Source organism: Planctopirus sp. SH287, assembly GCF_056500625.1.
The window spans coordinates 4,630,109-4,745,451 of record NZ_CM151403.1 but is presented as its reverse complement, the minus strand read 5'-3'; the positions used below and the strand labels follow the sequence as shown (position 1 = coordinate 4,745,451).

Here is a 115,343-nt window from a genome sequence, read left to right as displayed (position 1 = left end):
GCACCGGAAAACCTCGACTTGCTACGCATGTACGAGTCTGTAGTCGATGAGTTCCAACTCAAGATCATCGCCAAGCGCAAAGACTACCAGACCTTTGACGAGGTTATGGAGTATGTGGTGGATCTGTTGTTCAACCGCGATCCTGTCTTGCGGCAGCACGCACACAAGCGATTGACTCGCGCCGTGCTGTTCTACATGTACTGGAATTGCGATATAGGGGAGGTGGGTGATGCTGCGGCCGACCAAGCACTCTCATCCTGATCGCACGGTCATCAATGTCTCGTTGCTGCTGCTGGCTCGACTGAAAGCCCGGCGAGTGGATGAGTATGACGTGCTGCGCAAGTTTGCGAAAAAAAGTGTCGTCGGCGGGGACGTACTGTTTTTGCCAGCACTGAATTTTCTGTATCTCATGGGCCTGATCGAATATCGCCCCAAAACCGACGCAGTGGAGTACATGGGGCCAAATGAAGCTGTCTAGACTTTATTCCAGCAAGCCTGACTTGTTCGAACCTGTGGAGTTCGTCCAGGGCCTTAACGTCGTCATGGCCGAAATTCGCCTACCGGAGAACCGAAACAAAGACACTCACAACCTCGGCAAGACCACGCTTGGGCGCTTGCTAGACTTCAGTTTACTTGCTAAGCGAGATCTCAAGTTCTTTCTCTTCAGGCACATCGAACTGTTCAAGGACTTCGTCTTCTTCCTGGAAATCGAGCTGGAAGATGCTTCGTTCGTGACGATCCGGCGGGGCGTGGAAGAAGCCACCAAGATTAGCTTTAAGCGCCACGAGGCCGGGCACCAGGACTTGTCGGGGCTACCGCTGCCGGAGTGGGATCACAAGGAAATGCCCTTTGAGCGGGCGCGTGAGCTGTTGGATGGATTGTTTGACTGGCGCGCACTCAAACCTTGGACGTTCCGTAAAGGCTTGGGCTATCTGCTGCGCTCTCAGGACGATTTCCGTGACGTGTTTCATCTACGCAAGTTCGCAGCTGCGCATTCGGATTGGAAGCCTTTTTTGGCTCACGTTCTCGGCTTTGACGCTCAACTCGTGGTGCAGCACTACGAGAAGCAAAAGCAACTTGCGGAGAAGCAGTCTACCGAGCAGACCATCAAGAAAGAACTGGGCGGATCCATTGAGGATATCAGCAAGATCGAGGGTATCCTGTTGCTCAAGCAGAAAGAGTCTGAGAAGAAGCAGAAACTACTCGACGCCTTCGACTTTCGCGCCCAGGACAAGGACAGCACCAAGCAGTTGGTCGATGAAATCGACGAGCGCATCGCGTCCCTCAATGCCGAACGCTACTCGCTTAACCAGAACAAGAAGAAGATCATAACCTCCTTGGAGGAAGATCAGATTCTCTTCAATCCTGACGAAGCTCAGCGTCTGTTCGAGGAAGCCGGCGTCCTGTTCAAAGGGCAAATCAAGAAGGATTTCCAACAGTTGATTGCTTTCAATCGGGCTATTACCGATGAGCGCCGCGGCTATCTTCAGGAAGAACTCGCAGAGGCAGATACGGAGCTTAAGCGTATCAATGCAGAACTGAATACCTTGGGTAAGAGACGCTCGGAGATGCTTTCATTCCTGAGCGAAACCGATATCTTTGGCAAGTACAAGCATGTCTCGGATGAGATGGTGACGGTGCGCGCTGACATCAGTTCGCTGGAGCGTCAACGCGGCTTCCTGCATCGTCTGCAGGAACTGCGAACCGAGATCAGGGCGTTGACCGAAGAGTGTGGGCACCTGCAGACTCACATCGAGGCGGATGTGGAGAAGCAAAATTCTGATCAGAACAGCCTATTCTCGGCAATTCGCGTGTTCTTCAGTGAGATTGTCGAAGAGGTGATCAACCGCAAAGCGCTGCTGAGCGTATCTCCGAACAAGGAGGGGCATCTGGAATTCAGGGCGGAAATTCTTGACGAGTCAGGCAATGCAACCAGCGCCGACCTCGGTCATACTTATCGCAAGCTTCTGTGCATTGCCTTCGACCTTGCCATCCTGCGAGCGCACCTGAGTGACAAGTTCCCGCGCTTCGTCTACCACGACGGTGTGTTCGAGTCCTTGGATGATCGCAAGAAGGAAAATCTTCTGATGGTCATTCGCCGGTACTCTTACCTAGGCCTTCAGCCGATCATCACGCTAATTGACTCGGACCTGCCTGCTCGATCTGATGGTGACGAAGCTGTGTTCAATTCCGATGAGATCGTCTTAACTCTGCATGATGAAAGCGAGTTCGGCCGACTATTCAAGATGAACGCATGGTGAAAGAATAGCACCTCACAACCGATTGCGGCGGACATGCAGCTATTTCCCATCCGCCAACTTGTCGAGAAATCGCCGCAATTCGGAATCCAAACCCCGCACCCCGGCGATAAAAAGTTCAATTGGCGGCCTGTCCACTCACAGTTTTTTTGCAAAGTTCGCCACGGGCCAATACTGTGGCTTGTTAACGAAAAGGTGTTTTCATCAATAAATAAAGATTTCTCGATTCGACTCGCAGGCCCGATTTGAAAATTCGTGCTAACAAGGCCATTGCTTCAAAGATCCCCACGACCCGCCTGAACTCTCCGAATTTCTTGATGAGTCCCACATGCCCGTGTCCCCCCTACTGAGATTGCTGCGCAGGCCATCGATTGTCGCTGGTTCTTTTCTGGTGGTCGCCGGACTGTATGGGCGAGTGTGTCTCGTTGAGACTCGTGAACTTCTCGCCGACGAACCGCAGAAAATAGCGGCGAAGGAAACAGTCTCAGCTGTTCCCAAAATTCAGTTCAATGCCGATATCCGGCCAATCCTTTCCGATCGTTGCTTTCATTGTCATGGCCCGGACAGTGCCACGCGAGCCGCAGGCTTGCGGCTTGATCAAAGGGAAGCGGCCGTCTCCGCCAACGCCATCAACCTGGATGATTTACCAAATAGCGAAATCCTCGCGCGGGTGATGTCTGACGATCCCGATCTCGTCATGCCTCCCCCCTCGATAAAGAAGCCTCTCTCCAACGATCAGAAACTAAGACTGAAAACCTGGATCGAACAGGGAGCTGAGTATCAGCCTCACTGGTCATTCATACCTGTGGCCAGGCAGGTGGAAGTGCCAGGAACGGCCTCTGGGCTTTCGACGGAAAAACATCCGATTGATGCGTTTATTGAACAGGAGTTGATAGCCGCCGGGCGTCGGGCTGCGCCACTTGCATCACGCGAGACCTGGCTGCGTCGAGTGACATTTGACCTGACCGGATTGCCGCCAACCATTCAGGAACGAACTGAGTTTCTCAAGCAACCCGACAACCGCGAATCTCGTCGGGCGGTGGTGGATCGTCTTTTTGAAACTCCGGCATATGCCGAACGCATGACGAACGACTGGCTCGACCTTGCCCGCTATGCCGACACGTTTGGCTATCAAGCCGATCGCGACATGCACATGTGGCCCTGGCGGGATTGGGTGATTGAAGCCTTTCAATCCAATCTTTCTTACAAAGATTTTCTGGTTTGGCAGGTGGCGGGAGATTTATTACCAGACGCGACGCAGGATCAGAAACTGGCCACAGCCTTTAATCGTCTCCATCGCCAGACCAATGAAGGGGGCAGCGTTGAAGAAGAGTTCCGTTCTGAATATGTCTCGGATCGTGTGCGGACATTCGGAACGGCCGCGTTGGGCCTGACAATGGAATGCTGCCGCTGTCACGATCACAAGTATGACCCGATTTCTCAGAAAGAGTTTTATGCGCTGAGTGCCTTCTTCGCCAATGTCGATGAGCATGGACTCTATTCGCACTTTACGGAAACGGCACCGACACCCACGCTGCTGCTTTATGCTGAAGGTCAGCAGGCTCAGCATGAAACTCTGCGAGCCAACATCCGTGAAGCCGAAGCTCTTCTTAAGCAGACAACTTCCGATTTGATGGCCCAGCTGGCAGCTTCATCATCCGATCAGGGCCAACTCGAAAAATTGCAGCCCGTAGCGCTCCCAGTGCCTGAAAGTTTGATCGACTTTGAAGCGGTCTCTCCGGGTGGCACCAATCGTCTTGTCGAGGGACATGCAGGTCAAGCCATCGAGTTCAGTGGCGACGACGAATATAAGCTGAAAGAAGTGGGCAACTTTTCTCGAACGGATTCCTTCTCGCTCGCCATGTGGTTAAAGCCCGGCGAGCAGAAAGCCCGCATGATTGTGGCCCATTGCTCGCAAGCGGCGGAAGACTCGGCATTTCGTGGGTATTCGTTGACACTCGATGAAGGACGCCCGACATTCTCGCTGGTGCATTTCTGGCCGGGGAATGCGATTCGAGTTCAAGCGACCGAGATTCTTCCTTTGAACGAGTGGTCGCATCTGGCGGTGACTTATGATGGATCGAGCCAGGCCTCAGGGGTGAAGATTTATCTCAATGGAAACAGGCTGTCACTCGATGTTCATCGCGACCGACTGACACGCGATATCCGCCATCGCAAAGAGTGGGGAGACTCAGCGGCGGGGGGGCTTGCTTTATCATTGGGTGCCCGTTTCCGGGACATTGGTTTTTCCAAAGGCTGCCTGGATGACCTGGCGGTTTACAATGTAACGCTATCGGCGGCAGAGATTGCGCTGATGGCGGGTGAACCTTCTGAAAAAGTGACCGAACTTTCACGGAAGGAAACGCCAAATCACTGGTTACGACAGCAGCCCGCATGGCAAGTTGCTGCTGAAAAACTTCTGGCAGCTCGAGTCGCTGAAGACGATTTCATCACGAAAATCCGTCAGATCATGGTGATGGATGAATTGTCGGTTCGTCGACCGACTTACCTGCTCAAGAGGGGGGAATACACACTGCGGGGCGAGGAAGTCGAGCCGGATGTTCCTCGGGCCATTTCTGCTTTTCAAAAGGATTGGCCTCGCAATCGACTGGGGTTGGCTCAATGGCTGGTGGATGATGCCAATCCCCTGACAGCGCGTGTGGCGGTGAATCGATTGTGGCAGATGGCCTTTGGTCGAGGACTGGTCGCCACTCCAGAAGATTATGGCAGCCAGGGGGCGCTTCCCACCCATCCGGAACTTCTGGACTGGCTGGCGCGTGATTTCATGGATCATGGCTGGGATCTCCAGCACACGTTACGGCAGATCCTCCTTTCAGAAGCCTATCACCGTTCGGCAACTCCTTTAGAGGTGAATGACTATCACTCTGATCCAGAGAATCGTTTGTTAGCTCGTGGCCCCAAGTTTCGATTGTCGGCGGAAATGCTGCGCGATCAGGCTTTGGCGACCAGTGGTCTGCTTGTGAGAACCATCGGCGGCCCCAGCGTGTATCCTTACCAGCCAGCCGGCTTGTGGGAGGAAGCGGGGACGGGGAAAAGCTATCCCCAAATGCACGGCGATCACCTTTACCGCCGAAGCATATATACCTTCTGGCGACGCATCATGCCGCCCCCGACCATGAGCACCTTCGATGCTCCCAGTCGGGAAAGCTGTACGGCTAAGCGAGAAAGAACCAGCACCCCTTTGCAGGCACTGGTGTTGCTGAATGATCCTCAATTTGTCGAGGCAGCACGTGTCCTGGCCGAACATCTGATGATCTCGCACGCCACGCCAGAGCAGCGGTTACAGGCCGCTTTCCTGACACTCCTGACGCGGGAACCTTCAGCGAAAGAGTTGAGTATTCTCAAGGCGTTTCTTGAGCAGCAAACCAGGGATTATCAACAGCATACCGAAGCCGCCAGAGAGTTGCTCAAAGTAGGTGAAAAGCCATTAAGTGGGCACGCTCCGCTTGAGGAGCATGCCGCTCTGACGCAGGCGGTCTTGCTGCTTTTCAGTCATGACGACTGTGTGTCCCGATAATGCGTGTTCCGAAAAAGTGTGTCCCGAAAAAAGTTCTGGCTGGCACAATTTGAGAGCTATCTGGCATCGTTTCGCAGTCGGGTGAATCGCTGGCGAAGATCCTGCAAGGTCTTGCGGGATGTTTCATCACTCATGAGATCGTGCTCTTCTTGCGGGTCACTTTTGAGATGGAAAAGCTCTTCCCGCTGATAGTCAGGCCAGAGGATGTATTTCCATTCGGGCGTGACCAATGCCTGCGAAGACGGGATAAATGAGACATCCCGAATGGTGGAATGCTCATAGAAGAAATCGGTACGCCAATCATGAAATGCCGTTTGACGGGACTGAGTCGACCCAAGGTACAAAGGTGAAACGTCACTCCCTTGCATGGTCGCGGGAACTTTTACGCCCGCAGCTTTGAGAATGGTTGGTGCCAGGTCAACATTCAACGTCTGGGCATGGTTCGTTGTTCCTGAGAGTGAACTGTCCATACGGGGGTCAACGACAATGAGCGGCACACGAATGCTCTCCTCGTAAGGATACCACTTGTCGGCCAGCCCTTTTTCACCATGAAAATAGCCGTTGTCGGTCGTGAAGATGATGAGCGTTGACTGATCGAGACCTTCGGCTTTTAACTGCTCCACAACGTTCCCGCAGACAGCATCGACTTCTGTGATCAGTCGGAAATAATTCTTCATGGTGGTTTGATAAGCGTCAGGGGTCGCAAATCGCAATGACCAGCGACGGCGGCCTTCCTGCTGATCGTTCGCCAGAAACGCCGGCAGTTTCCGATAAGACGCGTCATTGGCCGTGCCCGGCACTGGAATCGTGTCATTGAGATAGAGCGACTGGCTGGCTTGTTGCGGCAGGTATTGCTGAGGCGACGGGTCATCCGCGTGAGGGGCAAAGAACGACAAAGTCAGGCAGAAGGGTTGGTCTTTCGGGCGTTGTTTGAAGAAGTCGAGAGCGTCCTGTTCCTGTTGGGCCGTGACATGGATCTTCTCGCCCTGCTTGCCCGATTCGCCACGACGGGGAAGCCAATGGCGAGTGCCCGTGAGACGGCTGAAGTCATAGTTTGCCGCCGGAAATTTGCCGTTATGCCATTTTCCCACATGGGCCACGTAATAGCCTTGCTGACGCAGTAAAGCGGGATATGTCTCTGCCCAGGGCGTTTTGAACATCTCGAAGGCGGGGTTACCGTGCCGAGACATCCATTGTCCGGTCAGCAGCGTCGCGCGGGACACACCACAGATCGAGGTGGTAACGGCATTGCGAGGAAAACGAACACCCCGCCTGGCAAGCGAATCAATATGGGGCGTCTTAACAACCGGATACCCCGCGCATCCCAACGTCTCTGCCCGCCAGTCATCGGCATAAAGCAGCACGATATTCAGAGGCTTCACGGGATCGTCGTCGGCACAGGAAGAATCGCTGAGCCAGACGTTTGTCATGGCGATCACCAGTATGAAACATGGGTTGATCGCCCGAAGACCAGCAAACACAAACGCCTGGGATTTCATCAGCGAGACTCTTTAATAGATCAAATATTATGTAGGGTGCATGAAGCGACAGCGTAATGCACCACAACAAGCGAACCCACAATAAAAAATCGTCATGATACGCAAGAATTAATAAGCACCCAAACCCATTGCTTAATAGAAAACGCTCATCGAAAATCTCTCACAAGTCCGAAGAAAAATAGATGTGTATGATACTTATGAAATAGCCGAGCTTATTTCTTGTCTCTTTGGCTATTGAGATTCTTCAGGTTGAGGAGTAGCCGGGGGATATAGGGGTTGAAGCGGGCGTGGGGTGGTTTGGTTTGTTGTGGGTCAATCTTGAGGAGGGCTTCCCAAAGACTTTCCCCTTCCTGGCCGAGAGATTCCACCGCCGTCAGGGCACTGATCGACGTCAAAACGCCGGCATTTTCCGGTTGAGACAGTTCCAATAATCGCGCGAGTCCCGCCTGTTGATCTTTCGGGTCACCTGTCAGAACCATGGCTTGAGAAGCCACAATCTGCACCGCAGGAGACGGGCTTTGAATCAGTGACTCGAAATCGATCTTCTCAATCCGTTCACCGCGCTGATGCCGCATTAACAGACCCATTAGACCCCAGTAATTGACGCCAGGTTCGGGATCTTTCAATAAGGCGAGAAACTGATCATCCCATGGTGAAATGCTGGCGGCAAGGTTGGCCGCATCGATGACCCGATCAAGGGGAAGCCGGGAGTCGTCGTGGCCCAACTCATAAGGTGTTGAGTCAACGGATCGGCGATGAAACTCTTCTTCGGGAAGATAGCAAACATCACGGACGGCTTTCGCATGAGTGATCTGGACTTGGCGAAGACGTTCAAGGATCTCCCGGTGTCTGGTAGAAGTGGCCAGGTTCACAACTTCATCAGGATCATGTTTCAGATCGTAAAGTTCTTCGGGAGGACGAGGGATCGCCCACATGGCCGATTGGCTGGCATTAAGCTTTCCCGCGTCGAACAGATCTTTCCAGACACGCGTGGTGGGGGTTTGAAACTGGTATTCCAGATACTGCCCATGCGGCAGGTGCAGCAGATAATTTCGCACATAAACGTACCGTCCGTCCGTCACGCTGCGAACATGATCGGGCCGTTCGTCCATGCGTCCGCGGTCACCAAAGAGATACTGAGGAGCCTGACCAACGAACTGTCCGGCAAACGCCTGCCCCTGCATCCATTCCGGCTTGGGCAACCCCACAAGACTGAGCATCGTGGGAGCCAGATCGATGAAACTGATCAGCCGATCGGAAGTTCCTCCCGTTTGATACTCCGGTGGTGCCAGATGGAGATACCTGGGCGGGAAATAAACAACGAAGGGGACTTGCTCACCTGAATTGCCGACCCATCGCTTATTTCGCGGCATCCCGCTGCCATGGTCGGCATAGTAAAAGACAATGGTGTCGTCGTTTAAGCCGGCAGCTTCCAGTTCCGCCAGATGACGCCCCGCGTCAGCATCAGCTTCACTCACCTGATCATAGTATTGCGCCCAGTCCTGTCGCACTTCGGGAGTGTCCGGGTGGTAGGCGGGAATGCGGACTTTGGCGGGATCAGTGACTGCCACATGCGGGCGCGTCCGGATCTGGCTTTCATGACTTTTGACAGAGTTGAAAACAGCAAAGAAGGGTTGACCTGGTTTGCGATTCTTCCAATGAGCTTTGCCGTTGGATTGGTTCCAGGGGTCACCATTTCGTGGAACGTTGTAGTCCTCTTTAGAATTGTTGGTGGTGTAGTATCCCAGGTCGCGTAGGTAGGCGGGGAACAGGCGAAACTCTTTCGGCCAGTTGACCATCGATCGCATCTGTAGCGCACCGCTGGAAGACGGATAGACGCCTGTAATGATTGTGGTACGGGCCGGAGCACAGACCGGAACGACCGACCAGGCCATCCGGTATTTCATCCCTTTCGCAGCCAGTGCATCGACATGAGGCGTGCGGGCCAGAGCATCGCCATAGCAGCCCATGTGCGGCCCATGGTCTTCACTGGTCAGCCAGAGAATATTCGGGCGGGAAGACCTGGCTGTGGAGTGATCAACCGCTTGATCGGCTGCCGATACGCTGGGGAAACTCAACAGTTGGAGACTCGCCAGCAGAATTGCAGCCACAATTCGCAGCGAAGATGACCAGGGCAGCGTGCCGGATGATGAAATTCTCTGCATGATGGTGATCTTCGTTGAAGTGGTTACGCTGAAGTGAGTGCATCGGATGATCTTCAACCTATCGTGCCAGCACGTTGAGGTGATGTTCAAGCGAAATTCAGGCCAGCAAGACTGAGAGTCTGTCCGGAAGCTTTCAAATCCTTCTCCCTGAGGGAGAAGGTGGCCGAAGGCCGGATGAGGGGGGATTGGTATTAGCTTTGGAAACACGGCTGGTTCATCAGCCCTCACCCCGGCTCTTTCCCGCTGGCGAAAGAGGGAGAATTCTCCGACAGGCTCTCATGTGGCTCGTCAAACTTAAAAATCAGAGTTAAACCAGTTATTAAGTCCGAAAGCGGTGGACGTTACCACACATGAAAAATCCCCATATTAAGCCGTGACACGGCAACAGTGTATAAGTGATGCCTAAAGGCCGATTAGCCCCTTCACCCACGGGGGCACAGCATCCCGGAAATGCGCGAACGTTCCTTGTGGCCTGGCTGGCGGCCAGATCTCAGGGGTCACCGCTGGTCTGCCGCATCGAAGACATTGATTCGCCACGGGTAAAGCCCTGGGCACTCTCACAGGCTCTGGTCGATTTGCAATGGCTGGGACTCGATTGGGACGAGGGGCCGCCTTGTTTGAATGTACAAGTTTTGAATGTGCAACAAACGACCTCGCACCATCTCTCACGACCGGCGATCCCTTATATTCAGTCGCAGCGACGTGAACGCTACCAGCAAGTGTTGAGCGAACTTCAGTCGCGGGAACTGGTCTATCCCTGTACGTGCAGTCGATCAGAAGCTCAACAGGCCGCCAGTGCGCCGCATCTGGACAATGAGCCGGCTGTTTATCCGCGCACCTGTGCCCACCGACTGGCAAGTGACGCAAGCCGCCTGAGCGAAGGATCCTATAGTTGGCGATTCCGCACAGAAAGTTTTCACGCAGCTCTTTCGTGGAACGATGCCATCAAAGGAACGCAGACGGGCCATTTACCAGAACTGCTGGGAGATTTTGTCATTGCCAAAGGAGATGGGACGCCGTCCTATCAACTGGCTGTCGTGGTGGATGATCATGACATGGCCATTGAGCAGGTTGTTCGCGGGGACGACCTGATTCCCAGCACTTATCGGCAGTTAGCGATTTACCAGGTGCAGGGATGGGAGCCGCCGGCTTTTGCTCACGTTCCTTTGGTGAAAGGGCCGGATGGGTTGCGACTGGCCAAGCGGCATGGAGATTCCCGCTTGTCGATTCTCAGAGAAGCCGGCGTGGATTCTCGCCGGGTGATGGGGTGGCTCGCGCACTCGTTGGGATTTACCGAAAGCGAAGCTCCTGTAACACCTGCGGAACTGGTGGGGTTATTCGACTGGAATCGGATTCCCCAGCAGCCAGTCATTTTTCCTCGAGAGGTCTGGGATTCCTGGCTTCAGGTGACTCGTAAAGGGAAATAGCGTGCTTTCATGGCATCTGCCTCCCGGTTCTGGTCACATGGCTTCTCTCTTTTCCACTGAGCCAGATTCAGTGAGAGAAAAGTTTTCGCAGAGAACTTTCAATGGGAAATGCCGGGAAGAGAGTCAAAGGGTCGGGAAAAAGTCCCTACCCAACGGATTCTGGGGAGTTAAAATCAAACGGTATCTCGTGAATCGCGGGATTTAGTGGTGCCTGGGTGACACAATATCGATTCCCCCAGAGGGAATCTCAGTCTGGCGAATGGCATGTCAAAAGAGCGGGTCGTGCTGGCGATGAGTGGGGGAGTGGATAGCTCCGTCGCCGCCGTTTTGCTCCAGGAACAGGGATATGAGGTCATTGGCCTCTTTATGCGTTCTGGTGAACAGGCCGAGTCGGCTTGCTCGCTCCCCGCGGGAGGATTGCTGCCCATTGTCGAACGGAAGGCCCATAAGCAGGGATGTTGCAGTTCTGCCGATGCCGCCGATGCGCAGCGTGTGGCCGACATGCTGGATATCCCGTTTCATGCGTTGAACTTTCGCGACTCCTTCGATCAGATCAAGTCTTATTTTGCTGATGAGTATTTGAAAGGGCGGACTCCTAACCCTTGCGTGATGTGCAACGTCTGGTTGAAGTTTGGCCGACTCTGGGAGTTCGCACAACAGGTCGGCGCGACACGAATTGCCACCGGGCATTATGCCCAAGTCATTCCTGATGACACCGGACGGCCACGATTAACGCGGGGCGTAGATCGCGGCAAGGACCAGACTTATGTCCTGTTTGGGATCCGGGAAGAGATTCTCGCCCGAATCTTGTTCCCCGTCGGTGGGAAGTCCAAACCCGAAATTCGCGAGATTGCCCATCAAGCCAACTTGCGCGTCGCAGGCAAGCCGGACAGTCAGGAAATCTGCTTTATCCCCGATAACGATTACCGCGGCTTTCTCAAGCGGTATCGCGATGTCGGCGACACCTCGGGACGTTTCATTGATTCACAGGGGAACGTTCTTGGCCAGCATGGTGGCTATGAACAGTTCACCATTGGCCAAAGGCGAGGATTGGGAATCGCGCTGGGTGACCCGCGCTTCGTCATCAGGATCGATGCCGAAACCCATGATGTCACCTTGGGAACCGCGGCCGAACTGGGAGCGATTTCATTAATCGCCCGGGGCACCAACTGGCTTTCCTTACCACTGGCTGAGCCTTTTTCGTGTACAGCCCAGATTCGCTCCATGCACAAACCGGCTCCCGCAGTGGCGTTGGTCGATGATGCGGGAACGTTGCATGTCCGCTTTCACAAACCACAGCCCGGGGTTGCGCCAGGACAGGGGGTGGTTCTTTACGATGCCGGGGAGCGTGTGATCTGCGGCAGCTGGATTGAAGCTCCCGAATCCCCACTGGCTGATTCACTTCTCGCTGAGGCTCTTGTGAGCTTGACGACTGAACAATTGACGCAGGAGAGTCCTTCGTGACGCCCGACTGGCTGGCCGTTCTCCCGCTGCTGAAATGTCCTCGTTGCCGATCTGGTCTGGTGCCGGGAAAAGAGGCCCATAGCGATTCGTCGCTGGTCTGTACCAACGACACTTGCCGCCTGAAATACCCTGTTCGGGATGGCATTCCCGTGATGATTATGGAATTTGCTCAGGAGCTTTCGCAGACGGATTGGGAAGTCGCACAAACGAATTGACCACGCCTGGGCCGCAGTGTTGAGTTGGTTTTTCCATCAAAACAGGTCGTATTTTGAATCGAAGTCGGCGATTTTTCCGTCATGAGGTGTTTTTGCACACCAAACATGGAGACTGACTTTCGTTTCTTGACGGGTGCAATTGGTTCTTCCTGCTATACTTGCCGGAATGGACAATCGCCCCTCCCCCCAATCGTCGCGAAATTTTGACTCAGACCGTCCTGCCGGCTCCGGCCCGCGTGGCTCGCGCCCCTCGGGTGGCCGACCTGCCGGAGGGCGTCCGGGTGGTGCACGTCGGCCATATGGCCCTCCACGTCCGTCGGGCGGCGCAGCTCAAGACGGACGATCGGGCGAAAGGCGACCCGCCGGGCCGCGAACGGGCGATGGCCATCATTCGGAAGGACGCCCTTTGGATCGCGGGCCTTCCGCTGAGCGTCGTCGTGCGCGACTGGCTCCTGCCAACGAAATTCAACGGCAACTCGCGCTCTACTCTCCCGAGATTCTCAGCCCAAGGCCATTAACCGCCGAGAAAATCCCCACGATCATTGCCCGCAGCCCCAGCCGTCACCCTTACTTTTTCCGCAAGATGCTGGCTAGTGGCCTGAAAGCGGCCCAGCCCGGTGATCTGGTCAAAGTGGTTCTTGAAGAGAGCGGGCAGATACTCGGTTATGGCCTTTATAACCCTCGCGCCGAAATGGCCGTCCGGATGCTGACACGCGGTGACGTCGTTCCTGATGAAAACTGGTGGAAGGCTCAACTGGGAGCCGCCGTCCGTTTTAGAAAAGAAACGCTCGGACTGGATCAGCAAGGCGATACTTATCGGTTGATTCACGCCGAAGGGGATGGTTTTCCCGGCTTGATGGTTGACCTCTACGGCGATGTTCTCTCTGTCGAAGCCTTCAGTCTGGGGATGTACCAGCGGGCGGAATCGATTCTGGACATCCTTGTCAATCTGACCGGAGCCAAGCACGGCATCCTGCGTCCCGGCCCCTATGCAGCACTGCTGGAAGGGTTTGATACTGAACCCTTTGGCTCAGAAAACGCCCCGGAAAAAGCCAATGTCATTGAAAATGGCGTGAAGTATGAGGTCATGTTTGAAGAAGGCCATAAGACGGGCTTCTTCTGTGACCAACGGAACAATCGCGCCCGGATTGCCGAAATGGCGGCTGGCCAACGAGTGCTGGATTTGTGCTGCTACACCGGCGGCTTTGCTCTCGCGGCGGCTGTCGCCGGTGCCTCGCAGGTTCAGGGCGTTGACCTCGATGAAGATGCGATTGCCGTCGCTCGTCGCAACAGTAAGCTCAATAACGTCGAGATCCAGTGGGCGCACGCTGATTCTTTTGCCTGGATGCGTGAAGCACAAAAGACGGGCCAGTTGTGGGATCTTGTCATTCTCGATCCGCCCAAGTTTATCCGGACAAGGGAAGACTACGAAGATGGCCGTAAAAAGTATTTCGACTTAAACCGTCTGGCAGCCAGCCTTGTGGCTCCTGGTGGCATGCTGGTGACCTGTAGCTGTTCCGGATTGCTGACTCCCGCCGATTTTACCCGGGTGTCAGGCTATGCCATCGACAACGCGGGTCGATCCGCCCGCTTGTGTGAACAGACCGGTGCGGGGCCGGATCATCCCGTCAATGTCCGCTGCCCTGAGTCATTGTATCTTAAAGTGAACTGGTACTGGTTTGACGAGGCTCCCGCCAAGCCCGCTAAAGACACGGGTGAGGACTATGCCGATGAACTCGCCAACATGGAGAGCGATGAATAATCCCGACTTACGAGTCAGGAATTACTATCAACTTGGTTCTGCCCCGGCTTCCTGTTTTGATGGTGATCGTCGATTTGGCGCAGCCGAATTGCCGGGCGATCAGTTGGATCAGTTCCTGATTTGCCATGCCATCGACAGGTGGTGATTTGAGCCATGCAAGCCAGGTTCCATCAAGGTTTTGCTCCAATACGCTATCGCGGGCATTAGGCTTTACAGTGACTTTCAGAATCATGGAAAACCATCACCGTTAATACTGAGGCCATGCGATACTATGAGGCTGAGCATGACTTTAACGTGCGCATGCCAGAGTTGCTCAGTCAGAACTCGTATCTCTGATTTTCTGAGAAGAAGCGTCTTCTCAATGGGGAGGGTTCAGGCTATCTGCCTCTTGTGAATTACTTGAGGGCAACGTTTCCTGTTGATATCGCGGCAGAATCAAACAGAACGTGCTGCCGCGTCCAAGTTCAGTAGAGACATCAATCCGGCCGTTGTGAAGTTCCATAATTTCGTGACAGATGGCCAGACCTAACCCGTGGCCGGTGGTGCCAGAGGCCGTTCGAGCAGAATCGGCTCGGAAAAATCGCTCAAAGAGATGAGAGCGTTCTTCCGTAGACATGCCACGACCGGTGTCGGCTACAGAAAGACGCGCATGTTCGGCGTCTGCCGCCAGAGTGACAAAAATCATGCCGCCGGGTTGATTATATTCGATCGCATTAACAAGCAGATTGATGATCACCTGACCGAGAAAGACAGCATCTCCCAGGATCAACACGGAACTCAATTGCGTCGCGATATTGATTTGACCCGCCACCGCACGCGGCATCACAGAAGCAATGGCGTGTTCCACCACAGGAACCAGATCCACAGGCTCGTTGGCCAGTTGCAAGCGTCCTGAATCGGCCCGTGCAAGTGCCAACAGACTTTCTACCAGCGTCCGCATGCGTGATGCCGAACGATGGCAGGCTTCCAGCGCCAGGCGATAATCTTCTGCTGTTCGTTCCCTGGACAGTGCATGTTCCGTCTGGGCCAGAATGACGGCAATTGGTGTTCGCAATTCGTGAGAAGCATCTGAGGTGAACTGCACCTGACGCGCAAAACCCTCTTGCAGGCGATCAAACGTGGCATTCAACTCACGAGCCACCGATTGAAGTTCGGCTTTGAGCGGAGCCACATCGATGCGACGATCCAGCCGACTGGCGGTCAGTGTGGTCACGGTGTTTGAGATTTCTTCGAGTGGCTTCAGAACATGGTGCGCCAGAAGCCAGGTTCCCACAATTCCAATCGCCAGCGAAATGATCGCAATGATGGCTGTCCAGACAAGCAATCGTTGCAGATCGTCCCACTCTCGCTGAATAAAGCGGCCAACAACAACAGATTTTGTCCGACCGGGATCCATCAATTTCATTTCCCGGCGAGCACCAGTCTGACGCACCTGGAACGAATCTCGGGGATGAATTGGCCCTTTGACAACAATCTCAGGGAAAGGTTGAAGGGTCTCTGCTGGCAGATCGAACGATTGGTCAATGACATCCCCGTCCTCTCCCCGACGCAGGATAAAGAACATTCGGTCGGGCGGCCCACGGCGATCATGGAGGCGCCCCCCTGAACCAGGCCCTGGCCCTTGATCACCCGGAATCCGGTGATCGAAATCGCGGCGGTCACGGTTGTTAAAGTCGGGTGGTTCGCGATCAGCAGGCTGCTGGCGATCGCGATGAGGGGGCGGATTCTCACCTGGCGGGACAGGGTGGTCGAGTGGTTCGACTTCAGGTCGACCACGGCCTTCCCTGTCATTGAATGGCGGGCGAAAGGGAAATCGTCCAGCGGCAAGAATCGAAATGCCAAACGAACGCATTTCCGCATCGATCCGTTCGATGGTCAACCGGCGATTCGTTTCATAAAGCAAGCCACCAAAGAACGTCAACACCCCCATCAAGAGGACGGCCACCCACACCACCAACCCGCCTCGAATAGAACGGGAAGCGAATCGGGTTAATTGATGCAGCCAAGTGGGCGTGGCCATGTGCGGTTATCAAAAGTTGAAGTGAAAGAGGTTAAATCAGAGGTTCAAACTAAAAGAGAAAACAGACTCATACAGACAATCACCATACAAAATTCTCCCATCGCATGAATTTGTGATGGAGAGAATCTCCAGATTCCGTGTCGAGTGATTTGAGGGGGTGGAGATCACTGGTTGTGGGAGTGTCTGTGGACTGAGAGCTGATTAACTACCAGTGTCGCTGCTGGCAACGTGCTCCCCCTCATCCGGCCTGCGGCCACCTTCTCCCTCAGGGAGAAGGATTGGAGAGTTCCCGGACAGACTCTGAATGAGATAGCCAAGTCCTCGACGGGTCTCAATGAGATCTCGCCCGACTTTCCTCCTGAGGTTTGAAATGTGCACATCCAGTAAGTTGGAAAGAGACTCGTCGTTCTCGTCAAAAATGTGATCGTAAAGATCCGTGCGGGGAACGACACGACCGCGGTGCAGCGACAGATACTCGAAAATCGAATATTCACGAGCGGTCAGCACGACCTCAACAGCATCGCGATAAACTTTCCGATCAACCAGATTCATGGTGACTCCCTGACCAAGATCGAGAGTGGAAGCCGATTCCCCAGCAGCCCGTCTCACCAGTGCCCGTAGACGAGCCAGGAGTTCTTGACGGTCGAAAGGTTTCACCAGGTAGTCATCGGCTCCGTGATCCAACCCCTTCACGCGATCCTGAATGCCATCCCGGGCCGTGAGCATCAGAACGGGAGTCGATTTCTGTTTCCGCAACTCCTTCAGAACATCAAACCCCGACAGTCTGGGGAGCATCCAGTCAAGGACAATCACGTCATAAGACCAGACAAGAGCGCGATGCAGGCCAGCTTCCCCATCGGCAGCGGTATCGACCGCATAGCCTTCATCTTCCAGCATCCCCCGCAATGCGAACAGCAGGTCGGGCTGGTCTTCAACAATCAATGCACGCATTCGGAATTTAACTCGATTTCGGGGGCCGCAGGAGAACAGCAATTGAGGCCTGCGCTCGATTGCCATCCCCTGCCGGGACATCCCTGAGGAATAATACCGGCCATCAACGAATCACCTGTGTGGGATGCCCGGTCTGTCATGACAGACGGAAGATCCAGGAAAACAGGTGACTCGTTGATGCCATGAAAATTACCGCTTCTTCAGTTCTTCGATTTCTTGCCGCAAGAGTTCGAGCTGCTTCATGATTTCTGCATTGCTGGGGCCTTGAGGCTCATCACGTCGCGGCGGCATGGGACGTCCCTCACGGCGGGCGTCTCCCTCACGAGGGCCTGCATCACGCGGGCCACCTCCACGGGGAGCACCTTCACGAGGCCCCTCTTCACGGTGTCCAACTTCACGGTGCCCACCTTCTCTTGGGCCACCCTCGCGCGGGCCACGAGGGGGACCAAAGTCGAACTCACGAGGCCCCCGTTCAGGGCGTCCCTCTGGCCGTCCTTCCGGGCGGTCTCCTTCAGGCCGTCGTCCCTCGCGGTCACCACCCCAGGGGCCACGTTCTGGCCTGCCTTCTGGCCTGCCCTCTGGCCTGCGATCGTCATCGCCGCGATGCTCTGCATCTCGGCCGCGTTCTCCTGGCCCACGCCCTTCAAAGCGACCTTCTGGAGGAGGGCGATGCCCTTCAGGACGTCCTTCAGGGAATCGCGGCCCGTGTTGTTCACGCTCGCGAAGGTGGGGCGGAACAGGGGGAGTGATTTCAATCGCCTTGCCTTCACCCGCAGAAATGGTTCTCGCCATAACCAGTTCAACTCCCTGAGGAGTCGTGGTTTTGTGGCCATCCACTGAGACCACAGCGCCTGTGGCAATCTGCTCTTTCACCTGGGCTCCCACATGTGGTGGGAAGGCAATCCGTGCGCCATCCACAAGGACGAGGCCGTCGATGTCGCCACGAATATTCTCAGAGAGTCGGGCCACTTCGCCCTTCACGGTGACCGATTCATGACGGGGCGGGTGCGGTGGGCGTTCGCCTCGCGGGCCACGCCGTTCGGGCGGGCCATGTCCCTCTTCAGCCTCTGGGCGTGATTCCCGTGGGCCGCCGGGCTGTGCCCAGACAAACGCCCCGGTCATCGAGGGAATGGCAACGGCCAATCCGGTCAGCAACAACAATGATGCAGCAATTCGTTTCATGGGATGAAGTTCCTTGGTTTTCAGGCTGCCAGTTCCACTCAACACCCTGGTTCAGTAAAAGTGTTGGAGTTTTTTCTCAGTGCCAAAAGGCGGTGAGCGTTAATCTGTTCTCAGAGCCGATGATCAAGCAACCTCAATCATCAGCAGGGATGATAGATGAGCCTCCTGAAGCCAGCGTGAAGCTCTGGGTGCCAAATCTCGGTTTCTCGAAGCACGATGAATTTTTGGTTTTCTCCACGGCTGGCCAATCACGTGTTGACTTCATCCGTGGTGGTCAGCAACATGATTTCTGCTTCAGCCTGCCGCACCTTCCCACCAGCATGCCCTCTGTCTCACAACCGGAGTCGGAAACGATGGCTTCTTTATCTTCCCAACAGTCACGTCGTCAGTTCTTAAAAGTGTCGGCGACATTGGCAGCCGGTTGCTTTGTCAGCGGCCAGCGGGCGAATGCCTTCTCCAGAATGGCTAACGACAAACTCAATATTGCGATCATTGGGCCGGGTGGCCAGGGTCATGCCAACCTGACGGGTGTCTCCAGCGAAAACATCGTCGCGATTGTGGACGCCGATTTTCGACGTGCCGACCGGGCCTTCAAACTCCATCCCCAGGCCACCAAATATTCCGACTTTCGTAAACTCTTCGACAATGCCAAAGACTTCGACGCAGTCGTGATCAGCACGCCCGATCATACGCATGCTGCCCCGACAGCAACGGCCATGAAATTGGGGAAACATGTCTATACAGAAAAGCCGTTAACGCATTCCCTTTTTGAAGCGCGGACGTTACAGGAAATTGCAGCGACGGCAAAAGTCGCCACGCAAATGGGGACGCAAATCCACGCGGGAGAAAACTATCGCAAGGTGGTAGAGATCATCCAGAGTGGAGCCATCGGCCCGGTCAGCGAAGTTCACGTCTGGGTTGGCAAAGGCTGGGGCGGCGGCGACCTCCCCCCTAAACCCCAACCTGTCCCCGAAGGTGTGGCATGGGATACCTGGTTAGGCCCTGCTCCGTTCCGCGAATTCCATTCGACTTATCTGCCCGCAAACTGGCGTCGCTGGTGGGACTTTGGCAACGGCACACTCGGTGACATGGGCTGCCACTATATGGATCTCGCGTTCTGGGCCTTGGGCCTCAAGCATCCCACACGCATTATTGCCAGTGGGCCGCCGTTGAATCTCCAGACAGCACCGTTAGGAATGATCGCGACATATAACTTTCCCGCGACAGACCAACATTCAGCCTGCACGCTCCAGTGGTACGATGGCACGATGACCCCCAAACAGGTGGGCAGGCACCGTGTGGAAGGGTCGGGAGTTTATTTCGTCGGCCGGGATGGCGATCTTTTCGCCGACTACAATGGCTATAAACTTTATCCCGAAGAGAAATATATCGACTTCAAAGCCCCTGAACCCACCATTCCCCGCTCTATCGGACATCATAAGGAATGGATTCAGGCATGTAAGACCGGCAGCCCCACAACTTGCTCGTTCGATTACTCTGGCCCATTAACCGAGACCGTCCTGCTGGGCTGCCTGGCCTATCGCATGCAGACACCAATCGAGTGGGATGCGGTGAACCTCAAATGCCCTGGCCAGCCCGAGGCAGATCTCATCATCAACCGACCATATCGTGAAGGCTGGGCACTCTAAAACCCTACCCCTTGCGGGGTTTGTGGCGGCGTATGAAGGTCAGTTGTTTATTCACAAATGGGTCTTACGCCGCCAGAGGGCACGCAAGCGGGAGAGGGTTGGGGTGAGGGGTATTTCATTGCCCGTGTTTCTGATAGCTATCGACCTGTCTCAGAGAGCTATCGATCAGACTTCGTTGATAGCGATGTGCTCCCTTCCACCGAGAGCCACACGTATTCCCTCTCATCCAGCCTGCGGCCACCTTCTCCCTCAGGGAGAAGGATTGTAACTCCCTCTCCCGCTTGCGGGAGAGGGTTGGGGTGAGGGGTATTTATCTCTCCGTGTTTCAGATAGCTATCGATCAGACTTCGTCGATAGCGATGTGCTCCCTTTTATCGAGAGCCACTCGCCCCCTCATCCTGCCCCTTGCGGGGTTTGTGGTCGGTTTTTTATTTGCGAATGGATCTTACGCCGCCAGAGGGCACGCTTCCGGACGGGTAATCACGCCTGTTGGTGATATTATTTCAGTAGTGAATCGCTTTAATTTCCGATACCGTATCGCTTCATTTTATTATAGAGCGTGACGCGGCTGATTCCGAGATCTTTAGCCGTTCGAGTCCGGCTAAAACTGTTCTTGAACAGAGCTTGCTCGATGATCTCTTTTTCAGTCAATGCAATCTGCCCCTCCAGACTGCGGCGAGGTGTCACACTGGGTGACAATGATTGCCCCAGATCCACAGAAGGATCGTTCGTCGGGCCGGCGTACCCCCCCACAATGTGAGACGGCAAATGTTCGGCTCGCAGCACGCCATCGCGACAATAGATCACAGCCCGCTGAATCATATGTTCCAACTCTCGCACGTTCCCGGGCCAGGGATAGCCCAGCAGAGCTTCAAACAGGCCTGGATCGATTTCACGAATTGTCACGCCATGCTTCTGCACAAACTGACGGACAAACCGCCGGGCGAGCGGAACAATATCCATTTTGCGATGACGCAATGGCGGGATATTGAATTTCAGCATGTTCAGGCGATAGTAAAGATCGGGACGGAACCTTCCCTGCTCCACCAGCGGCTGTAACTCCAGATTGCTGGCGACGATCAGACGGGCCTGAGAATGCAGAGTCTGGTTCGATCCCACGGGTTCAAACTCGCCCGTTTCAATGACACGCAGCAGTTTCACTTGCTGTTCCAGACCAAGAACATCAATTTCGTCCAGCAGCAGTGAACCTCGCCTGGCAGCAATAAACTTCCCTTCCTTGTCAGCATGAGCACTGGTGAAAGATCCCTTCATGTGACCAAAAAGTTCACTTTCAATCAGATCGTTTGGCAAGGCTCCACAAGCCACAGGAAGAAACGGGTCGGCATGGCGGGGTGACGATTCGTGAATCAGACGGGAAAGATATGTCTTCCCTGCACCCGTTTCGCCAATCAGCATGATCGTGACATTATGTCGAGCGGCGATTTCGAGATCGGCCAGCATTTGCTGGAGTTGCGGTGAACTGGTTTCAAATCGCCGGCAGATCCCTTGAGGATTACTGACAATGTCTCCGTGAGACATGGGAGTGGCATAGTTTGACGTCGAAAGAGCAGGAACATGGGACATGGAAGGAGCGTTCGCCGGCCGGTAGTCCATGGGACTCCCCGCAGTTGATGAGTTCACAGAGGGTGGGGAGGTTTTCTGTCGTCCTTTGGGGGCTTCTGGCGGAATCGAACGATCTGCCAGTTCGCGGAACGTCTGAGCCAGGATCTGGGAATCGACCCGGCCTTTGAAATGAGTCAGTTCGGTTTCGTTCGCCCGTTGTTGCAAGAGATCGGGGCAATGATCCGGAGTCAGCATCGCAATTCGCAATGCAGGGAAGCGCACTTTGAGCAGGCCCAGCAGCCGGGCTTCTGCGACACCGTTATTGGAGAGCCGGCGAAAGTCGGCGACAAACCCCTGAGGCGTGATCGATCGAACCAGGTCGTGAACTTCTTCGGTGGAATCACAGGAGCGAACGTCCACACGTCCTTGCAACGCAGAAGGAAGTTCTACTGCCAGTTGTTGATCGCATGAGAGAACAACGATGACGGGTTTGTTCATGACGTATCGCCTGAGTCTTGTGAGACAAGAGCCAACTGATCGGTTCAGTTGACGATGCGTTACAACAGAGAAACAAACGCTGCGCCAATGATGACTCCTTTCGTGAACAATACGCTCAGTGTGATTTGTAAGTTGTTTTTTATCATAATGTTACGGCGTGTTTCCCGGTGAGGTTCCGGTGTCGTTGACAGCGAAGCCATGATGCTCAAACACCACGTTTTCAGAAGAATGACGCCAGACGAAGACAATTGTTGCCAAAAGACAACATCCAGAACTGATGGCAATCGGGCCAGATGTTGAACTGGTTCATCAATCTGTCGCACCGAGTGAAAAGCTGACAAAACAGAGATTTGTCATGATGGAATTCCCCTGCCTACGAACCTGAACCGCGTCGGACTTGTCTCTGGGTGTGCTGTTGAGCAATTCGCGCCTGCCGGGGTCGTAAAGTTTGTTAGACTCATGCCTGGTGATGGTAAGTGCCATTGGAAGTCTGTCTGTGTACCGTCAAATCCTTTTCCCGTTGAGAGTAGGGGGTTTGAATCTCCCCTGCCCTGAAACGAAGTCTTGTCTCACCCGCCTCCATTGGCCAAGCCGGCCAACATTGACTCGGAACTGATCCCACATGTCTGCTGCACTTCTCTCTGGTGAACGCACGGAAGCTGCCACTGCGTTGGAAGTCCCCCAACCGGAAATCCGCCCCATGGATCGGGAATCCGTGGGACTTTTAACCCTCGGTCACTGCACGGTGGATCTTTGTCAGGGCCTGGTGCCTGCCATGGTCTCTTATGTGGTCCTTCGCGAGCAATACACCTATTTCATGGGCGCATCGCTCGTTTTTGCGACAGCGGCCATGTCGTCGATTGTGCAGCCGGTTTTTGGACAGATGGCCGATCAGTTGAAGCTGCACTGGCTTTTGCCGGTCAGTGTTCTGACAGCCGGTGTTGCGTTGGCATTGGGGGTTCAAAGCCCGTTCTATCCCCTCCTGTTGCTGGCTTTGGCCATCAGTGGCTTTGGGATTGCCGCTTTTCATCCAGAAGCGGCTCGCCAGACTCATCTTGCGGCAGGCGATTATCGGACGACCGCCATGAGTTTTTTCTCATTGGGTGGCAGCATTGGGTTTGCTCTGGCTCCGATGATCGGCTCAGTGATTCTGGAACGATTTGGCCGACCGGGAATGCTGTTGATTTTTGTTCCCACATTTCTGGTGGCTTTGCTGCTGGCGCGACAATTTTCCATGTCCTCGTCACCTTCCAGACATCGGGCCAAGCCGCGAGAGATCAATGCGCGTGATGACTGGTTTGGTTTCAGTATCCTGACTATCAGCGTGGTTTCGCGGTCGATCGTGTTCTTTGCGGTGAATACGTTTCTGGTTCTTCTCTGGCGTCAGCGCTGGGAAGATGCTTCTGAACCATTGATAGCTGCTGAAGCGGTTTCCGCTTCAAGGATCCTGTTTGCAGGGACGTTCGCGCTGTCGGTTTTCCTCGGGTCGGGAATCTTTGGCACGATTCTCGGTGGCTGGCTGGCCGACCGGATCGGGCGGCGGGCTGTCTTGCAGATTGGCTTTGGCCTCTCCATGCTGACCTTCCCCTGGATGATCTGGTCGCCATCGCCCTGGCTGGCTCTGGCGATGGTCGCGATCACTGCCACCGTCTTCTTTTTGCCTGCCAGCCCAGTGGTGGTCATGGGACAGGAGTATCTGCCCAATCGCGTTGGTATGGCCTCTGGCGTGACGATCGGACTGGCTGTCAGCGTGGGCGGCATGGTCGTTCCCTTGCTGGGATGGCTGGGTGATCAGCAAGGTCTGGATGTCGTCTTCGTGGTCATGGAGGTCATGCTCGCCATCTGTTTCGCATCAACCCTCCTCCTACCCAACCCCAGCGAAAGCACACGCCACCGTAATCCAGCCCCTTGCGGGGTTCGGGGCGGCGTATGAACGCCAACTGTTCATCCGCGAATGGGTCTTACCCCGCCAGCCCCTTGCGGGGTTTTGGGGCGGCGTATGAGGGTCAGTTGTTCATCCGCGAATGGGTCTTACCCCGCCAGCCCCTTGCGGGGTTTTGGGGCGGCGTATGAGGGTCAGTTGTTGATCCGCGAATGGGTCTTACGCCGCCAGAGCGATGGTTCTCGTTGGGGTTGATTGACTCCTCTCCCATTCCGATGGGAGAGGCTGGGTGAGGGCGAGCCGAAGGTCAGTAAGCGATCTTCCTGCATGCTCGTCGAGAGTGATCCAGTCACACTTCTCTATTGAGAAAGCCCACTGGAAAATCCCTCACCCGGCCCCCTTGCGGGGTTTGTGGCGGCGTATGAGGGCCAGTTGTTGATTCGCGAATGGGGCTTACGCCGCCAGAGCGGTGGTTCTCGTTGGGGTTGATTGACTCCTCTCCCATTCCGATGGGAGAGGCTGGGTGAGGGCGAGCCGAAGCTGAAATAACGATTCCTGTATATTCCGAATCAATAGGCATCCCTGGCACGTGTGTTGAACCGGATACGCCCACTGGAAAATCCCTCACCCGGCACTGCGTGCCACCCTCTCCCGCCTGCGCGGGCGAGGGTTCCCACTTGCGTCCCCTTGCGGGGTTTGTGGCGCCGTATGAGAGCCGGTCGTTCATCCACGAATGGGGCTTACGCCGCCAGGATAATGTTTCTTGTAAAAATTGATCTCAATACAGTGGCTCTGCTACCTGCGCGGGCGAGGGTTAATTTTTTTCTGGCGGGAGCGGCAGGGTGATTTCAAAGACTGTCCAGGGAGTCTCCATGATGGTTTCCCGGTGCCAGGAGATCTTTCCGTCGTGGGCGTGGGCAATTTCCAACGCGACCGTCAGTCCCAGTCCGCAGCCCTCCGGGCGTGTTGTGACAAAGGGATGAAACAGCGACTCTGCCACAATGATTGAGGGGCCAGCTCCAGTATCTCTCACCTGAAGTATTAACCGATCATGACTTTGTATGGCACGCACACAAATCCGGGCTTCAATCTGTTCGTTAGTTCTATTAGCAACTTCCAAAGCCTGCTGAGATGCGGCTTCAATAGCATTGACTATTAAATTTGATAGCAATTGTTCGAGTGCCAGAACATCTCCAGAAATTTCCTCTTCCAATGCCGGCGTTGTGTCAGACTTCAGCGTCACCCGCGCATGGCGTGCCATTGGCTCAAGGAGTTGCAGAACACTCTCAATCAGTGAACCGACACGAATGGTCGATGACTGCTCAATGGAAATATGACCGTCCGGAGTGACTCGGACAGGATTGTCGCGAGGCTGGCTGAGTTTCAGGAAGCGATCCAGATAGAGTTCCATTCGTTGAAGCTGCGCCAGCGCAATCCGTAACGACTCATCCTGATCATCGGTCAGTTGATCGCGCTGATGAAATTCCAGCGCCATGCGTGCACCGAGTGCCGCATTTCGTAACTGATGAGCGAATCCGGCTCCGAGTTGCCCCAGTGTTCTCAGTTGTTCGCCATGCCGAATGGACTGATGGAGAGAGCCAAGTTCCTCAGACATGGCGTTGATGGCCACGATCAGATCGCGAAATTCATCGTTTCTGAAAGGGATTTCTAACGTGCCGCGATTTCCTCTCGCAATGAGCGTGGTCTGAGCCGCTGCCTGCTGGAGTGGTTTTGTAAACTTGTGGGCCAGCCACATGAGGATTCCCAGGCTGATAGCGGCCACCACAAGACCAGCCGCCAGTGGAGGGAGAGCGGCTCGGAACCAGAGCGTTTTCCAGTTCTCTGATGGCAAGAGAATCACGAGCCGTGAACGCGGTTTCCCCTCTGACAGCTGATCCAGATCAATCGCTGTGGCTAATGCTGTGAGATCGCCATCTTCCAGTAACTGAAACCCCTGAGCCAGGAGTGAGGGGAGCACTCGATCTGTGGTCTTGCTTAACCAGAGGCTTCTGGCTTGATCGGTCAGGTCAGAAGAGAGTGACGAACTTTGATAGGTTCTCGCTGTCTGTCGATTGCCGATGGGCTGATCGACATAAATAAAGCGGGCTGCTGTGAGTTCTTCTAATTGCCGTAACACATTGGCTGTCAGTGGGAAAGAAGCCCCCTTCAAGCTGGTGGTGAGTTGTTTTAATCGGGTTTGTTCGGCGAAGCGAGCAGTACGAACGGCCACGATGGCATTGACAATCGAGGCGACAAAAAAGCCAATTCCCAGTACGAGCAGTAGCGGGAGTACCAGTTGTTGTCGAATGGACTGGCGTGGCCCTTGCGGAAGGTCTCCTTGATTGGCCAGCGGCTGGGTCATGCCGTTGCACTTTCCATGGGGGTCGCGGCGCTGACATGTGCCGCCTGAACGTGAAGGATTACTGATTCTCCTGTCATGATATCGGCCCGCGAGATGATTCCGAGTCTGGTCAGATGGGGATTATCGCTGTTGATAGGCTTGTTGAATCCATTCTCGCCGGGTGGTGGCGGTTTTCAGTGCGTTCAGGTCGCGCAGGCGCAATTCTTTTGCCAGATTTTCCCACTGGTCTCGGAGTTGCGAATTCAACGGGAGATCGAGGCGTGCTTCATGGCCGGGGTTTGCCTGATTGTATTGGCTGGAAATTTTGGCTCCGCGCTGGCCGGGCCTGGCAGGCATCGGTTCCAGATGATGAAAGCCGCCAGCGGTGCCCCACCATTGAGCCGCCTGAAAATCCGCGTCGCCGGGAAGAACATCGGAAAAATAGATCGTGGCTGAACCCTCGGCATGCAGGCGTTGTTGCAGCAATGAAACGTCAACCTGTTGCACACTGACGTTGGAATGCCCGGGTGTTGGCTGCTGTTGAGAGAGAGCTTGTGTCTCATTTTTGATTGCGGCAGCAATCCCTGCGGCTTGTCCTAAAGACATCCAGATAGGTTCTAATCTCAACGCACAAAAACCGACGTGCGAACTGGAGACCGCTCCACAGACCAGCAGGTTCGTCATCTTTTCGGGAAGAATCGTGCCATAGGGAATCTGATAAGGCGGAACGGGATGATAGAACTCGCCGGTGTGTTTGCCGGCAAAGCGAGGCCCTTCATGGAATGTGCCATGGCAGTTATTTCCATAATCGCCCATCGCAATGGCGTCTTTGAAGTGAATGGCTCGTGCATCTCCTGGCGCGTGCGCGGAATCTCGCTGGGTAAAAATTCGCTGGCCCTGCATTCTTCGGGCTTCGCGAACATACAGTTGAGGAGGGAAATGATTTGTCTCGGTGAATTCATCGAGGCAGTAGCCCCACGTCAGCGCCTCTTTTTGAAAGATTTCGGGAACATCGGGATCGGTTTGCAGGAAGTAGACTAATCCCGCCTGATCGCGCAGATGGTCGGCATAAATTTTGGCGCGGGTGGCTTCGTCCCCATCGGGCCACGCAACATTTGCTCCCGGTAGCGAGAGACGAATCAGTCCGCTGGAAACATCATTGATGTCATACTTGCCATTCGGAAGGGGTGGCGTCTGGGCTTTGAACAGGCAGTTTTTCGGATAGTCAAACAGCTTTTTGATCTGCCCGGATTCCAGGACTTTCAAGAGAGGAAGAAAGTGTTCCCGTTGATAGCCGGGTGGTGCAATGGGGGGAGTGCGATTGTGATCTTCCTGTGTCATGCAGAAGCGGAAATTGTAAGCCTGCAATTGCTGGTCGGGCTGGGCGGGGGCGAGTGATTCACCAAATTCGTCGCGTCCTTCTCTTCCGACCCGGTAAGGAACGCCAGCCGCTGCCATCAGATCTCCTTCATAGGTCGCATCGATGACGACATCGGGAACGACGTGTTTCACCTCGCCCTTGCGATCAATCAGAGTGACTTGTGTGATTTTTTGAGTGGTGTTCTTATCAGGGTGGCCTGGCTGGTTTGATGGGTTGGAGTTCTCTGTGGGATTACGGGTGACCTGTTGGAGTTTCCAGTCGGTTTGTAACGAAACGCCAGATTTTTGTGTCGGCGAAGGGGCCACTTCCGCCAGCATTTCCTGAAAGATCAGCAGATTGACATGTGGCTCGCCGAACGTCCCTTTGAAGGACTCTTTGACTTGGGGAGAGTGTTCGCCGTATTTTTTTGCGTAGTGCTTTTCCACTCGTTTTGAGAAGTCCAGAAAGGCACCGCTCAGGCTTTCAAACGAATGAAAATCGGTATGGGAAAGGCCGCTGGTGACCAGCCCTCCGATCCGTGATGTTGGCTCGACGAGGAGCACGGATTGCTGATTTCGAGCGGCACTGATGGCGGCAGCGATTCCCGCTGGCGTGGCTCCATAGACCAGCACTTGAACTGGAATGTGTTCTTCAGAATTCCCGATTGAAGGTGACGCCAGGGGAGCAGACGTCCCTGTATGTCCAGTACGAAAATTTTCCTGAGCGTTGGCTGGCAAGTGTGTGGGCCAGCAGAGTGCGGCCAGCACTGTTCCCGCACAGGCGAGCACGCTCAGAATGTGTGTTCGCACGAAGCCTGGCCAACACTTTGTCTCATGGCCCATGATCCCGTCACGCCCCATGATCTCAACAAAGGACAACGATTTATCAAGCTGATCCGCCATGGTGGATGGCATCCTCGTTTTATTGACAGGCACAGGTTCTCAACATCGGCAGTGGCTATCCGCTGGCTTGGGTGAGAGCTTCATTGGCCAGGGTGCCCTCTATCGACTGACGCGCCAATATATCAAAAATGTCTGATCTGTTGACAGGCCCCAGAGCAGGCAATTTGAAAGACGTTTTGGGTCAACCACTTCAGGGAAAGTACAGAATGCTTTGAAAACGTGCTGGCTGATGCAGGCTCTCCTGAGTAGCATGAATTTGGCTGATCGTGGAAAGAGTGACCACAGGTTGCCGGAAGGTGCGTGCTCCGCTGGGAACGCGCCGGGCATCTGATTGAGGTGACCGTTTTCCCGATCATTGATAGACGTTCAGGCTCGCGAACGATTGTCAGTTGGCCATCATAGTTGATGAGAAAATTTCCGAGTGAAAAGGCTCTCTCAGCCTTTCTCCGGGAATGATCTCATTGGCCGATGCTGCTGCTGTGTGCGGAAATTTTCCCGGTCGTTGTTTGAATTGTCATATATCAGGTTCATGGCCTGACCATCCGGTGGTCGGCATGACTGTGCGAGCCTTTTTCCCTGCTGATTGTCCTATGATCAGCTGAATTCATTTTCTGGCAACAAGCCCGGCGTCTGTTCTCTGAGGATCGAAGATGGTACGTGCATTCTCGTCATTGGATTCATCCGGCCTGTGGCATGTTGTTTCTGCCATGTCTCGGGGGATGGCTCTGGTACTGATCACGACGGTCGTGGCACAGGCCTGCACAACGGCAGTGATCAGCGGATCAGCGACCCGTGATGGCCGCCCTTTGCTCTGGAAGAATCGGGATGCCTCCAGCCTGCGAAATGAAGTCATGCTGCTGCTGCAGGAAGGGAAATATAAAGTTCTGGCGATCGTCAATGCCGGCGCCCGTAAATCCGTCTGGATGGGGATGAACAGCGCGGGCCTGTGCATTGAGAATTCTGTCACCAACGATCTGGACTTTCCCAAATCGGCGAAAGGACTTGGTAATGGCGGTTTCATGTTCAAGGTGCTGAGTGAATGCGCCACGGTGAGTGATGTCGAAGCTCTCCTGAAGGAGACCGATGCCGCTGGTCGTTCGACCAAGGCCAACTTCGGCGTGATCGATGCGTCTGGCGGAGCAGTTCTGTTTGAAACCTCTCGCAACAGCTATCGGAAGTTTGACGCGAATGATCCTTTAGTCGCCCCGCAGGGATTTATCGTTCGCTCCAATTTCTCGGTGACAGGACGCAAGCTGGAAGATCATCCCGGGACATCGGATCTTGCTGGGATCTATTCCTCTGAGCGTTATCTGCGAGCCGATGCACTGCTTCATGATCGCGCGGAACAAGGATTGGATGTCAACTATCTTTTGCGTCACGTGGCGCGCGACCTGGCGACAGCCGATGGAGTTCCCTGCCCCGGTTCGATCAATTGCCCTGCGGGGGAGTTGCCGTCGTTTATTCAGACTCAGAACACGATCAGTCGCACGACAACCGTTTCCTTTGCTGTCTTTCAGGGAGTCAAGCAGGGCGAAGACCCTCGACTGACAACAATGTGGGCCGGACTGGGCGATCCCAAATTCACATTGGCTGTCCCTTGCTGGACAAGCCTCGAAAGCATCAGCCCCGACTTGTGTGGCGAGAAAGAGGGAGGTGCGATCGGTCGGGTGGCCTATCAATTGAGGAATACGTTCTATCGGGAAACTCCCGCCGAGGATCAGGATGGTGATCAGCCCGATCAGGGAAGCACCACCGTCCCTTCAGAGAGCGAGCCAACAGAAGGTGGTGACTCCAGCGATCGCGGGAGTGGCCAGGTTCAGTTAAAGCTGAGTGGGATCGAAACGGCTGGCCTCAAAGACATCTGGAAAAGTCTTTGGACTCAAGAAGACGAACTTGTGACCCGCGTTGAGAAGCAGTTGGGAAACTGGCGGAAATCAGGTCTCAATCCCCGCTCGATGGAAGCCATCCATCTGGCCGCAGCGGAGCAGGCCCGAACGGCTCTGGCCCGGCAACATCAAAAAGCCGCGGCACAATCACGGTTGGCCTCTCCTGACTCGTCCAGTGAAACGTCAACCGCACGTGGCGGGAAGCCGGTTGTCAAACAGCCAGCAGCCAGTTCCCGATAAGTGCCCCGCTCAAGATGGATGACTCTTCGTGCCATGCTCACGGCTCTGAGAGTGAGCATGCCGAATGGGCGTTTGCGGTCGATCTTCCCCTCGTTACAGTGAGCATGCTTGCTCAAAGCCGCTGTCTTTTATACATAAATTTCTCATTCCCTTGAGCAAGCGCCGGGGCATTTACACCATCAAGGGGTGATGACCAGATCAACCCACGGGAGTTCCGGCCTGGGATAAACCTGCTCATCGGAATGACTCCTTTGCGTTCTTCGCGCCTTTGCGGTGAGTCAAAGAATTTTTACCGCGAAGAAAAGAAGAGCGCGAAGGAATTCGGAAGAGATCGAGTGCCGTGTCACGGCTTTGTCTTAGGGTTGATGTCGCCGCAACGTCCTCCGTTGTCGGACTTAACAACAGAAGAGACCCGAATTTTATACTTTGACAATGCACGAGGGGAGTCGAACGGTATGGGGCGGGAGCCTGCCCTATGACTTTTGAACAGTATCAATCCCATGAATTCCCTCGGCTGTATGCCAGATATTGAGGTAAAGGCCGCAAGGTGGTATGAGCGACCCATGCCAATTTCGTGGTGCAGTTCAGATGGCGAAAAAGTTGCGTATAAACGACAGCTCAAAGCCGCAAGCATGGCACGAGTGTCGTGAGCATCGCACATAAAGCGCCGTGAAATCCTGGGAGCGTCAGAGGAAGCTTGCTTTGGCCATCCAAACTTCTCAGGATAACGGCCTGTGTGTTGGGTCAAGAGTATTGGCTCTTCCCACGCACCCTCCCTCTTCGACCTGAAGTGCTTCTCTCCATCCCTCCTGAGCGGACAATCTCCATGCTGCCACCTTCCCGGCGAATCTCTCGAATCATTGCCACTACAACGATGTTTGGTTTATTGGCGATTGCTGGTGGTCAACACTCATTGCAAGCAGAAGAAGAATCACTGCCCAAAGCCACGATTGATGGCACCGGTATTGGTTGGCGACCTCTGGGGAAAGAAGACTTCACCAACGTCAACTGCTATGACGACACCTGGACGTGGGAGGAAGGAAGCGTCAAATGTACTGGCAAGCCCGTGGGTGTGATTCGTACGGCCAAGCCTTACACCAACTTTGAACTGGTCGCCGAATGGAAGCATCTGCGTGCCGGGGGGAATTCGGGCATTTTTGTCTGGGCCAGTGAAGAGGCTTTGAACAGTATTAAGCCAGGACAACTTCCACCGGGAGGGATTGAAGTTCAGGTGCTCGATCATGGCTACACCGAGCAATATGAAAAATCGAGTGGCAAGAAGGCCAACTGGTTTACAACCAACGGTGACGTGTTTCCTGTGGGTTCATCAAAAATGAAACCGTTTCCGCCACTTTCTCCGAATGGTGCCCGTTCATTTCCCCGCAAGAATCTGAGCAAGGGAGTTGGCGAATGGAACCATTATTATGTGCGAGGAATTAACGGCGAGGTTCGGCTGTGGGTCAATGGTGAAGAAGTCTCCGGGGGGGAGAACTGCCAGCCAGCCACGGGGTTCCTCTGCCTGGAATCTGAAGGAGCGCCGGTCGAGTTTCGTAATGTGCGAATTCGTGAACTTCCTTAATCCCTGGCAGCCACAACCCTCGCGGCAAACTCTCGTTAACCGGCAGGTTTGCCGTCTCTTGTGAAAAGTAGTGAGAGCCGGGAGTCATTCGTTACTGGCCGCCGGGTTTTCTGGCCGAAACGCGCGAGGTGAGCACTTTACCGCCCCCTTCAACCGTTGCTGATTCTGCTTCCGCCAAGCCGCAATCCCCACTGGTCGATGATCAAGACTGGTGGGGCGGCGTGGTGCTGTCTCTCTTGTTCTGGGTGCTGCTGACTCTGGTCGCAGCGGCTTTCGCAGCGTTAGTCCTTTCGCCAAAGCTGTTACGATTAGAAGAACTCCATCGATCCTACCTGGAAGGCCAGTGGCAACTCGTGACGCTTCAAGAGCAGACCAGTGTTCTTAAGCGGGTGGCGGGATCCCTTCAATCAGATAGCCGACTTCAGGCGGAACTGGCGCGAGCTCAGTTCGGAGCCATTGATCACCGTGAGGAGCGGTTTTCCGTGGAGGATCATCTGACGCTCGAACGCCCGCTGGAACCCGTCCTCCCGCTGCAACCGACCCTGCCCGCTCAATCCTGGACGTTTTTCTGGATTGAGCGGCTGGCCACTGATGATGCCCTGCGCATGACATTACTTTTGTTTTGTGCCGGAGGAATCTTGCTGGGGTTTGGCTGGCTGCATGAAGGGGCCTGGCATGGTTCCCGTCCCCGGGTGATTCGCAGAATCAGCTCCTGGTTGACCAGCCGCTATGCGAGATAATCACGTCGAGAGTGTGCCACCCCGGCCATGATACGAAACGGGAGATTATCAGGCAGGCTTGTGGGCTGGGATCGGCCTGCCACCCTGCCCTGCATTTCGCTCAGGTGCCGTGGAGCAACCACAGAGGTTTGGGAGACTCGTCAACCTGTCATTGCGAGGGAAACTCTCGTACGATGATCCAGACGCCGGGATGAAGGAATCCAAGGGATCGGTAACGGGATTGGTGATTCCGGCAGTTTTCAGGGAAGGTTCTCGATGCCTCATTTTACCACGACCCGACGTGTCGAATTCTGCGAAACGGATATGGCGGGGATTGTTCATTTTGCGAACTTTTTTCGCTATATGGAACAGGCTGAGCATGAATTGTTTCGGTCGTTGGGTCTGAAGATTGCCGGTACGACTGCCGAAGGGATTCTGATTGGCTGGCCGCGAGTGGCGACCCATTGCGAGTACCGCGCACCGGCCCGCTATGAGGATGTGATGACGGTCGAACTGACGATCCTCAAACGTTCCACGCGTTCGCTCACGATTGAATATCATTTCTCTCGCGATGGGCAGCGATTGGCTCGCGGAGAGATGACCACCGTCAGCTGTGCGATGCAGGAAGGAACCATGAAAGCCATCGAGATTCCCCCGTCCTATGTGGCAGCCTTTGAAAAAATGATCCAGACATCCGCAGGAACAACGCCGGCTGTTTGATTGATGGATATCTGCAAACGACACGGCTTCCCTGTGACGTGTTGTTCTCTGGCGGTGATGAATTCAAGGACGACGGCATTGAAGGAGGGAACGATGGAACCCGTTCACTTGTCATTAAGCGATCCTCACTGGAGTGGGGAAACCTCCAGTGGAAGAGCTTCTCGCGAAACGATCCCGCTTCAAGCAGTTGCTTCACCGGTCAAGGCGACCAGCGCAGAAAAAGTGACCCTTGCAGAAAAGGCGACCAGTGCAGAATCTGAACTGGCGAGAATTCAGCAGTCATTGAATCCGGAGCAACTGGCCGCTGCTCGCGCGGGGCGGGATCCCCTGCTGATTATCGCAGGAGCCGGGACGGGGAAGACCACCACGCTGGTGCACCGTGTGGTGCATCTCATCATGTCGGGAATCGACCCGGCGGAAATCCTGCTGTTAACGTTCACACGGCGCGCTTCTGCCGAGATGATTCATCGTGTGGAACATCTCCTTGCGGAAGTGACCAGGGCCTCTGCGGGGAAAAAGCTCCATGGCCGAAAAGTCGTGGGGGGGACATTCCATGCGATTGCCACCCGGCATCTGCGCGAGTTTGGTCAATATGTCGGTCTGGATGCCGATTTCACGATCCTTGACCGCTCTGACTCAGAAGACCTGATGAATGAGTTGCGGGCAGACATTGATGTGATCCGTAAGGAAAAACGATTTCCCCTCAAAGGGACTTGCGTCGATATTTATTCCCGCTGCGTGAATACCAGACAGCCACTTGGCACCGTTTTGAAAGAGACGTTTCCGTGGTGTGTCGAGCACGAAGCCGGACTGAAGACGCTGTTTCAACAGTATACTCAGCGCAAGGAAGAACAACGGATTCTGGATTACGACGATCTGCTGCTGTTCTGGCTGGCTCTGGTGGCAGATAGTCCTGCCGCTGATCTGATTCGGCAACGCTATCAAGCCGTTCTGGTGGACGAATACCAGGATACGAATGCTCTGCAAGGCGAGATTGTTCATGCGCTTCGTCCAGAGGGGCTGGGCTTGACCGTGGTGGGAGACGATGCCCAATCGATCTACTCGTTCCGGGCTGCCACAATCGAAAATATTCTGCGATTCGATCGGGAGTTCCCCAATACAAACGTGTTGACACTCTCGCAGAATTATCGCAGCACACCGGAGATTCTCGAGGCCAGCAATCGGGTGATGTCTCTGGCAACGGAAGGTCGCAAAAAGGAGTTGTGGACTGACCGGTCGCCTCAGGGAAAGCCACAATTGGTGAACTGTCGGGATGATGCTGAACAATGCACGCTCCTGGCAGATCGTGTGCTGGAACTGCGAGAAATGGGGCTGCCACTCAAAAAACAGGCGGTGCTTTTTCGGGCTTCGCATCATAGTGCGACATTGGAAATCGAACTGTCACGGCGCAATATTCCTTTTGTCAAGTTCGGTGGTCTGAAGTTTGTCGAATCGGCTCATGTCAAAGATGCCATGGCCTTTTTGCGGTTGGCGGAAAATCCACGCGATTCGATTTCGGCTCTCCGCGTGCTTCTGTTATTACCGGGGATTGGCCCGAAGACAGCCCGCCAGTTGACAGAGCAGTTAGGAGCGGGTGCCCAGACGTTTGATCGCTGGCGAGAGCACCGCCCCGCAGCCACAACGCAGCTTCATTGGCCGGTGTTTGTTGCGCTGCTTCGTACGTTGGTCAAAGATGGCCAGACAACGGTTCCTCTGCCTTTGCAACTAGCCCAGGTACGGCAGTTTCTGGCCCCGTTGATCGAACAGAAATACGATCATGCGATCCCTCGGCTGCGTGATCTGGAACAGTTGGAAGTGATGGCCTCCCGGTTCGAGTCCCGCGGGCAGTTTCTGGCGGAACTGGCTCTTGACCCTCCCAATTCCACACAAGATTTTGCCCAGAATCCTTTGCTGGATGAAGACTGGATGACGCTGAGCACCATTCATTCCGCCAAGGGGCTGGAGTGGGACGCTGTCTATGTGTTGCATGCCACTGATGGGAATATCCCTTCGGATATTGCGACGAGGAACCCGCGCGAGATCGAAGAAGAACGCCGGCTGTTCTATGTTGCTCTCACCCGCGCGAAATCCCACCTGCACGTCTATCATCCGCAGCGATATTACTTTCACGGACGCTATCAATCGGATCGGCACAGCTATTCGCAGCGAACCCGATTCCTGCCAGATGAAATTCTCTCTGCCTGGCAGGTTGTCGTTCCTTCCTCAGTGGGATCGACATCGCCACAACCGGTTGAAAAGGGCCTGTCGACGGCTGACGTTCGCAAAAAAATCGGGCGGATGTGGGAATAGTGCTTCGTCGCAGTGGGAATGGGGATGAAACTTCGCTGTTCCGAAACGAAGGCATCTTGCGACCTCTGGACAAACGAGTAGACTCCAGTGCGTTGCTTTTCCATTTGATCGTAACAAGAGCATTGCCATCAGAGACCTGTTTCATGCGGCTGTCGTCTTCCCACTTATCTCTGTTGATCACGCTGGGGATATGGCCTCACGTTTGTGTCGGACAAGTCGTTCCCTCGAACGAGACCGTCATCATTCGGAATGCTCAGGTGACTGTGGCCGAGCAGTTGGAGATTCCCGCCTTGGAGCAGGGGACTCTCAACGAACGCTTGTTTCGCGAGGGGGAGGTCATTGAAGAAGGGCAGAAAATTGGCCAGATCGACGATCAGGTAGCGCGATTAGCGGCTGCGAAAGCTCATGCCGAGTTAGCACTCGCTACAGCCCAGGCCGAAAGTGATCTGAAGATTCGTTACGCCCGGAAAAGTGCGGAAGTGGCCAAGGCCGAATTGACGCGATCTCTCGATTCTGTGGCCAGATATCCTAAGAGCGTGTCCCAGACAGAGATTGATCGTCTGTCTCTCGCGGCTCGCAGAGCGGAACTGGAGATCGAACAGGCGGAATTTGAACAGCGGCAGTTCTTGTTGCAGCGCGAGATCAAAGGTCGTGAACTGGCAGCAGCAGAACTGGCGGTCGGACGTCGGCAGATGATTTCGCCTTTATCGGGAACGATAGTTCAATGGAAAAAACAACGAGGCGAATGGGTGGAAGCGGGGACACCCGTGGTTCGGGTCTTGAGACTGAACCCCTTGCGAATTGATACGTTCTTGCCCGCGACCCAGGCCCGGCAGTTGCAACCTGGACAATCCGCCCTCTTTCAACTGCAATCGACAGCGAAAACCACTCTTCCGAAATCGTCCTCCAGCCCAGTCCCTGCGGCAACCAATCTGCCTGCTACAATCGAAGGACGCGTCACTTTTATTAGTCCGGAAGTCGACCCTGTCGGCCAGCAGGTTCGCATCTGGATCGAACTACCCAACCCTGATCTTCAACTGAGACCGGGAGATCGTGGTGAGGTGACGATGGTCGTCCCCCGCAATGAGAAACCGGCCACTGTGGGTTCCAAGTGAACCTGACAGAGTCGATCTCTGATCGTGCGAATCTGAGAGAAAAAGCCTTCGCAGCCGTCTGTCTCTTTGAACCTGTCTAAGCCGTGAGCCTCATTTGAGCCGCCATCCGGTCGTCGTGATTGGTGATACGCCGGCGGATGTGAAATGTGGCCGGGCGATTGGCGCGCGTGTCGTGGCCGTGGCGACAGGTGTTTATTCGTCCGAGGCATTAAAAGCGGCTGAGCCAGACTGGCTGGTCGAAAATCTGCATGACACACGGTGGCTGACTGATTTATAACAACGGAAAATCTTTTCCAATGTTATGACGGGCCAGGTTATGTCATCTGCTAAAACTCGTCGGAATGCCGCTGGTGGGCGACTCGCACAGCCATTGCCCCAACCACAGCCATGGCTATCGCGCCGGGATTGGCTACAGACCACCTCGGGATATTTGGCTTCGAGTCTTGCAGTGGCTGCTGGTGGGTCACTTTTCCTGTCGACAGCGCAGGCTCAGCAGGTTTCTAAGCCGCAGTTATCGACGGCGAAATGGGAAGTGCTCTATCTCCCACCCCGTCAGCGTCGGGCCAGCATTCAGCCGCTTCCTGAAGGAAGCCCTTTGAAGCTGGTCAAAAGTCTGGATCTGGTGGGGCCAGCGGTCGGTCATCCGCATCAGTTGGGTAAGTTTGCGATCAATGGCGAATTTGGAGTTGCCGGGGCATTACTGACGCGTGTGACGGGGGCCAATGCGGCCATTGAGGTGGCAACTGCTGAAAACTTTGAGATGGAAGGAATGATCCAGGCCGAAGGGACAGGCGGCTGGTTCATCCTGCTTGGCTGGAAGGATGGCACCGGCAATGTCCTCTATCAGATGGGCACACGTGTGAGCGGTTCCCCCTGGTATCACTGCTACTTCAAAGATGGTGTGGCTGATAAAGACTCTCAGACGGAGTTTGGCCGGATTGAATGGAAAGGAGGGCAACCGGTAGTACTGACGGTTAGCAATCAGACTGTCAGTCTGAAAGTGGGAACGTTCAGGCTGGCCCATGAAATGGCGCTCAGGGACTATGCCGGCGGACAAGTTCTGATTGGTACTTATGACACGCAATATGGGCCACGGGATGTGAGAATTCAGTCACTGCGAATAAAACACAACAAAACGCCCTAATACGTTCTCAGTACCTGCCCGAAAACTCTCCAATCCTTCTCCCGCAGGGAGAAGGTGGCCGCAGGCCGGATGAGGGGGGTATGTTGATTTGGGGGTGTTGAAATTTGCCAGGTTTTTCTCTATCCCGATTCAAAACCTGGCAATTTCTGACACCATGAAGCCGCGTTCCCGCACTAACGCCTCCCAACGCTTCACGTCGGAAGAATTGGTGAGTGGCATGGCAACCGAGAAATAACAATCGCCCCGCCGATCAGCAGAGCCACCGTTCCCAAATGTTTTATTTAAGACAACTGTGTAGTGCCGTGTCACGGCTTTGTCTTAGGTTGATGTCGCCGCAACGTCCTCCGTTGTCGGACTTAACGACAGAAGAGACCCGAATTTGATACTTTGGCAATGCCGTAGTACATAACTCCCGCCACTTGTCAGCAACAGGTAGAGCGGAAAATACGATTCGCCATTGGCCTCTCTCAATACCAAACGGTACCTCTCAAACCCACGATCTCTGCCGTTCAATCGTGATTATGCGAACCGGGATGTGCTGGTCTCCTGAGCTTGTCGGCGGGCGATCCTGCCAAGGCAAATACGTTGAAATGAGAGTGTTTCAGGCGTTACTCAGCGCTCTTGATAGAATTTTGATACTTCTCCCCGCCGTCTTGATGGAACTTTGATAGGAGACGCTCTGCTTTTGAGCCACTCTTAATACGACATCTGTTTTAATTCCTCTATCACACTCTTTGAGGAGGAATTCGTGATGGATTTGATATGGCTCCTGGCGGGAACGGCCTTCTTCGTCGCCTCTTGCGGTCTACTGCGACTCTTCGGCCTTTTGCGAGAGGAGGGCTGACCGTGGACTGGACAACCGCACTGGCTCTTTGTGTGACGGTCGTGCTGGCCGTCTTCCTGTTCGCAGCATTGCTCAAGCCGGAGAAGTTTTCATGACTCCGAATGCATTTCTTCAAATTGGCCTCTATATCGGATTGCTTCTGGTTTGTATCAAGCCGCTGGGCCTTTATATGGCTCAGGTGTACTCCGGTCAGGCATCGTTTCTAAAACGAATCTTCGGCCCAGTGGAGCGACTGCTCTACCGAATTAGCGGAGTTGAACCGGAAGCCGAAATGTCGTGGCATCAATATGCTACAGCGGTATTGATGCTGAGCCTTTTCAGTTTTGTCAGCATCTATGGAATTCAACGTTTTCAGAGTGTCCTTCCACTGAACCCGGAGTCGTTGTCAGCCGTCTCGCCCGACTTGTCATTCAATACGGCGGTGAGTTTCACAACCAATACGAACTGGCAGGGTTACGGCGGCGAGACGACGATGAGTTATCTCACGCAGATGCTCGCACTCAATGTGCAGAACTTCCTTTCCGCAGCGGCGGGCATGGCGGTACTGGTGGCACTGATTCGGGGCTTTAGTCGAAACAATACCGCAGGCATCGGCAACTTCTGGGTCGATCTCGTACGGGGAACGCTCTATATCCTGTTGCCGCTCTCTCTGGTACTCGCCATCGCTCTCGTTTCGCAAGGAGTCGTGCAGACCTTCTCATCCTACGAGGAAGTCACACTGATCGAGGCGACCGTTAATACTGACGGAAAGTCTGTTCGGACACAGCAAATTGCTGTCGGTCCAGCCGCTTCGCAGATTGCGATTAAGCAGCTTGGAACCAATGGCGGCGGGTTCTTTAACGTCAACTCGTCGCATCCTTTCGAGAACCCGACGCCGCTCTCCAACTTTCTGCAACTGTTGGCGATTCTGCTGATCCCCGCTTCCCTCTGTTACATGTTCGGCGAGATGGTGGGAGATCGGCGACAGGGGTGGGCGATCCTTGCAGCCATGTCTTTCATCTTCCTTGGCATCTTGGGAATGACTTGGGCGAGCGAGCAACAGGGAAACCCTGTTCTGGCCAATCTTGGCGTGGATCAGTCAGCCAGTGATCTTCAGCCTGGCGGCAACATGGAAGGCAAGGAAACACGCTTCGGGATCGTGAACTCGGCACTGTGGGCGGTGGCCACGACCGCCGCCTCGAACGGTTCCGTGAACTCAATGCACGACTCATACACGCCGCTGGGCGGTTTGGGGCCGATGTGGCTCATGCAGTTGGGTGAGGTCATTTTTGGCGGCGTGGGGTCGGGGCTGTATGGGATGCTGGTGTTCGCCATCGTTGCCGTGTTCATCTCCGGCCTGATGGTGGGACGGACGCCGGAATATCTCGGCAAGAAGATCGGTGCCTTCGAGATGAAGATGGCCGTACTTGTGATCCTGCTGCCGTGTGCCATGGTTCTGCTGGGGACGGCCTGTGCTGTGGTGACCGACGCGGGGCGGGCGTCCATATTCAATCCGGGGCCGCATGGCTTCAGCGAAGTGCTGTATGCGTTCTCCTCGGCAGGTAACAACAACGGCAGTGCCTTTGCCGGGCTGGGGGCCAACACGCCGTTCTATAACGGAATGCTGGGACTGGCGATGCTGGTGGGGCGTTTCTGGGTGATGATTCCGGTTCTTGCTATCGCCGGTTCACTCGCCGCCAAGAAAAGCGTTCCATCCGGGGCGGGCACACTGCCGACCCACACTCCACTGTTCGTTGTCCTGCTCGTTGCCATCGTCGTTGTGGTCGGAGCATTGAGTTTTTTCCCAGCGTTAGCCTTGGGACCGATTGTGGAACATCTTTTGTCAACAGCGAACTAAGGGAGGATCAGGGTATGTCTCAGGCAAAAACAACAGCCCGGCTCTTCGATCCGGCGATTTTCAAGCAGGCGGTTTTAGCGTCGTTCGCCAAGCTCGACCCACGGATTCAGGTTCGTAACCCGGTGATGTTTGCCGTGTATCTGGGAAGCATCCTGACGACCGTGCTGTGGGTGAACTCACTCATAGAAACGGGAGAGGAATCTTCCGGCTTCGTGCTGGGAGTGGCGGCGTGGCTCTGGTTCACGGTGTTGTTCGCCAACTTTGCTGAAGCCATTGCCGAGGGGCATGGGAAAGCTCAGGCGGCGTCTCTCAGAAAAGCTCGAACAACGGTCACGGCACACAAACTGACCGGCTCTCAACCAGGACGACACGGACTCGCCGCAGAAGTCCCGGCCACTGACCTCAAGGTGGATGACATTGTGATCGTCAAAGCAGGCGAAACCATTCCTGGGGACGGTGAAGTCATTGAAGGAGTCGCTTCAGTCGATGAAAGTGCCATCACGGGTGAAAGTGCTCCGGTCGTGCGGGAAAGCGGTGGCGACCGAAGTGCAGTGACGGGCGGGACACGAGTCATTTCGGACTGGTTGATCATCCGAGTGGCAACCCTGCCGGGGAATAGCTTTCTGGATCGCATGATTTCAATGGTGGAAGGTGCGAAACGTCAGAAGACGCCTAACGAGATCGCTCTTGCGATTCTGTTGGCGGCTCTGACGCTGATCTTTCTGCTTGTGGTTGGCACGCTGCTGCCTTACTCGATCTTCAGTGTGGAGGCGTCCGGCCAAGGGCGACCGATTAGCCTGACTGTGCTGGTCGCTCTGTTCGTCTGTCTGGCCCCCACAACGATTGGAGCACTGCTTTCCGCCATTGGGATCGCCGGAATGAATCGGCTCAGCCAAGCCAATGTCATTGCCATGTCGGGACGGGCGGTTGAAGCGGCGGGAGATGTGGACGTATTGCTCCTTGATAAGACCGGCACCATCACTCTGGGAAACCGTCAGGCGACTCGGTTCATTCCCACGCAAGGTGTGGATGAAAAGGAACTGGCGGAAGTTGCTCATCTGGCGTCAATGGCCGACGAAACCGCCGAAGGACGCAGCATCGCCGTTCTCGCCAAGAAACAATACGGCCTGCGAGGGCGAGAACTCGAACACATCAAACCTCATTTTGTACCCTTCTCGGCTCGCACACGCATGAGCGGTGTTTCACTTGATGGTCAAGAAATCCGCAAGGGAGCAACCGAGGCCGTCAAAGAACACGTCCGTTCGTTGGGAGGATCGCTTCCCGGCGATGTGCGAACCATCGTTGAGGAGATCGCCAAAGCCGGTGGGACACCCCTCGTCGTGTGCCGAGATGCTCAGGTGCTTGGCGTCATTGAACTCAAGGATATTGTGAAAGGAGGCATCAAGGAGCGATTCGCCGAACTGCGACAGATGGGCATCAAGACGGTCATGATTACAGGTGATAATCCGCTCACCGCTGGTGCCATCGCTGCGGAGGCGGGAGTCGATGATTTTCTGGCCGAAGCCACACCCGAAGCGAAGCTCTCGTTGATTCGTGATTACCAGAAAGGAGGCCGTTTGGTGGCGATGACTGGTGATGGCACCAACGACGCCCCGGCACTCGCTCAGGCGGATGTCGCCGTGGCGATGAACTCCGGCACTCAAGCGGCCAAGGAAGCCGGTAATATGGTCGATCTCGACTCAAACCCCACCAAACTCATCGAGATCGTGAACATCGGCAAACAACTGCTGATGACCCGTGGTTCACTGACGACCTTCAGCATCGCCAACGATGTTGCCAAGTATTTCGCTATTCTTCCGGCAGCATTCGCAGCGACTTATCCGGCATTGAAGACGTTGGACTTGATGAGGTTGTCATCGCCATCGAGTGCGATTCTCTCGGCGGTGATCTTCAATGCGTTGGTCATCATCGCTCTGGTTCCATTGGCTTTGAAAGGCGTGACGTATCGACCAGTCGGAGCCGCTCAACTGCTCCGCAACAATCTGCTGATTTATGGGCTGGGAGGATTGATCGTCCCGTTCATCGGAATCAAGGCGATTGACCTGATGTTGTCCATTTTGAACCTCGTGTAAGGTGACGTGATCACCAGGGAGACAAACCATGCTTCAGCAACTTCGTCCCGCAGTTATGTTATTGATTGTCCTGACGGTCGTAACCGGCATTATTTATCCGGGGATCGTGACAGTTATTGCCCAAGTGGCCTTTCCCCATCAGGCCAACGGAAGTTTGATCGGGAATGGAGACCAACTCCTCGGTTCCGAACTCCTCGGACAGAGTTTCACGAAGCCGGAATACTTTTGGGGGCGATTATCCGCCACGCAGCCTGTTGCCTACAATGCTGCGGCATCCAGCGGTTCCAACCTCGGGCCATTGAACCCCGTACTCAAGGACACTGCTGAGGCGAGAATCAAGTCTCTGCGGACGCAAGGAAGCGAGGGAAAAGATGTACCGGTCGATCTCGTCACGTCGTCCGCCAGTGGTCTTGATCCGCACATCACTCCTGCGGCGGCGGAGTTTCAGGTGCCTCGAATCGCCAAAGTGAGGAGAATGTCCGAAGAGACCGTGCGACAACTTGTTCACCAACACACGCAAGGCCGACAGTTCGGCGTTCTGGGGGAACCTGGTGTCAATGTGCTTCAGTTGAACCTGGCTCTTGATCAACAGACTGCAAAGTGACCCATCGGCATGAGCAATCAACGTCCCGATCCCGATCAACTCTTGGCTCAAGTCCAAGCGGAAGAAGCTCAAGAGAAGCATGGCTCCCTGAAAATCTTCTTTGGGTACGCCGCTGGTGTGGGGAAAACCTACTCGATGCTGGCCAACGCTCGGCTGGCGAAGTCGAACGGTCGAGAGGTCGTTGCCGGATATGTCGAACCACATGGTCGTCCCGATACGGAGGCACTCCTTGAGGGGCTGGAAGCTTTGCCCATGAAGGAAGTGCAGTATCGGGCGGTGACGCTTCGGGAGTTCGATGTTGATGCTGCCCTCGCACGTCATCCCGACTTGCTGCTCGTTGACGAACTCGCTCACACCAACGCCGAAGGATGTCGTCACGCCAAGCGATGGCAGGATGTGGAGGAACTTTTAGAGGCGGGGATCAACGTCTGGACGACGCTTAATGTTCAGCACATCGATAGTCTCAATGATGTGATCGGTCGGATCACGGGGATCATCGTGCGGGAAACGGTGCCCGACCAAGTGTTCGACATGGCGAGCGATCTCGAACTCGTGGACATCACTCCCGAAGAACTTCTGGTGCGACTGCAGGCAGGCAAGGTCTACATCCCCGAACAAGCTCAACGGGCAATGCAGCGGTTCTTTCAGAAACCGAATCTGACCGCTCTTAGAGAACTTTCGTTGCGACAGGCGGCACGCCGCATCCATAGCGATGTCGAATCAGCCCGTCGAGAAAAAGCGGTCTTGCAGCCGTGGGCGACGAATGAGCGATTACTGGTCTGCGTGGGGCCCAGCCCGACGACCGCACGGGTGATTCGGACGGCCAAACGCATGGCCGCTGCTTTGGATGCTCCGTGGTTGGCTGTCTCTGTTGATCAGATTGGCGAGACTGGAAATGAATTAGTCAACCAACAGGTAGCACAGCATTTCCGGCTTGCCGAACGGCTCGGAGCCGAGACGGTCACGCTGGCAGGCCAGAATACGGCCACGACGATTCTCGATTTTGCCCGATCCCGCAATGTCACCAAGATACTCATCGGCAAAACTGCCGTGACTCGTTGGAAACGCTTGTTCTTCGGCACGGTTGTGGACGACGTGCTGGAAAACAGCGGCGACATTGATGTGTACGTCATTCACGGGGAAAAGGAGGAAGCACATTCGATCTCTTCGATAACGCCACGCCCTCATTTACAGCGAGGGCCGTATATCGTCTCGTCACTCATTGTTGCCGTGACCGGCCTGTTGGCAGCAACATCTCGAACGCTTCAATTGGCCGATACCGAAGCCAATACGGTCATGCTGTTCCTGGCAGCCGTGGCTTTCGTTGCTTATCGACTTGGACGAGGGCCGGCCACATGGGCCAGTGTGCTGGCTGTGATGGTTTTCGACTTCTTCTTCGTCCCGCCGCTTTACACATTCACCGTTGCCGATGTGCGGTATGTTGTGACATTCGGCGTGATGCTGGCCATCGGACTTGCGATCAGCACACTGACTTCAAGGCTGAAGTCGATGGTCGAACGAACTCGACTGCGAGAACAGCGGATTGCCGCTCAATATGAGTTGGGTAAGCAATTGACCTCTTTGTATGGCAATGTGTTCCTGGTCTCTGCCGCAGGAGAGAAAATCGCCGAGATGATCGGTGGAGAAGTCGCCATCTACCTCGACGGATCATCCGGCCCACCGGATGTGGCATTTGGTTACGACGGGGCTGTTGTGCAACATCCCGTCAGTCTTTCCGCCGCTCAATGGGTTATCGGACATGATGAAATTGCGGGTGCGGGGACCAACACGCTTCCCAACGCCACGGCATTGTTTCTGCCTTTGACCGGCTCGCAGAAAACCCTTGGGGCTATCGCTGTAAAAGTCGCAGATGTCGAGCGTTTGTTGGAACCCGATCAGCGGCGTCTTCTGGAATCATGTGCCAATCAGCTTGGATTGGCATTGGAACGAGACCAATTGGCCATCGAAGCGTCAGAGGCTCGAATTGAGGCGGAAACGGAACAATTACGCAGTAGCCTTTTGAGCGGTGTTTCGCATGATCTCAAAACACCGCTGGCGGCGATTGCCGGGGCGAGTAGCAGCTTGCTCGAATCGACATCGCTCGACGATGAGACTCGACGCCAACTGCTTGAAACGGTTGCTGAAGAAGCGGCACGATTGAATCGCTTACTCGAAAACATTCTTCAAATGTCGAAGCTCGATGCAGGAGTCGCCACTCCGCATCAACAATGGCATGTCCTGGAAGAGATCGTCGGTTCGGCACTCCATCGCACTCGCAGGGAACTTGAGAAATACACGGTTCAAGTCAATCTGCCCAACGACTTGCCGCTCGTCTTTGTCGATGGTCTGCTCTTGGAACAAGTGCTGGTGAACCTTTTGGGGAATGCAGCCCGCTATACTCCCCAGGGAACACACATTACGGTCACGGCCATTGTAGAAGGTCAGTCATTGAAACTGACTGTGGCTGACAACGGCCCTGGAATTCCGCCCGGTGCAGAGGAACGAATCTTCGAGAAGTTCTACCGAGCTTCCCCTACAGCAGATGCCGGACGAGGGAGCGGATTAGGATTGGCGATCTGTCGTGCCATTGCGAAAGCTCACGGAGGGAATGTGACGGCTTCAAACCGAGCGGCAGGAGGAGCAGAGTTTGTCGTCAGGTTGCCTTTGGTTAAGGGCGCACCACAGGTTGTGATAGAATGATGCAAAACGACTCCGAGAGACAAAAAGAGAACATTTCTCACATGCAGCAAGGCGATCATTCCCTATTGATCATTGAAGACGAGCAGCCGATTCGCCGGTTTTTGCGAGCATCCTTGACGAACGAAGGGTATCGGATCACTGAAGCGGAATCGGGCGAGGAAGGTTTGCGGATTGCTGCCAGCCAGCCGCCTGATCTGGTCATTCTCGACTTGGGATTGCCTGACATGGATGGGCAAGAGGTTCTGCGTCGGCTACGGGAATGGCTGACGGCACCCATTATTATCCTGTCGGTGCGAGATCAGGAGCAACAGAAGATCGCCGCCTTCGATAACGGAGCTGACGATTACGTTACGAAACCATTTGGCATGGGGGAATTACTGGCCCGAATGCGAACGGCCTTGCGTCATGCTCACGCTGTCACCCCCACGTCATCAACCATTTCCATTGGAGAATTGCAGGTCGATCTATCCGCCCGACTCGTGTTCCGCCGAGGCAAGGAAATCCATCTGACGCCGCTGGAATACAAGTTGGTCGTCACCATGCTCAAGCATTCCGGCAAGGTTCTCACACACCGCTTCCTGTTGAAAGAAGTCTGGGGACCTCACGACACGCATGAAACGCACTATCTGCGTGTGTTCGTGGCCAGCCTGCGGCGAAAGCTGGAAGACGACCCCGCCCGTCCCCGATATCTCCTCACGGAACAGGGTGTCGGCTACCGCTTCGCTGCCGAATAATCAGATGATTCGGCCGGTCTTCACCTTTTTGAAGATCATGACCCCTGTCTTGTAGACCTGCTCGAGGCAATGCACGATGGGCCTGATGCCACGCCACCTCATGGTTCTCGCCCAGGCAATGGCGGTTCCCACGGTTCTCAGCAGCGTGCTGTTCCAGTGGTTTTCCAGAATCCCCCCGCAACGCTCTTGTCCGTCGCAGTACTTGATTGCCATCTTCGCCTGAAATTGTCGCCGCAAAATACCGGTCAATTGGCGAGCCGCCGACTGAATGGTGGCCTTCACCGACTCGGTAAGAAGTTCCAGGCTCTTCGCCTCCTCCTTGAGACTCACCATCCTCCAACACGATGGAGTGATTAACACATCACGCCCATCAGAGGTTGATCATTTCCCGCGGCATGCCTCTGTCCCAGAGCAATGACGTTGAGGAGGTGATCTTTGAATTGGCAATCGGCCTCCGATCATCTCTCGTATCCCCATCCAATACCCGCCGAAAGGGATACGTTTTTGGCGAGGCCCCCAAAGGGATATAAGTCGCCCCGATAATAAACACCATAAACCACAACGGTTTATGGTGTTTATTATCGGGGCGACAGGACACTGAGAACTTTTTCTGGCCGGTGCCGGGGCTGGGAAACCGGAGTCGGCAGGGGCTTCACGACTGGACACATTCACTACATTCGGGGCGAATTGTTATATATCGATTCCCATCGACCTAAGCACCTCGTTCGGATCGACACCGCGTGCTTTCAGGTCAGCTTCAAGTGCTCTCCGCCACTTCGAGTTGAGCTTGGGAGCACCTTCTGCGGATTCGCCGGGTCGCAGCATCCGGGAGAAGGGCGCGCCGAACGACACGAGCATCTGACCTCTGTCGGCGGGCCGAATGACGGCATTCATATGCTTCAGCGGCTTGTCCGTCTCGCTGCGCCACGTGTTTATCAACGTGGACTTGATCTGCACGAACTGGCCCACGTCCGTCGGGCCTGAGCCTGACTTGGGCATATTCGCCTTGCCCATCGTTGTCAGCGTCTCCGATAAGGCTCCGGCGGCGAGATCGGGAATGGCGACGAGGTCTTCTGCTCGGAGGTTGTCATCGAACTTGCTCGCGATGCTCAGCCTAACCTCCAAATGCTCGTCAGGGTACTTGTGGAGAATCCCACCCATCAGGTTTATGGCGTCGATCTTGGCATCCTCTGTCGAGACCGTCGAATCGTCGTCGGTGATCCAATGAATGTGTTGACTTTCCCCGCGTAGGCCATCGACCATCACGCCACCGAAGATGCAGATTTCGACTAGCTTGTTGAGCGTGTCGGCCGTCCAGTCATGCTTCTGTGGCGGGAAGTGGTCCTTGGGCAGGAAAAATCCCTTCTCCACACCGACACAGATCAGCACGCCATTTAACTGGCTTGCCGCGCGAAGGAAGTTCGGTAACGCGTTGATTCGGAGCGCGTCGTTCAGGGCCTTGAAAGACATCCGCCTCCCGTCGGCCAAGTGCTTATTTCGTATCTCAGACCGCAGTGGCTCCCAAGTGGCCACTGAGTTGTACGTAGTTATGAGAAAGGAAATGACACGAAATTCGGGCGAGGCATGCTCGCCCGAATGGTCGCATGCGAGGACGAGTGGCGAGCCATCACGAAGGTCGGGATACGAGATGTAGTCGGGATGCTCGATCTCGGCAAATTTTGCGTTGAGCGAGGAGTTGGGCCAACATTTCCAGTTCGACATTGGAAGACTCCTTTCTGTCGCTCGGACACACTCGGTACTAAAACGGTTCGGGACGAATCATCTCGCCATGCCGAAAATGGTTACTGGATTTGAACTCCACAACATACCTCCTGCCAATGATTTACAGCCAAGAGGAATTGGCAGAGTATCGAACTTGTGAGATGTTTGAACCTAAGAACCAAGCATCAATTCGCTGATTGGTAAAGAAAAACAGGCTCGTTGCAAATGAATGCAACGAGCCTGTTTTGTTCAAAATCGGGCTGGCGGGATTTGAACCCACGACCTCTTGCACCCCAAGCAAGCGCGCTAGCCAAGCTGCGCTACAGCCCGATTGTTTACTGTGAACTTCAAAATGGTCTCTGAACTTCATCAAGTCAACGGCTGGTTTATCGCAGCCGAGCCGTGTTTTTGCAAGTCCGCTGATGGTTGTGGCTCTTTCCTTCGCTCTCGCCACTGTTTTTAGAGATTCTCACACCCAAGCTTTGCGTGCAGATTTTGTCGGGTATTCAGGGCGTTTTTTACGCTTTACAGAAATCAACCTCGCCTTGAGGGGTGCGAAATCCCTGCTTGCCCAAAGCTGCAGCCAGCATGACACCAAGAGCGATATTTCAAATGGGATTCAAATCGGATTCAAATGAGAATGCGTACGATATTTTTGTGTCAGCACCTCGTCAGCACCTCGTCAGCACTTAAGTGTCAGCAGCTTGCCAGCACCTCTGTATCAGCATTTCCAGTCGGCTCTCTCACTTTCTGCTGGGAATGAAGCGAATTTGGTCAGTGGATGGCTCTGCCGGAAGTTTAGAATTCTTTTGGAACAATTTTTTGTGAGAACGTGCAAATCGGCTCGCAGGGACATTTTCTTAACGGCATGCTGCGATGTATGTTACGACGAGCTGGCTGTCGCTGCTGCCGTTTGATATCCGTGGCCAGCGAACCTCTCTATAATTCTGGCTCGCGAACTTTTCCGGCGGTGGGTCATTCTGTGTCTTAAGTCTTCTGACTCAAGGGATGGAAGAGGCTGTCGACCGAGAACGTCTCCTGATGAACCCGACTCTTGTCTTTATCGAAAGATGGCCCCGTGTACCGGACCAAGACCTGCGGCGAACTGCGTATCGAGCATGTTGGACAAGTTGCCACCCTCTGTGGTTGGGTCGACAGCTACCGAGATCATAAGGGCGTGGTGTTCATTGACCTGCGTGACCGTTATGGCATCACTCAGGTGGTCTTCCAGGCCGATACTCCCACTGATATGCAGACAATCGCTCGCGGCCTTCGCAGTGAGGATGTCATCCAGGTGACAGGCGAAGTGCTGGCTCGCGGTGCGGGGTTAGAAAACCCCAAGCTTGTGACCGGTCAGGTTGAAATCCGTGGCAGAGAACTGGTGTTGCTCAACAAGAGCAAGACGCCTCCTTTCGAGCCGCGCACGCAGGATCTTCCCAACGAAGAATTGCGGATGCAGTACCGTTATCTCGACCTGCGTCGGCCCCAGGTGCAGCAGGCTATTATTCTGCGGCACAAGCTTTCCAAAGCAACGCGCGACTATTTCGATAGGCATCAATTCCTGGAAATCGAAACGCCGATCATGGGCCGCTCCACGCCTGAAGGGGCACGTGATTACCTTGTCCCCAGTCGGGTTCATGAAGGGAGTTTCTATGCTTTGCCGCAATCGCCGCAGCTTTACAAGCAGATTCTGATGGTGGCGGGCTATGACCGTTATTTCCAGTTGGCCCGGTGTTTCCGCGATGAAGATCTGCGAGCTGATCGCCAACCCGAGTTCACGCAGATTGATGTGGAAATGGCGTTCGTCAAGCAGGATGACATCCTCTCGATGATCGATGGCCTGATGGCGCATCTTCTCAAAGAGTTGCGTGGTGAAGAGCTTTCGTTGCCCTTGCCGCGACTCACTCACCGAGAAGTGATGGAGAAGTATGGCTCTGACAAGCCAGACCTCCGCTTTGGAATGGAACTGGTCTGCCTTAAAGACATCGCAGAAAATTGCGGTTTCAGTGTGTTCAAAAACACTATTGCTAACGGGAACCGTGTGCGGGGGATTGTGGCACCTGGTGCTGCCGAGAAATACAGTCGCAAGCAGATCGATGAGCTGACCGAGTTTGTGAAGCAATACGGTGCGCAGGGTCTGGCTTTCTTCCGTGTGAAGGACGAAAGTCTCGATTCGCCGATCGCCAAGTTCTTCTCAGCGGATGATCAGCAGAAGCTCATTGCGAAGTTGGGAGCCAAGACCGGCGATTTGATCTTTTGCGTGGCCGACACCGCGAAGGTTTCCTCGGCTGCTCTGGGGGCACTGCGCAACCGGTTGGCGAAGGAGTTGTCGCTCTATGACCCGAAAGAAATGAAGATTGCCTGGGTTGTCGACTTCCCGATGTTCCAGTGGGATGATGAAGCCCAGCGGTGGGTGGCGGAGCATCATCCCTTCTGCCAGCCTCACGAAGAAGATATCGACATTCTTGAAACAGATCCGGGGAAAGTGCGAGCACAGTCATACGACCTGGTCTGCAATGGTTATGAAGCCGCCAGCGGCAGCGTTCGTATTCATGATCCTGCGGTTCAGCAGCGAATTTTCAGTATGATGGGGATTCAGCCGGAAGAAGCGGAATTGCGTTTTGGATTTCTGCTGGAGGCCTTGCGATATGGTGCACCGCCTCACGCGGGCGTGGCACTGGGTCTGGATCGCTGGTCGATGATGTTCTCTGGGACAGACAACATTCGTGATGTGATTGCCTTCCCCAAGAATCAGAAAGCGAGCGACTTGCTCACGGGTGCTCCAGCCCCTGTTGATGCCCGTCAGCTCCGTGACCTGCACATTAAGGTTGATGTGCAGGTGAAGTAGAGGTGGCCCCGTGAAGCCTTCGATCTTTGGCTTTACTGGTATGGCTGTAGTGGTTTGGCTTTACAGGGCAGCCGGAGAAGAGTTTTCTTCTCCGGCTCAATACTGACGCCCGCCGTTTCCAGTGAAAAACTGTGATATGAAACGGTGATCGGCTTTCGCGGTCTCTTCCATCTGACAGCTCATCGGGAATGCGGTTTCAGGCCGCTTTCGTGGGAATGGGTCTGTGAGTATCCATTTCATGTTGCTGAAGCTCGCTTATCCCGGCGTTTAGCATGTTGCCAAAGTGCATCAATGCGGCACAATCGCGCTAACCGGGCGGGCACCCGCTGGCAGGGGCTGAGAGATCCCTCAGGGGATGCCGCCAGACGTTGGACGATGACGTAAGCTTCGTTCGAGACTTGGATCAATCTCCGTGAGTGAACTGAGCTGCTCACATTCATGCGTCGGCCATGTTCTGCCTGATGCGCAATGATCCAGGGCCAGGGTAAGGCGTCGCGAAAATGAGTGTTTCTGTTCTGGACGAAATTGAACTTCAAATCGGGTCTCGTGACGTTGCCGTCAGCGAGCTTTCTGATCTGTTTGACCAGTACGCCGCTGATGATTCAACGATTCCTCCTCATTGGTTGACGCCGCTCAGGCTGGAGAAGTCCCGCCGGAGCACTCGCTGTCTCAGTGAAGGAACGCGTCTGGCCAAACGAATGATGGATATTTGTGGTGCTCTGTTTCTCATTGTGGCCACGGCTCCATTGATGTTACTTGCCGTGGTGCTGGTCAAATTTTCTTCACCGGGGCCGATCATTTTTCAACAGACCCGAGTGGGGTTGAACCAGCGAAAATCAGGTCGCAGGGATCGTCGTAACTTGCGGCAAGCCACTCTTCCCGATGGGATTGAACGCCGCGATCCTTGTCGGAACCGTCGTTGTGAGGGAGGCTATGGCAAGCCATTCACGCTGTATAAATTCCGCACGATGAGAACGGATGCCGAGAAAAACGGGGCGCAATTTGCCGTGAAAGGTGATTCACGTGTGACGCCTGTTGGTCGATTCATGAGGAAGACCCGGCTCGATGAACTGCCGCAATTATGGAATGTTCTTAAGGGAGAAATGTCACTTGTTGGCCCACGGCCGGAGCGTCCCGAGTTCATTGAAAAACTGACGGATGAAATTCCCAACTATATTAATCGGTTGGGGTTGAAGCCGGGATTGACGGGTCTCGCACAGATTATCAATGGCTATGACAATGACATTGAAAGCTTCCGCAGGAAGGTGAATCTTGACCTGCTTTATCTGCAAAATTGCTCGGTCTGGAATGACTTCAAAATTCTGCTGCGCACCGTGCGCGTCGTGTTGACTGGCAGCGGGGCGTTATAAGTCTGTCCTCCTTGTCTGATGCTGCTGTGTTCGTTCAGCCTGCTTTCAAATTTTCTGCTGGCCCTGGCGAATGGCCTGGGAGATTTTTGCCGCGACAACCTCGTCGCGATATGGCACCATAGCGCTATGAAGATGATCTGGCCGAATTGGGATCATTTCTTTGGGCCGTTCATCAATTTTGGGCAGGCCGGCGCAGAATGGATCACGCCCGAGAGATCGTCCGCAGGGTCGAGCACTTTTGGCAGCAGGAATGGTTGTCATGGACAAGTCTTCCGATGATGGTCAGTGGTCAAAGCCAGCAGCGAACATCAGGACTCAAAATCCAAAGCCGATACTGCGCTTATGGCTTTCCGCCTTGCTGCCAGGTTCAATTCTTGGCTTATTTGCAACGGCAGGCTTAGCAACGACGGCTTATGCTGCCCTGCCGCTTGCGCACCACAGGGCTATATTAACCGGTGCGATCACCAGTTCCTTACCTGAGGACAGCCGTTCGATTTCCCCAGTGGTGAGCCGGGAAATTCCGTTTCAGCCGCCGGTTTTCTCGGAAGATCTCCCCGCTTCACTCCGGGAGATTAATCGCCAGTTGGCCAAGGGAATCGATCCACAACAGAACGCGGTGGTGCTACTGGTTCAATCCTTTGGTGCAGATGTCTTTGAACCCGCTCTGCAAAGCCACTCGCTGGAAATGCTGGGGGTTAAGTCGGTTCCTGTCGATGCACCGCACCTGTTGTTTCTGGAGTCATACGTCGTTGCTCTTGGGACAGTTTCCCCTGTGAATACGCTGCTTGAAGCGTTTCTTCTGGAGCAGAAGATTATCACAGGATCTGGAACTCTCTGGAAGGAAGACGATCTGCCGGGATTGTCGGAATACCTGAAGAAAAACGAATCGGCACTCAATGTCATCGTTCAAGCCGCTAATCTCCCCAGCTACTATTGCCCCATGCTTCCCGATGATGAATCAGGGACGCTTCTATCGGCCTCATTGACCGTTGAACGCAGGCTTCCCTTTGTCAGCAAAGTTCTCATGGCCCGGGCGTTGGGCCGGTTGCGTGACCAGAATTTCACAGGAGCACTGAGCGATTTACAGGCTGTTCGCAAACTCTCCACCCTGCTTTCCAATGGCTCACCGTTTGATATCTCGATCGTCCGGGCCAGCGAGATCGACGGTATTGCCACTCGGGGCCTGATCGCCATGATCGCATCCCGGCAACTCACACGCTCCCAGATTTCCGAACTGAAGGCTTTGCATCAACAACTGGCTCCCCATGGGACATGTGCCATGGCGGCCAATCTTGGCGAACGCGGCATTCTGATGTGTGAAATCGAAATGACTGAAACCAGTGACCTGCTCCTCAAAGAGTTTTTTCAAACCTCAGACAAAAAAACCGGAAAAAAGATCACAAATTCGATCCCCGTTATCGACTGGGCGATAGTTCGCAAAGAAGCCCAACGTTGGCAGGATCAGTTTGCTAATGCTCTGGGAACACGGGATCGTGCCGCACAAAACAAGTTGATTGATGAACTGCTCCACCAGCACGACGAATGGAACCAAAGTGTTGATTCCACCCTTCAGAAAATTGCAAAGGAAAAAGAACCCAACATTCAGGCGGTCAGTGAATGGGTCGGAAAAACCATGGCCATGTCGCTCATGCCCAGCTTCCGCATGCGCCGCGCGACCGATGACCGGATGCGCAACCGACGCAGTTTCTCAGAACTCTGTCTGGCATTAGCGGCCTATCAAAAAGACCACGGTCGCTACCCCAAAACACTCCATGAGCTTGTGCCTGCTTGCCTCACCACAATTCCCCAAGATTCATTCAACGACACCTCCTTCATTTATGCTGTCTTGCCAGACAAATCGGCCCGGCTTACCTCGTATGGAATGAACATGACCGACGATTCCCGGCAGATATTTACCGACGACGAAACCATCTTACTCCCCTAACCCCCCTTACGGGGTTTGGGCCTATCGGCCGGGACTTGTGCGAAGACCCGCAGGCTCGTTGGCCTGCTGGTCGGTTGTTGATCCATGTTTGGGTTTTACGCCACCAGGATGGTGGTTATTGATGGATTTGCTCCTCTCCCATTCCGATGGGAGAGGCTGGGTGAGGGCGAGCCGAAGGTTAAATAGCGATTCGTAGAAGCTCCAGATCATTAGGCATTCCAGGCACGCTTCTCAATTGGGAACGACCACAGGAAAATCCCTCACCCGGCCCCCTTGCGGGGTTTGTGGCGGCGTATATGGCCAGTTGTTTGTTGATGAATGGGTCTTACGCCGCCAGGACGCCGGAAGGGGAATGGGGAAGAAGAATACTGTTTCGCGCAACAAAGGGTGATGGGGTAGAGAGGCTTCGTTTTGGGTGCACCTCGCAGGTTGAGGTCTTTTTCGCCTGTGATTCCGGACAGAAGGCTCTCCATCGGCTCGGTCAGGGCCAACCCTTTGCCAATGGGGAGTCATTCCTATTGGCGGAAGCGCCGATTGTGGACGCTTCCCTCGAATTCGAGACTGACAAACAGTTCATCAAAGGTGAGTTGCTCACGCAAAACACTTCTGATCAAAACTGAATGTTTTTTATTGGCACTTATTCATTCGCCACTTCTTGTGACGAGGGAATGCCAACACAATCACGTCTGATTCAGCAAAACTCTGAATCAGACAGGCCGACGGAATGTTTTTCAACGAGGGTGACTTCGTGGAATGATGTTTTGTGGTGGCCCTGATCATTGCTGGAATTTTCACGGCCCCCGATTGCTCGCAAGAGTGGTCGGGGGCCACTTTCGTCCCCTTGCGGGGTTTGGGGCGGCGTATGAGGGCCGGTTGTTGATATACGAATGGGTCTTACGCCGCCAGGGTGGTAGTGTTTTTTGCGGGGGCGGATCGTGGTTGGTGGGGCGGTGTTAGGGAGCTGGTGGGTTGCGTAGAGCCTTAACCCACCCTGCTGTTTAATAACGGTCTCTGGATACTTGAACATTGGGAGTTGGTGCATTGCGCTGCGCTTCATGCACCCTACGTAAATAAATAGTAGAGAATGCCGGCGGTGTAGCTGGTGGGTTGTGTGGAGACTTATCCCACTTTGATATCTATCAATCTAATTGTTTGTTGGGTGAGTGTGGATGAGTTGATAAGTCCAGTGCTCGTTTTTTCTCTGCGTTGTTTACTCTGCCGACCCCTTTCTGATCGCCGCGACTCGCAGGTGAGTGCATGCCAGGTCGAGTAAACTGATGGTTTCTTGAGGAGGCTGGGTTCGATAGTTTTGCAGGTCGTAGAGAATTTGATCGGCTTCGTTTGGGCCGCAGGCCTCTAAGTCTGTCATTAACGATGCGGTCAATGCCGACTTCGGATTCAAGACACGTCGGCTTAAGTCATCATAGACATGCTGGCGTGGTGGATAGCCCGCTAACTCGGCAATCGAACGGCACTCTTCCAATAAGCGTGCTGTCAATGCGCCGCCACCGGCGTTGACGATGTCGCCGACCGAGCCTCTCATCAGGCAGTTGATCCCCGCGAGCGTGGCCAGAAAGAACCATTTCTCCCACATCTCCAAGACGATCTGCCGGCTGTGACTTGGCCCGAACTTAACTCCAGTAAACAGTCCGTCAATCGCATCGACTTGCGTGGCCTGTTCAGGGAATCGTTCGCCATAGACAAAATCATGGACATTACTGAGATGCACGATCCGGCTTGAGGCTTCGAGACGAGTCGAGATGTGGCATTTTCCTCCCAAAACATGCTTTGAACCAAAGACTTCATCCAGGCGCTGGAGATGTTTCATGCCGTTAAGCATTGGAATGATCAGGGTGGTCGGGCCGATAGCGGGAGTGATATCACGGAGGGATTGCTCAAGGTCATATGACTTACAAGTGAGAATCACCACATCGAAAGCCGTCTGTTGATCTGTTTCCAATGACTGTGTGCTTGATGCCTGTGTCATGAGCGACTCGGCTGTGATCGTTGGCGGATTCGGGAAGTGAAAGTCGCCGAAAGGACTGACTATCGACAATCCCTGAGCCGCCAGCAGTTCGGCCCGGCGATGTCGCACAAGAAACGTGACATCCTGCCCTGCTTCCAGCAGACGTCCCCCGTAATACCCACCAATGGCACCAGCCCCAAGAACCAGGATTCGCATGCGTCTGGACTCAACTATGGGAAGAGTTTCACGATTGGCCACACCTCATGACCTTGGCATATCAGAATGCCGTACAGCGGTGGCTATCGCCAGTTGCCGACCACTGCTGTCAGGCAACCGTTTCAGAAGAAAAAGTTGATCAGACAACCATCTCCCCTTTGAATGTCTTAACAAAACGGATCCTGCGAACAATTCCTCATCGCGATTGCGATATGATTCTTTGAAAATTTTCTGGAGAAACAAAATCCCATAACAACTTTTCTCAATTGAAGATACAGAATCTTCAAACCTCCGTGATTAGTGGAAACCCCAGAGCGAATCTTGACAGAAAGATTTCCTCTGGATAAATATCACCACATCAGACGATGATTGTTATGGGTTTGTGAAATTTCATCCCTTGGCGACCCATACTACGGGAGCCTATCTCTGACTTGACTGTTGACCGGGAGAGATCCGACACACGGAATTCCCACAATTCCATTGCGGCGTCTCTTTGTCAGACAGGCCCTCCAAACGGCCACAACATCACGGTTTCTGACGCCTTGCTCCATCATGTTTTGACGCAACGCGCGACCGTGCAAACACCCGGATTTCTTCAAACAGGATGAAAGCTGAATCATGCTCCTGAACGCTGATCATCGCCACCGCGTGTCGCTTCCTCACGCCCTTTCACCTATTAGCCGTCAGCCAGCACGAGATGCCTTCACGCTGATCGAGTTACTGGTTGTGATTGCCATCATCGCGATCTTGATCGCTTTACTCCTGCCTGCTGTTCAGCAGGCCCGCGAAACGGCCAGAAGAACTCAGTGCCGTAATAACCTGAAGCAACTGGGGCTGGCACTCCATAACTATCATGATCTCTTCAATCGATTTCCGATTGGCTATCTCGATACCATTTCTGTCAATAACGCAAACACGCAGGATGGCGGTTGGAGCTGGCAGGCTTCGATTCTCTCACAGCTGGATCAAACGCCGCTCTATAACAAAATTGATTTCCGCTATCACCCGCATGGACGAGTCGGTAGTGGCACTGTTCAAGGGAACGTCGATGCGGTTTCGACTCCCCTCGCTGCTTTCTCTTGCCCTTCAGACTTGAAGCCTGCCACAAGAACCATGCATGGCCCGACATTTAATGGCTATATAGAGAACATTGCGACCAGCTCATATGCGGGAGTGTTGGGATCATTCGACGGGGAACCCTGTGAATCGAATGGCGCCAGTTCCGCTTCGGTCACCTCGCGCAACAATGGACTTTTCGTTCCAAATACCTCCCGTTCAGTGCGCGATATCACTGACGGAACATCAAACGTCATTGCTATCGGAGAAATCACTTGGGGTGTCACGACAGATGGCGGACAATCGCGTAACAACACTCTCTATGGATCTGTCACGCAGGCTGGTGGCGCCAATTGCGCTAACATAGGTGGTGACGATACGGCTGGCCCGTTTCAACACATGCGGGCCACTCGGAAAAAGCTGAACGGCCCGAATGGCCCTGAGCGTGGCTTCCACAGTCGGCATGCGGGTGGTGCCCACTTTCTTTTCGCCGATGGCTCAGTTCGCTATCTCAGTGAAAACATCCAGCACGACAATACCAATTTCACGCCATCAAACCCGAACCTGAATGGCCCTTTCGGCATCTATCAACAACTCGCTGGTATTAATGACGGTCAAGTCACAGGGGAGTATTAATCAATGCAACCTCTCTCTCGTCTCTTGCTAAATAGGCCACTACTGCTTGTTCCTTTGACCAGTTTTTTAATAACGCTCTTTTCTGGCTGCGGATACGATGATGGGCCTCAATTGGGACAGGTCAGCGGCACAATTACTCTCAATGAACAACCCGTTGTCGGAGCAGATGTTACCTTTGTTTCCACCCGACCAGGTGGCTCAACATCACATGGCCAAACTGATACTTCAGGACGCTATCACCTAAAGTTTACCCGCGACAAATGGGGAGCCATAGTTGGCGATCATATTGTCAAAGTAGAGACAGGAGACCGGCGTCAATCTTCTGATGAAAATTCAGACAAAGAGCTTTCAATCACGCCGATTCCTCGTGCATATGCTCAGAAATCAACACTCACCGCTCATGTCAAAGCGGGGTCAAACGTGATCAACTTTCCGCTCACAGGTCAGGTCACAGAATCCAGAAAGGGTCATCAAACGACCCATCGAGGACAGCGATGATTGCTCCGGAGGAATCTCAAGTGAACATAATCGATTCAACGGCTGTTGATGCCGGACATGGTCATTCAGGAGGGGAAGTTACTTCGGGGGGCTCCCGTGGTCTTCCTGGCATGTCCGCTCGCTCCAGTTCGGGGGAAGCAGTTCCCACAAATAGTGAATCAACCGTGGGAGAACCCACTGTGTTCGAGCATATCCGGACGGCAGTTCGCTCGTTGAAATTCGGTCAGGTGACCATCACGATTCACGATGGTCAGGTGGTGCAGGTTGATTGCACCGAACGTCGCCGCTTTACCAAACCGCGAAATTAGATAACCAGACGTCTGGTCATTTCAAAACCTTGTCAGCGAAGTGACCATGACACGGCCAATTTCACAGCCAGCACCGAGTCGGCTTCAGGCTGATGTCACCACTTCTTCGACCCACAAAGGAGGCGGGGCGGTAAACTCCATCCGTTCATTTTTGACGGGATGACGGAAAGCGATCTTCCAGGCATGCAAGCACAGTGGCTTGGAAGGGTCGCCCGGCTCTGTCGCTAACTCACCCTCAGAAAGGTAAAGCGGGTCACCAACAATCGGCATTCCCAAGTGCCACAGATGCACGCGAATCTGGTTGGTTCGACCTGTCAGCGGCCGGACTTCCAGCAGCGTGGTGTTGTCGTCAAACCGTTGGAGCACGCGGAACAACGTGCTCGCTGTCACGCCGCCTGCTTCATCAATCTCGCGAGATCCCATGACCCCTGCAATGTCGGTCATGGGAGCATGGCATTCAAACGAATCCTCTACCGGTACGCCCTGCACCCTCGCCAGATAAGTCTTGTCCACTTCCTGCCGCGAGAACTGGGGTTGTAATCTTCCAGCCATATGCCGCGTTCGCGAAAGAACCAGCACACCTGTGGTCATCGCATCTAAACGATGGGCTGCTCTGGGGCTTTGCGGGTCATATACCTGGGCAAGTAAATGTTGCAGTGTATTCCGGTGAAACCGCCCGCTGGCATGAATCGGAAGCGGGGCGGGTTTATTGACCACCACCACCGCTTCGTCTTCATAGAGCAAGCGAATCTCTGCGTTGACGGGCGGTTCAATTGTTCCAGGAAGCTTATGTAGATATCTCTCGCCTGCCTGCACGATTCGATCAAGTGAAACAGGTTGCTCTTGTGAATCCAGGAAGCGGGATTCTGCCGCCGCCTGCTCCCAGAGCGTTGGTTCTAAATGCGGCAGCACTTGTTCCAGAAACTGCCGCACGCTCAGGCCCTGATGCTTCTGTGAAACCTGGAGCGGGCGTAAGTTGTCGTAAGGCACACTTCCCGGAAGAGGCGTGGCGGCATCTCGCAAGGCCGCTTCCCGCTCGGCGATTTGTTCCGCCATCTTTTCGGCTGATGTCTTATAACAATAGGGGCACGAACGCGCGATTACATATCGGGGGTCAGCTTGTTCTTCTAATGTGAGTGGTGACTGACATTTCAGACATTGCGTAGTCGATGACTCGGCAAGATTGCCATCGACCCCCACGCGCTGATCAAAGACAAAGCACTCGCCGTGATAATGCGCGCTGCCGCATTCTTCAAAGTATTTAAGGATTCCACCATCAAGTTGATAGACCTGCTCGTAACCTTCTTTCACAAAGAAAGGCCCGGCCTTTTCACAACGAATGCCGCCTGTACAGAACATGACCACAGGTTGCTTCTTGAGTTCCTCAGGGAGTTTCTTGCGTGAAACATCGGGGAAATCGCGGAAGGTTTGCAGATCAAGGTCGATGGCTCCATCGAACGTCCCCAACTTGACTTCATAATCATTGCGTGTATCCAGCAATGTGACCGGGCGACCTTCATCCAGCCACGCTTTCAGTTCCCGAGGCGAAAGCTTCGGCGATGGCCGTTGACTGGGATCAATTCCAGGCACACCAAACGCAATGATTTCCTGCTTGATTCTCACCAGCATCCGCGTGAACGGCTGATGATCACTATCGCTATATTTCGCAGGCAATCCTTCAAGGCCGGGGATCTCCCGCACCGTTGCCAGCAGTTCGTCCACCTTCTCGCGCGGGCCGGCAACGAACATGTTGATCCCCTCGGTGCTGAGCAGGATTGTTCCTTTCAGTTGCCGCTCCCGACAAAACGCCAGCAATCTCTCACGCAATGGCTTTAAGTCGGTGAGCGGGGCAAAACGATACGTCGAAATATTCGTGAAAGCAGTCATTTGTCGTTACGAATTCAATTTTTTAGGCACAGAGACCATGAGCCTCGTGGTTTGGGCACCTTCTCCCCCAAGGAGAGCAGGACATGATGGTTTTCAGACAGACTCCATAGCGATGCGATTTCAGCCAGATACCGCCATTTTTGCACCAATCCCCGTCAGTCGCCATCCACTCCTCTTATTTTGAAGCCGAGTCAGCTTCACTTGTGGAGTATTCGGAGAGCATGAATAGCAGCGATTTGTTGTCTAAAAATGGCTTGAAGCCGTGAGTCGTGAAGATGACTTTCCCGTTGGGATTGATCAGAAACGTGCCATGCCGCAAATCGGCGGGGAGTTCGTCAGTTTCCGGCGTGAAAACACCATAGAGCTGAGCCACTTTATTTTCGGGATCAGAAAGAACCGTAAAATCAAACGCGCCGAATTCAGCATACTTGGCAGCCGTCTCTTCAGGGGGATCCGCACTGATCGCGACGATCTTGGCTCCAAGTTCCCGGAAGTAGGCAAGATCTTCCTGCAGACCAAACAACTGGGCCACGCAATGGCTACAGTCATAACCCATATAGAAGACCAGCACGACCGGCCCCCGGCTGTTCAACTCACTCAGAGAAACAGCCTCACCTTTGTGATTGAGCAACTGAAAATCCGGCGCCTTCTTCTTAAGTAGCGAATGAGGTTTCGACTCGGCAATCACAAATTGACCATCCGAGAGTATCTCTTTTAATGGCGCGGAAAGCGTCTGCTGTTTTGCATACTTTAAATAGGCTTTCGCATCATTAGCGACGTGGCCAGTAGGGATCAGTCCATATTGCAGGCAAAGTTCTCGGCATTGTTCAAGCACACTCGTTGAAGCGGCATTTGATGATTCTGGTGTCAGGAAATGATACGTCAGAATCACTCCATAGAAACTGGCAATCAATGCCACAATGATCGCAAAAGCACGCCGACGATATTGGGCATGTGTCAATTGCGGGATCTCTGTCATGCCGGATTTTGACGGCAATGGATTCACACTCATCAGACCTCCTGAAATTCGTTAACAAAAAGGATGGCTGGCTGAAGCTTCAATACTCCGTCAGCCATCCTCATGAACTATTCTATCACGACCCAGCCATCCCGTGGGAATACCTGGCTCAGTTTCTGTCCGAGTCAACGTTCTCGCCATCATCAAGAGCAACTCGCTCCTCACATCTGGCATTCGGACACCTTGCTCCTCAGGGAGAAGGATTCGAGAGTTTTCGAGCAGATTTTCACTTTCATAAACTCATGTTAAAAATCGCCGATCACTTCACCACCGGAGCGGGTCGCAAGATTTCGCCAGATCGTGATGTCGATGTTTTCACTTGAAAAACGGACAGACCCGTCGGCTAGCAAGGCGTGTACGCCGCCTGTGTGCAGACTTCTGGCGGCGATATGCGCATGTGAATGGTAGCTGTTATTGCAGTCTGGTGTTCTTGAGTTCGGCCCGTAGTAGTGGTTATAGAGAGTATCAGCATAGTGCCCGTTGATCCATTTCGCTCCTCGCGCACCTGACCAGATGGTTGACCCACCGACAACACAATTGGCGTCGGAGGTGACAGTCCCCATGGTCAGTTCAATGGTTTGCCGGACGGCATCCGTGGGCGTGCCCCCTGTGGAATTGGCTCCGGTTCCAAGAACGGATTCGCTGAAGGCAACGGTGTTTGAAGTTCCGTCTGACACATCACGGAAACCAATCTTTGAAATCGCGAAAATAAGACCGTTTGCGAGTGACATCGAGCCATCATTGGGGACTCCGTTGCCTACACATGCGGCATAGTTCGTTGTGCCATAATCGTTGCCAGAAATCGTCTCCCGATCAGAAGGGCAGCGGAACATGGGCAGCTTTGTCTTGGCGGCAACCGCATTGTTCGCCCCATCGGGCGCAGGTTGGCCGAATGGAAGGGGATTGTCGTTGAAATCGATCAGGTTTCTAACCGACGCTTGATCCATGTAAGGCAGTAGCTGGGCGTGAGCCGAGAACACCTTTGGAAATCCCAATTGCCCAGGAGGAAATACAGAGTGAGACGATTCGTAGTTGTGTAGCGCCAGACCGATCTGCTTGAGATTGTTCTTGCACTGGGTTCTTCTCGCCGCTTCGCGCGCTTGTTGAACGGCAGGCAATAGCAAAGCGATCAGAATGGCGATGATCGCGATCACCACCAGGAGTTCAATGAGCGTGAATGCCCGACGTAAAGCGTGTGGAATATTTATCATTATCTATTTATCTTTCTTGTGATAAGCATTTTAAGAGGTGGAACTAAAACTCACCGATCACTTCGGCTCCGGCGCGTGTTGAAAGGTTTCGCCAAACGGTGAGATCGATGTTTTCACTTACGAACCTGACTGAACCATCCGCCAGCAACGCATGCACGCCGCCGGTATGCAGGCTTCTGGCGGCGAACCAGCCGAAGCCGTTGCGGAAGACATCCGGCGTGGTGATATTCGGCCCGGCATAGGTGTTGAAGGTCGTCATGTGCTCGCGCCCCCAGATCCATGCCATCCGTCCGCGGCCGCTCCCGGTCGCTGCCCCGGTGACCGCAGTCGCCAGATTCGGGTTGTCACCCGGAGCACCTGTGAAGCCTTGGCCCGCCGTTCCCATGCCACCACCGCCGTACTGGGCCAACTGCCTTCGATAATCGAGACCGACGGCGGTCGTCGTGTCTGTTCCGTTCCCCAGTAGCGATTCAGACATCATCAATGTATTCGATGTTCCATCGACAATATCTCGAAACCTGATTCCCGAACCCCACCAGAACAGCCCGTTCGTGGCGGCGCGGGTGTCATAGTTCTTGTCAGTTCCCGTTCCGGTGCTGATGACATAGTTCGTCCCCACGAACCGGTTCGTCCCTGAGTTCGAATTCACGAAGACCGGCGATTGACCATCGCTCGGGCATAGGAACATCGGCAGAACGGTTCCTGCCACGTTTGCATGTACCGGATTCAAAACCTGACTTCCCCCCGATCCGGTCATCAGAGGTGTCTGGAAATCGATCAGGTTTCTCAGGCTGGCCTGATCAATAAAGGGAAGCAATTGGGCCTGTACCGAGAAGCCGTAGGCGCTATCCGCAGGCAGCCCCGGAAATAGCGAAGCACTACTCTCGTAGTTGTGCATCGCCAACCCCAACTGCTTGAGATTATTACGGCACTGGGTTCTTCTCGCCGCTTCGCGTGCTTGCTGAACAGCGGGAAGTAGCAACGCAATCAATATGGCAATGATTGCGATGACTACCAGAAGTTCAATCAGTGTGAAGCCTCGGTAACGATGCACTATTTCATGTTTCATAAACAACTCTTTTGAGGATATTATTAATTGATAGTCACTTAACGATGGGCGCACCTTGAGCGACAGGCTTTATCGCTAGATGCCTGGAGTATCTAGTGCGCCGTCAAAGCTTAAAAGTGGGGTTGAACAGGCAGTAAAGTCCGATAATCGAGGACGTAACTACGCATGAAACCTCAAGATAAAGACGTGACACGACACTAGAAAATGAGATCGGTCGCGAATTTCTCAGCGAGCAATATTGAGCGTCAGCGTCGCGGAGTAATGCGAGCGCTCATACTTCTCACCCGTCTCATTGTCGGCAGCATGGTGCACGACAATCAGGTAGTAATTCGCTTCCGCGGGCGTGAATGTGGCCTTCCCGGCAGCGTCCGTCTTCCGTTCAAAGTTCGGATCGAAGTCAGCGGCTAACTCGGCCCCACGAGGAATAAAAGAGACCGTCGCATCCGCGAGTGGCTTGCCTCTTAAAACCACTTGAACCGTGATCGGCTCGCCGGCTTTAGCTGTCGCCGGATTGCTTTGGGGAATGAGTTCGATGGGTTGGCCCAGTGGCTTGAGCGGATCAACACCTGCGGTTTTCCCACCGGCCTGGAAGTAGCATTTAGCATTGCGGTACGCGCGCGTTGTCCCGTGAAGCGTGTCCAGCGTTTGAGCGGCGACATAGAGGCCGGGCTGATCAGCGACCTGCCTGACCGACCAGAAGCCTTCTTTTTCAGCATAACCCATATCGGAAACATGAGACTTCAGATCCTGTTTCTTCCCGTCGGGAGAGATAAGCCCGAACTCCACCTTGTTAATACTGATCTTGCTGGCCAGCTTAAAATCCCGATGGTCGTTTCCGTGATTTCCTAGCATGAGGTCAATATGAACGGCCTCACCCGGAGCCACTTGAGCAACGTTCGTCTGTACCCAGGTATCATGGGCAAATGTATTTGCACTACTGACGGCCATCACGCCCGTGATCAACAGGCGGGCAACGGCATTGTTAATGAAATGAGAGATAGCAATAGACATAAAAACCCCTCCTCGGGATGATAATTAATCAGGTTGAAATAGAAGAATGCGAAGGTCGCGAGAGCGCCATGGTTAAATAGCACTCCGCAGGGCATCAATGACGATCCCGTGATCGCTCGTCGATACGACAAAAACGCAACACTCTTAAAAGAAGGACTTCCGGTCGGTACATCAAGAGAGCATGTGACACGAAGCCAGCACGCGGCGGGGAGGCATCCCCGTTGATGAATGAGCCGTGTCTGAGCACGTAACAGCATCACAGAGAAAAAGGCACATAGTGAAAAGCGCAGCTTGCACTCTCCGCCGTCCATGGATGGCTGCCATACGTATCAGAAGGCACTGACCAGAAGTCTTTGAGCAAGCTTCTTCAACCCGGAGGGGTCAGGCGGGCATAAGAGATTTCACAAGGAATGGCGTTTCTCCCGGTGATTTTACTGGCCAGTGACGACCATGGCTGCCAGTGAGCAGCTAAAGGGGGAGAGGCCAGCGGTTCCGAAAGCATCGTCCAGGTCGAACCTGCGCCGCGACATTTGAGCGATTTCAGCAGCGGCGACGTGCGGCTTTCAAGTTGGCTGCCGGGTTCTGAAATGGCCACCTCGCAAGAAAGAGGTGTTGGGGGCACTGTTGTCGTGGGTTTTTTTTCACAGCAGCTTGTGGGGGGGGCGCCAGCCGTGACTTTGCAGGAAAGTGTGTTGCAGGCAGAGGACTTTGCCGGGCCGCAAAGAGTCTCGGCACTCCCTCGTGCACATTCTTGACGCAAGGCCAGCAGCGAAGCGGGGATGGATGGCTTGACCTTTTCGCAGCAGCTTCCGCGAGAACTTTCACAAGCCGAAATCGCTGTTGACGGCGTTGACTGCAAGGAGTCTTCCAGCGGCTGTTGAATCAGGGTTTCAGGTAAGTGCATCCCATGATTGGCCGCCCAGGCTTGTCGCTCAGCGGGAGAATAACAGCAGCATTGTTGCCAGCATTGGGCAGCTGAAACACAGCCGCAATTGTGACCCGCACAAGGGAACGCACCAACCGCCAGCCCCAATGATGTCGTCGAAAACCCCCAGGCTCCCAGGCAATAGGCGACAATCAGAAAGAGCCGAAAACAGGCTCTGGCATCCAACCAGCTGGCATCAAATCGTGTCCACGACGAAATGCATTTCCACGAAAAAGCAGCGGGAAAATCCCCCTCCACTCCACTGTAACTCCATGTTACAGCAGGCCTTGTCAACCAGACCAGAAATGTCGACCGGCCCGAATCCATACGCGGTGCTTAACTCATCTGATGAATTGGCGGATACTGGGAAAAAACATCAACTCGGACACGAGATCAGCCTCTGAAAACATAACCGCCGCGCGAGAAGAAATCGACGCCCGAATCCCTCATAACTCATAAATTCCTGCCAATGGGAACCTGTCGTACCGCTCTGAAGTTAATCACGCTATAATCCTGCGGTTATTGAGAGATCGCCCGATATCGCCTTTGGAATGGCACTTGTCGGATGATCACGGTCGCCCCTTGAAGGGGACTTTCCGTTCCTAAAATTTCTCCTCGAGGAACAGTATCTATGGCACCTGCCACTCTGAATCAGCCCGCGAAGACAGACAAGCTCCCTTACAAGGTCAAGGACATTTCGCTGGCTGAGCTGGGTCGCCGTGAAATCGAACTCGCCGAAGTCGAAATGCCCGGCCTGATGGCACTTCGCGAAAAGTACGGCAAGACCAAGCCACTCGCTGGCGCCCGCATCGCCGGCTGCCTCCATATGACCGTGCAGACAGCCGTCCTGATCGAAACGCTGACCGCACTGGGAGCCGAAGTCACCTGGTCAAGCTGTAACATTTTCAGCACCCAGGACACCGCCGCTGCTGCCATCGCCGCCACCGGCGTTCCTGTTTATGCCTGGAAGGGGATGAACAACGAGGAATTCGACTGGTGTATCGAGCAAACCCTTTTCTTCCCGGACGGCCAGCCGCTCAACCTCATCCTCGATGACGGCGGCGACTTGACCAACATGGTTCACGACAAGTTCCCCGAACTTCTCAAGGGAATCAAAGGTCTTTCCGAAGAAACCACCACCGGCGTACATCGTCTCTATCAGATGATGGAACAGGGCAAGCTCGGCGTGCCTGCGATTAACGTCAACGACTCTTGCACGAAGAGCAAGTTCGACAACCTTTACGGCTGCCGCGAATCTCTGGCTGACGGCATCAAGCGTGCCACTGACATCATGGTTGCCGGCAAGGTGGTTGTCATCTGCGGTTATGGCGATGTGGGCAAGGGGTCTGCCGCTTCGATGAAGGGCCTGGGCGCTCGCGTCATTGTGACAGAAATCGACCCCATCTGCGCCTTGCAGGCCACGATGGAAGGCTATCAGGTCACGACTCTTGAAGAAGTCGCTCCCTATGCTGACATCTTCGTCACGACCACCGGCTGCCGCGACATCATCCGCGCCGAACACCTCGACGTGATGAAGAACAACGCCATCGTCTGCAACATTGGCCACTTCGATCTGGAGATCGAAATCGCCTACCTTAACAATCGCACGGATATCAAGAAGGTCCGCGTGAAGAGCGATCAGGACGAAGGCGGCCCGGTCGACCGCTACTCATATCCTGATGGCAAGGGGATCCTCGTGCTGGCCGAAGGTCGGCTGGTTAATCTCGGTTGCGCCAACGGTCACCCCAGCTTCGTGATGTCCAACAGCTTCACCAATCAGGTCATGGCTCAGCTGGCATTGTGGCAAGACACCGACCGCTTTGAACTGGGCGTCCACCGCTTGCCAAAGGAACTGGACGAAGAAGTCGCCCGCCTCCACTTGGGCAAACTCGGCGTCAAACTCACCAAGCTGACAAAAACCCAAGCCGAATACCTCGGCATCCCCGTAGAAGGCCCCTTCAAACCGGAGCATTATCGGTATTAAGGCAGCTTGATCGACAATTGCAATGCTGATACCGCAAAAAAAATGCCGCTCATGAACTTTTGATTCGTGGGCGGCATTTGCATTTCGGGCTTGTACATCTTTCCCATGCAAGGCCAGTAGTCGATATAAAAAACTGTTTGTTATTAATTTATGCAGTTTACTGCGGCATGCTCTTTTCAATTTCTTCAATAAGGAGGTATAAGTCGCTGCATGGGTTTTGATTTTCAGGCAGATCATCTGATCTTCGCAATTGTTTTGCTATATTCTTTGCGGTTAATACATCGCCTACGAGTACATTAAAGTCGTGTTTTCCTTTTTGATAGCCGGGGACTTTCTTTTTTAATCGGCTTACCATTTGATTGCAATTAAGTGCTGTGTCAAATTCATAAAAGTGAAGTATCAACCAGTACTCAAAGCACGGAGTGGTGACCGCCAATTTGATGTCGTTCGTTTTTGCCACCTCTCTAGCAGGGGCTATCTTCAGTTCTCCAAAGTCACCATCAATAACGCACCAAACAACATTAAACGGTATTTGGTTTTCAACGGCAGCATTCCTGATTTGAATTGCTTCTTGCACCACTTGTGATGGTTGTGTCCTGCCACCACTTCCCACGGCTTCTATTGACGAAGCTGAGAGTTGATAATGTCTCTTCAAAGCTTTGAAATAGTTTGGAGACGATTTTTGATCCTCGCATACAATCAAGAATCGTTTGGCAAGTTCTCGGGTTTCCCTTTTTCGACGTAACTGCTCGTTTAAGTGCTGCGTTTTTTTCGATATTCCTGATGTCGAAGATGATCTACCGCTCATAACAAAAACTCGTCGATGATTGGAGTGGCTCCATACAATCCGGACATGTAGCGTTTCCTTATGTTGTGCACAGGTCTAGCTTCATCTTTGAACTCTGTTAATGAGTAAATCTCTGACGCACCATCGTTCCCTTTAGACACAAAATAAACTTGATCTCTTCTGAGGGCCGGCGTTTCAGTATTCGAACCTTCAAGCAAACCTGTGTCGTGAGTCGTGAAGATAAATTGAGACTTCGGTCCTTCAGGCGAGATGTCATTGATTGCTCTGATCAATCTGTCCAAGAGTCGTGGGTGAAGGCTTGCACTGAGTTCATCAGCAAGTATTGTGATGTCTTGATTGGAGATTCTCCATAAGTCATCTGAAATATTAAATATTTTTTTTGTTCCTGAAGATTCGTCAGAGAATTCCAGAAGCCTAGAGGTTTCTCCTTGATGCATGAAAGAGACAACTAATCGATTTTCAGGAAAATTTCCATCGGGAATTGTCTTGGCTAACATTTCTCGAAAAGGCTCCGCAATTTCGAGAGGTTCTTGACTTGTGTGGACATCTTTGATTCCTACATCCGCAGCGAGAATAAGGCGTTGCATAATCCATTCTCGGTACTCTTGGTCGTCAGCAAAGCGATATTCATCATCTATACTGAACCTGTCCATGACTGTAGAAGCGGAATAGTCTTCGAGGTGGGTAGATTTGCGAATTGCTTGATAGTATGGACGTGCGGATTCTGGGCCTTTAGAAGGGCCATGTTGGGCCAATTTCGACAACACAGATACATTAGGTTGAATTTCTTTAACATACAGATTGTTTGGGCTGTCTTTTGAAAATAGGCGCCCTTTTACTTTGCTCTCATTCCGATCAATTAGCGTTTTTGAACTGTTATTTGTAAGAAGATGAAGTGATTCTGCAATAATTGTTTTTGAAGTAAATTGAATTGAGTATCTCAATATCGAATTCTTGTAGGTTACATCACAACCAAGCATAACGGGCATTGATTCTGAAGTTGAGTCGAGCAAGAACGGTTTGTATGGAGGGATTGATGAATCCGGTTTAGCCGCAAAACTGGATCGCGTGGCTATCCCTTGAAGAGCACCTGCCGCGGCAAGGATTGTCGATTTACCTGATGCGTTTGCGCCATAGATAGCTGCCACCCGCAGAAGATGAAGTGGCTCCTCTGCACCCTTTAATGGGAAAGGGATCGTTCCTCTTCCGGAGTCTCCAGGGCTGGTAAGGTCTGCGGCAACCATTGAAAGCTCAAATTTTTCACGAAGAGAGCGGAAGTTCTCTCCGAAAAGCCTGATAAGCATGATCTGTCCTGACCTTGTTGAGACCAATTGGAGCGCAGTTTTCCTGCGCTCCAATTGTATTCCGGTTCTGGTGGCCTGTCCACCGGGTGTCCACACCTCGGAAAACGCAAAGACCTCCGTGGGGGATTCCCAGTCGGAGGTCTTTGTCTGTTTTTTGAATTAGCAGCTGATTTCCTGTAGAAACCACCAGGACACCCTCATCGTTTGACTCAGGTGCGTTCGGGCTTCTTTTCCAGAATATCTGGCCTCTTCAAATCTCAGGATGCCGTGAGGGATGCAGAGGAAAGGAACAAGCGAAGCACGCTTGAACCATCTCGTACAGCCTCGCGGGTATGATGGGGAACAGGATTACTTCAGTTCGCCTGAATCGGTGACTTCAACCTTCTGAGCGGTCTTGCCGCTCTGGCTGCCGACTTTTTCAATCGCCTTTACGACGTCCATGCCTTCGACCACGGAGCCGAAGACCACATGCTTGCCGTCGAGCCATTCGGTCTTTTCGGTGCAAAGGAAAAACTGTGAGCCGTTGGTGTTCGGGCCAGCGTTGGCCATGCTCAGGATGCCTGCACCGGTGTGCTTGAGCTGGAAGTTTTCGTCGGCAAACTTGTTGCCGTAAATCGACTTACCGCCAGTACCGTTATGGTTGGTGAAGTCACCACCCTGGCACATGAAGCCGGGGATGACACGGTGGAAGCTGGAGCCTTTGAAGCCAAAGCCTTTTTCGCCGGTGCAAAGAGCACGGAAGTTTTCCGCTGTCTTGGGAACGACATCGTCACGGAGTTCCATAACGATCCGACCGGCTGGCTTTCCGCCAATACTGATATCAAAGTAGACCTTGCTCAATTTCTTGCCTTCCGCTGCAAACAGGTTGGAACCCAGAGCCACCGCAGCCACAGAGGTCGCCAGGGCTTCGCGTCGGTTCATCATGAGGAGCATCCTTTCAAAATATGGAGATCGTCCAGTTGACCAAATGAATCAAGTGTCATGCCGGCTGGGTCAAGAGAAGCCCAGCACCAGCATGTTCGTAATTACGTCTCGCCATCGTACGAAATCAGACTCTTGATCGGATAGTTGCCCAGCTTTTTTCGACCATTCAAGAATGCAAGTTCGACGACAAACCCGCAACCCACCACTTCCGCACCGGCTTCCTCAGCAAGTTTCGCGCAGGCTTCGATAGTGCCGCCGGTCGCCAGCAGATCATCAATCAAGAGAACCCTGCTGCCGGCACCGATGGCATCGACATGAATTTCGAGCGAATCGCTGCCGTATTCCAGATCATAGCTGAACTTGCGTGTCTTAAACGGAAGTTTGCCCGGTTTGCGGACGGGGATGAAGGCCGCATTCAGCGCCAGAGCCAATGGTGCTCCGAACAGAAATCCGCGAGACTCAGCCGCCAGAATGGCTGTCGGTTTTGTGCCGGCAAACGCCTCCTGGAACTGTTCAATCGCGTAGCCAAAAGCGAGCGGATTCGAGAGCAGCGGCGTAATATCGCGGAAAAGTATTCCGGGTTTGGGAAAATCCGGAATACTGCGAATGTGTTCCCGCAAATCCATGAGCCGTCACCTATTGATGGAAGATGAGAATGTGTAAATCAGCCAGCGGACACATCTTCCGGACTCTTGCCGCCCGCTGCAACCATGCTGGCCACAACAGCCGGTGGTCCTGGATGAAACTTCCATGAATCGTTCTTTTAATTCGGATGAGTGATCACATCCAGGCACGGAGTCGAATTGATTGATATTCATCTCGAAACGGCCATCTTCGGGCAGATGCCGTGATTTGGAAAAACAGACGCTCCCTGTGTGTCCATTCACAGGGAGCGTCTGAGCTAATTTTATAAGAGATCGTCGCAATACCGATGTGGCATTCAGTGGCCATACCCCGCGTCAAAAAACGTGATGGAGCAAAACACTTTTCACGAATTGACGAAGCCGTGCTCAGCGTTAGCGAGTGGTTGAAGTCTTGCGTCCGCGAGATGACTTGGCCTTTTGAGACATGAACTTTGGCTCTTTGGCCATGGCCCGGCTTTTGGGTTCTTTTGCAGGCTTGCGAGCACTGGATGGCTTGGCCATTTCGGTGCTGGTTCCCGCTTTCATATCACGCGTCTCTTCCTGATCAGCGGTGCATGACGTTTCGTGAGCGTCATCGACACGCAGAATCATGCACAGCCGCAGGATGTCCAGACGTGAGACGACGCCCACGAACTGACCTTTTTGAATGACGGCGGCTCGAGAGCAATGACCAGCCCGAAACAGATTGGTCGCCACAGCCAGATCAGTGGAGGGAGTCAGAGTTTGCACATTCGTGACCATCCAGCGTTCCACCGTCGCATGACGATCGGTTTCCGCCAGTTGAGCCTTGAGCAGTTCATAATCGGGAAGAATCCCCAGCAATTTCTTGCGAGGGCCGACCACATACAGTTCCTGCACCCCGGATTTCACGAGGAGCGCCAGAGCCGATTGCAGCGTGGCTTTGGGAGAGACGGTTATCGCGGTGGTCATCAAGTCGCCAACAGTCAGACGCATGGCCAGCAATCCTTTGAAAGCACCAGAGAAGTCATTAGCGACATCCCGCCTGGAAAGGGGAGTGGAGGTCTGCCGCTGGAGGAACAACCCTCCGCTTTCAAACCTAGTTCAGGAAAAGTCACCGTGATGCCGAAAGTCACCTCATGTTTCCAAAACAGAACACCCATGGGCGTTACAACCAGCAAACTCCGCAATCCCCCCCCCCCCTGCGGGGCTTGGGCCTATCGGCCGGGACGTGGGCGAAGACCCGCAGGCTCGTTGGCCTGCTGGTCAGTCGTTCATCCACGAATGGGCTTACGCCGCCAGAGGGCAGGCAGGTGGGAGAAGGGTTTGATGACTCCCTCTCCCGCTGGCGGGAGAGGGCTGGGGTGAGGGGGATTTAACTATCGGTGTTTCAGAGAGCTATCGATCATATTTCGTCGATAGCTATGTGTTCCCACTCATCGAGAGCCACGCGTTCCCCCCTCAACCGGCCCCCTTGCGGGGTTTGTGGTGGCGTATGAAGGCCAGTCGTTTATCCACGTATGGAGCTTACGCCGCCAGAGGGCAGGCAAGCGGAGGAAGGGTTTGATGACTCCCTCTCCCGCTGGCGGGAGAGGGCTGGGGTGAGGGGATTTAACTTCCCGCGTTTCAGAGAGCTATCGATCATATTTTGTCGATAGCTATGTGTTCCCACTCATCGAGAGCCACGCGTCCCCCCTCAACCGGCCCCCTTGCGGGGTTTGTGGCGGCGTATGAAGGCCAGTCGTTCATCCACATATGGGGCTTACGCCGCCAGGGGCCACACAAGCGGGAGAAGGGTTTGGGAGTTTCCGTAGCACTATGCTGCTGCGCGTTGCAGCGAGCCGACGATCCGTTCAAAGTCATCGTTCGAGCCGAACTCGATGACAATGCTCCCTTTGTCTTTGGCTTTGCCTTTGAGCTTGATCGAAACCTTAGCTCCCAGCATCCCCTGCAACTGCTCTTGAAGTGAGAGGATATGGTTGGAAGGGCCGGTTTGTGAGCCTTCTCCCTGACCATCATGAGACTGCGGGAAGGGGACGGTCGCGCCGTCGGCCGACTGATCAGCCGCCAGCAGGTTGCGTACTGCCTCTTCCGTTTTGCGAACCGACAAGCCCTCTTTTGCCACCTGCTGACCCAGCGTGCCCTGCTGTTCATGAGACAGGCTGAGCATGGCCCGGGCATGGCCACCCGATAACTGCCCAGAACGAACAAGATCCTGAACGTCGCTGGAGAGATCCAGCAGTCGGATAAAGTTGCTGACAGTCGAGCGATCCATGCTCAATCGACGGGACAACTCTTCGATCGAACACTGGAACTGTTGCAGGTACTGCTGGAAGGACTGAGCCTTTTCCAGCACGTTGAGATCCTGACGCTTGAGGTTTTCTTCGAGCGAGACTTCAAAGACCTGCTGATCGCTGAGTTCCATGACACGGCAAGGAACCGTCTCGCAGCCCGCTTTTCGAGCCGCAATCAATCGCCGTTCCCCGGCGATGACCTGATACATCTCACCGACCTGGCGAACAATGATCGGCTGGAGCACGCCGTGCTGGCGAATGCTGTCAGCCAGTTCGGTGATCGCGGTAATTTCAAAGTCTTTACGAGCCTGGAACGGGTTGGGTTCCAGCAGATCAATATGCACTTCGGAATGATCGCCCACAGAGGCGGCGGGTTCAAAGTCGTGATTGTTTCCGCTGCCCAGAAGTGCGTTGAGCCCGCGGCCAAGCCGACGTCGTGTTGGTTCGGGGTTCAGCTGATCATCCATGATCTTTGTTCCATCCGATGAAATTGCGAGTATCGATAAATTCGGAATCTTCGTTCCGCTAGACCGTTATTCGGCAACGCTCAGGGAGAAGATTGATATCAGTTCGGGTTCCGTGAAAACAACTTGCCAACCGTTTCACGGGGCGCTTCATAATCGTTGCAGTTTAAACTTGAGTCGAATAATCGGCAGATTCCACCATCCATGGGTTTGATTGATGAACAAGTCAACATTCGTTCGTCTGCTTTTATTAAATCGACTGAAGCCTCAGGATTGTCTGACAGCCGCTCAAAGCCGTCAGATTGATGTCTATGCCATCAAGCAATGGGGCGTCTCAAGTCTGGTCTTGATGGAGAACGCCGCTCGTTCAGCAGCCGAATGGCTGATCGAGTGGTCGACATCCTCCTCACCGCTTGACCGGGCGTCCGGATTGACCGTGATTTGCGGCCGTGGGAACAACGGTGGCGATGGCTTGGCGATCGCCCGTTTGCTGTTCTCCGCCAGTTTTCCCGTGCGAGTTTTCATTACGCATGAACTGGAAGCCATGTCACCAGATGCCCGGGCCAATGCGGTGATCTTGCAGAAACTGGGAGTCCCCCTGGAATCGACCAGTCAGCTGATTTCGCATGTTTCGTCTCTCTCACCGACCGACGGGATTGTCGACGCACTATTGGGAACCGGGCAATCGCGGCCACTGGAAGGAGAGTTGGCAGATCTCGTTCGCGCGATGAATCAAAGTTCTGCACCGATCTATGCGATTGATTTGCCGACTGGCTTTTCAGCGGATCATGGGCCGATGACAGAGAACAATGGCTGTGTCATCGCGCGGGCCACCCTCACTTTTGTAGCACCCAAAATCGGCTTCCTGCATCCTCAGGCCGAAAAATTTCTGGGACAAATCGGTGTGGCCCCGATTGGCCTCCCCAGTGATCTATTAATCAAGGCGGTTTCATGATGAAAACCATTTTGATTTGAATAAGGGTTACAGCCCGGCATTCTCTTGAATAAGCATTCACTTCAACCAGTATTCTCTGCGAGTTGGCTGAGTGGCCAGGATTTGGTTTGTCCTGATCCATGAACATCGATAGCGTCAATGGATCGCCTGACGAAGACACTCCATGGACAGCGAAAGGGATGACCGATGTCGGAATCGAAACGCTCCTCACGACGTGATTTTGTTTATTCACTCGGCGCCGTGGCGGGAATGAGCGGGTTAGCCGCGAGTTATTCCGCTCCAGCCTTTGCGGCTCTGGAGGAAGCGGTTCCTCAAGCAGACCGCTCGATGAAAGAACGCGACCCGGATCAAATTCTGGCGCGACTCATGGAAGGGAACGAACGATTCGTCAGTGGCAAAACCAAGCTCTCGCCACGCACCCCTGCCGACTTTGCCCGTGATGTTCAAGGACAGGCTCCACCAGCAATTATTCTCGGATGTGCAGACTCCCGCGTTCCTCCGGAATTTGTGTTCGATCAGCCGGTAGGCGGGCTGTTCGTGCTGCGAGTCGCAGGGAATATTGTCGGTTCGGGGCCGATTTTGAAGGGGAGCATTGAGTTTGCCGTGGCGGAACTGGGTGCTCGTCTGATCATTGTCATGGGACATAGTGAATGCGGAGCCTGCCAGGCAGCCATTACTCATATTGAAGCCAGCGATGCGTTGCCCGGTTCGATTGGTGGAATGGTCGATTACATCCGCCCGGTCGTTCGTCAGGTCGCTGCCATTCCGGGGGAAAAATCTGCTGCCGAAAAGTTGAAACTTGTCACAAAAGCCAATGCCAAAGAGAACGCCCTGCGCTTGGCCAAGCTTGATCCCATCGTTTCTGGTTTTGTCAAATCGGGTCAGGTGAAGTCTGTGGGTGCGTTTTATGATTTGGGAACGGGACGCGTCGAAATTCTGGGTTAAGCCCGTTTCCGGGTTAATTGTGGCGGCGTATGTGCGTCATTTGTCCTGAAAAGTTTGGATTTTTACGCCGCCAGAACGCCACAGAAAAAAATTGCATGACCTGGGAAGCTGATCGAGGTGTTTTTGTGCAGAGAAGGTCAAAAAACGGCCAACAAAAAGTCAGGTGACCGACTCTTTTGCATCGCACCGGGGTTTAAGTCAGGATAGATGTCTGCGGAACGTTTTTTCAGTTTCCGCCGCCGATCCCCGCTACATGCTCGCCATCACGAGTGCAACCTGCTTACTTCCGCTGATTGTCACTGAAAGGTCTCGCCTGATGATCTCCACCTCCTCTGCCCGACGAACTCTCGCATCGCATTCGTCTCCGTCCGCTTCCCGTTCTGCTTTCACCCTGATTGAAGTGTTGCTCGTGCTGGCCATTCTGGGTGTGATTGCCGCCATGGTGGTTCCCCAGTTGCTCGGTCGCCAGAAGGAAGCCATGGTCAAAGCGACCAAAGCCAGCATCAAGGGGTTGGAAGATGCCATGCAACAGTACGCTCTGGCTCACGATGGGGAATATCCGCAAGGTTCCCGGGAAGAAGTTTTCAGCCTGCTGATCAATCCGGGGGCCGACGCCGATGGACGAAAAATCAGTCCTTATCTGGATAAAGTGCCGAAGGATGCTTGGGATGTGGGCTTCTATTACGAGTACCCGAACAGCAAGGCTGCTAACGCAACCAAACCGGCCATCTGGTCGTCTGGCCCTAACAAGCAGAATGAAGACGGCGGCGGCGACGACGTCAACAACTGGGCGGCCCTGGCTCTCTAATCATCTCTCCTCGCGGGAGAGGGTTGGGGTGAGGTGGCCGATGAACCTCAATCTTTCCCAAGCCAATACCAATCCCCTCATCCGGCCTGCGGCCAACTTCTCCCTCAGGGAGAAGGATTTGAGCGTTTTTGGATAGACTTCCGGGCATGAACCGAATCTTCATACGACACTGCTGGTTTGATCCAGCAGTGTCGTTTTTCATGGGTGTCTGTTCCTTTTGTCAGTTTCCTGTGACATCAGATGTGACGGTCTCTCTCACAGTATAAACACGATTGTCAAGGAATCGTTGGCGATCGTTTCGCCGGGTGATAGGATCACAGGGGACAAAGGAAGCTCAGTGGATGGGCTTCCGGTAACCAGCGCGAGCATCTGAGGAACTGGCTGTGGCCAGCCGATCTCGTCGCGATGGTAATTCTTTACTAATGGAGTGGAACGGGATGATTCTCAGGATGGTTGACGCAACGGCAGGTCTGCGAACCGGGTTTGCAGATGACAGGCTTCGGTTGACAGCGCCGCCTTCTCCCTGCCACAAACAGACTCTCTCGCAAAGACTTCGCTGGAGTCTTGCGGCACTGGTGGCCGTCAGCCTGACTCTCTTCTGCTCCTCTAGCTTAAAAGCCGAAATGCCCATGAAAGTCACCGAGATCGAAGGGATCAGCGAGTACAAGCTGGAGAACGGACTGCGCGTCCTGCTCTTTCCGGATCCCTCCAAGCCCACCATTACCGTGAACCTGACCGTATTCGTCGGTTCGCGGCACGAAGGTTATGGCGAAGCCGGGATGGCTCATCTTCTGGAGCACATGCTTTTCAAAGGAACTCCAGATATCCCCAGCGTTCCCAAAGCCCTCCAGGCCCGCGGCGCGGATTTCAATGGAACCACCTGGCTGGATCGAACGAACTACTTCGAGACCCTTCCCGCTCAAGGTGACAATCTCGAGTTTGCCATTCGACTCGAAGCCGACCGCATGATGAACAGTCATGTGAAGGGTGAAGATCTGACTTCGGAAATGACCGTTGTCCGCAATGAATTTGAACGTGGTGAAAACAGTCCTGCTTCAATTCTCGGTCAGCGAATGATGGCCGCCGCCTTTGAATGGCATAACTATGGCAAGTCAACCATTGGCAACCGGGCCGATATTGAACGCGTGCCTGTCGAGCGTCTCAAGGCGTTCTATCAGAAGTATTATCAGCCGGATAACGCCATGCTGGTCGTGGCGGGCGATTTTGATCCTAAAGACGCGTTGCGCATCATCGGCGAAACGTTTGGAAAGATTCCCCGTCCGACGCGCGTCCTCGATGCGACTTACACCGAAGAACCTGCCCAGGATGGCGAGCGCCAAGTCGTGCTTCGCCGCGTGGGTGATGTGGCAGTGGTGGGAGCCGTGTTCCATATCCCTTCCGGTGCTCATCCCGACTTCGTCGCAGTGGATGTGCTGGAATCAATTTTGACCATGCAGCCTTCCGGCCGGCTCTATAAAGCTCTGGTTCAAGGGAAGAAGGCCGCCAGTGTCTCGGGGGCGGCTTATGCCCTGCACGATCCCGGTGTTCTGCGATTCATGGCTGAAGTCGCGACTGGCAACGACCCGCAAACCGTCCTCGACAGCCTGCTGGATGTGCTTCAGGAGACAGCCGATAAGGGCGTCACTCAGGAAGAAGTCGATCGCGCCAGATTGCGTTTGCTCAAGCAACGAGAAATGGGTGCCTCAGACTCTGCGGAAATCGCCGTGGAGTTAAGCGAATGGGCAGCTCAAGGCGATTGGCGGCTTTACTTCCTCTACCGTGATCGACTCGAAGCGGTGACGGCAGATGATGTCAACCGCGTTGCCAAAGCCTACTTGCAGCCAACCAACCGCACGGTTGGACTCTATCTTCCTTCGGACAAATCCGAAAGAACACTCGTTCCGGAAACTCCTGGTCTGGCCGCAATGATCGGCGACTATAAGGGACGTGACGAAGCTTCGATTGGTGAAGCATTTGATGTCAGCCCCATGGCCATTGAAGAACGGACGATCCGGTCAAAAATCGCCGGTATCGAACTGGCCATGCTCCCCAAGAAAACACGGTCATCGACCGTAGTGCTGCGATTGACTCTCCGTTACGGCAACGAAAAATCGCTGTTCGGACTCAATAAAGACTGTGAGTTCCTGCCGCCGCTCATGCTGCGAGGCACCAAGTCGTTGACCCGTCAGCAACTGCAGGATCAGCTCGATAAGAACTTTGCTTCGATCAATGCTGCCGGAAACGCAGGGGAAGCCACCTTCGTCATTCAAACCAAGCGCCAGCATTTGCTGACCGTGCTGGGACTGCTCAAGCAGGTGCTGCGCGAACCCGCTTTCCCTGAAAGCGAACTCGCGGTGATCAAACAGCAGGTCAGGTCTGACCTCGATCAAGGGTTGACCGATCCCCAGACGCTGGCCGTTCGGGAAGTCTCACGCACATTATCCCCTTACCCCGCTGGCGACGTGCGCGCGATCCCTACGGTGGAAGAAGAATTGAAGCTGGTCGACGCCATCAATGTCGAGGCGCTACAGCGGGTCTATACCCAGTTCCTCAGTGCTCAAGCGGGCCAGATCGCGATCGTTGGCGACTTCAGTCCTGAAGAAGTGGAGCCTGCTCTGAAAGACATTCTGGCGGACTGGAAAAGCGATAATTCTTATGAACGAATCTCGCGAACAGGATCTGTCCAGGTCAAAGGCGAAGTCAAACGCATCCAGATTCCCGACAAAGCCAATGCGTTCTACTTCGGTGGTTCGGTCATGCCCATGAGCGACAATCACCCGGATTATCCCGGCATGGTCATCGGGAACTATGTGCTGGGGGCAGGAGCACTCTCGTCCCGGCTGGGAGACCGCGTGCGTCAAAAGGAAGGTTTGTCCTACGGCGTCGGGTCGGTCTTCAGAGCTTCGATGCTGGATCAGCGGGCCACGCTCTCGATCTATGCCATCGCCAACCCTGCCAACATGGACAAGGTGAATGTTGCCGTTAATGAGGAGCTGGCGAGAATCCTCAAAGAAGGCGTCACTGAACAGGAATTAGATACCGCGAAACAAGGGTATCTTCAGGCCCAACAAGTGGGACGGACAGAAGACCCGAAGGTCGCCCGACTGCTGGAAGAAAATCTCTATGCAGGGCGGACGATGAAGTATACCGCGAAGCTGGAAACAGCCATCGCAGATCTGACGCCTGAAAGCGTGGTTGAGGCGCTCCGCCGTCACATCCATCCCAACCAGATCTTCACCGTGATTGCCGGCGATCTGGAAAAGTAAGCCTGCAAGTCACCGTTGAACGCTTTACGAAACGAGCGAGGTGGGATGTCTTCATCCCGCCTCGCTCGTTTGATTTAACAGCGTGTTCGACCTGGCAATGTCGATCACTTTGCCGGCTTGTCGGCCTTCAATTCAGTGGTTAGAGAATCGGTCAATGACACAAATGAAGGATCAGGCTCCGCAGGCGATGTCACGACGCATTTCACTCCCAAAGCGTCCAGTTTTTCTTTGAGCAGCTTCCCCAGAAGAATGGAATGCGTGGGATCTTTCTGAGACTCACCCTTGCTGGCTTTTTCTTTCTGGCCGTAAAAGAGGATCATTGTGGGATCATCTTTCGAGGCATGTGAGGCGGGAGAGTATTCCTGAATCCATGGTCGGACTTTTTCATGACCAGCCAGGAACTTTTTGAATTCTTCTGGCCGACCTTGTTTGGGTTCCTGAAAACCGAACGCGTGGCCGCCATAGACCATGTTGCTTACCCAGGCGCTGGTTTCTACGGGATCGAGCGATGTCTGGGCACCACTGACGACGGCACACCACAATCGTGTTGATTCACGGGCAACTGGATCATCGCTTGCAGGTTGAGCCATATCGTCGTGCATGGCCAGCCACAATGAGGAACATGCCCCGGCGGAACCGCCGCAGGCGCCAATGCGGTCTTTATCAAGGTTCCATTCACCCGCTTTGGAACGCACAAACTGTAAAGCGCGGGCCGCGTCACTCAATGGCCATTTCACAGGAGGCTGAATACCCGCGCTGTGTGCTTGAGGAACCAATCGGTAATTGATGGTGACAACTGAAACCCCATTCTTCAGTAGTGCCGGAAGATCCAAAGTTCGGGCAGCGCTCGATTTATCACCACTGTTCCAGCCACCACCATGAATGAAGAAGACCACGGGAGTCGGCTTGTCAGACTTGGCCTGCCAGAAATCCAGCACCTGCCGTTCATGAGTTCCATAAGGGACATTGGCCGCAGTCGGAGCGACCTTGTAAGGTGCAATTGGATTAGCCGCAGGCTTGGCGGCGGGCGTTGCCGACTGGACAGCATCGACCTTCTTTGAAGCAGCCTTCGGAGTGGCAGTTCCCGCTTCCTGTGCCGCACTTGTAGCCGTAAAACAAACAGCGGCTGACAAACTGAAGGAAACTCCCCGAAACAAACGCTGGGCCTGTTGCCGTGTTGTCATGAATTCTCTCCCGCTAAGGTGTCACATTCAAAAAAGTGGGGATCGCGCTGGTCAGTCCTGAGCATGCGTCAATGCCCAGGACCATCAGGCAATTCTCTGCGCAGGCTAACCAGCGGGGACACGCGGGATCAAGGATCTTTTCAATTTGATATCATCATGCTGGCGACCATGTGACCTATAGATCGTTGGGCAAATGTTTTAACTCGACAGAATGCACTCCTTCCGAGCGGCTCAGTCGATCAAGCACTTCTCTCGCCGTCAGGTGCGAGGCCAGTTGCACACGATAGACAATCTCTAAAGCGGAGCCTTGCCGGGCCGTGCTGAGACTTTCCACTTCATAACTGCGACTTAACGAAGCCACAATCTGTCCGACTTCTTCGTCCAGTTCTTTTGACCATCCCAGCTTGAGCGTCAGCAGATAGATCCAGTTCTTCTGTTCTTTGGTCGGCGAGCGGTCTCGATAAATAACGGCCACGGCCCCCACCAGCATCGTTCCCAGCATCGCTAATAACGGTTGGCCCGCCCCAGCACACATGCCAATGACAACCGCGAAAATCACGAACGCGGTATCTTTGGTATCACGCACGACTGTCCGAAACCGGACAATCGAAAGAGCACCCACCAGACTGAAAGCGCGGGCGACATTGTCGCCAATCACCTGCGTGACCAGCGTGATCAGCAGCGTCAGCAGCACCAGTGTCGCATGAAACGAGGCGCTGGCCGCGTGAGGCTGTCGCGTCCGTTCATGGATCTGCCCAATCAGCATGCCCATTAACAAGGAGAGCGTCAACGAAGTTGCCAGCATGGGCCAGTCAATCGGTGTCCCGCGAAGCAAACCGGTATTCAACCACTCAGGCATGGTTATGGTTGATCCTTGATCACGGGACCTCGTGCATTGTCAAAGGATAAAATTCGGGTCTCTTCAGTTGTTACGTCCGACAACGGAGGACGTTGCGGCGACATCAACCCGAAGACAAAGCCGTGACACGGCACTAGCAAGGTCTTGATGGTGTGCCGATACTTGGAAAACGACCTGGGACTGGCCTTCAACTGTTCGACCAGATCCCGGAAAAAGACCGGAAAGTGGCCACGGTACTTCAACTCGAGAATCGACGCTTCCGAAGGCAAAATCTCTCTACTGCAAGCGGACTGAGGAACAACCCAGCCTGTTTCTGGCTCGCCGTGCACATCCTGATCCAGCGTCAGCCGGAGTGTCCCCTGCGGTGTCGACCACAAATAGGCCTGACGACGATAACTCACCTGGCAGGACGGACGGAGAACATATCGCTGAACACGTCGGCTGAACCACGCCCATTCGGCCATTTCACTCACCAGCACTGATTCCAATTGCTGTTCATGGATCATGACGCGGCGTTTGCGAATCTGGTCTTGATGTTTCCATTTCATTTCCAGCCACACGTTTTTCGCATCGCCGTACCGACGAATCCGAAACTTACGATGCCGGCCAATCCCATCCCTGCGGAAGATCGCACCGGTGGGAGTATCCAGATAAAGCGTACGCACGAGATAGCCATCGCCTAGCGAAGGGTCGGCATGTTCATCAGGCCGCATGTTAGCCCTTGCCCACGCCGTCACAGTTTTCACTAACTCGGCGGAAAGGACGAATTTCGTTTCCGAAACGCCGGGCGTAACCAGTCGTCGTAAAGAGTCCGGGCTTGTCGTGCTTCCCGCAACCGCCAGTATTGGCTGGTCGCGAATCATCGTATGAAACCCGCTCCGACCATTCTCTGGAACATGAAAAACGGGTTGCTGGTGGTCAATGTCAAATCGAGAATTCCGCACGCCTGAAAACTCCCTCTGAGAATCCGCTCGAACTTCCAGGTGACCAGATCAGGCCACTCTCTTGTACTGCCTCTTTAGTCCATCAACTCATTGCGATTTGGATGTTATTACCGGCCGGGAAATATCAAACCCTCTCCCTTGAGGGATCTCTATCAGTCCTTCTCCCTGAGGGAGAAGGTGGCCGCAGGCCGGATGAGGGGGGAACGCGTGACTCTCGATGAAAGGGAGCACATCTCTATCGACGAAATATGATCGATAGCTATCTGAAACACCGATAGTTAAATCCCCTCACCCCAACCCTCTCCCGCTTGCGGGAGAGGGAGTCATCAAATTCTTCTCCCGCAAGGGGGCCTTTGGCGGGGTAAGCCCCATACGTGGATAAACGACTGGCTATCATACGCCGCCCCAAACCCCGCAAGGGGCTGGTGGCGTAAGCCCCATACGTGGATGAACGACTGACCTTCATACGCCGCCCCAAACCCCGCAAGGGGGCTTGAGCGAGGACACAGGAGTCCCTTGAGAAGACCCGATGGCCTTTCGCACCTCTTCGTTACTGAGCAGAAAGTCTCGTCGCTTCTGGATCTGATCCCATAACGTCGAGCGGCTTTCGTTACTTCCTTTGGTCTCAATCCATTGGGTTTCACGCAGGAAATCGGCATTCGACCCCAGTTTTTTTCGATCAACTTCCACCAGAGTCCGAATCTGATCAAACTGACTCTGCATGCGGGGCTTCAAAAAGTCGGCTGCTAAATACTTCTCTGCAATCTCACCCACATATTTTAAGTAGCGAGCTTTCAATTCCGGGACAGCCAGCAGTTTGCTACGAAGAGGCTTGGTGGCATCGTTCAGACCAACCAGCGGATCGAGCGTTGGGCCGCCGTGTCCTGGCCCCCTCATTCCAGGGCCACCTCGCCCCGCTTGAGCATTTCCACCGCGTTGAGGCGGCCTTCCATCAGCACCATCAGGTGGTGCAAATCCGGGCGGACCAAATCCGGGCGGGCCAAAGCCACCGCGACGATCTCCTCCCGACCCACCCCCCGGGGTGCCACCGGGGCCACCACTCATAAAGATCTCATTGAAATCATGAGGAACGACCGTGAATTTTCCTTCGGGAGTCGCATAGAGACTATAGTCACTCGCGCGCGTCCAATAGCCATCGCTATTACAAAGTGCGACATCCAACGCGAGAAACTTTAAGGTGCTATCAATATCCAGCACGGGTTCCAGTTTTTCAGCCAATTGCTCGGCGGGAGTTTCATTTAAAATGCGACACAGTTGAATGAGTTTCTCCCAGGCAACCGCTTCATCAGGACTCTTGATTTCATAACGGCGTCGATACTGCTCGACATCGTTTCCAAGGTACTCTAAACCCCCTCGGCCATTCGGACTGCCAGGAACTTTCCAGCGGTATCCCTTACTGTCTTTGAAGTGAGATTTGACAAAGTCTTTATTGAATTGCTCAACGTTGGCGTAAACACCCCAGTCTTCACCATTGATCACCACACGGACAAAATTCACCTGAGGGACTGCAATCATCTCAGAAGCGATCTGCGAGTAAACAAAGGCTCGCAGGAATGAGGAATCTCCATTGGAATTCAACAGATTGAGTGTTTTATAACCTTTTAATCGCTGTTTATTATCAACGGCATCGACTGAGACATTCAATGAACGCTTAAAGCCGGCCGGCACCATCATATAGGACGACATTCCTCGAAAACTGACGCCGACATTCGGGTAGTTTTCTCCATCCACTATTAAAGTCGCAGGAACTTCAATATCGGTGTTATGAAAATCTGCTAGCTCTGATTCCCAGTCGCTATTGTCGAAGGTGAAGAAATAGGTGCGGACAACACCCGGATCATAAAGCCCTGCTTCTGAAGCGGACGCTACCTCGGAAGATCGTACGGCTTCGCCAGCTTGAGGCGTACGGTTTCCACCCATTCTCCGGCCTCCACCAGGCGGCCCACCAGCACCAGGCCCGCCAGGTGGCCCACCAAATCCAGGGCCACGAAAACCGGGGCCACCGGGTCGCGCGCCGCCGCTCCTGGCTTCTTTGCGAGCAGCAACGCGTTCTTCACCACTGAGAATGCCATTCTGATCAAGATCAAACTGCTTCAAGAGTTTGCGATCGGCTCCCATACCCGGAGGCCCGCCCATCCCGCCGGGAGGGCCAAAGCCACCAAATGGCCCACCTCGCTCAAAAGGAGGCGGATTCCTTCCCTCCTCACGTGGCGACGATTGATTTTCCGTCTGAGACCAGACCGACTCCAGCGCGACCATGGTGATTAACAACAGCAGCGTTCCCAACACAATCGACCGCATCCCGCTCCCTTTATTCTGATCCGCCCCAAGATGGAGCGCTGGTAGACGATGACAATGAACACGACCCGCAGAACGCTGCCCGGTCTTTATCTATGGCCAACAACACACCATTCGCACATGGCCGTGCGCACAAGACAGTGCGCGCAAAACTGCCCGCGCCATGACAGCGGACGGTCTTTGCGCTGGAGCGATTGATGTAAGAATGAGTCCCTGAGTCCGTCGCAACAGGCTGAAGGCTGATCGAATCAAAACCTGAACAGCGACTCAAAGTTTCGATCCGTTGGCAAGAATGTGAAATATTTGCCAACGAACCATGTTTTATCAGGGAAAACTGAATCCAGCATGAAGCTCTGGCAACAACACCGTTTTGTGTGATTGCGGAGGTGCTGGGCGCTGATCGCCTCATGAAAATAAGGCAACTCGTGAGCTTTTCAGAAAGGCGGCTCAATCCAGCCTGAGTGGTTGAGGCCAGCCCGATTGATGCCAGCGATCACGAAGCACCGCTCGAAATCACTCGGTGAAATCGCTCTGCGATCTGTGAAAGGGAGCACGTTGTCATTGATGAGAGGTTGTGTGTTGCCAGTGAGAACACTGGTGGTTCATCAGCCCTCACCCCAACCCTCTCCCGCAAGCGGGAGAGGGAGTCAATAACATGCTCAATGAGTCAGTAGAAGCTCGCTCGAATTGCTCGGCGGTTCTTTTATCAAGCAAATCACACGCTACAGAAGATCCGTTGCGAGTTCTGCCAGTTGAGATCGTTCCCCTTTTTCCAGCGTCACATGGGCATAGAGTTTCTGCCCCACCATCCGATTGATCAGATAGGACAACCCATTCGAGAGTGAATCGAGGTAAGGATGATCGATCTGATGAATGTCGCCAGTCAGCACGATCTTCGTTCCTTCACCTGCTCGCGTGATAATGGTCTTCACTTCGTGCGGCGTGAGGTTCTGCGCTTCATCCACAATAAAGAAGACCCGCTGCAAACTGCGACCACGGATATAGGCCAGTGGTGTGATTTCCAGCCGATGTTCTTCCTGCATCTGCTGAACCAGCTTGGCCGTATCGCCCTCATGGTTCTGATGTTTGATCACAGATAAGTTATCGAACAGAGGCTGCATATAAGGATCGAGCTTGGCGCTGATATCTCCGGGCAGATATCCCAGGTCTTTATTGGAAAGTGGCACCACGGGCCGGGCGAGGAGAATCTGACGATAGTTATTACGGCACTCCAGGGCAGCGGCCAGCGCGAGCAATGTCTTACCCGACCCGGCTTTCCCTGCAATAGTCACCAGCTTGATGTCATCATCCAGCAAAGCCCGCAACGCAAAATGCTGTTCGGCATTGCGGGGAATGACACCCAGGGCGCTGGTACGTTCCACGCGATGAAACGCATTTTCCTCGGCGTTATACATCGCCAGAACAGAGCGGGAACCGTTCCGAAGAATGAAGTTCTCGTTCGCTCGCGGTGTGGTCACTTCCGGCAGATGATCTGCGGAAACACGACCGCCGTCGGCATAAAACGCCGAGACACTTTCGCAAGGCATGTTGGTGACGAGTCGCTTACCCGTATAGAGCTTGTCGAAGCTCTCGACTTTGTCGGTCGAATAATCTTCTGCGGGCAGACCAAGCGACTTCGCCTTCATGCGAAGATTGGTATCTTTCGAGACCAGAATCACCGGTTGGGGAGCACAGGTTTCCTGAAGAGTCAGTGCTGCATCCAGGATGCGGTGATCCGGGCCATCGGAGAGAAACGTCTCACGCATCCGCGCGGTAAAATTCCCGCGTAACATGACGCGAATGTGGCCCAACCCCTCGCCTAGCGGTGCGCCTTCTCCAGAAAGCACATCGCCCGCGAGTTCATCCAATCGCCGGAGGAACGCACGGGCCTGAAAGTTGATATCGTCATTCCCTTTTTTGAATCGGTCGAGTTCCTCCAGCACAGTAATCGGTATCGCGATGTCGTTTTCTTCGAAGTTGAGGAGACACCCGGCATCATGAAGAATGACATTGGTGTCGAGGACGAAGAGTTTGCTTTGCGTCGAACTGTGCTCCAGTCGCATGCACTTCCCCTGTAGGTGACGAGCCGCATCATCTCGGCCGGGCCATCCGGCCAGCGTCCATCAATATGCCCAAGTGAGCGTCAATTAATCAACAGGGGATTTTCAGAAGTCGTGAATTTCGTGCGAGACCGTCGAAAACTCTCGGGGTTTTCATATTGGGATAACCGTGTCCTGTTGACTCACGAAACTGGGGGTTTGTCCGCCTTAAACCACTGCCTTAAACCACAGGGCTGAAAGTGGCAGGAAGTGAGCCGCCCGTCTTCAGCAGATGTTCAGACAAGCCCACCAACTCGTCCGACAGACCCGCCTCACGCATCTGCTGAACGGTAAGATCAATGTCATAACTCGCTGTGCGGAATTCCACCCGGCCATTTTCAATGACAGCATAATGAGCACCCGCTTCACCATGCCTGGGCTGGCCCACACTGCCGGGATTAATGACCTGAGTACGGCCAAGATCCAGGTGCAAAGGACGATGGGTATGACCAACACAAACGAAATGAGCATCGATCATGGCCAGTCGCTGTTGCCACGAGGCCGGATCGTCAGTGAGGTATTCATCCATGGGGTCGCGCGGTGTGGCATGCACGAGGAAAAACTTTTGGCCATCCAGTTCAAAGCTGCGGGTCAGCGGCATTTGTGAGAGAAACTTGCGGTGAGAGGCTGTCAACAGGCGCTCGTTGATTTCCCGCGTGGCAGCAGCCAGTCGGCGCAAAGGCGAGGCTCCTTGCGTCTGCACACGCTGGGCGGTGGAGTGATCGTGATTTCCGCGAACGACAGCGGTCGCATGCGTCCGGATCCAGTCGACACATGGCGCAGGATCAGTGCCATACTCGACGGCATCTCCCAGAAACAGACAAGCGTCGAACGACTCCCTGATCGCCGAAAGAGCGACAAAATTCGCGTGAATGTCAGCCAGTAAAAGGATCTTCATGAATCAAGAACGCCAGGAATTGCCATAAAACAGACGGCCTCATCGCCTCTGGCAGCCAAAGCTTCCTTCAGGCAACGCACCGTCTGGTAATCTCAATATATGCCGGTTGAAAAGAAGGCTTCCATAAGCCCTGTCATGAGTCGTGCGATACTCTCTCTGGATAACTTTCTGAAGTGGTTCGCAGGCTCGCCCATAGCTGATGGCTTAATCTGTCAAATTCCGAACGGAAGTTCCATCAGATTAACTTCTGATGAGGAATAACCGCAACGGGTGAGATGGACTCATTTCAGGAATCTCTGTGATCCTGTTCATGGACTTGCGAAATCTCTTATGCAGACGCTGTTCATTTGAGAAGACGTACGGTCATCAGAAAAAAAGGGAAACCGCCCGTTTGAAAAATCCCCTGTAGCATCCCGATCTCTTTCATTGGTAATTTTAAGGGTTCAGAATTTCGCTTGGGGAACTTCCCTTGCTCCTGATTCTTTTCGCCATGATTGCCACCTTGGACTGCCATCATGTTTTAATAAGAGCGTGTCCAGAGCTTGGTCTTGAAATACAAACGCAAGACGACAAGCTTCGCCACATCACTTGCTGAGTGAGACGAGCCGATGAACGAACGGCAGAAACCTGCGAAATCATGGGATCAGTTGACCTTGCGCGATAAATGTCGCGAGGTCGACCGCTTGATCCATGAATTTGAAGATCATTTGCAGCAGGGATTTCTTCCGAAGGCGAATGAGCTAAAAAAACTCTCCAAGCCTCAGGAAGCTGATTTTGGAGGTGTGTTGGACGTCTCCATTCGCAATCAGATTCAGCAGGTGATCGCCAGCGAACGGTATAGCGCCGAGATTTATGAATCGCTGGAAAATGGGTTGGTACAGATTGCCGAGGATGTGCACGATCTGTTGGAGAATCAGCACAATAGGTGACCATGACAACGCCCGGCTTGATCGCCATTTGAGATGCAGTTCATTCCCCACGTTGAATGTTGCCGTCGGTTCAGCCCGTAGCAATCGCGGTGATAATCTTCTGCCTTAACGAAGTGTACGTGCGTGCCAATTGTAAGATCTGCACTTTTTTGCGTGCAAATAAGACAGGTGCGTACAGGTCAGGCAGGCTTCAGAGTCGGGAAGCCTCTTGCATTGTCAAAGTATAAAATTCGGGTTTCTTCTGTTGTTAAGTCCGACAACGGAGGACGTTGCGGCGACATCAACCCGAAGACAAAGCCGTGACACGGCACTCTGACGGTTTCGCCGAATTGCATGGCTTTTGCCGTTTTGCTGTATGTGCCGGATTCTCCGAAGATTTGGCATTGGGATTGCATTGCTGGCATGGCTTGATTGCGCCTTAAAGGCAAATTGTGATTCGCGGGCACAGTAACAAATAGGTGCTTGTGCATGCCTCGTTGGTGTTGCCGCGATTTTTCACCACTCTTGAGAAATGCTCAGGAAGGCGTGAACTTTATCGATGATTTTCTCGTCTTTTTGACGTAGTTGAAGCACAATAGATCTGTCGTAACCGCACGCATTGGTTCATGCGTGCTTCACTGTTTTTGACTTTTCCAATAAACCAGCCATTCTGGCGAATTTCATTGGCAGGACGTTTTCTGACGGACTGCCAATTCTGATTGACCTGTCGTCACACTCGAAATTTGTGCCACGTAAGGCTTTGAACTGACAGCAAGGAGGTCTGATGTCAGATCGCGTTCCATCACCAGATTCTGCACCATCGCGTGCAGCGGGTGAAGGTGCGCGCATCTCTCGTTCCTCGACAACTGGTCGCTCAACCGGCCAGCTGCCTGATGAGTCGGCGCTCGGCTCCGGTTCAGGTAATGCGAGTTCAGGTCATGCCGGTACTGGTGATGCCGGTACTGGTGATGCCGGTATTGGTGATGCCGGTATTGGTGATGCCGGTATTGGTGATGCCGGTACAGTTGATGAAGGAACAGCGGTCATTCGTCCTGATTCCGATGCCGCCCGTTTTTCTCGCAGCGTCATGATGCCATGGTCACATGACGACCAGCCCAATGAGCCGGAAACAGTGGTTCGTTTGCCACAACCTTCAGGATCATCCCATCGTGTTCCCATGGCGGGAATCCCCGTGGCCGGAATCCCCATAACCGGATCTCGAAGTTCCAATACGCCCTCCTCGTTTGACAAGCCAGGAGAGAAAAGTGAGTCCGCGTCTTCGTACCATACGGCAGCAGGCAGTGAGCAAAACGATGTCACGACCATTTCGGATTCGTCGCAATTCCCACTGAAGTCAGAGTCACAGGAAGGTGGGGCGTCTCAAGGCAGCAGCCGGGATGTTGAGTCGGCAGAACCCCGATCAGCCCTGCAGCGTGAGCAAACGCTTCGCCGTGAAGAAGCTTCCCATGCCCGGTCGTCATCGCGAAGTGCTGCCGCTTCAGTCAATAAAGATCTGACAGGCAGTGATTCCCGTTATCGCGGCAATATGAGTGGCCCGGGATCAAGTCTTTCGCAAAGGCCGCCGGTGAAAGGCGACCCGCCACCGGTGACAAGTCGTTATGACGCAGCGGCAGATCTCTCCGGGACACAGACCATCAATGCCGACTCATTCCTGCTGCGACGATTGTTTCCCAGTTCTGGTGAGACATTATCAGCCGATGAACTGAACAATTTTGAAGGACTGACCATCGATCATTTCCGCCTGATCTCTCGATTGGGTGTGGGGGGGATGGGTTCCGTTTTTCTGGCAGAAGATGAAATTCTGCGGCGGCAGGTGGCTCTGAAGATCTTGTCCCCCGGGCAATCGCGAGATGCGTCCAGCGTGGCTCGTTTTCGGAATGAAGCCCGTGCCGCAGCCACGCTGGATCATGAGCATGTCGCCCGTGTTTTCTCGAGCGGGGAAGATAAAGGTCTGTACTACATTGCCTACGAATATGTCGAAGGGCGGAATCTGCGCGACATGATCCGTCAGTACGGTCGGCTCGACCCGGCACAAGCCGTCCATCTGACGTTGCAGATTGCCAGTGCTTTAACGCACCTCTCGGCCATGAATGTGGTGCATCGTGACATCAAGCCTTCCAATATCCTGATGACGCGACATGGACGGGCCAAACTGGTCGATCTGGGGCTGGCCCGCTGTCAGTTGGGTGAGGAATCTGTCGAACTCACCGTCGCGGGAACCACGCTGGGAACCTTCGACTATATCTCGCCCGAGCAGGCAAAAGATCCGCGAACTGTGGATATCCGCAGTGATATCTATTCGTTGGGTTGCACCGTTTATCATATGCTCACGGGCGAACCGCCCTATCCTGAGGGAACCGTACTTCAAAAGCTACTTGATCATCAGGGGCGCGAGTCTCCCGATCCCGCTGTCAAAAATCCCCGTGTCCCTGCATCGCTGTCACTGATCGTTCGTCGCATGATGGCCAGTGACCGCCGCAGGCGCTACGCCAGCGGACAGGAATTGTTGCGGGAGCTGACTCTGGTCGCCCGGCAGTTGGGCGTCCCCACGATGGGCGCCGTCGGAGCGGTGCCGCCCCGTTCCCAATGGTATGACGGTTTAAGACAAAACGCCGGTTGGATCGCAACGGCAGGACTCCTCCTGCTGGTTGTCGTGCTGCTGGATCGCTATCCCAGCCTTTTACCCGGCGGAAAAGCCCTGAATCGTCCTTCAGCAGATCAGGTCTCAGGTGTCAACGGGTCAGCAGAAAGTCCAAGCCCCCCACCAGCCCCGTCATCGATTGATCGATCACGAAGAAGCCTCTCTTCGGGACAGGCTCCCACGCGTGCTGCGGTTTCAACAGATGGTGTCCCCGCGCCTCTCGAATTGCCGCCCGTGCTGCGTGACCCACAAATCATGACTCCTCCTCCGGTGGCCAGCACATCTGTCGGGAACCCTCAGACCAGTTCTGAACTGGAAACGCTCGCCGCGACCGGTGGTTCAACTTCTGTTGGCAATATCCCCAAACCGGGAGAACTGATCTCCGTGTTGCCACCTGTGAACGCTCCACTCGATGAGCGTCCTATCGGCGTCACAACTCCCGCAGGAAATTCTCCCGTCAAAGGGGAAAGCTCGACAGAGACGGCCCCCCTGGCCAGCGGGATGGACAATGTCCCCATCACCGAAAGTAACTCGATTTCCCCCTTGTTAATCCCGACTTTGGGTGACGCTGCCATTCCCAGTTGGTTTGAAAACATCTTCTCGAATCGCTCGCTGCGTCCCTACCCTAAAATCGATGCTCGTGCGAATCAGGAACTGGCAGAAACTTCTCGCAATGGGGATCTTCTTCCGCCTCCTCTGGAGACCGGCATGACGGACAGAACGCAGCCCGTTCCGCCCAGTCTTGCGAAAGGTTCCCAGGAAAATCTGATGCCCACTGCCCAGATGCCCACTGCCCAGATGCCCACAGCCCAGATGCCTACAGCCCTGATGCCCACATCGCGGGAGGCCACTCGTCCCGCGCCGGGCAAGATTGATCTCCCTCCCTTTTCTGAAAACAGGGGAGGAGAGGATCTGGCTGGTAGCCGCAATGGAAACCAGGACTCGTTGACGACTCGCCCAGAGGCTCATGGACTGCCTTCTGCCGCGATATCCATTGTGGGGGGAAAGACGTTTGAAAGCCTGGAGGCGGCCTGTGTTTCGGCCCGATCCGGGGATGTCATTGAACTGCGATATCAGGGACGACAACTTGCGCCTGAAAAGCCATTGCGTGTGGCTGGCAAGTCGTTAACGATTCGGGCAGCCAGAGGATATCGCCCGACGATTCTCTTTGCTCCTCAGGACAGTTTGCAGCCCGCCATGGTGACTGTGGCAGGAGGAAGCTTGTCACTGGTGAACCTCGACGTTGATTTTGAGATTCCTCAGACGGTTAACGCCGACTTATGGACTTTGTTCAACACCGAGCGTACTGAAAAGCTGACATTGCAGCAGATGCGTGTGACCGTAAAAAATCCGCGCCATGTGGCGGCGACAGTCATCCAGCAAACCATGCCCGTCGGTCAGCCTGCCGCGATCATGATTCCCATGAAAATGGGTGTCGGCGCGTCAGTTCCCGAAGTCGCATTCATGGGGTGCCTTGTCAGAGGCACCACCCGGTTCTGCACACTGGATGACCCCAGCCCGGCACGCTATGTCCTGGATGAGTCGTTGATTGCGGTTGAAGATGAAGTCTTCAAAACACAAGGCCCCATGGATGTCATGGCCGAGTCAGAACGGATTGAGATTCTGATGAATCATGTCACCGTGCTGACGCGGCAACAATTCCTTTCCATTGGCGGTGGCGAAGACTTTGCCTCCTCGCTGCGGCCACTCACCTGTGCCATTCGCAATTCAATCTTTGCAGTGGGCCACGGGAAACCACTGATTCTTCAGCAGGGAATGGCCGGAGAATCGGATCTCAAACGAATGCTGAACTGGTCAGGAGAAAGAAACTTTTACGACGCGATTGAACCCATCTGGCAAAACGGCACTTCGACCTACAAGTTGCGATTTGATCGTTGGAAACAGTTCTGGAATGTCGGTGGAGAGTTGTCCAGCTCGCAAAATATTCCCATTGAATGGCGCGGCCGCTGGATGACAAAAACGTTCGAGACGATCACTCCTGAAGAGATTGAACTCGACACGACGACCGATTCCAACCCCTTGTTGAATGCTGCCACCGATGGAACCGACGCGGGAGTTTCACCCGCACGACTTCCCGGAGCCTCTGACTTAATCAAGTAATACGCATTTCAATTTGCAGTAGCACTCTGTGTACTGTGTGCCATGCTTGCCTTCGTGCCATGAATTCCCCACACGGCTCCCCGACCACGGTCAGATTAATACGCATTTCAAGTTGCGATTCGTATTACATATTCGTCTTGGCATCGCTGGCGTCACCCAGAATGCTTTGAAGGGCAGCGGTAATAGCGGCGTCGTTCGTATGTTCTCGGGAATAGACCCGGAAGACGCACAGGCTTAAGGGAAGCTGTCGGAAGAGTTCATCATCCGAGAGTTCTGCGATCCCGCCCGCCGCCGGATCAAAGAGGTGATTCTGGCCACCCACGGGAAGCCGGCCACTCGGTCGGTGATAATGCCGGGCCACATCAATCCGCATTTCAATCGACTTTTTCTCGGCAGGCAGACGGTCGCGAATGCGTTGTTCAATCAGATCAGGTTCCGAAAAGATCGACATCCTCTCAGCCGAACTGTTGTAGTAACCCATTGTCCGCTCAGTCGCCATCTTCCAATGGACTTCTCGCGAAAGAATCTTCTGCCACCGCTGACCCAGGTCGCGCGTCGCAGCATCGCTCGATTGTGAAAAGCGGTCGACATCCACCAGAAACGAGGACTCTGTCAATCGCCGATAGTTCTCTAATTGGCCAATCGGGTTTCCTTGAAACAGATGTGGCATTGTCTCAGGAAATAATTCTTCCAGCGCCAGATCAATCGCCCGTACTGTGCGATGAAAATAAACCGTACGGAACAGGTTGGCACGCGTTTCAATAAAATTGATCAACGTCGGCAATCCACGCACATGGATCGTTAATCCTTGCGGTGTAAAGAACGAGTAATGCAGCAGCCGTGAAATATCGAAGGCCCGGACGTTATAGCCTGTCATGTAGGCATCCCGCAGCACAAAATCCATGTTGTCGACGGTATAGATCCCGCTGAACATCCCGCGAAGTTTTCGCAGCCAGTCGGGATGTCCTTCATCGTCGGCGGTTCCCGGTCTGGGACGACGAATCAGCCATGCAATCTGTCGGGGATCAAGTTCTTCCAGCGGCTTAAGTTCGCCTTTGGGATTGCGACGGATGCCGCGAAGCAAATCACCTAACTCCTGCTCAATGATGGCGCCGCCGACGTCTTCATGAGTGACATGAAATTGCGAAAGATAGTGGTCATCAAAAAAGTGGCCAAACGGGCCGTGCCCCACATCATGCAAAAGAGCCGCCATCCGCAGCAGCGATTCGACATAAGGCCGCGAGGGAACATTCCGGCTGGCTTCACAGAGTGAGTCATACCAGAAATCAATCGCCACAGAAGCCAGATGCATCGCTCCCATGACATGCTGGAATCGCATGTGTTCAGCGGCTGGAAAGACCCACCAGGCGGTCTGCAATTGATGGATGTGACGCAGCCTCTGCACCCACGGATGATCAATGATGTCCTGTTCGGCCGTCTCTCCCGCAGGCAAGCCCGCGCGGGAAATGAAGGGGATGTATCCGTGAATCGGATCGTGGGACAGACTCTCACTGATGAAGTCGCGGGGCATGACAAAACCGGCCTGATGAAGGAAACAAAACGGGTGAGCGCCCCTATGATCGTTCACCAGCATCATTCTGGGAATGGTAAACGGCCTCAAAGACCGAAAACATGACAGAGTTCGTCATTTCCCATTATCAATGGGCGGGAGGGGGACTGTTCTGGAAGGCACGGTTGCGGAACAGAAATTCCACAATGTTCCCTTCGTGCGGCTGCAACCAGTTGAGTTGCACCGTTTTCACCGCACCAAGATTCAAGCGGTCGATGTGATACGCATCCAGCAACTGCTGTGAGAACTTGGCGTCATCGGTCAGGGCTGTGCAGACCAGTGTCGGGCCAATAGCCTTGAGCATCTGGTTCTGCGGACATTCCACCACCGAAACGAAGGGGAACATATACTCGGCATTGGCCAGCTTAGTTTCGGGTGACGTGCAGTGGATCACCGTCGGAAGCAGGTATTCGGACTTGCCAAGTTGACCAATCCGGCCACCCTCACGGTACTTCGCTGTGACATCGGTGCTGCCACCTGCCGCGAGGCCTTCATCGATCTGGTTTGAAACGCTTTCGGCAACACCAGCAGTCGCCGAAGCGGCCAAAATCGCTTGAGGGTCATCCGCAGGGAGCGGCACAATCCTGCTCAGCTTTTGTGCGAGCGCGTCGGCAATCGCTGCGGTATGCCGCGAAGCATAGATGCTGGAGCAGTTGATGCACCCGCGACCGCCGTTGGTTGCCACGCTGTCCGCCATCAGGTCGAGATATTCTTCCCAGCGGTCGACAACATCGTCACCCAGGATAATCTTGCTGAAGCCAGGGCCATGCACAGAAACTTTCGGATTGCCAGCATGCTGCTGAATGGTTTGCTGGCTGCCGAAAATCATGCAACGCTGGGCATCACTGAGCAGGCCGCCACCGACATCATGGCCCCCGGGATAGAGAGAAATGGCTTCGCGCGGCAGGCCGGCAGCAAAGAACGCTTCCGTCACGCGGTAAGGTGTCCAGAATTCCTGCGAGCCTGGCTTAAGCATCAAGCCGATCTGGAGCGGGATGGCCGGTAGCCACAGTGTGTGCACACCCGGTGAGTTGGAAGGCAGGACGGCAGCCAGCACGGGCGTATTGGCCTGATAACTGACCATCACGCCGCGAGATTCCATGCCATAGCCTTTCGAGAGAATCTCGTGAGGCAGGCCGCGGGTGAGAGCGTCGATGACTTCGCCCATATGCGAAAGAACATACGAGTTCTTCCGCATATTAAATGCACAGAGTGAAATGGGAATACCAGTCGTTGCCGACTGCATGCGACAGAACTGATCGGGAGTCAGCGTCCCTGTCCCGCAGGGAAGTTCGGCATTGAGATACAGGTCAGCCGCCTTCTTGCAGATCTCGATGAGCTGATCAATGGAAAACTGCCGCAACGCTTCGCGCGATTGCTGGGCCTTGCGCAAATCCATCTTGACCATCGCCCCTGTCGCCTGATGCAACAGAGCTAATGTCTCGCCGGTTTCAAAGTGGTTAATCTCCACTTTTTCCATGCTGTCGTAAGGCTTGCCAAAGCGAAGGATGGGAACATCAAACATGGGAGGACTCAGTATTTGAAAGTTTGTGAGCAAATTGCTTTTAACAGAGATCTTCCTGGTATCAGGTCAGGTGAGAATTTTCATTTTCTACCAGAGCCTCCAGGACAACCTCTCCACCTGCAATAATATTCATCCGAAGTGAAAAACCAGCGAGCAAAGCCATGCCGATCAGCGTTGAGGTGCCACCGCCGTAAGCCTCAACAGTTGCACGCCCAAACTCGGTGATAATATCGATCTGATAGATCTCACCTGTGGCCAGACTTCCGTCTGCTGTGAGATACTGACCTGTGCCAACCGGAGATAGCCCTAATTCCTGTATGACGCCATGATCCAGAACCAGATACGTCGTACAGCCTGTATCGATGATGGCTTCAACCTGAAGAGAGCGTTCGTCACTCGCCAGCAGGTAAACTGGTAAAATTGGCTCCAGCCGCTCGTTGATGTATCCCTTCAAGCCGGCTCCCTCCCACGATTACGAAACACGTCGCCACGACCCCATGGCAAATGCCAGAGGGCTGCTGACTTTTCTCAGGAATGGTCTGCTCTCCGGGTGTCTCTCACGAACTTTTTGAATAGCGACAATTCCCTTGGTATGGACTTCGTAGTCACCTGACTCCACGTCAATTGCGACGAAAGATTCAGGGCTTGCTCCGACCAGTTGATCAGCAATTTCATGCTCAAAAAGCCAGTTGGCCTTGTCAGCCGTGGCATCAGTCGCTGAGGACATCTGAAACCTCCAGGCAGAAAGTGGAAGAACGTGCCAAACTCGTGGAACTTCCATACTGATTTGACGGGTTAAGCAAAGAGTGCTGAGCAGGCCAACGAGCCTGCGGACAAGCTCAGCAACCTGTCAGGACAGAGTGGTCGTACCACTAATAAACCCCAACCGTTGTGCTTTTGGCAATCTCATGGAAGGGGCGGGTGCCGCTGATGCCGTCCCAGGGGAATTTTTCACAAGGAAGTTCACGTTCACCTTCATCACGTTCCATGAAGCCGGGGACGAAGAGTTCTTTGGTCATGGTGTAAAGCTTCACGCGGCCTGTCTGGCCGTAGTCAACCAATGTGTTGTAGTCCTTGAAGTCCACCACTTCGATCGCCGCACGCGGTTGAGGAGCGTGATAGGTAATCTTGTAATTGTCGGCAGGATCGAATGGCTTACTACAGGCCAGGCCCATCAGCGTGTTGCCATAGGTCGGCGTCATGAAAACATCGGGGCCGAGGAGTTCTTCGGAACAGTAGCGATACCACTGAGGTGAAAACTCGGTACCGCCACCAAAGATCCCCGTGATCCCTTCTTCGGCAATGCTGCTGCCGTTATCGATCAGCTTGAGAGCCAGCGCTTCGAGCAGCTTGGGCGTCATGAAGGCGCACTTGATGTTGTGGCCTCCTTTGAGGATGGTCAGCACTTGCTCGATGCAGTGGTTCTTGTAGTCTTCCGCTTCCTTGATGCGGCCCTGCTTGAGCAGTTTTACCACCCAGCGCGGATCAAGATCGATGCAGAAACAGATCCCACCACGATGCTGCGCCAGATGCTCAATGGCCAATCGCAGACGCCGCGGGCCGGAAGGGCCAAGCATCAACCAGTTGGAACCCTTGGGGAACCATTTGTCATCGAGCGTCTTGGAAAACTCTTCATAGTCGATCCAGTGATCTTCAATGACCATGCGGCTTTTGGGCAAGCCTGTGGTTCCGCCGGTTTCAAAGACATAGACCGGCTTGCCAGCCAACCCCTTGGGCACCCAGCGGCTGATCGGGCCACCACGCAACCATTCGTCTTCAAAGTGTGGAAATTTCTTCAGGTCGTCGAAGCACTTCACCTCTTTGAGGGGATCGAAGTTAAACGTCGTGGCTTTCTCCAGCCAGAACGGCGAACCCGTCTCAGGGCTGAAATGCCATTGCACCGTTTCAACCGTGTGCTGATCAAGTTGTTCTTTAGCGGCGGCAATCCTGGCAGGATCAACAGTAGACATGATGGTTCCTGGTATTGGGAGTTGGGTATTGAGAGTTGATGTGGTAATCAAACACCAACTAATCCAGATCGGTTGAAGAGGGTTCAGGTAAGAAGAAGCTCAAGGCGAAGCCAGCCAACGTCACAAAACCGGCGACACTGGCAGCGGCAATCGAGAAGGCCATCGGAGGTGAGAATCCCCCTTCAACACCTGCTTTGGCCGTGAGAAAACCGGCAATCGTAGTGGTGACCAGCGCAAAACTGGTGCCGATCATGCGACCACCAATGTTGGCCGCAAAACTTTCGCCAGTACCACGCAAGTGCAGCGGATAAACGCGAGGAAGATAATTTCCCCAGAAACTGAACTGCCCCACCACAAAGAGACCCGCCAGGAAAACGCCCAGTGAGACCGTGGTGATCGGCAACACACCCAGCAGGATCCCTTCCAGGTTCACTTCAAAGTAGGTCTGGTTTTCAACCTGAAGGAACAGGGCAAAGACAGCCGGGAGAACGATCAAACCGGGAATCTGCAGGCACCACAGCAGTTTTCGGCGACTGACAATCCGCACAGCCAACAGCGCCAGCAGAAAACGACCAACCAGACCGCCGATCTCCTGCACCTTGGTGTATTCGCTGGCAATCTTCTGCTCGTATTGCCGCATGGCGCCGATCTTGGCTTTCTTGGCCACTTCGGGATCAGGTGGCAACTTGGCTTTTTCAGCGGCTGCTGCCGCTTTGATTTTCACATCAGCCAGGCCAGGCACAATCTGAGGGATCTGCTGGATGGCACCAAAGGCGGCTCCATAGCTCATGGCGAACATCAGCGTTGTCACGATCGTCGTCTTACGCAACTGGGGCGAAAACAGCTGAGCAATGCTCGGCCGCTTGAGTGTTCCTGCGGTCGACTTTTCTTTCCAGGCCGGTGATTCTGGCAAGAAGGGCCTAATGATGATCAATGGTATCGCCGGGATCAGCCCTGACATCAGCGTGTAGCGCCAGGCCTCGTGGTGATGAGCAGGTTCAATCGCTCCCCAGAAGCCAACAGCAAACTCGGGAATGAACGTGGGCGGCAGATCAACAGCGAAACGAATGGCCAGACCATTCATCACCGCGACCAGCAACCCGCCGATCGAAGAGAAGGCCTGGGTGTATCCCAACACTTTTTCACGCTGATGAGGATTGGGAAAGAGTTCGGCCAGCCACGCGACAGCCGCCACGAACTCCACACACACGCCAATGAACATCGTGCAGCGGAAGAAAAGAAGCATCCAGATGCTTGTCGAAAAGCCGGCAAGAAAAGCAGATCCCGCATAGAGCAGAATACTCCATGTCAGCACACTGCGCCGTCCCAGCCGATCTGTGAGATACCCACCCAGCAGTCCAAACAGGCCGCCAGCAAACGCGGGAATGTAAAACAGCCGCCCCACCCACATCAAAAACTCAGGGCTACCAGGTTGAGCTCCGACAAGCTCGAGCAGCGCTGGTCGGACAATCAGCGGCAGCATGAGCAGTTCATAAATGTCGAACGCAAAGCCAATCGCTGCGATAATACAAATCAACCAGCGGGTCATATCCATGGGAACGGGAGGGGGAGGCAGCAGACCCGCAGATGAGGCAGTAGACATCCAGAAACTCCCAATGGAAAAATCAGCGTGGAAAAATCACCCGGTTGAGATCTCAGTCTTTTTGGTCAGACCATCGCGGCGCCACGAAAGCACAAACAATTGTCCAAACAAGCTTCACGTCGAGCATAGAATCTACGACGAACAAAGGCAATTGCGCCTTCAACTCCAGGTTGTTGAAAGGATCCTCAGGACGCAATAAAACGAGACACCTGCTGAACGGAGATTCAAGCCGGATTTGACGAGTCAAGCAAGAGGCCGTGAGCAGATCAGGTGAGCAGGCCAGCAGAGACGGGGAAGTTCCGGGGTCATAAAACAGCAAGCGGCGACCATCTCAAAGGTGGTCGCCGCTTGCTCGCTGTAACGAGAACTGCACATCGGAAAAAGAGAGGTCTTGCTAAAAGCGACAGAACCCCATCGTCTCAAAGTGAAACGTTTTCTCCGGTGCAGAGGTGTGTGCATCAAAACATCAAGTCAATCAGGGTTGGTCGCAGGCCGTCAGACCCGGTTGAGCGAACTCAAAGGCCAGACGAAAAAAGCTGACTAAGACAATCCTGATCCTCTTCGACACGAAGAACTCGACGCAAAGAACTTAGGAAGCGGCTGGTGTTGGTGCTGAGGTAGCCTTCTTGACAGCCTTCTTTGCGACGGCCTTCTTGGCAACTGCCTTCTTGACGACGGCCTTCTTGGCAACAGCCTTCTTTGCGACGGCCTTCTTGGCAACTGCCTTCTTGGCGACAGCCTTCTTAGCGACGGCCTTCTTAGCAACAGCCTTCTTAACGACGGCTTTCTTCACTGCGGCTTTCTTCTTGGCCACTTGCTCTTCCTCCAAATCAGAGAAAACTCGTGACCATCCTTCCCGCTGGCTTACCGGGCATCTTGCGGGAGAAAGACAGGTCACTCAAAACGTTCACAACCGACCGCCAACCTTGGCAAGCCGAGCGACTTCATCATGAACATGCCCCGCTATCGCGATCGTTGTCAGGCTTCTGTGAACAACCTTGGCAGAGGTCATTGACTCACTTGACAACAGACACATTCATCACAACGCCACCGAACTGGCGATATCCTATGAATTCCTTGAAATACTTCAAGCCATATATCTGCATGAGCAACTCAAAAGGGGATGAAATCTCAAAGGTTTCTTGATCGCGCTCATGCAGACACGATGGACAGAGCCATCAAGCCTCTTCAATTGGCATCATCATGAGGGCCTCAACATGGATGAGATCGACTCATGAAAGAACACCTTGAAGACAACCATCGATGCTCTCTCTCATCGATTGAGCCATGATGTTTAATGAAGCCTTTCACGTTCTCTTGTTGACGCAAGAGATGATGAAATCAGCCTGATTTCACGGGGTTTTCTGATGATTGATCCCGCAGCGATCTTCACAGAATCAAACCTGCGTGATCATGATCACACAGCAGACGCTGGTTGTGATCGCAGGAGAATTGATCATCGCGAAGTGAGTTGTTCGTCGCAGAGAATCAGTCATGCGCTGGTCTCTTGGCTGATCGATGAGATGATTCTTCACCATGTGACCCACAACCCGCAGAGATTGCGGACTCTGCAAAAGAAAGGTCGTCACTTTCTGGTGTCACACCATGCCACATGTCTCTTCATGCCGCTGAGAGTCTCTCCGGGAAGGCTCCCTCTCCCTCGAGGGAGAGGGTTGGGGTGAGGGCCAATGAACCAGCCGTATTCCAAAGCTAATACCAATCCCCTCATCCGGCCTGCGGCCACCTTCTCCCTCAGGGAGAAGGACTTGTAGAGATCTCTCAACCAAAGAAGGATTTGAGCGCTTTCGGATAGCCACTGAGGCTACCGCCACTTCAGCACCGCGGTGACGGGAAAGTGATCTGAAGGAACCCGCCCCTGAACTTCTGTATGATCGATGTGAGACGATTGGACATCAAAGTCTGGCGTCACAGCGATCCAGTCAATGCGGGCACCGGTACGTTGCGTGCTGACAAATCCATTAGCCGTCCCTTCTTCTTTAAGGGAGTGAGGATGCGCGACCCGAAAAACATCACGAAGAGAAAACTGTCCTTTGTCAGCCAACGCCGATGAACCGAAGAGCGATTGATAAGGCTCGGAATTCTCGCTCGCATTGAAGTCACCAGTGAGAATGACTGGCGACTTGCCGGCAATCGCGGCCATTTTCTGGCGAATGAGTTTCGCAGACTCCACACGAGCCATCTTCCCCACATGATCGAAGTGAGTGTTGAAGAAATAGAAAGGAGCAGCATCTGGCGACTGCGGACTCGCCTTCAGGTCTTTGAGCTTGACCCAACTGACCATTCGCGGAAGTGACGTGTCCCAACCCTTGCTGGCGATGACCTCTGGAGTGTCGCTCAACCAGAAGTGACCACCGTCTAATTTCTCAAAGCGGGACGTGCGGAAAAAGATGGCGGTCATTTCTCCCTGATTCCCCCCATCCTCACGCCCCACGCCAAATGAGGTGAAACCAGGGATCTTTTCCGAGATGTAATCCTTTTGAAAACCCAGAGTCTCCTGTGTTCCCAGAAGATCCGGATCGAAGGCCTTGATGGTTTCAATCAGCAAATTACGGCGGTAATCCCAATGATTCGCTCCATCTTTCGCTGTGCCATAGCGAATGTTGAATGACATCACACGCAGTTGACTATGCGCGGGATTCACTTCGTCCCCCCGTGCCGGTTGGTTCACAGCCATCAGGATGGCAGAAGCAGGCAACCAAAAGGAGAGAATTTGTGAAGCAAATGTTTGCAGTGTCATAAAATGGAGGGCTTATTCAGGAGGAGAGGGCATGAAGCGAGCAGGGAAGGTCAATCAAAATAACTTCGGCGCTGGTTTGATGTCGAGTTCCCTCAAAATTATCGCTCGCACCAGTGCGGCACAAAGCAGCGACATGCGTGAACAACCACTTCGGCCACCTTCTCCCGCTAGCAGGAGAAGGATTTGGAGACTCCCTCTCCCGCTTGCGGGAGAGGGCCGGGGTGAGGGGTATTTAATTATCCGTGTTTCAGTTAGTTATCGATCATATGTCATCGATGACAACGTGCTGCCTTTCATCAAAAGCCACGCATTCCCCCTCATCCGGCCTTCGGCCACCTTCTCCCTCAGGGAGAAGGATTGGAATGCTTCCTGAGAGTCTGGAGAATCTGAATTAATGATGAACTCTCGTGTGTCTGTTGAGAGTTTGGCTCAGGCCAACTAGCGTCACTGTTAACGAATCGTTTGGTTCATTTCCTTCGCAAGCATGATTTTATCCCTCATTCCGTCTGGTTTTGGCTGGCCCATGGAACATGAGAAATCGCAGGACCTCCTGCCAAAGAACGCTCCTGTGAAAATGGAGCCGGCAAAAAGCGGCTTGCCTCAATCATGGCTGGGGGCTTTTTTTGTCAGCCTGCTCATCGTTGCAGGATTTGTGGCTTACTGGAACATCTATCACGTGGCCTTTGTTTTCGACGGCCACACTTTCATTCTGTATTACAAACCTGTGCATCAGTTGTGGCCCCCCGCTTACTTGTGGACAACCTCCCGGCCACTCCCCTTTGCAAGCTTTGCCCTGAATTATGCACTGACCAAAGACGCCATCTGGAGCTATCAACTGGTCAATGTTCTCATCCATGTGGGCAATGCCATTCTCATTTTATTGATTGTGAAATCGGTCATTCGCTGCAGTCCCCGCTCCAGCGAAACCTCTCGCCGTGATGGTTGGCTGATTGCGTTTTTCAGCAGTCTCCTCTGGCTGGTGCATCCGCTTCAAACTCAAGCCGTGACGTATACCTATCAGCGACAGGAATCCATGGCGACGTTTTTTTACCTGCTGAGCTTGTTTCTGCTGGTCTGGAGTATTTCCTCTTCCAGCTGGCGGCCCCGGCTGGCGTTATTTTTCGCGCTGTGCGGGGGAATGCTCTGTAAAGAGATCCTGGCGACAGCCCCCTTGATGCTTGTCTGGCTGGATCGTGCTTATTTTGCCACAAGCTTCAAGGAGTTGATTCAACGTCGCTGGCGACTCCATCTGATGTGCTGGTCGACGCTACTGGTGCTGGCGGCTGTTATGGTGGGCCATGGCGAAGGATATACCAAAGCCGGTATTGGCAAAGCCAGCCAGGGCGCATGGTGGCAATATCTGCTGACTCAACCCAGTGTGATTGGCCAGTACCTCAGGCTTTTGATCTGGCCATCCCATCAGGCGATTGATACCGACTGGCCCTGGCGGATGACATGGCAGGCGGCACTCCCCGAAGGAGTCCCTTTTGCTGCCATGCTAATAGGGATTGTCTTTTTCATGTTCCGCTATCCTCGCGTGGGGTTTCTCGCGGGGGGATGGTTGTTGGTGCTGGCTCCCACCTCCAGCATTGTGCCCATCGTCGATGTTTACTTTGAACACCGCATGTATCTGCCCAGTGCGTTTCTGAGCATCCTCTTTGTGGCGGGATTCTGGGGGATCATCCGTAATCTTCCGGTTAGCTGGACGACCAGTCCCGCCTCCAATCGAATTCTCCAGAAGGCTGGTGTTGTCACACTGAGCCTTATCGCACTGGCCCTGATGCTCACGACCATTTCCCGTAATACGGCTTATGCCACCAGCGAGTCGATCTGGAAGGACACCGTCGAGAAGTATCCGCTGGCGTTTCGTCCGCGGAAAAACCTGGTACTTTTCCTGTTGGCACAGGACAAAAAAGAAGAAGCCGCTAAACAGTCAGCGATTTTGCTCAAGCAATATCCCGAACGGGCTGGCTCTTACGAGAGCTTTGGCATGGCACTCCTGGCTTTGGGTGAGAACCGGGATGCGGCGGCCATGTTTCATCAGGCGCTGCAGATTGAACCTCGAAATGTGGAATACCTGACGTCACTGGGTGAAGCCCTCATTCCGATCAATCCCGAAGAAGCCATTGCCTATCTCAAAGATTGTGAAAGTGCTGCGCCTGATCGGTTTGATATCCCCTTCAAGATTGGCAAAGCCTATTGGCACGGCATGAAAGATCCCGTGCAGGCGGAACACTATCTCCAGCGGGCACTGGCTGTGCCCGGCCCCAAGAACAGCACTCGGGAACTGCTGGCCGATGTCTATGTGCAGACAGGCCGCGTACCGGAAGCCATCGCTTTGTATGACCTGATTTTGAGAGAAGATCCTTCACGCAGGCACGTGATTAACAAGCGAAGCCATGCCATGAGCCTTCAGTGAAAGAGAGACTTAACAGACAGCACGCTGTGAAAGCTCATTGTGACAGCACGCTGAGACGTTATCCGGGAAGAACGGTCAGCCCAAACCGTTTTCTGGCACGGCCGGGTTCTGTTCCAGAAACTCGGGAAGGGGATATTGGTTGATTGGCATGGGCGGAAGTGTGCGAAGTTCCTGAAGCCGGTTGTACCCTCGCGTGACCAGTTGTTCCATACGCTGGCGCTCCACGGGATCGAAGTTCTCTTTCGAGAACGGCCCTTCCATTGAGATGGGGGGAAACTGGTCGTGCAGGATGAACTGTGCGAGAAACGGATGACAGCGAAGATGTCGCTCGGGTGCTGTCAATAGCTCGCGCACGGGGACTTCACCGATGACGAATCGGAGATACAGATCGCTTTCGCTCAGATCTTCGACCTCGTCACCGCAGACTTCGCAGAGATATCCCTGATCACATTTGGCCATTGATGTTATCCATGCTCAATTGGGGTAACTGCAAACGTATCGTTCACCCGATGCCGTTCAGCCCGCTTTTTCTTACTGACTTCAGAAAGATCATAATCATTCTCTCGACAGAGGGAGACCTGCTGAAAAAAAAGGACTGCCAGCAGGCGTTGTCGACAAAGACAAGAGGCATGGAGATCTCTCTCGACGGTTCAACAGGCTGTTGATGACGCTGAACAGGGACTGTAACCTGACACGTCGAACGAATGAAATGCTCTGCTTCTCACTGAACCGGATGTATTGAAGCCGACTGTTTCGGAGAACTTGCCCTCCTTCCATCAGCGAACTTCACTTTGGCAATCGCCTTGCTGAACGAATTCAGGCAGACTCTGGCCTGAGTTCTGGCTCTTTTCTTGTCTCTCCGTTTCTTGTCTCACTTTTTATAGAAAGGTTCTAACGATGAACTTGCGGCTTTCGCTCAACCGCTGGTCTCTCATGGTTTCATCACTTGTTTTCGTGCTGATGGCTGGCATTGCGCCAGTGGCCCATGCGCAGAACACAACCAACTTCCCCACCCTTGGGGAGGTGATTCGTGTCTCCCCTGAACTTGATGATGTGCTGGCGACCGACGCGAAAATTGAAGTCGTCTCGGGTGGTTTTGAATGGACAGAAGGCCCCGTCTGGAACCGCAAGGGGAACTTTCTGCTCTTTTCCGACATTCCTCGCAACAGCGTGATGAAGTGGGAATTGGGGAAAGGATCTTCTCTGTTCCTCAAGCCCTCGGGCTTCACGGGCATTGCCGGCTATGGCAACGAACCCGGCTGCAATGGATTGATCTTTGATGGCAAAGGCCAACTGGTTTCTGCCGAACATGGCGACCGCCGGCTTTCTGTTCTGACCCATCAGGGTGGCAAGCGAACTCTTGTCGATAATTACGAAGGAAAGCGGCTCAACAGCCCCAATGATGTTGTCATGAAGTCAACTGGTGAATACTACTTCACCGATCCTCCTTATGGCCTTCCGAAAGGGCCGCAAGACCCTGTCCGTGAACTCGATTTCTGCGGTGTTTACAAGCTGGCTTTGCAAGCCGATGGCCGCCATCAGCTCACACTGCTGACCAAAGAAATGACTCGCCCCAATGGGATTGCGTTCTCGCCTGATGAAAAATTTCTTTATGTCGCGCAATCTGACCCTAAAGCCGCCATCATCAAGAAGTTCCCTGTAAAGGAAGATGGTACGATCGGTGAGGGAAGTATTCTGGTTGATGTCACCAGTATGGTGGGGAAGCACAAGGGCTTGCCAGATGGCTTGAAGGTTGATGCCAAAGGGCGGCTCTGGGCCACCGGGCCGGGCGGTGTCCATGTCTATTCACCGGAAGGAAAGCTTCTGGGGCGGATTGACACCAAGGAAGCCACCTCCAACGTGGCTTGGGGTGATGATGGCTCGATGCTGTACATTACCGCTGATATGTATCTTTGTCGGATTCCAACGAAGACCAAGGGAGCAGGCTGGTAATGGCCATTCGCGTGATTGCTGTCGACCGTACCGATGTCCCTTCCTGTGTCATGCCGGATCGCTTTCGGCATGACGTGACCTACTTTGCCTCTCCTGCGGGGACGGGAACTGCTCCGGCGCAATTGGCGTCGAAGGAATACTGGATCAGCGAGGCCGATGCGAAGGTTTCGCTGGATGACGGTGTACTCACGATTGTCTCGCCGCTGGATAGCAGCAGCCGGACGGAATTAGAGATCACCGAAGACCAGGAACGCTGGCTCGAATGGCTGATCAAACACCAGATCCAGCACATCCGGCTGGAAACAGGTGGTTAAAGGCATCTCGCCTGGAGAGCAAATCGATGTCGTCGGAACCTCATTCCCGCCAGTGGTCACCCATTGAAGATCTGCCGGCCGACTGGCGTCAATCGCTGGTCAACAAGGCGGTTCAGGCGGGGATGCAGGCATGGATTGATCGGGCAGAAGAACTCAGACAGAGCGATGCTTACAAGGAGTTCACGGAAAGGCTGCATCGCCGCTGGTCGATTGAAACCGGAATCATCGAAGATGCTTACACCGTTTCGAGATCAGCGACAGAAACGTTGATTCAGCATGGCCTCGATGCGGCTCTGGTTTCGCACGAAGACGTGGGAAACGAAGAGCCTATCGAGGTGCTGCGGAAGATTGAAGATCATCAACGGGCGATCCAGGGTCTCTATTCCTTTGTCGCTGACCAACGCCCGCTGGGGGTGAGTTTCATTCGCGAACTTCATCAGGTGTTGATGGCTCACCAGCAGACTTATCTTGCGGTGGATCAGTTCGGAAATCGTGGCCCCAGGCAACTGAAACTGGGTGACTGGAAGACGTGGCCCAATCATGTCGATCTTCCCGGCAGTGGACGGTTCGAGTATTGCCCGCCCGAACAGGTCGCGTCGGAAATGGATCAACTGGTTGAGTGGCACCGCCAACACCTGGAAGCTGGCGTCCCCCCCGATATTGAAGCCGCGTGGTTGCATCATCGCTTCACATTGATCCATCCCTTTGAAGATGGCAATGGCCGGGTGGCGCGAACACTCGCGACGATGGTCTTGCTCAAAGGCCGTTGGCTGCCGATGGTGATTGATCGAAAGGAAAAGCCGCAATACATCGCCGCCATCCGCAATGCCGACAAAGGGGATCTTCAGCCACTGGTCAAGCTGCTTGGCAAGCAACAGCTTAAAGAGTTGCGAACGGCGGTCAGCCAGTCGTCGATTCTTATCGAGTCCAGTACTGCGATCTCAGATCGTATGGTCTCGATCGCCAAACGCCTGCGTGAGAAGTCACTGGAGTCCGGAAAGCCTTCCGATCTGGGCGTGACTCTCGCCAATCAACTCTGGTGGACGACGCGCACCCGGCTGGAGCATGTGGTCGATGAACTTGACACGGTTTTTTCAGGCGTGAGCAGTTATCAAGCACGCAGTCATGCGGCGGCTCATGACTCGGCAGCAGCTGCCACCTACGCCGAACAGGAAGTGACGGTCTCCCATGATCTGGGCTACCGTGCCAACTGGCAGGCTTATTCCTCATGGTGCTCACTGGAGATTTTTTCCAAGGAACACTTTGAAGTGATCTTTCACTTTCATGTCATTGGACGTTCGCAGGTCGGACTATTTGCCTGCCTTCCCTGGCTTCATCGACGTGAAGGAGGGGATGTTCGGGGTTTGAATACCGTTCCGTCATGGTCAAATCCCCATCCACTCGCAGAATCTCCTTTTGAATTTGCCGAATCAGAGAACACAAGCGATGTGATTGATCGTTTCACTCCGTGGCTTGAGGCTCGCATCTCTGAGGCGTTGGCGATTTGGGAGCGTGATCTCTAACGCATTGAACTCACGTTTTTTATGTTCTGTTTCCACGGTGTTCTCCCAAGGATTTTCGCTTGCTACTGTTTCTCCTCTCATTGACGAGCTTACTGCTGGCTGCCGGGCCGGCGGTGTTGTTTTTAGTGAATTGGAGGCGGTATCTCGTCCCGGCGGTTCCTGTAGGTGAGTTGCCGCCCGTCTCGATTCTGATTCCTGCCCGCAATGAAGCACGATCGATCGCACGAGCGTTAGACGGAGCGCTGTCGACAACCGGAATCGAGTTTGAAGTCATTGTTCTTGATGACGCTTCAACCGACGCCACGGCTGACATCGTCCGGGAATTCAGCCAGAAGGATGCCCGCGTGCGGCTGGAGTCGGCACCACCATTGCCACCTGGCTGGTGCGGCAAGCAGCATGCCTGCTGGGTTCTTTCCCAGTTAGCCCGTTACGATCACTTTCTGTTCATCGACGCTGATGTAACTCTTTCTCCCACCGGTGCAACCCGTGCCGTGGGGTTCCAGCAGTCAACGAAGGCCGATCTGGTCAGCGGTGTGCCGCAGCAACAATTTTCCGGATTTCTCGACCGGTTGTTGATCCCGCTGATTCATTTTGTGCTGCTGGGTTTTCTTCCCATGGGCCGCATGCGATCAACGACCGATCCCGGCGTGGGAGCCGCCTGCGGGCAGTTCGTCCTCTCCACCCGTCACGGCTATCAAGTGACTGGCGGCCATCAGTCGATTGCTCAATCACTGCACGATGGTCTCGATCTTCCCCGGTTGTATCGCCGTCAGGGATTAATGACCGATTTGTTCGATGCCACCTCGACGGCGGTTTGCCGCATGTACCATTCCGAATTGGAAACGTGGAAGGGACTGGAAAAGAACGCGACGGCGGGCCTTGGCTCACCCGTTCTTATTTTGCCCGCCACGATCATCCTGGGGATGGGGCAGGTCTTGCCGCTGGTGTGGCTTGCCTGGGCTTTTGGATTCTTCGGAATGGTTGCAGGAGGTTGCGTCTGGACAACTCTCGTCGCGACGATGGCCGTGCTTTGCTCATGGATTCCAAGAACATTGGCCCTGATCACCTACCGGCAAAGCCTTCTGGGTTGGATCTTGCATCCGGTCAGTGTGCTCCTCTTTCTGCTGATCCAGTGGTCAGCCCTGATCAAAAAACTCTGCGGCATTCCCGCGGTCTGGAAAGCTCGCAATTACAGTTAAAACACGATTACGTTTCATAACGCCTTTCGATGTCACAAGTTGAAAATGTCAACTCGATCCACGCCTTAATACGGATGCGTTACGTCGGAACGTCACGCATCCCACCGGGATGACCTCTGGTTTTTCGCAGCCATGGGGCGATGAGATCCGGTTTTTGGCACTGGTGGGCATGACAGAACCGGTTTGCAAATCGATGGCAATGAAAGCCAAAGTCCATACTCGCGTACCCTGATGTACAGGCGGCTTAATCGCTACACCCCTTAAGGTCTGAGGGTGTGCGTGGCCTTTTGGCAACAATCTGATGATACAAGCTGGTTCAAAGCAATGAGGTAAATAACTCAACCTAAGGTCACCATGTCCAATGTCCTTTGAACAATGGTGATCTATGCCCGCCAGCCCCTGTTGTGAATCTGTGTGCCCTTTGCAGGCAACTGCAGATCCTGTGCTTCCTTTCAACCGGCATGAAAATGCGTCGACATTCTTCGCCAATTTATTCGATACCAGCGATTTTCCTGCGCGCTGGTACTGCGGAACCTGGAATGCCGAACTGGGTTGGCTGCACATCATTTCGGACTTCGCGATTTTCGGTGCCTACACCGCAATTCCATTAACAATTGCCTATTTCATTCTTCGCCGGAAGGATGTCCCTTTTCCCGCCATCTTATGGTTGTTCGTCGCCTTCATTATGGCTTGCGGCATCGGACACCTGATCGAGTGCTTTATCTTCTGGTTTCCTGTCTATCGACTTTCGGGGTTGGTCAAAGGATTGACCGCTGCGGTCTCCTGGTTCACTGTTTTCGCATTGATCAGGATCATTCCTAAAGTCCTAGAGCTACCGGGTATTGCGGCTCTCAATGAACAATTAAAGCGAGAGATCGAAGAGCGAAAAAAGGCACAGGCGGAAATTGCCAAGCTCTCTCTCGTGGCGAGTAAAAGTCCTCATGGAATTTCCATTACCAATGCCCAGGGGGAAATTGAATGGGTCAATGATGGCTTCACAACCCTCACGGGTTACACGCCGGAAGAGGTGATCGGAAAGAAACCCGGCTCGTTGCTCCAGGGGGCTAATACGAATCAGGAAACTGTTCGTCAGATCAGCGTCTCACTGGCTCGTAAAGAACGTATCACAGCCGAGATTGTTAACTATGCCAAGTCTGGCCGTGAATACTGGATCAACCTGGAGATTGAACCTGTCTTCGATGATGAAGGCCAGTTCGTGCAATTCTTTGGGACACAAGTCGATATTACCGAACGTAAGCAGGTTGACCAGGCTTTACGCCGTAGCAATGCTCGATTTGAAGCTCTCCTGAAATCCGATCTGTTGGGGATTGTGGTAGCAAATACTGGGGGTGAGATTGTCAGTGCCAATGAGGAATTTCTGCGGATTGCCGGATATGCGCGGAGTGATCTGGATGCCGGTGACATCAATTGGCTCTCGATGACCTCTCCTGAATTTCTCGACGCCAGCCAGGAGGCTCGGGCTGAACTGATGGCGGACGGCAGTGCGCAGCCGTGGCGTAGTGAATTCCAACAGAAAAATGGGAGCAAGGTGTCGGTCTTGATCGGGGCGACCGCGTTGCCTAAAGATCCCGGACTGTGCCTGGGCTTCGTGCTGGATATGACCGAGCAGCAGGCCATTGAGCGGAAGCTGGAAGACGCCAGGCGCCACGCCGAGTATGCCAACGAAGCCAAGAGCAGTTTCCTGGCCAATATGAGTCATGAAATCCGCACGCCATTAAATGCCATTATCGGCTTTACCGAGCTTCTGGCCTCGGATCAGATTCATGATGCCGAGAAACGCGAGCACTACAGCACGATTCTCAACAGCAGTCAGCATTTATTGACGCTGATCAATGATATTCTCGACTTGTCGAAGGTGGAAGCCGGACGCATGGAGTTCGATCTTTCCTGGTGTTCTCCGCAAAATACGGTTTGTGAAGTCGCTTCGGTTCTGCGTGTGCGTGCTCATGAAAAACGGCTTCAATTAGAATGCTGTTGGGAAGGCCCGATTCCCGAACAGATCTGCACCGATCCTCATCGCCTGCGGCAACTCCTGATGAATCTGGTGGGGAACGCCATCAAGTTCACAGAAACCGGATTGATCCGAATTCGCACACTGGTGACTCGAATCAACGACGAAGACGGGGTGATTCAGGTCGAAGTGCAGGACTCAGGCATTGGCATTGCCCCAGAGAACATCGAACGGATCTTCGCTCCATTTACTCAGGCGGATGCCAGTATCACTCGGAACTTTGGCGGAACTGGACTTGGCCTGGCCATCAGTCAACGGATTGTGGAAGGCTTGGGAGGAACGATTGAGGTTCAAAGCCAATTTGGCCGCGGCAGTGTGTTTACCATCAAGTTTCCCTGCAAAATATCACCCAACAATGCTGCTGTCCGTCTCACCAGCGAAGCCATTCGCATCTCTCAACCGGAGAAAACACGAGACCAGACAAGCAGCAATCAGGCTGATCTTCAGGGGAGACGAATTCTTGTTGTTGATGACGGAGTCACCAATCGCAAGCTCATCAGTCTGATGTTGCGTAAGGCTGGAGCCACCATCGATAACGCTGAGAATGGTCTACAAGCGCTGGAATCAGTGGCACAGAACCACTTCGATCTGATTGTGATGGACATGCAGATGCCCGTGATGGATGGTTATACCGCCACAACAAAACTGCGTTCCAGTGGTTGTCAGACACCGATCATTGCCTTAACGGCCCATGCGATGCGTGGCGATCGCGAGAAGTGTCTCAACGCGGGCTGTACCGATTTCCTTTCCAAACCCGTTGACCGTGATGCCCTTTGCCGATTAGTCGCCAAACTGGTCATGACGGAAACGAGCGAAATGCCTCTCAACGTATCCAATAGCGTATCAAATACAGGTTCGTTGACTCCTCTGAACGAGATCTCGCCTCCCCTAGAGGAAATCGCCGTTGAGGGAGAAACGCCGTCACGATTTATCGACGAAATCTATCTTTCGACGCTCCCCATCGATGAAGAGTACAGGGAGATCATCCAGGAGTTTCTGGACAGCTTGCCCGAAAGATTTCGTGAGGTCATGAACGCCTTCCAACAGGAAGATTTTGCCTCGATCAGTGCCTTGGCCCACAGCCTCAAAGGATCGGCAGCCATGGCTGGATATGAAGTCTTTGCCGATGTGGCTTCACAATTGGAAGTCGCCGCCAAGCAGCAGGCTCACCGTGAAATTGGCCCGCTCGTCACCGAGATGAAATTGATCGCCGCACGGCTCGAAATTGCTCCCCATACCGCT

82 protein-coding genes and 1 tRNA gene (2 of these 83 running past the window's edge) are annotated in these 115,343 nt (G+C 53.9%); 42 read left to right on the top strand and 41 right to left on the bottom strand.

Annotated features, from left to right (window positions below; genetic code table 11):
* The 4 genes from SH287x_RS17595 to SH287x_RS17580 form a co-directional block, all read left to right on the top strand.
* A protein-coding gene (locus SH287x_RS17595; protein ID WP_479515690.1) for an ABC-three component system protein crosses the window boundary here: on the top strand, nucleotides 1–261 show its final stretch. The gene continues 720 nt to the left of window position 1, outside the view; 261 of the gene's 981 nt are visible here — the last part of the coding sequence; the start codon falls outside the window, past its left edge; the stop codon is at nucleotides 259–261.
* Nucleotides 230–478, top strand: coding sequence for an ABC-three component system middle component 8 (locus SH287x_RS17590; RefSeq protein WP_094853047.1), 249 nt, complete (start codon nucleotides 230–232; stop codon nucleotides 476–478). The genes SH287x_RS17595 and SH287x_RS17590 overlap by 32 nt, the downstream gene beginning before the upstream one ends.
* The gene (locus SH287x_RS17585; RefSeq protein ID WP_479515689.1) at nucleotides 465–2,261 is read left to right on the top strand and encodes a DUF2326 domain-containing protein; all 1,797 of its coding nucleotides are present in this window, start codon (nucleotides 465–467) and stop codon (nucleotides 2,259–2,261) included. Before SH287x_RS17590 ends, SH287x_RS17585 begins: the two co-directional genes overlap by 14 nt.
* A gap of 325 nt (nucleotides 2,262–2,586) precedes the next feature.
* Nucleotides 2,587–5,796, top strand: a complete 3,210-nt coding sequence (locus SH287x_RS17580; protein ID WP_479515688.1) for a DUF1553 domain-containing protein — start codon at nucleotides 2,587–2,589, stop codon at nucleotides 5,794–5,796.
* Between the two features lie 56 nt (nucleotides 5,797–5,852).
* Here the strand turns inward: SH287x_RS17580 and SH287x_RS17575 are convergent, their stop codons facing one another.
* Both SH287x_RS17575 and SH287x_RS17570 read right to left on the bottom strand, forming a co-directional pair.
* Nucleotides 5,853–7,226 carry a sulfatase family protein gene (locus SH287x_RS17575; RefSeq protein ID WP_479515687.1) on the bottom strand — a complete coding sequence of 458 codons (1,374 nt, stop codon included), beginning with the start codon at nucleotides 7,224–7,226 and terminating at the stop codon, nucleotides 5,853–5,855.
* A gap of 281 nt (nucleotides 7,227–7,507) precedes the next feature.
* Complete coding sequence (locus SH287x_RS17570) at nucleotides 7,508–9,460, bottom strand: sulfatase family protein (RefSeq protein ID WP_479515686.1); 1,953 nt, start codon at nucleotides 9,458–9,460, stop codon at nucleotides 7,508–7,510.
* A 398-nt stretch (nucleotides 9,461–9,858) separates the two neighbouring features.
* On the opposite strand from SH287x_RS17570, the gene gluQRS reads away from it, so the two are divergent.
* The 4 genes from gluQRS to SH287x_RS17550 all read left to right on the top strand — a co-directional run bounded on the left by gluQRS (nucleotide 9,859) and on the right by SH287x_RS17550 (nucleotide 14,328).
* Complete coding sequence (gluQRS, locus tag SH287x_RS17565; protein ID WP_479515685.1) at nucleotides 9,859–10,887, top strand: tRNA glutamyl-Q(34) synthetase GluQRS; 1,029 nt, start codon at nucleotides 9,859–9,861, stop codon at nucleotides 10,885–10,887.
* Nucleotides 10,888–11,151: 264 nt separating this feature from the next.
* Complete coding sequence (gene mnmA, locus SH287x_RS17560) at nucleotides 11,152–12,351, top strand: tRNA 2-thiouridine(34) synthase MnmA (protein ID WP_479515684.1); 1,200 nt, start codon at nucleotides 11,152–11,154, stop codon at nucleotides 12,349–12,351.
* Nucleotides 12,348–12,566 (top strand): Trm112 family protein, encoded by a 219-nt coding sequence (locus SH287x_RS17555; protein WP_479515683.1) that lies wholly within the window; start codon nucleotides 12,348–12,350, stop codon nucleotides 12,564–12,566. The genes mnmA and SH287x_RS17555 overlap by 4 nt, the downstream gene beginning before the upstream one ends.
* Nucleotides 12,567–12,732: 166 nt before the next feature.
* On the top strand, nucleotides 12,733–14,328 hold the full coding sequence (locus SH287x_RS17550; RefSeq protein ID WP_479515682.1) for a class I SAM-dependent rRNA methyltransferase: 1,596 nt from the start codon (nucleotides 12,733–12,735) through the stop codon (nucleotides 14,326–14,328).
* A 7-nt stretch (nucleotides 14,329–14,335) separates the two neighbouring features.
* Here SH287x_RS17550 and SH287x_RS17545 read toward each other — a convergent pair whose 3' ends face one another.
* From SH287x_RS17545 to SH287x_RS17530, 4 genes are all read right to left on the bottom strand, one after another.
* Nucleotides 14,336–14,560 carry a DUF167 domain-containing protein gene (locus tag SH287x_RS17545; protein WP_479515681.1) on the bottom strand — a complete coding sequence of 75 codons (225 nt, stop codon included), beginning with the start codon at nucleotides 14,558–14,560 and terminating at the stop codon, nucleotides 14,336–14,338.
* Between the two features lie 126 nt (nucleotides 14,561–14,686).
* Nucleotides 14,687–16,348, bottom strand: a complete 1,662-nt coding sequence (locus SH287x_RS17540; protein ID WP_479515680.1) for a sensor histidine kinase — start codon at nucleotides 16,346–16,348, stop codon at nucleotides 14,687–14,689.
* A 201-nt stretch (nucleotides 16,349–16,549) separates the two neighbouring features.
* Nucleotides 16,550–17,299, bottom strand: a complete 750-nt coding sequence (locus SH287x_RS17535; protein ID WP_479515679.1) for a response regulator transcription factor — start codon at nucleotides 17,297–17,299, stop codon at nucleotides 16,550–16,552.
* A 189-nt stretch (nucleotides 17,300–17,488) separates the two neighbouring features.
* The gene (locus SH287x_RS17530; protein WP_479515678.1) at nucleotides 17,489–18,481 is read right to left on the bottom strand and encodes a hypothetical protein; all 993 of its coding nucleotides are present in this window, start codon (nucleotides 18,479–18,481) and stop codon (nucleotides 17,489–17,491) included.
* A gap of 149 nt (nucleotides 18,482–18,630) precedes the next feature.
* Between SH287x_RS17530 and SH287x_RS17525 the strand changes: the two genes are divergently transcribed.
* The gene (locus tag SH287x_RS17525; protein WP_479515677.1) at nucleotides 18,631–20,130 is read left to right on the top strand and encodes a Gfo/Idh/MocA family protein; all 1,500 of its coding nucleotides are present in this window, start codon (nucleotides 18,631–18,633) and stop codon (nucleotides 20,128–20,130) included.
* A 519-nt stretch (nucleotides 20,131–20,649) separates the two neighbouring features.
* Here the strand turns inward: SH287x_RS17525 and SH287x_RS17520 are convergent.
* The gene (locus SH287x_RS17520; protein ID WP_479515676.1) at nucleotides 20,650–22,191 is read right to left on the bottom strand and encodes a sigma 54-interacting transcriptional regulator; all 1,542 of its coding nucleotides are present in this window, start codon (nucleotides 22,189–22,191) and stop codon (nucleotides 20,650–20,652) included.
* Nucleotides 22,192–22,813: 622 nt separating this feature from the next.
* Between SH287x_RS17520 and SH287x_RS17515 the strand changes: the two genes are divergently transcribed.
* Nucleotides 22,814–24,124, top strand: a complete 1,311-nt coding sequence (locus SH287x_RS17515) for an MFS transporter (RefSeq protein WP_479515675.1) — start codon at nucleotides 22,814–22,816, stop codon at nucleotides 24,122–24,124.
* 763 nt (nucleotides 24,125–24,887) lie between these two features.
* Here the strand turns inward: SH287x_RS17515 and SH287x_RS17510 are convergent.
* Nucleotides 24,888–26,435: a sensor histidine kinase gene (locus SH287x_RS17510; RefSeq protein WP_479515674.1), complete on the bottom strand. Its 1,548-nt coding sequence runs from the start codon at nucleotides 26,433–26,435 to the stop codon at nucleotides 24,888–24,890.
* Nucleotides 26,436–26,555: 120 nt separating this feature from the next.
* The gene (locus SH287x_RS17505; protein WP_479515673.1) at nucleotides 26,556–28,676 is read right to left on the bottom strand and encodes an FAD-dependent oxidoreductase; all 2,121 of its coding nucleotides are present in this window, start codon (nucleotides 28,674–28,676) and stop codon (nucleotides 26,556–26,558) included.
* A gap of 650 nt (nucleotides 28,677–29,326) precedes the next feature.
* Here SH287x_RS17505 and SH287x_RS17500 point away from each other — a divergent pair.
* The 14 genes from SH287x_RS17500 (at nucleotide 29,327) to SH287x_RS17435 (ending at nucleotide 47,201) form a co-directional block, all read left to right on the top strand.
* A complete protein-coding gene (locus SH287x_RS17500) occupies nucleotides 29,327–30,802 on the top strand; it encodes a C45 family peptidase (protein WP_479515672.1) in 1,476 nt (491 codons plus the stop codon).
* An 874-nt stretch (nucleotides 30,803–31,676) separates the two neighbouring features.
* Nucleotides 31,677–32,381 carry a 3-keto-disaccharide hydrolase gene (locus SH287x_RS17495; RefSeq protein WP_479518726.1) on the top strand — a complete coding sequence of 235 codons (705 nt, stop codon included), beginning with the start codon at nucleotides 31,677–31,679 and terminating at the stop codon, nucleotides 32,379–32,381.
* Between the two features lie 128 nt (nucleotides 32,382–32,509).
* Nucleotides 32,510–33,121 carry a hypothetical protein gene (locus tag SH287x_RS17490; RefSeq protein WP_479515671.1) on the top strand — a complete coding sequence of 204 codons (612 nt, stop codon included), beginning with the start codon at nucleotides 32,510–32,512 and terminating at the stop codon, nucleotides 33,119–33,121.
* Nucleotides 33,122–33,376: 255 nt separating this feature from the next.
* Nucleotides 33,377–33,820, top strand: a complete 444-nt coding sequence (locus SH287x_RS17485; RefSeq protein ID WP_479515670.1) for an acyl-CoA thioesterase — start codon at nucleotides 33,377–33,379, stop codon at nucleotides 33,818–33,820.
* A 93-nt stretch (nucleotides 33,821–33,913) separates the two neighbouring features.
* Entirely contained in the window at nucleotides 33,914–36,130 is a 2,217-nt protein-coding gene (locus SH287x_RS17480) for an ATP-dependent helicase (RefSeq protein WP_479515669.1), read from the top strand.
* A 143-nt stretch (nucleotides 36,131–36,273) separates the two neighbouring features.
* The gene (locus SH287x_RS17475; protein WP_479515668.1) at nucleotides 36,274–37,245 is read left to right on the top strand and encodes an efflux RND transporter periplasmic adaptor subunit; all 972 of its coding nucleotides are present in this window, start codon (nucleotides 36,274–36,276) and stop codon (nucleotides 37,243–37,245) included.
* A gap of 94 nt (nucleotides 37,246–37,339) precedes the next feature.
* The gene (locus SH287x_RS17470) at nucleotides 37,340–37,522 is read left to right on the top strand and encodes an HAD family hydrolase (protein WP_479515667.1); all 183 of its coding nucleotides are present in this window, start codon (nucleotides 37,340–37,342) and stop codon (nucleotides 37,520–37,522) included.
* A gap of 39 nt (nucleotides 37,523–37,561) precedes the next feature.
* Nucleotides 37,562–38,389 carry a hypothetical protein gene (locus SH287x_RS17465; protein ID WP_479515666.1) on the top strand — a complete coding sequence of 276 codons (828 nt, stop codon included), beginning with the start codon at nucleotides 37,562–37,564 and terminating at the stop codon, nucleotides 38,387–38,389.
* An 846-nt stretch (nucleotides 38,390–39,235) separates the two neighbouring features.
* On the top strand, nucleotides 39,236–39,328 hold the full coding sequence (gene kdpF / locus SH287x_RS17460; protein ID WP_479515665.1) for a K(+)-transporting ATPase subunit F: 93 nt from the start codon (nucleotides 39,236–39,238) through the stop codon (nucleotides 39,326–39,328).
* Nucleotides 39,325–41,070, top strand: a complete 1,746-nt coding sequence (gene kdpA / locus SH287x_RS17455; protein ID WP_479515664.1) for a potassium-transporting ATPase subunit KdpA — start codon at nucleotides 39,325–39,327, stop codon at nucleotides 41,068–41,070. The genes kdpF and kdpA overlap by 4 nt, the downstream gene beginning before the upstream one ends.
* Before the next feature lie 14 nt (nucleotides 41,071–41,084).
* On the top strand, nucleotides 41,085–43,163 hold the full coding sequence (gene kdpB / locus SH287x_RS17450; protein WP_479515663.1) for a potassium-transporting ATPase subunit KdpB: 2,079 nt from the start codon (nucleotides 41,085–41,087) through the stop codon (nucleotides 43,161–43,163).
* 28 nt (nucleotides 43,164–43,191) lie between these two features.
* Nucleotides 43,192–43,767 carry a potassium-transporting ATPase subunit KdpC gene (gene kdpC, locus SH287x_RS17445; protein WP_479515662.1) on the top strand — a complete coding sequence of 192 codons (576 nt, stop codon included), beginning with the start codon at nucleotides 43,192–43,194 and terminating at the stop codon, nucleotides 43,765–43,767.
* 9 nt (nucleotides 43,768–43,776) lie between these two features.
* Nucleotides 43,777–46,467 carry an ATP-binding protein gene (locus SH287x_RS17440; RefSeq protein ID WP_479515661.1) on the top strand — a complete coding sequence of 897 codons (2,691 nt, stop codon included), beginning with the start codon at nucleotides 43,777–43,779 and terminating at the stop codon, nucleotides 46,465–46,467.
* Between the two features lie 41 nt (nucleotides 46,468–46,508).
* Nucleotides 46,509–47,201, top strand: coding sequence for a response regulator (locus tag SH287x_RS17435; protein WP_479515660.1), 693 nt, complete (start codon nucleotides 46,509–46,511; stop codon nucleotides 47,199–47,201).
* On the opposite strand, the gene SH287x_RS17430 is transcribed toward SH287x_RS17435, so the two are convergent.
* The 3 genes from SH287x_RS17430 to SH287x_RS17420 all read right to left on the bottom strand — a co-directional run bounded on the left by SH287x_RS17430 (nucleotide 47,202) and on the right by SH287x_RS17420 (nucleotide 49,253).
* Nucleotides 47,202–47,534, bottom strand: coding sequence for a hypothetical protein (locus tag SH287x_RS17430; protein WP_479515659.1), 333 nt, complete (start codon nucleotides 47,532–47,534; stop codon nucleotides 47,202–47,204).
* Between the two features lie 357 nt (nucleotides 47,535–47,891).
* Entirely contained in the window at nucleotides 47,892–48,923 is a 1,032-nt protein-coding gene (locus tag SH287x_RS17425) for a hypothetical protein (RefSeq protein WP_479515658.1), read from the bottom strand.
* Between the two features lie 255 nt (nucleotides 48,924–49,178).
* Nucleotides 49,179–49,253: transfer RNA gene (locus SH287x_RS17420), tRNA-Pro, on the bottom strand.
* 748 nt (nucleotides 49,254–50,001) lie between these two features.
* Here SH287x_RS17420 and aspS point away from each other — a divergent pair.
* Nucleotides 50,002–51,771, top strand: coding sequence for an aspartate--tRNA ligase (gene aspS, locus SH287x_RS17415; RefSeq protein ID WP_479518725.1), 1,770 nt, complete (start codon nucleotides 50,002–50,004; stop codon nucleotides 51,769–51,771).
* A 500-nt stretch (nucleotides 51,772–52,271) separates the two neighbouring features.
* Nucleotides 52,272–53,141, top strand: coding sequence for a sugar transferase (locus SH287x_RS17410; RefSeq protein WP_479515657.1), 870 nt, complete (start codon nucleotides 52,272–52,274; stop codon nucleotides 53,139–53,141).
* Nucleotides 53,142–53,186: 45 nt separating this feature from the next.
* On the opposite strand, the gene SH287x_RS17405 is transcribed toward SH287x_RS17410, so the two are convergent.
* Nucleotides 53,187–53,402 (bottom strand): hypothetical protein, encoded by a 216-nt coding sequence (locus SH287x_RS17405; RefSeq protein WP_479515656.1) that lies wholly within the window; start codon nucleotides 53,400–53,402, stop codon nucleotides 53,187–53,189.
* Between SH287x_RS17405 and SH287x_RS17400 the strand changes: the two genes are divergently transcribed.
* On the top strand, nucleotides 53,401–55,086 hold the full coding sequence (locus SH287x_RS17400) for a hypothetical protein (RefSeq protein WP_479515655.1): 1,686 nt from the start codon (nucleotides 53,401–53,403) through the stop codon (nucleotides 55,084–55,086). The genes SH287x_RS17405 and SH287x_RS17400 overlap by 2 nt on opposite strands.
* Nucleotides 55,087–56,296: 1,210 nt before the next feature.
* Here the strand turns inward: SH287x_RS17400 and SH287x_RS17395 are convergent.
* Nucleotides 56,297–57,268, bottom strand: a complete 972-nt coding sequence (locus SH287x_RS17395; RefSeq protein ID WP_479515654.1) for a 2-dehydropantoate 2-reductase — start codon at nucleotides 57,266–57,268, stop codon at nucleotides 56,297–56,299.
* A 618-nt stretch (nucleotides 57,269–57,886) separates the two neighbouring features.
* On the opposite strand from SH287x_RS17395, the gene SH287x_RS17390 reads away from it, so the two are divergent.
* Nucleotides 57,887–58,960 (top strand): DUF1559 domain-containing protein, encoded by a 1,074-nt coding sequence (locus SH287x_RS17390; RefSeq protein WP_479515653.1) that lies wholly within the window; start codon nucleotides 57,887–57,889, stop codon nucleotides 58,958–58,960.
* Nucleotides 58,961–59,478: 518 nt separating this feature from the next.
* Entirely contained in the window at nucleotides 59,479–59,766 is a 288-nt protein-coding gene (locus SH287x_RS17385) for a YezD family protein (protein ID WP_479515652.1), read from the top strand.
* Between the two features lie 84 nt (nucleotides 59,767–59,850).
* Here the strand turns inward: SH287x_RS17385 and trhO are convergent, their stop codons facing one another.
* The 6 genes from trhO to SH287x_RS17355 all read right to left on the bottom strand — a co-directional run bounded on the left by trhO (nucleotide 59,851) and on the right by SH287x_RS17355 (nucleotide 67,214).
* Complete coding sequence (trhO, locus tag SH287x_RS17380; RefSeq protein ID WP_479515651.1) at nucleotides 59,851–61,653, bottom strand: oxygen-dependent tRNA uridine(34) hydroxylase TrhO; 1,803 nt, start codon at nucleotides 61,651–61,653, stop codon at nucleotides 59,851–59,853.
* A 175-nt stretch (nucleotides 61,654–61,828) separates the two neighbouring features.
* On the bottom strand, nucleotides 61,829–62,665 hold the full coding sequence (locus SH287x_RS17375) for a peroxiredoxin family protein (RefSeq protein WP_479515650.1): 837 nt from the start codon (nucleotides 62,663–62,665) through the stop codon (nucleotides 61,829–61,831).
* Between the two features lie 251 nt (nucleotides 62,666–62,916).
* A complete protein-coding gene (locus tag SH287x_RS17370) occupies nucleotides 62,917–63,882 on the bottom strand; it encodes a DUF1559 domain-containing protein (RefSeq protein ID WP_479515649.1) in 966 nt (321 codons plus the stop codon).
* A 43-nt stretch (nucleotides 63,883–63,925) separates the two neighbouring features.
* Nucleotides 63,926–64,951, bottom strand: a complete 1,026-nt coding sequence (locus tag SH287x_RS17365) for a DUF1559 domain-containing protein (RefSeq protein WP_479515648.1) — start codon at nucleotides 64,949–64,951, stop codon at nucleotides 63,926–63,928.
* Between the two features lie 225 nt (nucleotides 64,952–65,176).
* On the bottom strand, nucleotides 65,177–65,962 hold the full coding sequence (locus SH287x_RS17360; RefSeq protein ID WP_479515647.1) for a DUF4198 domain-containing protein: 786 nt from the start codon (nucleotides 65,960–65,962) through the stop codon (nucleotides 65,177–65,179).
* 367 nt (nucleotides 65,963–66,329) lie between these two features.
* On the bottom strand, nucleotides 66,330–67,214 hold the full coding sequence (locus SH287x_RS17355; RefSeq protein WP_479515646.1) for a hypothetical protein: 885 nt from the start codon (nucleotides 67,212–67,214) through the stop codon (nucleotides 66,330–66,332).
* A gap of 304 nt (nucleotides 67,215–67,518) precedes the next feature.
* On the opposite strand from SH287x_RS17355, the gene ahcY reads away from it, so the two are divergent.
* The gene (gene ahcY, locus SH287x_RS17350; protein ID WP_479515645.1) at nucleotides 67,519–68,871 is read left to right on the top strand and encodes an adenosylhomocysteinase; all 1,353 of its coding nucleotides are present in this window, start codon (nucleotides 67,519–67,521) and stop codon (nucleotides 68,869–68,871) included.
* Between the two features lie 157 nt (nucleotides 68,872–69,028).
* Here ahcY and SH287x_RS17345 read toward each other — a convergent pair whose 3' ends face one another.
* From SH287x_RS17345 to SH287x_RS17320, 6 genes are all read right to left on the bottom strand, one after another.
* Nucleotides 69,029–69,679: an RloB family protein gene (locus SH287x_RS17345; protein ID WP_479515644.1), complete on the bottom strand. Its 651-nt coding sequence runs from the start codon at nucleotides 69,677–69,679 to the stop codon at nucleotides 69,029–69,031.
* A complete protein-coding gene (locus SH287x_RS17340) occupies nucleotides 69,676–70,983 on the bottom strand; it encodes an AAA family ATPase (protein WP_479515643.1) in 1,308 nt (435 codons plus the stop codon). The genes SH287x_RS17345 and SH287x_RS17340 overlap by 4 nt, the downstream gene beginning before the upstream one ends.
* A gap of 348 nt (nucleotides 70,984–71,331) precedes the next feature.
* Entirely contained in the window at nucleotides 71,332–71,907 is a 576-nt protein-coding gene (locus tag SH287x_RS17335; RefSeq protein ID WP_479515642.1) for a peptidylprolyl isomerase, read from the bottom strand.
* A 101-nt stretch (nucleotides 71,908–72,008) separates the two neighbouring features.
* Nucleotides 72,009–72,533 (bottom strand): adenine phosphoribosyltransferase, encoded by a 525-nt coding sequence (locus SH287x_RS17330; protein WP_479515641.1) that lies wholly within the window; start codon nucleotides 72,531–72,533, stop codon nucleotides 72,009–72,011.
* 390 nt (nucleotides 72,534–72,923) lie between these two features.
* Nucleotides 72,924–73,505: a CBS domain-containing protein gene (locus SH287x_RS17325; protein WP_479515640.1), complete on the bottom strand. Its 582-nt coding sequence runs from the start codon at nucleotides 73,503–73,505 to the stop codon at nucleotides 72,924–72,926.
* Between the two features lie 820 nt (nucleotides 73,506–74,325).
* On the bottom strand, nucleotides 74,326–75,270 hold the full coding sequence (locus SH287x_RS17320; RefSeq protein ID WP_479515639.1) for a ParB/RepB/Spo0J family partition protein: 945 nt from the start codon (nucleotides 75,268–75,270) through the stop codon (nucleotides 74,326–74,328).
* Nucleotides 75,271–75,484: 214 nt separating this feature from the next.
* Between SH287x_RS17320 and SH287x_RS17315 the strand changes: the two genes are divergently transcribed.
* The 4 genes from SH287x_RS17315 (at nucleotide 75,485) to SH287x_RS17300 (ending at nucleotide 81,241) form a co-directional block, all read left to right on the top strand.
* Nucleotides 75,485–76,222, top strand: a complete 738-nt coding sequence (locus SH287x_RS17315; RefSeq protein ID WP_479515638.1) for an NAD(P)H-hydrate epimerase — start codon at nucleotides 75,485–75,487, stop codon at nucleotides 76,220–76,222.
* A gap of 186 nt (nucleotides 76,223–76,408) precedes the next feature.
* Entirely contained in the window at nucleotides 76,409–77,167 is a 759-nt protein-coding gene (locus SH287x_RS17310) for a carbonic anhydrase (RefSeq protein WP_479515637.1), read from the top strand.
* 316 nt (nucleotides 77,168–77,483) lie between these two features.
* A complete protein-coding gene (locus SH287x_RS17305; protein ID WP_479515636.1) occupies nucleotides 77,484–77,975 on the top strand; it encodes a type II secretion system protein GspG in 492 nt (163 codons plus the stop codon).
* Nucleotides 77,976–78,358: 383 nt separating this feature from the next.
* Nucleotides 78,359–81,241, top strand: coding sequence for a M16 family metallopeptidase (locus tag SH287x_RS17300; RefSeq protein ID WP_479515635.1), 2,883 nt, complete (start codon nucleotides 78,359–78,361; stop codon nucleotides 81,239–81,241).
* Between the two features lie 104 nt (nucleotides 81,242–81,345).
* On the opposite strand, the gene SH287x_RS17295 is transcribed toward SH287x_RS17300, so the two are convergent.
* From SH287x_RS17295 to SH287x_RS17270, 6 genes are all read right to left on the bottom strand, one after another.
* Nucleotides 81,346–82,425 (bottom strand): carboxylesterase family protein, encoded by a 1,080-nt coding sequence (locus tag SH287x_RS17295; RefSeq protein WP_479515634.1) that lies wholly within the window; start codon nucleotides 82,423–82,425, stop codon nucleotides 81,346–81,348.
* 175 nt (nucleotides 82,426–82,600) lie between these two features.
* On the bottom strand, nucleotides 82,601–83,284 hold the full coding sequence (locus SH287x_RS17290; protein ID WP_479515633.1) for a DUF4956 domain-containing protein: 684 nt from the start codon (nucleotides 83,282–83,284) through the stop codon (nucleotides 82,601–82,603).
* Nucleotides 83,285–83,286: 2 nt separating this feature from the next.
* Complete coding sequence (locus SH287x_RS17285; protein ID WP_479515632.1) at nucleotides 83,287–84,228, bottom strand: polyphosphate polymerase domain-containing protein; 942 nt, start codon at nucleotides 84,226–84,228, stop codon at nucleotides 83,287–83,289.
* 462 nt (nucleotides 84,229–84,690) lie between these two features.
* Nucleotides 84,691–86,550: a CotH kinase family protein gene (locus tag SH287x_RS17280; RefSeq protein ID WP_479515631.1), complete on the bottom strand. Its 1,860-nt coding sequence runs from the start codon at nucleotides 86,548–86,550 to the stop codon at nucleotides 84,691–84,693.
* 719 nt (nucleotides 86,551–87,269) lie between these two features.
* The gene (locus SH287x_RS17275; RefSeq protein ID WP_479515630.1) at nucleotides 87,270–88,610 is read right to left on the bottom strand and encodes a PhoH family protein; all 1,341 of its coding nucleotides are present in this window, start codon (nucleotides 88,608–88,610) and stop codon (nucleotides 87,270–87,272) included.
* Nucleotides 88,611–88,827: 217 nt separating this feature from the next.
* Nucleotides 88,828–89,544, bottom strand: coding sequence for a metallophosphoesterase family protein (locus tag SH287x_RS17270; protein ID WP_479515629.1), 717 nt, complete (start codon nucleotides 89,542–89,544; stop codon nucleotides 88,828–88,830).
* A gap of 608 nt (nucleotides 89,545–90,152) precedes the next feature.
* Here SH287x_RS17270 and SH287x_RS17265 point away from each other — a divergent pair.
* Both SH287x_RS17265 and SH287x_RS17260 read left to right on the top strand, forming a co-directional pair.
* On the top strand, nucleotides 90,153–90,473 hold the full coding sequence (locus SH287x_RS17265) for a hypothetical protein (RefSeq protein ID WP_479515628.1): 321 nt from the start codon (nucleotides 90,153–90,155) through the stop codon (nucleotides 90,471–90,473).
* 763 nt (nucleotides 90,474–91,236) lie between these two features.
* Entirely contained in the window at nucleotides 91,237–95,235 is a 3,999-nt protein-coding gene (locus SH287x_RS17260; protein ID WP_479515627.1) for a serine/threonine protein kinase, read from the top strand.
* Nucleotides 95,236–95,359: 124 nt separating this feature from the next.
* On the opposite strand, the gene SH287x_RS17255 is transcribed toward SH287x_RS17260, so the two are convergent.
* From SH287x_RS17255 to SH287x_RS17220, 8 genes are all read right to left on the bottom strand, one after another.
* Complete coding sequence (locus tag SH287x_RS17255) at nucleotides 95,360–96,766, bottom strand: HD domain-containing protein (protein WP_479515626.1); 1,407 nt, start codon at nucleotides 96,764–96,766, stop codon at nucleotides 95,360–95,362.
* 127 nt (nucleotides 96,767–96,893) lie between these two features.
* Nucleotides 96,894–98,330, bottom strand: a complete 1,437-nt coding sequence (locus SH287x_RS17250; RefSeq protein WP_479515625.1) for an aldehyde dehydrogenase family protein — start codon at nucleotides 98,328–98,330, stop codon at nucleotides 96,894–96,896.
* A 61-nt stretch (nucleotides 98,331–98,391) separates the two neighbouring features.
* The gene (locus tag SH287x_RS17245) at nucleotides 98,392–98,784 is read right to left on the bottom strand and encodes a hypothetical protein (protein WP_479515624.1); all 393 of its coding nucleotides are present in this window, start codon (nucleotides 98,782–98,784) and stop codon (nucleotides 98,392–98,394) included.
* Nucleotides 98,785–98,802: 18 nt separating this feature from the next.
* Entirely contained in the window at nucleotides 98,803–99,057 is a 255-nt protein-coding gene (locus SH287x_RS17240) for a hypothetical protein (protein WP_479515623.1), read from the bottom strand.
* A gap of 145 nt (nucleotides 99,058–99,202) precedes the next feature.
* Nucleotides 99,203–100,300 (bottom strand): phenylacetate--CoA ligase family protein, encoded by a 1,098-nt coding sequence (locus SH287x_RS17235; RefSeq protein WP_479515622.1) that lies wholly within the window; start codon nucleotides 100,298–100,300, stop codon nucleotides 99,203–99,205.
* Between the two features lie 58 nt (nucleotides 100,301–100,358).
* A complete protein-coding gene (locus tag SH287x_RS17230; protein WP_479515621.1) occupies nucleotides 100,359–101,903 on the bottom strand; it encodes an MFS transporter in 1,545 nt (514 codons plus the stop codon).
* A gap of 589 nt (nucleotides 101,904–102,492) precedes the next feature.
* Complete coding sequence (locus SH287x_RS17225) at nucleotides 102,493–102,717, bottom strand: histone H1-like repetitive region-containing protein (RefSeq protein ID WP_479515620.1); 225 nt, start codon at nucleotides 102,715–102,717, stop codon at nucleotides 102,493–102,495.
* Between the two features lie 1,008 nt (nucleotides 102,718–103,725).
* The gene (locus SH287x_RS17220; protein ID WP_479515619.1) at nucleotides 103,726–104,661 is read right to left on the bottom strand and encodes an endonuclease/exonuclease/phosphatase family protein; all 936 of its coding nucleotides are present in this window, start codon (nucleotides 104,659–104,661) and stop codon (nucleotides 103,726–103,728) included.
* 574 nt (nucleotides 104,662–105,235) lie between these two features.
* Between SH287x_RS17220 and SH287x_RS17215 the strand changes: the two genes are divergently transcribed.
* Nucleotides 105,236–107,080 carry a tetratricopeptide repeat protein gene (locus tag SH287x_RS17215; protein WP_479518723.1) on the top strand — a complete coding sequence of 615 codons (1,845 nt, stop codon included), beginning with the start codon at nucleotides 105,236–105,238 and terminating at the stop codon, nucleotides 107,078–107,080.
* A gap of 75 nt (nucleotides 107,081–107,155) precedes the next feature.
* On the opposite strand, the gene SH287x_RS17210 is transcribed toward SH287x_RS17215, so the two are convergent.
* A complete protein-coding gene (locus SH287x_RS17210) occupies nucleotides 107,156–107,539 on the bottom strand; it encodes a hypothetical protein (protein ID WP_479515618.1) in 384 nt (127 codons plus the stop codon).
* Nucleotides 107,540–107,977: 438 nt separating this feature from the next.
* Between SH287x_RS17210 and SH287x_RS17205 the strand changes: the two genes are divergently transcribed.
* The 5 genes from SH287x_RS17205 to SH287x_RS17185 all read left to right on the top strand — a co-directional run.
* Entirely contained in the window at nucleotides 107,978–109,033 is a 1,056-nt protein-coding gene (locus tag SH287x_RS17205; RefSeq protein ID WP_479515617.1) for an SMP-30/gluconolactonase/LRE family protein, read from the top strand.
* Complete coding sequence (locus SH287x_RS17200) at nucleotides 109,033–109,347, top strand: hypothetical protein (RefSeq protein ID WP_479515616.1); 315 nt, start codon at nucleotides 109,033–109,035, stop codon at nucleotides 109,345–109,347. The genes SH287x_RS17205 and SH287x_RS17200 overlap by 1 nt, the downstream gene beginning before the upstream one ends.
* A 26-nt stretch (nucleotides 109,348–109,373) precedes the next feature.
* Nucleotides 109,374–110,870, top strand: coding sequence for a Fic family protein (locus SH287x_RS17195; protein ID WP_479515615.1), 1,497 nt, complete (start codon nucleotides 109,374–109,376; stop codon nucleotides 110,868–110,870).
* A gap of 59 nt (nucleotides 110,871–110,929) precedes the next feature.
* Nucleotides 110,930–112,069 (top strand): glycosyltransferase, encoded by a 1,140-nt coding sequence (locus tag SH287x_RS17190; RefSeq protein ID WP_479515614.1) that lies wholly within the window; start codon nucleotides 110,930–110,932, stop codon nucleotides 112,067–112,069.
* A 442-nt stretch (nucleotides 112,070–112,511) separates the two neighbouring features.
* On the top strand, nucleotides 112,512–115,343 hold the 5' portion of the coding sequence (locus tag SH287x_RS17185; RefSeq protein ID WP_479515613.1) for a PAS domain-containing hybrid sensor histidine kinase/response regulator. It continues 15 nt past the right edge of the window; 2,832 of the gene's 2,847 nt are visible here — the first part of the coding sequence; it begins with the start codon at nucleotides 112,512–112,514; its stop codon lies off the right edge, out of view.

Bases quoted from the DNA above. Each gene is read 5' to 3' on its own strand.
- SH287x_RS17590 (WP_094853047.1), top strand. From the start codon at position 230: ATGCTGCGGCCGACCAAGCACTCTCATCCTGATCGCACGGTCATCAAT.
- SH287x_RS17585 (WP_479515689.1), top strand. From the start codon at position 465: ATGAAGCTGTCTAGACTTTATTCCAGCAAGCCTGACTTGTTCGAACCT.
- SH287x_RS17580 (WP_479515688.1), top strand. From the start codon at position 2,587: ATGCCCGTGTCCCCCCTACTGAGATTGCTGCGCAGGCCATCGATTGTC.
- SH287x_RS17575 (WP_479515687.1), bottom strand. From the start codon at position 7,226: ATGACAAACGTCTGGCTCAGCGATTCTTCCTGTGCCGACGACGATCCC.
- SH287x_RS17570 (WP_479515686.1), bottom strand. From the start codon at position 9,460: ATGCAGAGAATTTCATCATCCGGCACGCTGCCCTGGTCATCTTCGCTG.
- gluQRS (WP_479515685.1), top strand. From the start codon at position 9,859: ATGCCTAAAGGCCGATTAGCCCCTTCACCCACGGGGGCACAGCATCCC.
- mnmA (WP_479515684.1), top strand. From the start codon at position 11,152: ATGTCAAAAGAGCGGGTCGTGCTGGCGATGAGTGGGGGAGTGGATAGC.
- SH287x_RS17550 (WP_479515682.1), top strand. From the start codon at position 12,733: ATGGACAATCGCCCCTCCCCCCAATCGTCGCGAAATTTTGACTCAGAC.
- SH287x_RS17545 (WP_479515681.1), bottom strand. From the start codon at position 14,560: ATGATTCTGAAAGTCACTGTAAAGCCTAATGCCCGCGATAGCGTATTG.
- SH287x_RS17540 (WP_479515680.1), bottom strand. From the start codon at position 16,348: ATGGCCACGCCCACTTGGCTGCATCAATTAACCCGATTCGCTTCCCGT.
- SH287x_RS17535 (WP_479515679.1), bottom strand. From the start codon at position 17,299: ATGCGTGCATTGATTGTTGAAGACCAGCCCGACCTGCTGTTCGCATTG.
- SH287x_RS17530 (WP_479515678.1), bottom strand. From the start codon at position 18,481: ATGAAACGAATTGCTGCATCATTGTTGTTGCTGACCGGATTGGCCGTT.
- SH287x_RS17525 (WP_479515677.1), top strand. From the start codon at position 18,631: ATGATAGATGAGCCTCCTGAAGCCAGCGTGAAGCTCTGGGTGCCAAAT.
- SH287x_RS17520 (WP_479515676.1), bottom strand. From the start codon at position 22,191: ATGAACAAACCCGTCATCGTTGTTCTCTCATGCGATCAACAACTGGCA.
- SH287x_RS17515 (WP_479515675.1), top strand. From the start codon at position 22,814: ATGTCTGCTGCACTTCTCTCTGGTGAACGCACGGAAGCTGCCACTGCG.
- SH287x_RS17510 (WP_479515674.1), bottom strand. From the start codon at position 26,435: ATGACCCAGCCGCTGGCCAATCAAGGAGACCTTCCGCAAGGGCCACGC.
- SH287x_RS17505 (WP_479515673.1), bottom strand. From the start codon at position 28,676: ATGGCGGATCAGCTTGATAAATCGTTGTCCTTTGTTGAGATCATGGGG.
- SH287x_RS17500 (WP_479515672.1), top strand. From the start codon at position 29,327: ATGGTACGTGCATTCTCGTCATTGGATTCATCCGGCCTGTGGCATGTT.
- SH287x_RS17495 (WP_479518726.1), top strand. From the start codon at position 31,677: ATGTTTGGTTTATTGGCGATTGCTGGTGGTCAACACTCATTGCAAGCA.
- SH287x_RS17485 (WP_479515670.1), top strand. From the start codon at position 33,377: ATGCCTCATTTTACCACGACCCGACGTGTCGAATTCTGCGAAACGGAT.
- SH287x_RS17480 (WP_479515669.1), top strand. From the start codon at position 33,914: ATGGAACCCGTTCACTTGTCATTAAGCGATCCTCACTGGAGTGGGGAA.
- SH287x_RS17475 (WP_479515668.1), top strand. From the start codon at position 36,274: ATGCGGCTGTCGTCTTCCCACTTATCTCTGTTGATCACGCTGGGGATA.
- SH287x_RS17465 (WP_479515666.1), top strand. From the start codon at position 37,562: ATGTCATCTGCTAAAACTCGTCGGAATGCCGCTGGTGGGCGACTCGCA.
- kdpA (WP_479515664.1), top strand. From the start codon at position 39,325: ATGACTCCGAATGCATTTCTTCAAATTGGCCTCTATATCGGATTGCTT.
- kdpB (WP_479515663.1), top strand. From the start codon at position 41,085: ATGTCTCAGGCAAAAACAACAGCCCGGCTCTTCGATCCGGCGATTTTC.
- kdpC (WP_479515662.1), top strand. From the start codon at position 43,192: ATGCTTCAGCAACTTCGTCCCGCAGTTATGTTATTGATTGTCCTGACG.
- SH287x_RS17440 (WP_479515661.1), top strand. From the start codon at position 43,777: ATGAGCAATCAACGTCCCGATCCCGATCAACTCTTGGCTCAAGTCCAA.
- SH287x_RS17435 (WP_479515660.1), top strand. From the start codon at position 46,509: ATGCAGCAAGGCGATCATTCCCTATTGATCATTGAAGACGAGCAGCCG.
- SH287x_RS17430 (WP_479515659.1), bottom strand. From the start codon at position 47,534: ATGGTGAGTCTCAAGGAGGAGGCGAAGAGCCTGGAACTTCTTACCGAG.
- SH287x_RS17425 (WP_479515658.1), bottom strand. From the start codon at position 48,923: ATGTCGAACTGGAAATGTTGGCCCAACTCCTCGCTCAACGCAAAATTT.
- SH287x_RS17410 (WP_479515657.1), top strand. From the start codon at position 52,272: ATGAGTGTTTCTGTTCTGGACGAAATTGAACTTCAAATCGGGTCTCGT.
- SH287x_RS17400 (WP_479515655.1), top strand. From the start codon at position 53,401: ATGGACAAGTCTTCCGATGATGGTCAGTGGTCAAAGCCAGCAGCGAAC.
- SH287x_RS17405 (WP_479515656.1), bottom strand. From the start codon at position 53,402: ATGACAACCATTCCTGCTGCCAAAAGTGCTCGACCCTGCGGACGATCT.
- SH287x_RS17395 (WP_479515654.1), bottom strand. From the start codon at position 57,268: ATGCGAATCCTGGTTCTTGGGGCTGGTGCCATTGGTGGGTATTACGGG.
- SH287x_RS17390 (WP_479515653.1), top strand. From the start codon at position 57,887: ATGCTCCTGAACGCTGATCATCGCCACCGCGTGTCGCTTCCTCACGCC.
- trhO (WP_479515651.1), bottom strand. From the start codon at position 61,653: ATGACTGCTTTCACGAATATTTCGACGTATCGTTTTGCCCCGCTCACC.
- SH287x_RS17375 (WP_479515650.1), bottom strand. From the start codon at position 62,665: ATGAGTGTGAATCCATTGCCGTCAAAATCCGGCATGACAGAGATCCCG.
- SH287x_RS17370 (WP_479515649.1), bottom strand. From the start codon at position 63,882: ATGATAAATATTCCACACGCTTTACGTCGGGCATTCACGCTCATTGAA.
- SH287x_RS17365 (WP_479515648.1), bottom strand. From the start codon at position 64,951: ATGAAACATGAAATAGTGCATCGTTACCGAGGCTTCACACTGATTGAA.
- SH287x_RS17360 (WP_479515647.1), bottom strand. From the start codon at position 65,962: ATGTCTATTGCTATCTCTCATTTCATTAACAATGCCGTTGCCCGCCTG.
- SH287x_RS17355 (WP_479515646.1), bottom strand. From the start codon at position 67,214: ATGGATTCGGGCCGGTCGACATTTCTGGTCTGGTTGACAAGGCCTGCT.
- ahcY (WP_479515645.1), top strand. From the start codon at position 67,519: ATGGCACCTGCCACTCTGAATCAGCCCGCGAAGACAGACAAGCTCCCT.
- SH287x_RS17345 (WP_479515644.1), bottom strand. From the start codon at position 69,679: ATGAGCGGTAGATCATCTTCGACATCAGGAATATCGAAAAAAACGCAG.
- SH287x_RS17340 (WP_479515643.1), bottom strand. From the start codon at position 70,983: ATGCTTATCAGGCTTTTCGGAGAGAACTTCCGCTCTCTTCGTGAAAAA.
- SH287x_RS17335 (WP_479515642.1), bottom strand. From the start codon at position 71,907: ATGATGAACCGACGCGAAGCCCTGGCGACCTCTGTGGCTGCGGTGGCT.
- SH287x_RS17330 (WP_479515641.1), bottom strand. From the start codon at position 72,533: ATGGATTTGCGGGAACACATTCGCAGTATTCCGGATTTTCCCAAACCC.
- SH287x_RS17325 (WP_479515640.1), bottom strand. From the start codon at position 73,505: ATGCGTCTGACTGTTGGCGACTTGATGACCACCGCGATAACCGTCTCT.
- SH287x_RS17320 (WP_479515639.1), bottom strand. From the start codon at position 75,270: ATGGATGATCAGCTGAACCCCGAACCAACACGACGTCGGCTTGGCCGC.
- SH287x_RS17315 (WP_479515638.1), top strand. From the start codon at position 75,485: ATGAACAAGTCAACATTCGTTCGTCTGCTTTTATTAAATCGACTGAAG.
- SH287x_RS17310 (WP_479515637.1), top strand. From the start codon at position 76,409: ATGTCGGAATCGAAACGCTCCTCACGACGTGATTTTGTTTATTCACTC.
- SH287x_RS17305 (WP_479515636.1), top strand. From the start codon at position 77,484: ATGATCTCCACCTCCTCTGCCCGACGAACTCTCGCATCGCATTCGTCT.
- SH287x_RS17295 (WP_479515634.1), bottom strand. From the start codon at position 82,425: ATGACAACACGGCAACAGGCCCAGCGTTTGTTTCGGGGAGTTTCCTTC.
- SH287x_RS17290 (WP_479515633.1), bottom strand. From the start codon at position 83,284: ATGCCTGAGTGGTTGAATACCGGTTTGCTTCGCGGGACACCGATTGAC.
- SH287x_RS17280 (WP_479515631.1), bottom strand. From the start codon at position 86,550: ATGCGGTCGATTGTGTTGGGAACGCTGCTGTTGTTAATCACCATGGTC.
- SH287x_RS17275 (WP_479515630.1), bottom strand. From the start codon at position 88,610: ATGCGACTGGAGCACAGTTCGACGCAAAGCAAACTCTTCGTCCTCGAC.
- SH287x_RS17270 (WP_479515629.1), bottom strand. From the start codon at position 89,544: ATGAAGATCCTTTTACTGGCTGACATTCACGCGAATTTTGTCGCTCTT.
- SH287x_RS17265 (WP_479515628.1), top strand. From the start codon at position 90,153: ATGAACGAACGGCAGAAACCTGCGAAATCATGGGATCAGTTGACCTTG.
- SH287x_RS17260 (WP_479515627.1), top strand. From the start codon at position 91,237: ATGTCAGATCGCGTTCCATCACCAGATTCTGCACCATCGCGTGCAGCG.
- SH287x_RS17255 (WP_479515626.1), bottom strand. From the start codon at position 96,766: ATGCCCCGCGACTTCATCAGTGAGAGTCTGTCCCACGATCCGATTCAC.
- SH287x_RS17250 (WP_479515625.1), bottom strand. From the start codon at position 98,330: ATGTTTGATGTTCCCATCCTTCGCTTTGGCAAGCCTTACGACAGCATG.
- SH287x_RS17240 (WP_479515623.1), bottom strand. From the start codon at position 99,057: ATGTCCTCAGCGACTGATGCCACGGCTGACAAGGCCAACTGGCTTTTT.
- SH287x_RS17235 (WP_479515622.1), bottom strand. From the start codon at position 100,300: ATGTCTACTGTTGATCCTGCCAGGATTGCCGCCGCTAAAGAACAACTT.
- SH287x_RS17230 (WP_479515621.1), bottom strand. From the start codon at position 101,903: ATGTCTACTGCCTCATCTGCGGGTCTGCTGCCTCCCCCTCCCGTTCCC.
- SH287x_RS17220 (WP_479515619.1), bottom strand. From the start codon at position 104,661: ATGACACTGCAAACATTTGCTTCACAAATTCTCTCCTTTTGGTTGCCT.
- SH287x_RS17215 (WP_479518723.1), top strand. From the start codon at position 105,236: ATGGAGCCGGCAAAAAGCGGCTTGCCTCAATCATGGCTGGGGGCTTTT.
- SH287x_RS17210 (WP_479515618.1), bottom strand. From the start codon at position 107,539: ATGGCCAAATGTGATCAGGGATATCTCTGCGAAGTCTGCGGTGACGAG.
- SH287x_RS17205 (WP_479515617.1), top strand. From the start codon at position 107,978: ATGAACTTGCGGCTTTCGCTCAACCGCTGGTCTCTCATGGTTTCATCA.
- SH287x_RS17200 (WP_479515616.1), top strand. From the start codon at position 109,033: ATGGCCATTCGCGTGATTGCTGTCGACCGTACCGATGTCCCTTCCTGT.
- SH287x_RS17195 (WP_479515615.1), top strand. From the start codon at position 109,374: ATGTCGTCGGAACCTCATTCCCGCCAGTGGTCACCCATTGAAGATCTG.